At 49.7% G+C, this 115,343-nt stretch carries 94 protein-coding genes (2 of these 94 cut by a window edge); 84 read left to right on the top strand and 10 right to left on the bottom strand.

Going from position 1 to position 115,343, the window contains the following annotated elements; genetic code table 11:
* The 6 genes from HFE64_09995 to HFE64_09970 all read left to right on the top strand — a co-directional run.
* Positions 1-735: the 3' portion of a hypothetical protein gene (locus HFE64_09995; protein ID MCI8633794.1), read on the top strand. 378 nt of this gene lie to the left of the window's left edge; only the last 735 of its 1,113 coding nucleotides appear in the window; its start codon lies off the left edge, out of view; the stop codon is at positions 733-735.
* Positions 736-737: 2 nt separating this feature from the next.
* Complete coding sequence (locus HFE64_09990; GenBank protein ID MCI8633793.1) at positions 738-1,592, top strand: glycerophosphodiester phosphodiesterase family protein; 855 nt, start codon at positions 738-740, stop codon at positions 1,590-1,592.
* Positions 1,593-1,695: 103 nt separating this feature from the next.
* Entirely contained in the window at positions 1,696-3,036 is a 1,341-nt protein-coding gene (locus tag HFE64_09985) for an MFS transporter (GenBank protein ID MCI8633792.1), read from the top strand.
* Between the two features lie 109 nt (positions 3,037-3,145).
* Positions 3,146-4,150, top strand: a complete 1,005-nt coding sequence (gap, locus tag HFE64_09980; protein ID MCI8633791.1) for a type I glyceraldehyde-3-phosphate dehydrogenase — start codon at positions 3,146-3,148, stop codon at positions 4,148-4,150.
* 151 nt (positions 4,151-4,301) lie between these two features.
* On the top strand, positions 4,302-8,627 hold the full coding sequence (locus HFE64_09975) for an isopeptide-forming domain-containing fimbrial protein (protein ID MCI8633790.1): 4,326 nt from the start codon (positions 4,302-4,304) through the stop codon (positions 8,625-8,627).
* A gap of 124 nt (positions 8,628-8,751) precedes the next feature.
* On the top strand, positions 8,752-9,456 hold the full coding sequence (locus tag HFE64_09970; GenBank protein MCI8633789.1) for a 1-acyl-sn-glycerol-3-phosphate acyltransferase: 705 nt from the start codon (positions 8,752-8,754) through the stop codon (positions 9,454-9,456).
* Positions 9,457-9,578: 122 nt separating this feature from the next.
* Here HFE64_09970 and HFE64_09965 read toward each other — a convergent pair whose 3' ends face one another.
* Positions 9,579-10,934, bottom strand: coding sequence for an MATE family efflux transporter (locus HFE64_09965; protein MCI8633788.1), 1,356 nt, complete (start codon positions 10,932-10,934; stop codon positions 9,579-9,581).
* Positions 10,931-12,817, bottom strand: coding sequence for an excinuclease ABC subunit UvrC (gene uvrC, locus HFE64_09960; protein MCI8633787.1), 1,887 nt, complete (start codon positions 12,815-12,817; stop codon positions 10,931-10,933). Before uvrC ends, HFE64_09965 begins: the two co-directional genes overlap by 4 nt.
* A 409-nt stretch (positions 12,818-13,226) precedes the next feature.
* On the opposite strand from uvrC, the gene HFE64_09955 reads away from it, so the two are divergent.
* From HFE64_09955 to rpiB, 5 genes are all read left to right on the top strand, one after another.
* Positions 13,227-14,885, top strand: coding sequence for a hypothetical protein (locus HFE64_09955; protein ID MCI8633786.1), 1,659 nt, complete (start codon positions 13,227-13,229; stop codon positions 14,883-14,885).
* Positions 14,882-16,150 (top strand): GTPase HflX, encoded by a 1,269-nt coding sequence (hflX, locus tag HFE64_09950; GenBank protein MCI8633785.1) that lies wholly within the window; start codon positions 14,882-14,884, stop codon positions 16,148-16,150. Before HFE64_09955 ends, hflX begins: the two co-directional genes overlap by 4 nt.
* A 67-nt stretch (positions 16,151-16,217) precedes the next feature.
* A complete protein-coding gene (locus HFE64_09945; protein ID MCI8633784.1) occupies positions 16,218-16,910 on the top strand; it encodes an N-acetylmuramoyl-L-alanine amidase in 693 nt (230 codons plus the stop codon).
* A 51-nt stretch (positions 16,911-16,961) separates the two neighbouring features.
* Positions 16,962-18,023, top strand: a complete 1,062-nt coding sequence (locus tag HFE64_09940; protein MCI8633783.1) for a threonylcarbamoyl-AMP synthase — start codon at positions 16,962-16,964, stop codon at positions 18,021-18,023.
* Complete coding sequence (rpiB, locus tag HFE64_09935; protein ID MCI8633782.1) at positions 18,020-18,454, top strand: ribose 5-phosphate isomerase B; 435 nt, start codon at positions 18,020-18,022, stop codon at positions 18,452-18,454. The genes HFE64_09940 and rpiB overlap by 4 nt, the downstream gene beginning before the upstream one ends.
* 67 nt (positions 18,455-18,521) lie before the next feature.
* Here rpiB and HFE64_09930 read toward each other — a convergent pair whose 3' ends face one another.
* Positions 18,522-19,472 (bottom strand): sugar phosphate isomerase/epimerase, encoded by a 951-nt coding sequence (locus tag HFE64_09930; protein MCI8633781.1) that lies wholly within the window; start codon positions 19,470-19,472, stop codon positions 18,522-18,524.
* Positions 19,473-19,840: 368 nt separating this feature from the next.
* Here HFE64_09930 and HFE64_09925 point away from each other — a divergent pair, with 368 nt between their 5' ends.
* The 10 genes from HFE64_09925 to HFE64_09880 all read left to right on the top strand — a co-directional run bounded on the left by HFE64_09925 (position 19,841) and on the right by HFE64_09880 (position 36,151).
* Positions 19,841-21,667 (top strand): ABC transporter ATP-binding protein, encoded by a 1,827-nt coding sequence (locus HFE64_09925; GenBank protein ID MCI8633780.1) that lies wholly within the window; start codon positions 19,841-19,843, stop codon positions 21,665-21,667.
* Positions 21,660-23,528 carry an ABC transporter ATP-binding protein gene (locus HFE64_09920; protein ID MCI8633779.1) on the top strand — a complete coding sequence of 623 codons (1,869 nt, stop codon included), beginning with the start codon at positions 21,660-21,662 and terminating at the stop codon, positions 23,526-23,528. Before HFE64_09925 ends, HFE64_09920 begins: the two co-directional genes overlap by 8 nt.
* 135 nt (positions 23,529-23,663) lie before the next feature.
* The gene (locus HFE64_09915) at positions 23,664-24,770 is read left to right on the top strand and encodes a DUF362 domain-containing protein (protein MCI8633778.1); all 1,107 of its coding nucleotides are present in this window, start codon (positions 23,664-23,666) and stop codon (positions 24,768-24,770) included.
* A gap of 15 nt (positions 24,771-24,785) precedes the next feature.
* A complete protein-coding gene (locus HFE64_09910; GenBank protein MCI8633777.1) occupies positions 24,786-26,048 on the top strand; it encodes a M28 family peptidase in 1,263 nt (420 codons plus the stop codon).
* Positions 26,049-26,187: 139 nt separating this feature from the next.
* Positions 26,188-28,518, top strand: coding sequence for an HAD-IC family P-type ATPase (locus HFE64_09905; GenBank protein ID MCI8633776.1), 2,331 nt, complete (start codon positions 26,188-26,190; stop codon positions 28,516-28,518).
* Positions 28,515-30,617, top strand: a complete 2,103-nt coding sequence (locus HFE64_09900) for a glycoside hydrolase family 3 protein (GenBank protein MCI8633775.1) — start codon at positions 28,515-28,517, stop codon at positions 30,615-30,617. The genes HFE64_09905 and HFE64_09900 overlap by 4 nt, the downstream gene beginning before the upstream one ends.
* Before the next feature lie 112 nt (positions 30,618-30,729).
* The gene (locus tag HFE64_09895) at positions 30,730-32,166 is read left to right on the top strand and encodes a 2-isopropylmalate synthase (protein MCI8633774.1); all 1,437 of its coding nucleotides are present in this window, start codon (positions 30,730-30,732) and stop codon (positions 32,164-32,166) included.
* Positions 32,141-32,806 (top strand): GntR family transcriptional regulator, encoded by a 666-nt coding sequence (locus HFE64_09890; GenBank protein ID MCI8633773.1) that lies wholly within the window; start codon positions 32,141-32,143, stop codon positions 32,804-32,806. The genes HFE64_09895 and HFE64_09890 overlap by 26 nt, the downstream gene beginning before the upstream one ends.
* Positions 32,803-34,923, top strand: a complete 2,121-nt coding sequence (locus HFE64_09885; GenBank protein ID MCI8633772.1) for a hydratase — start codon at positions 32,803-32,805, stop codon at positions 34,921-34,923. Before HFE64_09890 ends, HFE64_09885 begins: the two co-directional genes overlap by 4 nt.
* 7 nt (positions 34,924-34,930) lie before the next feature.
* Positions 34,931-36,151: an NADP-dependent isocitrate dehydrogenase gene (locus tag HFE64_09880; GenBank protein ID MCI8633771.1), complete on the top strand. Its 1,221-nt coding sequence runs from the start codon at positions 34,931-34,933 to the stop codon at positions 36,149-36,151.
* 402 nt (positions 36,152-36,553) lie between these two features.
* Here the strand turns inward: HFE64_09880 and HFE64_09875 are convergent, their stop codons facing one another.
* The gene (locus HFE64_09875; GenBank protein ID MCI8633770.1) at positions 36,554-37,315 is read right to left on the bottom strand and encodes a hypothetical protein; all 762 of its coding nucleotides are present in this window, start codon (positions 37,313-37,315) and stop codon (positions 36,554-36,556) included.
* A gap of 193 nt (positions 37,316-37,508) precedes the next feature.
* Here HFE64_09875 and HFE64_09870 point away from each other — a divergent pair, with 193 nt between their 5' ends.
* The 6 genes from HFE64_09870 to HFE64_09845 all read left to right on the top strand — a co-directional run bounded on the left by HFE64_09870 (position 37,509) and on the right by HFE64_09845 (position 43,963).
* Positions 37,509-38,375: an aldose 1-epimerase family protein gene (locus HFE64_09870; protein MCI8633769.1), complete on the top strand. Its 867-nt coding sequence runs from the start codon at positions 37,509-37,511 to the stop codon at positions 38,373-38,375.
* Between the two features lie 138 nt (positions 38,376-38,513).
* Positions 38,514-39,605, top strand: coding sequence for a 4Fe-4S dicluster domain-containing protein (locus HFE64_09865; protein ID MCI8633768.1), 1,092 nt, complete (start codon positions 38,514-38,516; stop codon positions 39,603-39,605).
* Positions 39,605-41,827 (top strand): pyruvate synthase, encoded by a 2,223-nt coding sequence (locus HFE64_09860; GenBank protein MCI8633767.1) that lies wholly within the window; start codon positions 39,605-39,607, stop codon positions 41,825-41,827. Before HFE64_09865 ends, HFE64_09860 begins: the two co-directional genes overlap by 1 nt.
* A gap of 100 nt (positions 41,828-41,927) precedes the next feature.
* On the top strand, positions 41,928-42,464 hold the full coding sequence (locus HFE64_09855) for an AbrB/MazE/SpoVT family DNA-binding domain-containing protein (GenBank protein MCI8633766.1): 537 nt from the start codon (positions 41,928-41,930) through the stop codon (positions 42,462-42,464).
* A 117-nt stretch (positions 42,465-42,581) separates the two neighbouring features.
* A complete protein-coding gene (locus HFE64_09850) occupies positions 42,582-43,379 on the top strand; it encodes a LarC family nickel insertion protein (protein MCI8633765.1) in 798 nt (265 codons plus the stop codon).
* Positions 43,376-43,963, top strand: coding sequence for a non-canonical purine NTP pyrophosphatase (locus HFE64_09845; protein MCI8633764.1), 588 nt, complete (start codon positions 43,376-43,378; stop codon positions 43,961-43,963). The genes HFE64_09850 and HFE64_09845 overlap by 4 nt, the downstream gene beginning before the upstream one ends.
* A gap of 58 nt (positions 43,964-44,021) precedes the next feature.
* Here the strand turns inward: HFE64_09845 and HFE64_09840 are convergent, their stop codons facing one another.
* The 3 genes from HFE64_09840 to HFE64_09830 are packed head-to-tail and all read right to left on the bottom strand — an operon-like array spanning position 44,022 to position 47,411.
* On the bottom strand, positions 44,022-44,927 hold the full coding sequence (locus HFE64_09840) for an alpha/beta hydrolase (GenBank protein ID MCI8633763.1): 906 nt from the start codon (positions 44,925-44,927) through the stop codon (positions 44,022-44,024).
* Between the two features lie 22 nt (positions 44,928-44,949).
* The gene (gene htpG / locus HFE64_09835) at positions 44,950-46,848 is read right to left on the bottom strand and encodes a molecular chaperone HtpG (protein MCI8633762.1); all 1,899 of its coding nucleotides are present in this window, start codon (positions 46,846-46,848) and stop codon (positions 44,950-44,952) included.
* A gap of 50 nt (positions 46,849-46,898) precedes the next feature.
* A complete protein-coding gene (locus HFE64_09830; GenBank protein ID MCI8633761.1) occupies positions 46,899-47,411 on the bottom strand; it encodes a hypothetical protein in 513 nt (170 codons plus the stop codon).
* Between the two features lie 804 nt (positions 47,412-48,215).
* Here HFE64_09830 and HFE64_09825 point away from each other — a divergent pair.
* From HFE64_09825 to ppdK, 37 genes are all read left to right on the top strand, one after another.
* Positions 48,216-49,496, top strand: a complete 1,281-nt coding sequence (locus HFE64_09825) for a GNAT family N-acetyltransferase (GenBank protein MCI8633760.1) — start codon at positions 48,216-48,218, stop codon at positions 49,494-49,496.
* Positions 49,497-49,838: 342 nt separating this feature from the next.
* On the top strand, positions 49,839-54,095 hold the full coding sequence (locus tag HFE64_09820) for a 2-hydroxyacyl-CoA dehydratase (GenBank protein MCI8633759.1): 4,257 nt from the start codon (positions 49,839-49,841) through the stop codon (positions 54,093-54,095).
* An 80-nt stretch (positions 54,096-54,175) separates the two neighbouring features.
* Positions 54,176-54,376 (top strand): hypothetical protein, encoded by a 201-nt coding sequence (locus HFE64_09815; protein MCI8633758.1) that lies wholly within the window; start codon positions 54,176-54,178, stop codon positions 54,374-54,376.
* 101 nt (positions 54,377-54,477) lie between these two features.
* Positions 54,478-55,137, top strand: a complete 660-nt coding sequence (locus HFE64_09810; protein MCI8633757.1) for an HAD family phosphatase — start codon at positions 54,478-54,480, stop codon at positions 55,135-55,137.
* 137 nt (positions 55,138-55,274) lie between these two features.
* A complete protein-coding gene (gene spoIIIAA / locus HFE64_09805; protein ID MCI8633756.1) occupies positions 55,275-56,210 on the top strand; it encodes a stage III sporulation protein AA in 936 nt (311 codons plus the stop codon).
* Positions 56,197-56,712 (top strand): hypothetical protein, encoded by a 516-nt coding sequence (locus tag HFE64_09800; protein ID MCI8633755.1) that lies wholly within the window; start codon positions 56,197-56,199, stop codon positions 56,710-56,712. The genes spoIIIAA and HFE64_09800 overlap by 14 nt, the downstream gene beginning before the upstream one ends.
* Positions 56,712-56,906 carry a stage III sporulation protein AC gene (gene spoIIIAC / locus HFE64_09795; GenBank protein ID MCI8633754.1) on the top strand — a complete coding sequence of 65 codons (195 nt, stop codon included), beginning with the start codon at positions 56,712-56,714 and terminating at the stop codon, positions 56,904-56,906. Before HFE64_09800 ends, spoIIIAC begins: the two co-directional genes overlap by 1 nt.
* An 11-nt stretch (positions 56,907-56,917) precedes the next feature.
* Positions 56,918-57,304 (top strand): hypothetical protein, encoded by a 387-nt coding sequence (locus HFE64_09790; GenBank protein ID MCI8633753.1) that lies wholly within the window; start codon positions 56,918-56,920, stop codon positions 57,302-57,304.
* The gene (locus HFE64_09785) at positions 57,301-58,455 is read left to right on the top strand and encodes a hypothetical protein (protein ID MCI8633752.1); all 1,155 of its coding nucleotides are present in this window, start codon (positions 57,301-57,303) and stop codon (positions 58,453-58,455) included. Before HFE64_09790 ends, HFE64_09785 begins: the two co-directional genes overlap by 4 nt.
* A 12-nt stretch (positions 58,456-58,467) precedes the next feature.
* A complete protein-coding gene (locus HFE64_09780; GenBank protein ID MCI8633751.1) occupies positions 58,468-58,989 on the top strand; it encodes a stage III sporulation protein AF in 522 nt (173 codons plus the stop codon).
* Positions 58,986-59,546 (top strand): hypothetical protein, encoded by a 561-nt coding sequence (locus HFE64_09775; GenBank protein ID MCI8633750.1) that lies wholly within the window; start codon positions 58,986-58,988, stop codon positions 59,544-59,546. The genes HFE64_09780 and HFE64_09775 overlap by 4 nt, the downstream gene beginning before the upstream one ends.
* A gap of 21 nt (positions 59,547-59,567) precedes the next feature.
* Positions 59,568-60,263: a SpoIIIAH-like family protein gene (locus HFE64_09770; protein MCI8633749.1), complete on the top strand. Its 696-nt coding sequence runs from the start codon at positions 59,568-59,570 to the stop codon at positions 60,261-60,263.
* Positions 60,264-60,375: 112 nt separating this feature from the next.
* Entirely contained in the window at positions 60,376-60,726 is a 351-nt protein-coding gene (locus HFE64_09765; GenBank protein ID MCI8633748.1) for an Asp23/Gls24 family envelope stress response protein, read from the top strand.
* An 82-nt stretch (positions 60,727-60,808) separates the two neighbouring features.
* On the top strand, positions 60,809-61,228 hold the full coding sequence (gene nusB, locus HFE64_09760) for a transcription antitermination factor NusB (GenBank protein ID MCI8633747.1): 420 nt from the start codon (positions 60,809-60,811) through the stop codon (positions 61,226-61,228).
* A gap of 4 nt (positions 61,229-61,232) precedes the next feature.
* Positions 61,233-62,456 (top strand): exodeoxyribonuclease VII large subunit, encoded by a 1,224-nt coding sequence (gene xseA / locus HFE64_09755; protein MCI8633746.1) that lies wholly within the window; start codon positions 61,233-61,235, stop codon positions 62,454-62,456.
* Entirely contained in the window at positions 62,453-62,680 is a 228-nt protein-coding gene (gene xseB / locus HFE64_09750; protein MCI8633745.1) for an exodeoxyribonuclease VII small subunit, read from the top strand. The genes xseA and xseB overlap by 4 nt, the downstream gene beginning before the upstream one ends.
* Positions 62,673-63,572: a polyprenyl synthetase family protein gene (locus HFE64_09745; protein ID MCI8633744.1), complete on the top strand. Its 900-nt coding sequence runs from the start codon at positions 62,673-62,675 to the stop codon at positions 63,570-63,572. Before xseB ends, HFE64_09745 begins: the two co-directional genes overlap by 8 nt.
* An 18-nt stretch (positions 63,573-63,590) precedes the next feature.
* Complete coding sequence (locus HFE64_09740; GenBank protein ID MCI8633743.1) at positions 63,591-65,450, top strand: 1-deoxy-D-xylulose-5-phosphate synthase; 1,860 nt, start codon at positions 63,591-63,593, stop codon at positions 65,448-65,450.
* On the top strand, positions 65,429-66,247 hold the full coding sequence (locus HFE64_09735; GenBank protein ID MCI8633742.1) for a TlyA family RNA methyltransferase: 819 nt from the start codon (positions 65,429-65,431) through the stop codon (positions 66,245-66,247). Before HFE64_09740 ends, HFE64_09735 begins: the two co-directional genes overlap by 22 nt.
* Positions 66,244-66,705 (top strand): arginine repressor, encoded by a 462-nt coding sequence (gene argR / locus HFE64_09730; protein ID MCI8633741.1) that lies wholly within the window; start codon positions 66,244-66,246, stop codon positions 66,703-66,705. Before HFE64_09735 ends, argR begins: the two co-directional genes overlap by 4 nt.
* Before the next feature lie 24 nt (positions 66,706-66,729).
* Positions 66,730-68,427 (top strand): DNA repair protein RecN, encoded by a 1,698-nt coding sequence (gene recN, locus HFE64_09725; GenBank protein MCI8633740.1) that lies wholly within the window; start codon positions 66,730-66,732, stop codon positions 68,425-68,427.
* Between the two features lie 70 nt (positions 68,428-68,497).
* On the top strand, positions 68,498-69,724 hold the full coding sequence (gene spoIVB, locus HFE64_09720; GenBank protein MCI8633739.1) for a SpoIVB peptidase: 1,227 nt from the start codon (positions 68,498-68,500) through the stop codon (positions 69,722-69,724).
* A 76-nt stretch (positions 69,725-69,800) separates the two neighbouring features.
* Positions 69,801-70,628, top strand: a complete 828-nt coding sequence (gene spo0A / locus HFE64_09715) for a sporulation transcription factor Spo0A (GenBank protein MCI8633738.1) — start codon at positions 69,801-69,803, stop codon at positions 70,626-70,628.
* A gap of 108 nt (positions 70,629-70,736) precedes the next feature.
* Positions 70,737-72,032, top strand: a complete 1,296-nt coding sequence (locus HFE64_09710; protein MCI8633737.1) for an aminoacetone oxidase family FAD-binding enzyme — start codon at positions 70,737-70,739, stop codon at positions 72,030-72,032.
* Entirely contained in the window at positions 72,029-72,601 is a 573-nt protein-coding gene (locus tag HFE64_09705; GenBank protein MCI8633736.1) for a 5-formyltetrahydrofolate cyclo-ligase, read from the top strand. Before HFE64_09710 ends, HFE64_09705 begins: the two co-directional genes overlap by 4 nt.
* Entirely contained in the window at positions 72,598-73,194 is a 597-nt protein-coding gene (gene ruvA, locus HFE64_09700) for a Holliday junction branch migration protein RuvA (protein ID MCI8633735.1), read from the top strand. The genes HFE64_09705 and ruvA overlap by 4 nt, the downstream gene beginning before the upstream one ends.
* A 3-nt stretch (positions 73,195-73,197) precedes the next feature.
* Positions 73,198-74,283 (top strand): Holliday junction branch migration DNA helicase RuvB, encoded by a 1,086-nt coding sequence (gene ruvB / locus HFE64_09695; protein MCI8633734.1) that lies wholly within the window; start codon positions 73,198-73,200, stop codon positions 74,281-74,283.
* Positions 74,284-74,304: 21 nt separating this feature from the next.
* Positions 74,305-74,682, top strand: coding sequence for a cell division protein ZapA (locus tag HFE64_09690; protein MCI8633733.1), 378 nt, complete (start codon positions 74,305-74,307; stop codon positions 74,680-74,682).
* The gene (locus tag HFE64_09685; protein MCI8633732.1) at positions 74,679-76,961 is read left to right on the top strand and encodes a U32 family peptidase; all 2,283 of its coding nucleotides are present in this window, start codon (positions 74,679-74,681) and stop codon (positions 76,959-76,961) included. Before HFE64_09690 ends, HFE64_09685 begins: the two co-directional genes overlap by 4 nt.
* On the top strand, positions 76,961-78,475 hold the full coding sequence (locus HFE64_09680) for an FtsW/RodA/SpoVE family cell cycle protein (GenBank protein ID MCI8633731.1): 1,515 nt from the start codon (positions 76,961-76,963) through the stop codon (positions 78,473-78,475). The genes HFE64_09685 and HFE64_09680 overlap by 1 nt, the downstream gene beginning before the upstream one ends.
* Entirely contained in the window at positions 78,453-79,868 is a 1,416-nt protein-coding gene (locus HFE64_09675; protein ID MCI8633730.1) for a penicillin-binding protein 2, read from the top strand. Before HFE64_09680 ends, HFE64_09675 begins: the two co-directional genes overlap by 23 nt.
* Positions 79,849-82,800, top strand: coding sequence for a hypothetical protein (locus tag HFE64_09670; GenBank protein ID MCI8633729.1), 2,952 nt, complete (start codon positions 79,849-79,851; stop codon positions 82,798-82,800). The genes HFE64_09675 and HFE64_09670 overlap by 20 nt, the downstream gene beginning before the upstream one ends.
* Before the next feature lie 263 nt (positions 82,801-83,063).
* A complete protein-coding gene (locus tag HFE64_09665) occupies positions 83,064-85,961 on the top strand; it encodes an insulinase family protein (GenBank protein MCI8633728.1) in 2,898 nt (965 codons plus the stop codon).
* A 15-nt stretch (positions 85,962-85,976) separates the two neighbouring features.
* On the top strand, positions 85,977-86,870 hold the full coding sequence (locus tag HFE64_09660; protein ID MCI8633727.1) for a GTPase Era: 894 nt from the start codon (positions 85,977-85,979) through the stop codon (positions 86,868-86,870).
* Positions 86,871-87,056: 186 nt separating this feature from the next.
* Complete coding sequence (gene recO / locus HFE64_09655; protein MCI8633726.1) at positions 87,057-87,821, top strand: DNA repair protein RecO; 765 nt, start codon at positions 87,057-87,059, stop codon at positions 87,819-87,821.
* Positions 87,822-87,900: 79 nt separating this feature from the next.
* Positions 87,901-89,289 carry a glycine--tRNA ligase gene (locus HFE64_09650; GenBank protein ID MCI8633725.1) on the top strand — a complete coding sequence of 463 codons (1,389 nt, stop codon included), beginning with the start codon at positions 87,901-87,903 and terminating at the stop codon, positions 89,287-89,289.
* Positions 89,290-89,384: 95 nt separating this feature from the next.
* Positions 89,385-92,012, top strand: coding sequence for a pyruvate, phosphate dikinase (gene ppdK / locus HFE64_09645; protein MCI8633724.1), 2,628 nt, complete (start codon positions 89,385-89,387; stop codon positions 92,010-92,012).
* Positions 92,013-92,073: 61 nt separating this feature from the next.
* On the opposite strand, the gene HFE64_09640 is transcribed toward ppdK, so the two are convergent.
* Positions 92,074-93,321, bottom strand: a complete 1,248-nt coding sequence (locus HFE64_09640; protein ID MCI8633723.1) for a helix-turn-helix transcriptional regulator — start codon at positions 93,319-93,321, stop codon at positions 92,074-92,076.
* A 249-nt stretch (positions 93,322-93,570) separates the two neighbouring features.
* Between HFE64_09640 and HFE64_09635 the strand changes: the two genes are divergently transcribed.
* From HFE64_09635 to HFE64_09600, 8 genes are all read left to right on the top strand, one after another.
* A complete protein-coding gene (locus HFE64_09635) occupies positions 93,571-95,064 on the top strand; it encodes a tetratricopeptide repeat protein (protein ID MCI8633722.1) in 1,494 nt (497 codons plus the stop codon).
* Positions 95,061-95,918 carry a Gfo/Idh/MocA family oxidoreductase gene (locus HFE64_09630; protein MCI8633721.1) on the top strand — a complete coding sequence of 286 codons (858 nt, stop codon included), beginning with the start codon at positions 95,061-95,063 and terminating at the stop codon, positions 95,916-95,918. Before HFE64_09635 ends, HFE64_09630 begins: the two co-directional genes overlap by 4 nt.
* Complete coding sequence (locus HFE64_09625; protein MCI8633720.1) at positions 95,900-96,331, top strand: hypothetical protein; 432 nt, start codon at positions 95,900-95,902, stop codon at positions 96,329-96,331. The genes HFE64_09630 and HFE64_09625 overlap by 19 nt, the downstream gene beginning before the upstream one ends.
* Before the next feature lie 112 nt (positions 96,332-96,443).
* Positions 96,444-97,508 carry a D-alanine--D-serine ligase VanG gene (vanG, locus tag HFE64_09620; protein ID MCI8633719.1) on the top strand — a complete coding sequence of 355 codons (1,065 nt, stop codon included), beginning with the start codon at positions 96,444-96,446 and terminating at the stop codon, positions 97,506-97,508.
* A complete protein-coding gene (locus HFE64_09615; protein ID MCI8633718.1) occupies positions 97,505-98,266 on the top strand; it encodes a M15 family metallopeptidase in 762 nt (253 codons plus the stop codon). Before vanG ends, HFE64_09615 begins: the two co-directional genes overlap by 4 nt.
* Positions 98,217-99,275 (top strand): acyltransferase, encoded by a 1,059-nt coding sequence (locus tag HFE64_09610; GenBank protein MCI8633717.1) that lies wholly within the window; start codon positions 98,217-98,219, stop codon positions 99,273-99,275. Before HFE64_09615 ends, HFE64_09610 begins: the two co-directional genes overlap by 50 nt.
* Entirely contained in the window at positions 99,268-100,386 is a 1,119-nt protein-coding gene (vanT, locus tag HFE64_09605) for a serine racemase VanT catalytic subunit (protein ID MCI8633716.1), read from the top strand. The genes HFE64_09610 and vanT overlap by 8 nt, the downstream gene beginning before the upstream one ends.
* A gap of 67 nt (positions 100,387-100,453) precedes the next feature.
* The gene (locus tag HFE64_09600) at positions 100,454-101,329 is read left to right on the top strand and encodes a homoserine O-succinyltransferase (protein ID MCI8633715.1); all 876 of its coding nucleotides are present in this window, start codon (positions 100,454-100,456) and stop codon (positions 101,327-101,329) included.
* Here HFE64_09600 and HFE64_09595 read toward each other — a convergent pair.
* Positions 101,304-102,848, bottom strand: coding sequence for a polysaccharide biosynthesis protein (locus HFE64_09595; protein ID MCI8633714.1), 1,545 nt, complete (start codon positions 102,846-102,848; stop codon positions 101,304-101,306). The two genes, HFE64_09600 and HFE64_09595, sit on opposite strands and share 26 nt — an antisense overlap.
* 155 nt (positions 102,849-103,003) lie before the next feature.
* On the opposite strand from HFE64_09595, the gene HFE64_09590 reads away from it, so the two are divergent.
* From HFE64_09590 to nifU, 3 genes are read left to right on the top strand one after another with little or no spacing between them, the layout of a single operon-like run.
* The gene (locus HFE64_09590) at positions 103,004-103,471 is read left to right on the top strand and encodes an Rrf2 family transcriptional regulator (GenBank protein MCI8633713.1); all 468 of its coding nucleotides are present in this window, start codon (positions 103,004-103,006) and stop codon (positions 103,469-103,471) included.
* Positions 103,461-104,651, top strand: a complete 1,191-nt coding sequence (nifS, locus tag HFE64_09585; GenBank protein MCI8633712.1) for a cysteine desulfurase NifS — start codon at positions 103,461-103,463, stop codon at positions 104,649-104,651. The genes HFE64_09590 and nifS overlap by 11 nt, the downstream gene beginning before the upstream one ends.
* Before the next feature lie 12 nt (positions 104,652-104,663).
* On the top strand, positions 104,664-105,098 hold the full coding sequence (gene nifU / locus HFE64_09580) for a Fe-S cluster assembly scaffold protein NifU (GenBank protein ID MCI8633711.1): 435 nt from the start codon (positions 104,664-104,666) through the stop codon (positions 105,096-105,098).
* Between the two features lie 50 nt (positions 105,099-105,148).
* On the opposite strand, the gene HFE64_09575 is transcribed toward nifU, so the two are convergent.
* Positions 105,149-106,132: a LacI family transcriptional regulator gene (locus HFE64_09575; protein MCI8633710.1), complete on the bottom strand. Its 984-nt coding sequence runs from the start codon at positions 106,130-106,132 to the stop codon at positions 105,149-105,151.
* 392 nt (positions 106,133-106,524) lie between these two features.
* On the opposite strand from HFE64_09575, the gene HFE64_09570 reads away from it, so the two are divergent.
* The 9 genes from HFE64_09570 to alr all read left to right on the top strand — a co-directional run.
* A complete protein-coding gene (locus tag HFE64_09570; protein MCI8633709.1) occupies positions 106,525-106,707 on the top strand; it encodes a hypothetical protein in 183 nt (60 codons plus the stop codon).
* Between the two features lie 260 nt (positions 106,708-106,967).
* Entirely contained in the window at positions 106,968-107,726 is a 759-nt protein-coding gene (locus HFE64_09565) for a copper homeostasis protein CutC (protein ID MCI8633708.1), read from the top strand.
* 2 nt (positions 107,727-107,728) lie between these two features.
* On the top strand, positions 107,729-110,290 hold the full coding sequence (locus HFE64_09560) for a transglutaminase domain-containing protein (protein ID MCI8633707.1): 2,562 nt from the start codon (positions 107,729-107,731) through the stop codon (positions 110,288-110,290).
* A gap of 2 nt (positions 110,291-110,292) precedes the next feature.
* Complete coding sequence (locus tag HFE64_09555) at positions 110,293-111,837, top strand: NAD(P)H-hydrate dehydratase (GenBank protein MCI8633706.1); 1,545 nt, start codon at positions 110,293-110,295, stop codon at positions 111,835-111,837.
* A gap of 62 nt (positions 111,838-111,899) precedes the next feature.
* Positions 111,900-113,057 carry an amidohydrolase gene (locus HFE64_09550; protein ID MCI8633705.1) on the top strand — a complete coding sequence of 386 codons (1,158 nt, stop codon included), beginning with the start codon at positions 111,900-111,902 and terminating at the stop codon, positions 113,055-113,057.
* A gap of 9 nt (positions 113,058-113,066) precedes the next feature.
* Positions 113,067-113,738, top strand: a complete 672-nt coding sequence (locus tag HFE64_09545; GenBank protein MCI8633704.1) for a uracil-DNA glycosylase — start codon at positions 113,067-113,069, stop codon at positions 113,736-113,738.
* A gap of 76 nt (positions 113,739-113,814) precedes the next feature.
* A complete protein-coding gene (locus HFE64_09540) occupies positions 113,815-114,477 on the top strand; it encodes a phosphotransferase (protein ID MCI8633703.1) in 663 nt (220 codons plus the stop codon).
* Between the two features lie 89 nt (positions 114,478-114,566).
* On the top strand, positions 114,567-115,211 hold the full coding sequence (locus tag HFE64_09535) for a hypothetical protein (protein MCI8633702.1): 645 nt from the start codon (positions 114,567-114,569) through the stop codon (positions 115,209-115,211).
* A gap of 29 nt (positions 115,212-115,240) precedes the next feature.
* A protein-coding gene (alr, locus tag HFE64_09530) for an alanine racemase (protein ID MCI8633701.1) crosses the window boundary here: on the top strand, positions 115,241-115,343 show its 5' portion. It continues 1,064 nt past the right edge of the window; only the first 103 of its 1,167 coding nucleotides appear in the window; the start codon lies at positions 115,241-115,243; its stop codon lies off the right edge, out of view.

Genomic DNA, 115,343 nt, shown 5'->3' with positions numbered 1-115,343 from the left:
GCTTATATGGATAAGCATCAGATCGATGAAGCGCTGCTCAGGCAGATCCTAGAAGAGAATTATAAGGCGTACCGCTATGAAAAAGAAGCCAAATTTTTAGCTGGCAGCAACGAGGAACAAATCGCGCAAAGACAGCGTGAAGCATTTGCCGTGTATGAAGTGCTGGACCGGCAGCAGTATCTGCAGACAGCAGCAGTGCGCTTCCTTATGATGTACACGGGGCAGTGGGCAGATGGAGAATGGATTTCCTATTCGGATGCTCAGAAGGAGCTGATTTTGCAGGAGGCCGAGGAGCTGCATGCGCAGCTAACGCCAGAAACATTTGGGCAGATGGTGAAAGAAAGAGAAGAGGCAGAACAAGAAAATCCCGTATTTTCTCAAGGGGCCGTGCAGCATAAAAAGGGAGAGTACGGTTATCTCTATTATGGACAGATCGACCCGGAGGCAGCAGAAATCATCTTTCAGACATCGCTCGGAGAGATAACGCCGGTCATTGAAACAGAGTATGGGTACTTAATCGTGCAGGTGATTTCCTATTGCACGCCGACGCCGACAGATGAGATGGAATACGAGAAGCAGCTTGAATCCGCCAAGGAAGCGTACAGAATGCAGCTCATGGAGGAGCTTAAGCATGAGAGACTAGAGGAGGAGTGGCAGCGGCTAGAGGAAGAAACGCTGATTCGCCGCTGGGATGAGAAATGGACAGCCTATATAGTAAAAACAGAGAGGAATTAGAGATGAAATTCGATTTACAGAACATAGCAAAAGAGCATAGGATCATTGTCGCCCATCGCGGTGTCAGCGGGGGCAATATTCCCTGCAATACGGTGCCGGCCTATGAGACAGCGCTTCGGCAGGGCGCAGATATGATTGAAACCGATGTAGATATAACAGCAGACGGTGTGCTGGTCATTTTTCATCCGGGGATGGAAAAACGATATTTAGGGATAGATCAGCATATTGGAGAGCTGAGTCATGCAGAAGTAAAAAAGCTGCGCTATCTGAATCCGGACGGAACGCCGACACAGTTTGGACTGCCAAGCTTTGATGAGCTTCTGGAGCAATTTAAAGGGAAATGTTTAATCAATGTAGATAAATATTGGGGCTGTCCAAAAGAAATATATCACGCTATCAAACGGCATGATATGATCGATCAGATCTTAGTAAAAAGCAGCTTGTCAGAACAGGTGCTTCAGGTTTTAGAAGAGCTTTCGCCGGATCTTCCGTTCATGCCCATTGTAAAGGAAGAGCATCCGCTGCATGAGGCGCTCATGCGCAGAAAGATCCGATATGTGGGGGCCGAAGTACTCTTTACCCGTGAAGAAAGCGCGGTAGCAGCGCCAGCCTTTATTGACCGGATGCATCAGGATGGCAAGCTGGTATGGGCCAATGCCATTATCTATAATTATCGGGATCAGCTGGCTGCCGGTCATTCTGATGATACAGCGCTGACAGCCTCTTTGCAGGAGGGATGGGGCTGGCTGGCTGATCGCGGATTTGATCTGATCCAGACAGACTGGCCGCTCATGCTGATCGAATATCTTAAACAAACAGAGCGCTATCAGCGCAAAACGGACCTCCGCGTGAAATAATACTGGTTTTGTTGCCAATAGTCCATTCATTACCCCGTTGACAAATACAAAAAATCAGGTATCATACAACTACTATTCTTAATGGCAACGAGAGGGAATGCCAATGAAATATGTAGATGTAAAAAATCGAATACTGCATAAGCTAAGCCCGTGTGACGAAAAGGAAACCAACCGATACCGCATTTTAACCGAAAATTGTTTTTACAATGTAGCGGCTAATTTAGTTGGCGGAAATTTTCTCACCGGGCTTTTGATTTATCTGAAGGCCAGCACGGTGCAGATCGGCCTGGTCAATGTCATTGTATACCTGTGCAACACGTTCCAGCTGCTGAGTCCCTTGCTTCTGAACCGCTTTGAAAAGCGTAAAAAGCTGCTGATCATTTCCCGGATTATCGTTCTTTTCAGCAACATTGTCCTCATTGGGATTGTCTGCTTTCTGCCATTTCAAAATTCAGTACAGGTCGCGCTGGTGCTTATCTGCATCGCGCTTTTGAACATCGTATCTGCCTCCACAGCGCAGGGCGTTTCGCTATGGCATATGGGCAGCATCCCAGAAAGCAGAAGAGCCACGCATTTTTCACAGTCCACTGCCTTTAACAACCTGGCAATCTATATCTTTGTGCTACTGGGCAGCTCTGTGCTGGATCATTTTAAGGCGGAGGGAGAGGCACTGGCAGGATTTACCATCCTGCGTATCGCAGCGCTGTTTTTCGCCGCAGGCGATATTTTCTGGCTGACCAAGATCAAAGAATATCCCTATGAAGACACAAAAGGCCCCGTCAAGCTGAAAGCCATTTTTACAGAGCCCTTTAAGCATAAGCAGTACATTCCATCCATCCTGATTCTGTTTTTCTGGAACTTTGTAGCCACGACCTCCGGCTCCTATTACACCGTTTACATGCTGGATACGCTGAATATGAGCTATTCCTTTATCAATATCTGTGCCGCCCTGTATGTGCCGATGGTCTTTTTGGTGCGCCGGCGCTGGGCCAATTACATAGACCGCACCTCGTGGCTCTCCGCGCTGTATAAGGTTTTATTTGCATATGGCATTATATTTTTTACACATGCGCTCGTTATGGAGGGGACAGAATGGTTTTATCTGGTCGTAGCACTGCTTTGCTATATCTTTTCTCCGGCGCTCAATATCATCCTTCCCAACATGTCATTTTATCATCTGCCCAAAGAAAGCCAGACCATCTGCCTGTCAGTCAGCTCCACCTTTGCCAATCTGGGCGCTATGTGCGGCACCTATTACGCCATATTTTTCATGTCAGCCTTTCAGGACTGTTCGTTTGAGCTATTTGGCAAAACCTTCGTAACCGGGCAGATCATGCCCTGCTTCACCGGTGCCATGATTATCCTGTTTGGTCTTTTTGTGTACCGCCTGCATCAGAAGGAGCAGCGCGCAAAGCGCGAAAAAGAGGAAAGCCAGCAGATTTAAGAAGGCCGCCGCAGTTTTATGCAGAAACTATGTTAATCGCTTGACAATGTCAGAAAACTGGCGTAAAATAGAGGCTGTAAAATTTTAAACTTTATGGAGGATGATTCCAATGGTAAAAGTTGCTATTAACGGTTTTGGACGCATTGGTCGTCTGGCATTCAGACAGATGTTCGGTGCTGAAGGTTATGAAGTAGTAGCGATCAACGATTTAACAGATCCTAAAATGCTGGCTCATTTGCTGAAGTATGATTCTTCTCAGGGACGTTACGACGGCCATGAGGTGAAGGCAGGCGAGGGCTCTATCATCGTAGACGGAAAAGAGATCACCATCTACAGCATGAAAGATGCTGCTGATCTGCCGTGGGGCGAGCTGGGCGTTGACGTTGTTCTGGAGTGTACTGGTTTCTATACGTCCAAAGCAAAGAGCCAGGCTCATATTGATGCCGGCGCTAAGAAGGTCGTTATTTCCGCACCTGCTGGCAACGATCTGAAGACCGTTGTTTTCAGCGTTAATGAGAATACGCTGGACAAGGATGACCAGATTATTTCTGCTGCATCCTGTACCACCAACTGCTTAGCTCCTATGGCTAAGGCTCTGAATGATCTGGCTCCGATTAAGAGCGGTATCATGAGCACAATCCATGCCTACACCGGCGACCAGATGATTCTGGATGGTCCGCATAGAAAAGGCGATCTGCGCCGCGCTCGTGCCGGTGCGGTAAATATCGTTCCTAACTCTACCGGTGCTGCCAAAGCAATCGGTTTGGTTATTCCGGAGCTGAACGGCAAGCTGATCGGTTCCGCACAGCGTGTACCGGTTCCGACTGGTTCTACCACCATCCTGACCGCTATTGTAGAGGGTCATGTAACGGTAGATCAGATCAATGCTGCTATGAAGGCTGCTGCTTCTGATTCCTTTGGCTATAACGAGGATCCGATCGTATCTTCTGATATTATTGGTATCACCTATGGTTCTCTGTTTGATTCTACGCAGACCATGGTAATCAATCTGGACAACGGCACCAGCGAAGTACAGGTAGTTTCTTGGTATGATAACGAGAACTCCTATACCAGCCAGATGGTTAGAACGATCAAATATTTTGCAGAGCTGTAAGAGTATTTAGTCAAATCAAAACAGCCTTTCGTGAGAAAGGCTGTTTTTTTATGCGTTATCTCTGCTGAAAGCATTGCAATGAAAAAATTTTTGTGGTATATATAAATATATTATGCTTCAAGAATAAATGCATTTCAGCATGGAGGATACGATGAAAAAGAGAAAAGTAGTATCCATGATTCTGGCACTGGCAATGCTGTGTGCAGGCACAGGCCTGCCTGCTGTCAATGCGCAGGCAGATTCATCGGATACAAGAGAGGCTTCAGGGCAAAAACCGGCCGATTATGTGAAGCCTACATACGAGGAAGGCAAAATCAATCTAAACGGGTATTATACGGTTGCAAATGACGGAGGCATCACAGCAGAGCTGGAATGGAGCTTCCCGTATGAGAATCCGCAGCGGCCGGGCGAGGGAATGGCAGATCCAGCCAGGCCTTATACCTATCGGATGTGGCAGTCAAAGAAAAATGAAAACGGCACATGGAGCAACTGGGAAACGCGTTCACCGGTTGATGTGGATGCGCGGGACGGCAGCGTGAGAGTGCTCAATGTGGCGCCCAATGCGGCCAGCACGGCCTATCTGAAAAACTGGATGGGGATGGCGGCAACCGACTATGATGGCACCGCTACGACAGTAGGGCGCGGGATCATTCAGGTAGACGCGATTGAGATCAGTCAGTATAACAGCAATCCCAATGCCTATCTTAAAAATGCGGATGGGACATATAAATATAATGTACTTATGTTTGGCACCTATGATGCCAATGCCAATCAGGATCTGAATGCTGCTTCGCAGCAAGCGACGCTTGAGTTTGCTCAAGCCGGCGGCGGTATTATGTTCGGTCATGATACAGTTACTAATGGTGTAAGCGGACATCCTTATTTTAACCGCTTTGCACAGGATGACTTTTTAGGGATTACGCTTCCGGGAACGAGCGTGAGCTATCTTAATACCAATGTTAAGGTAGTCGATACTGGATTTTTGACCAGCCGCCCCTGGAATCTGGAGGGAGCGACCTTAACGATTCCGGCTGCGCATGTGCTGGGGCAGTATGTGCCCAATACTAGCACTACCCGTGTCTGGATGCAGTTTTCCGATGCGGCCGGCAATGTGGTCAATCGCGTAACGCCGGGCGTGACGGGTTCGACGGATAATTATTATCTGATTACGAAGGGCCCTTATGCGATGATTCAGACAGGGCATTCTAACGGACAGGCTACGCTGGACGAAGCGAAGGTGTTTGCCAATACGCTGATTTATATCGCGCAGACAACAACGACGACGACGGCCCGGGATTCTTCGTTCATCGATGAAGCAGCGCCGCAAAAGCCAAGTGGACAGCTGGCCGGTGTAACGCCGGCGGCAGATTTGAGTACTTATACAGCGACGATTGCCTTAAATGGATCAGAAGATTACGGCACAACATATGCATACAGGATTCAAGGGATTCGAGCGGCGAGCATCGATCAGTCTACTGGAGTGACATATCCGGATGAGGTGTGGTCAAGCACGGCGACCAATCCGGATGATGCATCGATTTATAAAGGAACGGCTAAATCAGGTCTTCGTGGATATTATGTGAGCGCTGTGAATACCAGCGAGACGCCGATCGTTTTATCCTCTGTACCAACGGCTCAGGTAATGCGTGCCTCCAGTGCAGAGGCAGTTGTTAATTATGAAACAGCTGCTCTGGAGCCGGGCAAGCAGTATTACGTGCATGCTTTTGCCGTGGATTATGCAGGGAATGTGAGCGAGGATCTGGTAATTCCCGTCAGTGTGAGCGCCTATCGCGCCAACTTTTATCACAATGACGGTACCGATCATTATACACAGACGCTTTTAAGCGATACAGGGAAATTGGCCTCGATCGCTAAGCCTCCGGTGCGGCCGGGATATGAATTTCTTGGCTGGTACGAGGATATTAATGGAGAGGGAGAGCCTGTTTCCAAAGATGATGTATTTGATATGAGTAGGCCTGAATATCTGGACGGAGTTAAATTCTATGCCAAATGGATCAAGCTTTGGAATGTAACGCTGGGCCAGAAAGGAGAAGGGCAGATTATACTTTCTTCTTCAGAAAATGGAAGCAACCCGTACAGACAGGGGACGGATGTAACGGTTTCTTATGAGCCGGCAGCAGGATATGCCGTCAAGGCTGTATGGCTGGACGGTGTTATGCAGCTTCCGCAAGAAAATAGAACCTTGGTGATCCCGGCGATTGAAGATCATCATTATGTGCTCGTAGAGTTTGTGGATGAGGGAGAGCTGGCGCCCGACTTTTACAGTGTGGAGACACAGCTGACAGGCGGAGGAGCCGGCAGCTCCATAACGCCGAGCATCCGCATGGCTCAGAATGATCCAAGGACCGAAAATTATACAGTGACCTGGAATGCCGGTGACGGATATGTAGTAACAGCGGTTAAAATAGATGGAATGAACCGCGCTGATCTGTTGCATGAAAATCAAATTCTTTTTTCTAAGGTAGAAGCAGATCATAAGGTAGAGATCATACTGGAAAAAGAAAATACACCGGCAGTAAGCGCTATGGTTACAACGCAGCTGACAGGAGGGCCGGGCAGCATCACGCCTTCAGCCGATGTCGCAATTGGAGACAGCTACACCGTGTATGCCAGCGTGGCTGATCCGATCAATTATGAGCTTGTTGGCGTAACCGTATATGATGCTGCAGGAAATCCAGTTCCGGGGATCACAGCAGATCTGACGACGGGAGAAATTACTGTACCCAATATTGTTTCTGATTATCGAGTTGTGGTAGAGGCAGCGCCCAAGCAGCAGGCGGGCACAGTGGTAGTGCCGGAAAGCGAGCAGCTGCGTGTTAACACGGGTAAAACTGGACAGGGCACGATCTCGGATTCGATGATTGTAAAACGCGGCGATGCCTACACAGTAGAGTGGGAGGCAGCTTCGGGATGGCATGTGCAGGATGTAACGATCGATGGCAATAAAATCTATTATAATACAGAAGTACCGCAGCCGATTATGCTGTTTCGTTCGGTGGCAGAAGGAACAAACGGAGATCAGCCTTTTGAAGATATTCAGGATGATCACAGTGTACAGGTAGTCTTTGCACAGGATCCGGTGGCAGAGCCGGAGGATCCGGATGCTCCTGTGCTGCCCAAGGACCATTATAAGGTCATGACGCAGATTCAGGGAGACGCGAATGTTTCCGTCACAGCCAGCAATACTTCGGTAAAAGCAGGCGATCCCTATGAGATCACATGGAATGTAGAAGAGGATAGCGTCATCACTCATATTTATGTAAATGGAGAGCTGAGGAGTGATCTGCTTACAGAAAACAAAGTAGTGCTGGATGCTGTAGAAAAAGATTATCAAATCGAAATTGTAGCTGAACGAATCGGCGATCCGCTGCCCAAGCTGGACAAAACCGTCGTCAATACAAATCGAACCGACCGCAATCTGGTAGGCGACAGGCTGGCCTATTCGATCAGTGCGCAGAATCAATATCCATATAGGACATGGGAGAATGTACAGATTATGGATCAGATTCCGGCGGGCATGGAGCTGGATACAAGTAGCCTTTCTCTGATGAAAAACGGAATAAAGCTCGAAACATTACCAGCCTCATGTTATAATGCTGAGACACGGATGTTAACGGTTCCTATCGGAGATATCGAGAGTCCAGATGTTTATACGGTGACTTTTGAAACAGTGATCCGGCAGGAAGCCATCCAATCAGAAAATCAGGCGGCACAGAGCTTAACCAATCTTGCATGGGCAGAAGGCGATAATGCCGTGACTAGCTCTCAGGAGGCCAAGCCCAACGAAGAGGAGACAGCAAGGCCCTTGCCAGGACCAGATCCGATGGTTTCAAAAACAGCTGTTAATGAAGCAGCAGATGCCACGGGCGTAAAAGTAGGCGATACAATTCGCTATGGCATCAAAGTGGAGAATCGCCGGTATGGATCCGTATGGACGGGAGTGCGTATCACCGATCAGATTCCGGAAGGACTGACGGTTGATCCAAATACAATTTATCTGATCGATCCAAGCGGTGTGCCGCAGAAGCTTGATTCGGCGGTATACCAAGCAGATAGTCGTATGCTGAGCGTTATGATTGGCGATATTTTTGGCGAAGAGCGTTATGAAGTGACGTTCACTGCCAGAGTGGAAGCTTCGGCAGTCGGCAAAGATATCGGCAATATAGCAGTTGCCTATGGAGCAGATGCAGTAGAAGAAGGAGCTCCGGGGCACTGGGGATCTAAAGAGGAATACGAGATATCTCAGGGCGGTGCAGGAGATGTGTCGGTAGTAGAAGAAGACATTCAGCTGCAAACAGAAAAAGCATACGCGGGTTCTACAGCGGTAGCACCGGGCAATCAGGGCGTTGCTACCGGAGATCAGGGCGTATATAGCAGCATGAGTATGCTAATTGCGGCAGCCATACTGCTGGCGGGACTCATCGCATATAAACGCAGAGCTAAGTACAATGAATAACATAGATAGGGGGATTCCAAACGGAGTCCCTCTGTTTATGTTGATCCTTAAATAATTCTTGCTTTTTAGTAGTTTTTTCGGTATGATAAAGACAAGAAAATGATCATGGAAATGGGGAATGGACATGTTTGAAACAATCCGCACAGCTGCATATATGGCAAAGGTGTTTTTAGAAGCCAGAAAATATATTCGCAAAAGCAAAAAGCTGCCTCAGGCAGAAGGATGGCAGATGGGGTATGATTTTGTACATGAAAGAGCCGCTAAGCTTCTGAAAATCGCAGGTTCGCGGGTAATCTATCATGGATTGGAGAATCTGCCAGAGCAAAAGGGCGTTTTGTTTGTCGGCAATCATCAGAGCTATTTGGATATTCCAGCTATTTTGAGCGTGATGGAGGCGCCGACAGCATTTGTCTCTAAAAAATCTGTGGGTAAAAAGCCTTTTTTAGGTCCTATTCTGGCCATGCTGGGCTGTGTCTCCATTGACCGGGAGAATTTGCGGCAGTCTCTCACCGCGATCAAAGAGGCCAGCCAGCGGCTGACAGAAGGACTCAATATGGTGATTTTCCCGGAAGGAACGCGCAGTCAGGGCCCTGATATTGCCGAGTTTAAGAAAGGCAGTATCAAAGCGGCTACGATGGTGGGAGCGCCGATTGTGCCTTTCCGCTTGGAAAATGTATATGCGATTCTGGAAGGAAATAAGGGGATTAAGGTAAAGCCCTCCGAGGTGCATGTCTATTTCGGAGAGCCGATTGACGTGGCCTCTATGAGCAAAGCAGAGCAGCGGGAACTAGGCGGAAAAATGAGAGAGATTGTGCTGGACTTAAAATAAGGGGAATTGAATTTCTGAAAATAGCAAAAGAATAAAAAATGGCGGAAAAAATTCCGCCATTTTTATTTTGAGATATTCGTCTATTTCCGCCCATGGCGGTAGAAATATAGTGAGCCTTGCAATCAAACCTTGAGCTGGACAACGAGCTTTTTCCATTTTCCTCTATAATAATGTATCATGCTAGGGATGGTGCCTAGCACCCAGCCGAGAGGCTCGGCAAACCAGATGCCGAAGTAGCCGAAGAAATAGGAGAAAAGAAGGGAGCCGCCGACCTTGACGATAAGCTCAATCATAGCAGAGAGCATGGGTGTACCGATATCTCCCATGCCGCGCAGGGTGGAGTTGTAAATCAGGATAAGGCCGAGCGGTAAGTAGAATGTGGCGTTGACAAAAAGGAAGCCTTTGGCGATGGAGAGGATTTGCGGCTGGTCAGAGGCGATGAATAATCTCAGCAGCGGTGTGCCTATCAGATAAACGAGAACAGTGGAGGATAAGCAGGAAATGAAAGCAATTTTGAGGCCAGCTTTTACGCCGAGCTGGATGCGCTTAAGATCCTTGGCACCGGCGTTTTGTCCGGTATAGCTGGAAAGCGCATGTCCCAGAGTGGTAAAGGTAAGCCAGGTCAGCTGTTCCACACGGACTCCGGCGCTGTAGCCGGCGACGACATCGGTGCCGTAGGAATTGATGACGCCTTGGATGACCATCATGCCGGCGGCAAAGAAAGCGCTCTGCAGGCCCATAGGAAGTCCTATGCGCAGCACACGGCCGATCAGGGACCAGTCAGGGCGCAGCTGGCGAGGGGAGAAGCGCAGCACGGGGTAGTGCTTAGCGAGATAAAGGACGGAAAGAAGAGCGGAGATGCCCTGCGACCCAACGGTGGCAATGGCAACACCGCGAATGCCCATATGAAAAAGGAGCACAAACACTAAATCTCCGATGATATTTAAGATGGAAGAGAAAATAAGAAAATAGAGGGGCGTACGGCTGTTTCCCAGCGCTCTGGAGATAGAAGCTGTTACGTTATAGCCAAGCAGACAGATCATACCGCTGAAATTGACTGTTACATATTGCTGCGCCATATCTAAGATATCGTCGGGGGTACGCAGAGCGATCAGCAGCGGGCGGGAAAAGAAAAGCCCGAGACCGCCCATGATCAGAGCGGCACACAGCGTGATCAGGAATGAGTTGGCGGCAGATTTTTGAATCATTTTTTCATTTTTAGCGCCGAAATATTGAGAAACAACGATGCCTAGACCGTTGCTGAGGCCAATGGCAATATTCAAAAAGAAGTATAACATGGAGGAGGTGGCGCCGATGGCAGCCATAGCCTGCACGTTGACGAAGCGGCCCAATACAATGGAGTCCACAGAAGAGTAGAGCTGCTGAAAAAGATTGCCGAGCAGCATGGGCAGGGTGAAAAGAAGCAGTAAGCGCATGGGGCTTCCTTGCGTCATATCATAGCTGTTTTTGGGGGTCATGTTCGGGGGGCCTCCTTCTGAGAATGAAAGAATTGATATACGGCTTCAGCCGCAGGCTGATTCATACCGTCAGCTTGTTTTAACTCATCAACGGACAGGGATTTGATGGCATCTACAGATCCAAAATGCCGTAGTAGAGATTTGCGGCGCGTGTTTCCAATGCCGGGGATTTGATCTAGCACAGAGCGGATCTGATCATCAGCCCGCAGCTTTCGGTGGTAATTGATCGCAAAGCGGTGCGCCTCATCCTGAATACGCGTGATCAAATGAAAGGCTTCTTTATTTTTTCCAAAATCAATTTCCCGGTTCTCATAATAGAGTCCGCGAGTGCGGTGGTGGTCGTCCTTGACCATACCGGCTACCGGAATGCCAAGCCCTACTTCCTGCAGAACTTTGAGGGCAATGTTGACCTGACCGCGGCCGCCATCCATCAATAGCAGATCCGGCAATTTAGTAAAGCTTCCTAAAGAGGGATCCTTGCCGTCTTTTGCCAGCTGATGGATTTCTTCTAATGCATGCGTAAAGCGTCTTCGCAGGACCTCCTCCATGGAAGCATAATCATCAGCGCCAATGACGGTTTGGATTTTAAATTTTCGGTAATCGCTGCTTTTAGGCTTTCCATTTTCAAAAACAACCATAGATCCGACGGACTGGGATCCAAAGGTATTGGAGATATCAAAAGCTTCGATGCGCTCAATTGGATATTCGGTAAAATCTAGCAGCAGCTCTAGCTGGTGGACCGCTCCGCGGGTCCGGTGCTCTTCAGCCTTGAGGCGCGCGCCAAATTGAGATAGAGTGAGCGCCGCATTTTTGTGGGCAAGGCTGACGAGGTGGTTCTTTTCGCCGCGCTGCGGCTGCAGGATCTGGACTTTTTGGCCGCGCCTGGAGGTGAGATATTCTTCTAAAAGGGCGTGATCTAAGGGGAGCTCTTCGACGAGCAGCTCTTTGGGAATGAAGGTGGCACCGCTGTAAAATTGCTGAATGAAGATGCCGATGATGGCGCCGGGCTTCATATAATTGGTGCCGTCCATCATGAAGTGCTCGCGGCCGATGAGCTTGCCGCCGCGGATGAAGAAGGCCTGTACGAGCGCGGTATCCTCTTCTTTGGCAATGGCGATGACGTCGCGGTCTTCGTCGGAACCGGCATGCTCGAGCTTTTGCTGCTGGGAGAGGAAGCGGACCCCGGCGATCTGGTCGCGGTAGAGGGCGGCCTGTTCAAAATCCATTTCTTCGGAGGCCTTGTACATTTTGCTTTCGAGATCTTTAATGATCAGATGATGCTTGCCGCATAGAAGATCGATGGCCTGGGATACCATTTTACCGTATTCTTCGGGAGAGATCTGGCCCGTGCAGGGGCCGCAGCAGCGACCGATATGATAGTTGAGGCAGGGCCGCTCTTTGCCGATGTCACGCGGCAGGACGCGGTGGCAGTCACGGAGCGTCCAGAGCTTTTTCATGAGCTCAAGCGTTTGATTGACGGCGAGCACATTGGTGTATGGACCAAAATAGCGGTTGCGGTCGCGAAGCAGATTGCGGGTCTTAAAAATGCGGGGATAGGCTTCCTGTGTGGTTACTTTGATATAAGGATATTGTTTGTCATCCTTAAGCATGGTGTTGTAGGGGGGACGGTGCTCTTTGATGAGATTGTTTTCTAAAATCAGCGCTTCCATCTCGGTGTCGGTTACGATGTATTCAAAATATTCAACGCGCTGTACCATGCGCAGAATTTTGGGGGATTTTCCTTTGGGACTTTGAAAGTATTGGCGTACCCGATTATGTAAATCGACGGCTTTTCCTACATAGAGAATCAAATCACCCTCATGCATAATGTAGACGCCGGGACGGTGGGGGAGCTTTCGCAGTTCTTCTTTTATATTAAACACAGTGTGATCCTTTCTGATGAGTGCGCCCTGTTCTGGCGGCGCTCGTTGCCCTTATTGTACCATAAGTTCGGCTGTGTGTAGTGGAAAATTTGAAATTAGCTGAAAAAATTCAGCCAGTCGTGGTGGAAAATCAGGGAAGTGGTGGAAAATTCCACGTCATGACCAGCTTTTGAAAAATAGTGTGGCTGAAAAAATTCCGCTAGGTACGGGAGAAAAAATCAGAATAGCGTAAAAGCCTCAGCTATATTTCCGATTTCAGCCATAGCCGGCGCAGGCAGGCCGTAATCCAGAAGGCGCAGGCAGGCCGTGTAAAACTCCGTATCATTTCGTTATAAAAGAAAGAGAAGTTGACGGCGGCGGGAAAGAATGTTACACTGAAAATGGATTTTGCTATTTAGGAGAAACAGGAATGAATAAAATAAAAAAGCAGGTGTTCTTTTTAGCCGCTGCTGCGGCTTTGATCGTTATTAGCCTATTGGCTTATTTGGGCGTGAAGGTTTATCATTATTATTATGGCATGCTGCGTATGAGTGCGGGGGAGTATGCGCCGGTGCTGGAGGCCGGCGAATATAATATTGTATATAAGGGAGAGTATAAAAACAAAGCAATCAAGGTAGACGGGCAGATTTATTTGGATCTGGACGTCATCAATGAAGACTGGGCGGAAGAGATGCTTTTTTATGCAGAGGACATCCAAAAGGTACTGTATACGACGCCCACAGAGATGACAGAAAATGAAATCGATCGGGATGATTTTAAAAAGTGGCAGGGCAGAATCTATATGAGAGCTGAACTAGCCAAAGAAATGTTTGGAACACAGTATAAGGTCAATGAAGAGGATCAGATGGTGGCGGTACAGGCGCCGGAGGATACGATTGCAGAGGTCATTAAGTCAGATACCTATTTGCTGGTGCAGCCGGATGAGGAAGAGCGTAATTATACGGCAAAGCTTAAAAAGGGAGAGATGATTTCTGTATATGAGACGGAGACAGAAGGCTTTTACCTGGCAATGAATGAGCTGGGCTATGTAGGCTATGTGACGGAGGATCAGATTCAGAAAACCGATACAAAATTAAGCCGGAAACAGCCGCCGGCGCTGGAAATGCCGGAGGACAAGCTTCCGGGACGGACAATATCGCTTGCATTCCAGCAGGTGTATTCTAATGAATTTACGGCAGAGGTATATAGTGAGATTGAAAGCGCCGGATATTATATCAATGTTGTGTCGCCTACGTGGTTTAAGCTTAATGAAGAGGGCGGGATCGACAGCCTTGCCAATGAAAATTATGTTGCCTGGGCGCGCAATCAGGGACTGCAGGTCTGGGCTTTGTTTGACAACTCCTTTGATGATGAGCTGACCTATCGTGTTCTGAGTGATTCTGCTAAGCGGCAGGCACTGGCCAAAGAGCTGCTGCAGTACTGTGAGAAGTATCAGCTGCATGGCATCAATGTAGATTTTGAGGAGATGAGTGAAAAAACAGATCATTATTTTATACAGTTTTTAAGAGAGCTCTCGATTGAGCTGCGCACTAATGGATATTTGCTGTCAGCGGATTGTCTGGTGCCCTCCGAATGGACATCCTATTATCGGCGGGATATTATGGGACAGCTCTGTGATTATGTGATTGTCATGGCATATGACGAGCATTACAGCGGCGATACAGTCGCCGGCAGTACATCCTCGCAGCAGTTTACGGTGTCAGCGATTTATAATATGCTGCATGAGGAAGGGGTGAGTAAAGAAAAGCTGATTTTGGGCGTTCCTTATTATACGAGAATTTGGATGGGACTGGAGAATCTGCGCAGCGAGGCCGTCGGGATGACCTCGGCCAAGAATTTTATTGAGCAAAATGACTTAACGGTTACATATGATAAGGAAACGGGGCAAAACTATGCAGAAGGCATGGTAGACGGCACGCTATACCGAATTTGGATTGAGGATGCAGCGTCTATGAAATGGCGTCTGAAGCTCATGAAGGATAATGCGCTTGCCGGCGTGGCTGCATGGAGCCTTGGTTTGGAAAGTGATGAGATTTGGACTGCTTATGAGGAGGTGTTATTTTCATGAGCTTATATGATACAGACGAAAAGATACAGCGATTTATTCTGGTGGGAGTCGAGGCAGAGCAAACGACTATTTCCGCAGAGGATTCGCTTAACGAACTGGCCGAGCTGCTGACCACCGCAGGGGGAGAAGAAGCAGGGCGCATCATCCAAAAGATGGAGATGCAAAATGCGCGTACCTATGTGGGAAGCGGTAAGGTGCAGGAGATTAAAACCTTGCTGGCTGCGACGGGAGCTGACGGCATCATTTGTGATGATGAGCTTTCGCCGGCACAGCTGAAAAATTTGTCTGATCTTTTGGAAACAAAGATCATTGATCGCACGCTTTTAATTTTAGATATTTTTTCACAGCGGGCGGTGACTAAAGAAGGAAAGATGCAAATTGAGCTAGCGCAGCTTGAATACCGTCTAACGAGGCTGATCGGTCTTGGAAAAGAGCTTTCGCGGCAGGGCGCTGCGGTTGGTACGCATACCAGAGGCGCCGGTGAAACGAAGCTAGAGATGGACCGCAGGCATATTCGGGCGCGTATGGATATGCTGCGCAGCCAGCTGAAGGATGTAGTTAAGCAGCGCGAACTAGTGCGGACACAGCGGCAGAAAAATCAGATTCCGATTGTGGCTTTGGTTGGCTATACCAATGCCGGGAAATCAACATTATTCAACCGTTTAACGGCCTCTGGCGTTTTAGAAGAGGATAAGCTTTTTGCCACACTGGATACGACCACCAGGCGCTGTGAACTGCCAGGCGGGCGCAGCGTTCTATTTGTCGATACGGTAGGATTCATCCATAAACTGCCGCATCATTTGGTCAAAGCCTTTCGGGCAACGCTCGAAGAAGCTGCCTATGCAGATATTTTGCTGCATGTGGTAGATGGCTCTCATGAAAATGCGGAGCTGCATATGCAGGTAACGTATGATGAGCTTTTGGAGCTTAAAGCGGCAGATAAACCCATCCTAACCGTTTTAAATAAACAGGATCTGGTAAAAGAGGAAAAGCCGCTGAGCATCCCTTATGGGGCGGAGGCTGTGCTGCATATCAGCGCGTTAGAAGAGACTGGCGTGCAAAAAGTGATGGAGGCTGTGGAAGAGCAGCTAAGCCATATGGAGCAGGAAATAGAAATACGGCTGCCGTATGCGCAGGGAAATCTGAATGATATCCTGCACCGAAATGCGCAGATCCTAGAAGAACAATATCAGGAAGAGGGAATTTATCTGAGGCTGCGCGTGACAGAGCGGTATCAGAAAATGGTACAGTCCTATCAAATCTGAAAGGACTGAATCTTCTATTTAAAAAGCTTCCGGCATATATTAAACCAAAATGCCGGGAGCTTTTATCATGTGGAAAAGGAAAAAGTGGATTTTATTGATGACAGTCGCGATATTGACGATAGCGGCGACAGAGGCCGTATGGGGTCTGACTGATTTTTGGAGAATGACAGCGCAGAAGGAAATTGTCATCATGCTGGACGCCGGGCATGGGGGCGGAGACCCAGGCGCTGTTTCAGAGATGGCCGTTGAAAAGGATCTGAATCTTGCGATTGTAAAAAAGCTGCAGGGATACTTAGAAGAAGCGGGGTATACGGTTTATGTAACGCGCATAGAGGATGAGGGGCTGTATCAGGAGGGCGATGATAACAAAAAAAGAGCGGACATGAAAGAGCGCAAGCGGCTGATTGAAGAAAGCAATGCTGATTTGATGATCAGCATCCATCAAAATTCATATCCAGACAGCCGGTATTGGGGGCCGCAGGTGTTTTTCCAAAAGCAAAGTCCGCAGGCAGCGTCTCTGGCGCTGCTGGTACAAGAGATGCTCAATAGCTTTACCGCTCCTGAAAATACAAGAGAGGCTAAAGCCAATGACAGCTATTTTATTCTTTTACAATCGCCGATGCCGGCGATATTAGTAGAATGCGGATTTATCACCAATTCACAGGATGCAGAAAACTTAAACAGTGAGGCGTATCAAAAAAAGGTAGCCTGGGGCATCTACTGCGGTATTGAAAAATATTTGCAATCCGATGTTTTTTAATATATAATAAGCTCGATATTGATCGAATCCAGCCGGAGGGGAGGGAGCGCTGTGCAGACAAAAATTTTGCCGATTAACGAAGAGAGTCTGACACTGGCAAAGCAGTATTTAAAGCAGGGAGAGCTAGTTGCTTTTCCTACAGAAACCGTGTACGGGCTAGGCGCATGGGCTCTCTCAGAAGAAGGAATTGCCCGTATCTATCAGGCAAAAGGGCGGCCCTCCGATAATCCGCTCATTGTGCACATTGCGCCGGAGTTTGCGCTGGATACGCTGGTTCGCAGGATCCCAGAGCCGCTGCCGCTGCTGGCAGCGCGTTTTTGGCCGGGGCCTCTTACGCTGATCATGCCCAAGCGGGCAGAGATTTCAAGCCGCATTACAGGAGGGCTTGATACGGTCGCCGTGCGGATGCCATCCCACCCGGCCGCGATGGCTCTTTTGCAGTATACGGGCATGCCGCTTGCGGCGCCCAGCGCCAATCGCTCAGGGCGGCCGAGTCCGACGACGGCTGTTCATGTGCAAGAGGACATGCAGGGAAGGATCCCGCTGATCTTAGATGGCGGAGACTGTCAGGTGGGGCTTGAATCTACAGTATTGGATTTAACAGGAGAGATCCCGATGATTTTGCGGCCGGGAGCCATCACGAAGGAGATGCTGGAGGAAGTCATTCCGGAGGTCGCCGTAGATCCGGCCGTTAAGCAGGCACGGGAAGTAGCCGCAGATATTGTGCCCAGAGCGCCGGGCATGAAATACCGGCACTATGCGCCGAAGGGGCGGCTGATCGTGACAGATGCGACGGCAGAGCAGATGGCGCGGCTGATTGCTATGCAACCTGCCGGAGAGAAAATTGGCTGTATTGTGACAGGGCAGCTTTTGCAGGAGCTTTCGCAGAGGCTTGCCGGGAGGTCGGTTCAGATGATCTGCCTGGGGGACCGGAAGCATCCGGAAGAGCTGGCAGCTAATTTATTTGGCGCTTTGCGCGAAGCAGATGAAAAAAATTTAACGCTGATATATGGAGAGGCCTTGCCAAGAGAGGGCATGGGAGAAGCGATTATGAACCGGTTTTTAAAGGCGGCGTCTCAGCAGCTTTGGATGAATCAGGAGGAAAAAGGATGATTGCAGTTGGATGTGACCATGCGGGGTATACGCTTAAACAGGAGATTCTGCAGTATTTGAGGGAGCGGGGATATGAATATCGGGATTATGGCTGCGACAGTACGGCGTCAGTGGATTATCCTGACTTTGCGCATGCGGTAGCGCATGCGGTGGCTGACGGAAAGGCGGAGCAGGGGATTCTGATCTGCGGTACGGGAATTGGGATTAGCATTGCGGCAAACAAGGTGCCGGGGATTCGCTGTGCGCATTGTCATGATTGTTTTTCGGCAGAGGCGACCAGACAGCATAATGACGCTAATATTTTGGCGCTGGGCGCGCGCGTGGTCGGCGGAGGCTTGGCGCTGAAAATTGTGGAGACATTTTTGACGACCCCGTTTTCTAATGATGAACGGCATATCCGGCGGATTCAAAAAATTGAAGAGACAAATTGATGGATATTTCCAGATAAAATATAAAAAACCACTACTCAGAAGAGTAGTGGTTTTTTTGTGGTATGCCTTAGGTCCATTCCATTTTGGGGACGGACTGCTTGCCGATTTCTCGGCCGAAGAAAGCGCGTGCCATATTCAGAGAGATTTCAGTGCCTCGCTCGCAGGGCTCCATGCCTTCAAATTCAATGGAAACATATCCGTCATAGCCGGATTCTTTAATGTTTTTGATGATCTCCGGAATCGGCAGATCCCCCTGCCCCACGATGGAGCCGCGGATCATCTGTCCGCCCAGCGTCTCAAACCAGCTGCCATTATTGCAGTTGAACATTTCGTTTTGAGAGGGAAGCTGCTCCTTGGTGCGGATATAGAAATCCTTTAGGTGAATGATCTGAGCCAAATGGAGGCATCTTTTGACAGCCGCCAGATTATATTCATCTACACAGAGAAAGTTGCCGACGTCCATGGTCATTTTCATGTTCGGGCGTTCCAGAGCTTCAAAGATTCTAAGAACACGTTCAGAACCGTTGCAGAAGAAGCCATGGTTTTCCAGCGTGGTGTTGATCCCCAGAGATGCGGCATAATCGCAAAGCTCGCGGGTACCTTCTACCATCAGCGGAAGCTCCTCATTAAAATGGGGCAGAGTATTAGTCGAGAACGGGCGGCGGAAATTAGCGATGTCATGGCGCATCCAGTGAATGCCCAGACGGGCAGCTACATCAATGTGCAGCTTGACACGTTCAATTTCGGCGCGGCGCTCAGCAGCGTCCGGGATCAAAAGATCAGCGTTTACAGAATAGGTAGAAATTTCGAGATCAACCTTTTGGCAATGCTCGCGTACCTGATCGATTAAATCTGTATTCAGGCATTTGTTTTTTTCATCGACAAAGGGAAGATAGAACGGGACAAATTCGATATGCTCACAGCCGTGGTCCTTTGCCCAGTCGATCACATCAAAAATAGTCATTTTGCCTTCTGCCATGTTGGGAGCAAGGCAATAACTGCTAATACCTAATTTCATGGGTATCGGTTTCCTTTCTTTTTTTGTGATTATTATAGCAATAACCAAAGAGGGTGACAAGCATTTTTAATATAATTTTTTTTGATAATTATATCGACAGATAAAAAGAAACTTGAAGGTGTGAGTCCTTTTATTGTAAAGAGAATACAACTGGCAGTAGAACAATTATAGCTATATAAGCTATTGTTTATTGGAAGAGAGTAGGATAAACTGGATATATCAACATGAAAATGCACAGGGAGGTGAATTGTATGAAATGACCAAGGATATAGAAAAATAACTTTATTTTTATATATGACTTGTAAAAATATGAGGTATGCTGTATATTAAATACCATAAGATTTGAAAACAGAAAGGAGCTTGTACAGATGGGTGAGAGTAAATCACGAAAAGAAAAACCCAAATACTCGATCTTTCAAAATTCAATGTATATCATTCAAGATAATTGGAAATGGAGACCGAGCTTATTGTGGGTGGGTGTACTGCATATTCCTTTAAAGATCATTGTACCGCTTTTGATCGCACTCATTCCGAAGATCATTATTGATGTGATCGAAAAAGGAGGAGGTGTCAACCAGCTGCTGCTTACCGTACCGCTGCTGGTTGCCGGGATGATTCTGTTATACATTGCTGAACGCGTGACACAGCTGTATATTGATGATTCCGGGATGAGATCTAAATTTCGCTATCAAGTGACCATGGATGTCAAAACCATGGAGCTTGATTACGAATTTATTTCTGAAAATAAAGGCAAGAATTTGCGGGAAAAAGCAGTTAAGATGCTGCAGGATACGGCTGCTCCTTTTTTTTACAGCGATCTGCTGATGCTGATTACAAGCGTTTTAGGTCTGGTTTCCTACGGCAGTATTTTAGCGATGCTACATCCGCTGATTTTGGTGATTTTAGCGCTGTCCTATGCGATTACCTGGTGGATTAACCGCTATGTTAACCGATATATTCAGAGCCGTCGGGATGAGGAGGCCAAAGTCTTTGGCGGCATGCGCTATATGATTAAAAAGGCACTGGATCTGGCGGGAGCCAAGGACATTCGGCTGTATGGGATGCAGGGCTGGTTTCAGGAGATCAGTGATCAGCTGCAGAAAAAACAAAGCGGCATTCAAGCGGATGTGGCCAAGAGGCATATCGCTTCCGCGGCCATCTCGGCACTGCTTATTTTTGTGAGAGACGGCGTTGCCTATGCGCTGCTCATTTATAAGGTGATTCAGGGCGATATATCGGTTAGTGATTTTTTGGTTTATTTTACGATGATTGCTACCTTTGCGGATTGGATCTCCGGTATTTTGACTTCTTATAATTACTTAGAGCTGGAGAGTCATGGCTTCTGCAGCTACCGGGAGTACATGGAGATCGAAGAGCAGCGCGAAGAGGCCAGTGCGGCAATACCCGGCAAGGAAGAGTGGCCCTGCGAGCTGGAGCTGCGCGGTGTGAGCTATACCTATCCCGAAAGCGAGAAACCTACCATCTCCAATGTGAATCTGAAGATTAAGGCGGGAGAGCGCATCGCCTTGGTAGGCCTGAACGGCGCGGGGAAAACAACGCTGGTAAAGCTTATGTGCGGCTTATTTAGACCTACAGAGGGGCAGGTGCTGATCAATGGGCGCAGCGCATCAGAGTTTAATAAAGACGAATATTTTAAGCTTTTTTCAATTATTTTTCAGGATGTGCATCTGCTGCCGGTGTCGATTGCGACCAATATCACGCTGCAGCGGGAGGAGGAGCAGGATCAGGCGCGTTTAGAGACCTGCCTGCAGCAGTCCGGCTTTGCAGACAAGGTCAGCCGGCTTCCTAATGGAAAAGAGACGCTGCTGGTCAAGAATGTCAATGAGGATGCCTATGAGCTGTCAGGAGGCGAGATGCAAAAGCTCCTTCTGGCCAGAGCTTTGTACAAGGAAGCGCCGATTTTGATTTTGGATGAGCCCACGGCTGCGCTGGATCCGATTGCAGAAAATGAGCTGTACCTTCAGTATAAGGATATGACGCAGGACAGAACTTCGGTGTTTATTTCCCATCGCTTTGCCAGCACGCGCTTTTGCGACAGGATTATTCTGTTAGAACAGGGACAGATTGTAGAAGAAGGCAGTCATGAAGAGCTGATGCAGAAAAACGGACGCTATGCCGAGCTGTTCCAGGTGCAGAGTCAATATTATCAGGAAGGAGATGAGAAGAATGAGTGAAGAAAAAGAAAAAAAACGCCCTATTAAAGAGCATCTGCGGATGATTTTCCGCACGATTCGGATTCTCTATCAGATCTCTCCCCGGATGATGATTATATCGGAACTGGGAGCTGTTTTCCGTTCTTTCACCCCCTTTGTCAATATTTATATGTCAGCCCTGATCATTGACGAACTGGCAGGCGCCTGTGAGGTCGCCGCATTGACACGCTATGTTCTCATTACCATTACGCTGAATCTGCTGATCGCAGTAGTCAACCGGGTCGTGGATCAAATCAGCAGGGCAGAGGAGGCACTGCTGGGGATGCGCGTGAATCTGCTGCTGGCCAACGAAGGGCTTAAGATGGACTACACTGATATCGAGGATGTGCATACGAGAGTGCTGCGCAACCGGATCAATGAGGCCATGGAGAGCGGCCGGGGCGGTATTACGCATTGCTATGATAAACAGGCCTATGTGCTGGAGATTTTTTGCCGGGTGATCATCGCCGCAGTAATGTCAGTGCAGGTATTTAGTATTCTGTCAGCGCAGACGCTGACTGGTTTTCTGGCATTTATGAATACGCCATGGGCATCCGTGCTGCTGGCCGTGCTGATCTTGGCTATGTCTGTATTTTCCGGATTCTCCTTTAAAAAGGCGGCTAAGGTTTTGTTTAATGTATGGCTGGACTGGCCCAAGCGCAGGACGCTCAGCGACTACTACAGCAAGGAGTACATTGGCGAAAATGGCGCCGGAAAGGATATCCGGCTGTTTCATCAAAAGGATCTGATCAAGGCAGAGATGGACAAATGGTATGCAAACCCGCCGTTTATCACAGCCAAATTTAAAATTAACTGTAAGTATGACGGAATCAATTTGGGGCTCACCAGCTTTTTGACAGGCGTTGTCTATTTCTTTGTCGCCATGAAGGTAGTGAGCGGCGCGTTTGGCATTGGTTCTTTAGTGCGCTATGCAGGACTGATCAATCAGTTTGTAGATGCTTTTGTACTGCTGATCTGTGAGGTGTCCAAGATGTTCCTCAACAATGACTATATGGACGATGTTTTTGAATATCTGGATAAACCAAGGCGGATGCAGTCCGGACATCAGACGTTGCAGACAGAGCAGGCGCGGCAGTGGCGCATTGAATTTGAGCATGTTACTTTCCGCTATCCCGGTACGGAGGTGGATGTATTAAACGATGTATCTCTGACGCTGCAGCCCGGAAAAAGCCTGGCGCTGGTAGGGATGAACGGCAGCGGCAAATCCACGCTGATCAAGCTGCTGTGCCGCCTGTATGATCCAACAGAGGGACGGATCCTGCTCAACGGTATAGATATCAAGGAGTATGAATACAGCGAATATCTAAAAGCCTTTTCTGTTGTCTTTCAGGACTTTCGTCTGTTTGCCTTTGAGCTGGGAGAGAACATCGCCGCCGGTACAGAGATCGACGAGGCAAAAGCAACCGCCTGCCTGGAAGAGGCCGGCTTTGCCGAGCGTCTGCAGAGCCTGGAGCAGGGGCTTCATACCTATCTTTATAAAGACTTTGATAAAAACGGCATTGAACCAAGCGGAGGCGAGGAGCAGAAGATCGCGCTCGCAAGAGCCCTATATAAGGATGCGCCCTTCATGATTCTCGATGAGCCCACGGCAGCGCTCGACCCCTTGGCCGAGGCCGAGATCTACCGGAAGTTCCATGAGATCACCGATCAGCGCACAGCGGTATATATTTCTCATCGACTTTCCTCCTGCCGCTTCTGCGACGAAATTGCCGTGCTGGATCAGGGCAGGCTCGTGCAGCATGGCACGCACCAATCCCTAGTTGAGGATAAGGCCGGCAAATACTATGAGCTTTGGAATGCGCAGGCTCAGTATTACGTGTAAATCAGTCTCAAGCAGCTTCCTGAAGGTCCCAACCAGGAAGCTGTTTTCTTTCACAAAAAACCTTTTCAAACGCATGCATATGTGGTACAATTTTACTATATTTCGGCGCGCGGCGCCAAAGAAAGGAACATACAAATGGAAAAATCGAAGGTATTCTGGACAGACTTCAGAGCGCTGCCCGGAGATAATTTGCTTCTTAAATTAGAACGGCTGATCCGCAGAGCCGGCATCGAAACCATAGACTTTGACCGCAAGTTTGCTGCGATTAAAATGCATTTTGGCGAGCCGGGGAATTTGTCTTATCTGCGGCCCAACTTTGCAAAGGTGGTTGCCGATGTGGTCAAGAGTCTGGGCGGCAAGCCCTATCTGGTAGACTGCAATACGCTGTATGTGGGGCGGCGCAAAAATGCGCTGGATCATTTGGAGGCAGCGTATGAAAATGGTTTCAATCCGTTTGCAACCGGATGCCAGGTGATCATCGGAGACGGAATCAAAGGGACGGATGAAACGCTGGTGCCGGTGGGCGGCGAGCTAGTGAAGGAAGCGAAAATCGGGACCGGCGTCATGGATGCGGATGTGTTTATCTCTTTATCTCATTTTAAAGGGCATGAGGCCACCGGATTTGGCGGCGCACTGAAAAATATTGGCATGGGCTGCGGTTCTAGGGCCGGCAAAATGGAGCAGCATGCCAATGGAAAGCCAACGGTGGATGCAGAGCTTTGCGTAGGCTGCCGCAAGTGCAGCAAAAACTGTGCGCATGAGGCCATTTCATTTGAAAGCGGAAAGGCGCAGATCGATCATGAAAAATGCGTAGGCTGCGGACGCTGCATAGGGGCATGTCCGATGGACGCCGTAGCGGCGCTGGGGGATTCTACCAGTGCGGAGCTGAATAAAAAGATTGCCGAATATTCACTGGCAGTGCTGCAGGATAGGCCTCATTTCCATATCAGTCTGGTGGTGGATGTGTCCCCGTATTGCGACTGTCACGGAGAAAATGATCTGCCGATCGTACCGGACGTCGGTATGTTTGCTTCCTTTGATCCGGTGGCGCTGGATCAGGCATGCGCTGATGCGGTTAATGCACAGCCGATTGTAGAAAATAGCCTGCTGGGCGAGCGTGAGCATATTCATCATGATCATTTTACGGATGTACATCCCAATACGGACTGGCATGTATGCCTCGAGCATGCAGAAAAGCTGGGGATTGGCAGCCGGGAATATGAGCTGATTCAAATTAAATAAAAGGAGGATACAAGAGTGAAAATTTGTGGAAACCGGGAGTTTGAGCTGCTGAAAAAGATCGGATTTGTCAGGGTCTCTGGTTCGGCAGAAGAAGAAAGAGCCGCAGGCATATTGCTCGAGGAGCTGAAGGACATCGGTGTGGAAGGAAAAATGGAGACCTTTGAGGTCACGGATGCTGTGCAGACGATGGCGACCTTTGAGGTGCTGGAGCCTTATCAGAAAAGCTATGAGGTGACCTGCTACCGCTGCGCAGGCGATACGCCTGCCGAGGGACTTACGGCTGAATTTGCCTATATTGAAGAGGCGATGGATGCCAATTTGACTGGTATTGAGGGCAAGTTTGTCCTGCTGCACGGCCGTCTGACGCCGGAAATCTATCAGAAGCTGCTGCAGGCTAACATTGCCGGATATATGACCTTTAGCGGTACAATTTTAGATAAAGAAGAGGAGACGGATCTGCCCACGCCGATCCTGAGAGAGCGTCTCAGCAAATTTGGTACGGTGCCGACGCTTAACATACGGGCTAAGGATGCTATGGAGCTGGTGCGGGATAAAGCAGCCAAGGTACGGATCACAGCTAAAAGCGCCTCACAGACGCTGACAAGCCGCAATGTGATCGCCACTCTGCCGGGAACGCAGTATCCGGAGGAGATCATTGCCTTTGGCGCGCATTTTGACAGCGTTCCCTTTAGTACGGGCGTGTATGATAACGGAGCAGGTTCTGTGATCATCATGGAGCTGCTGCGCTATTTTAAAGAAAATCCGCCGGCCAGAACGCTGCAGTTTATGTGGTACGGCTCGGAAGAGGTAGGTCTTTTGGGAAGCAAGGCCTATGTGGCCGCGCATCAGGAAGAGCTTAAGAAGTACCGGCTGATGATCAATGTTGATGTAGCCGGCGCGATTTTAGGTAAGGATACAGCCATGGTCACGGCAGAGCAGAGTCTGGCAGATTACACAGATTTTCTGTTTAAGCAGGCAGGGATGGCCGTCGGAGTGAAGCAGGATATCTATTCGAGTGATTCGATTCCGTTTGCGGACGCAGGCGTTCCGGGCATTAACTTCTGTCGCTTTGGCGCCCCTGGCGCAGCCTTTATTCATGACCGCCGCGATGTGATCGATTTTCTGTCGGCAGAAAGTCTGGAGCAGACAACAGAGAAGGTGCTTCTGTTTGCAGACAAAATGGTGAATGCGGGCGTAATGCCGGTACCGCGCACGATGCCGCAGAATATGGTGGAAAAGATCGATGAATATCTGTTTAAAGAGAAAAAGGAAAAATAAAAATGGAAGAAGCTGCCGCATGGCGGCTTCTTTTTTAATGCTTAAAATTTGTTTAATTTCCTAAAGAAGGCCTGTTTTTTTAGCATATATGTGATAGAATAGGAAAATGGAAATTTACGGAAGGGATCGGAGGATGAAAATGGAGCTACAAGGGCTTTCTGAAAGAGAGGTTGCGGCGAGGCGCAGTCAGGGCCTGCTGAATGTCGGCAGCGAGGTAAAAACAAAAACGGCAGGACAGATCGTGGCAGGGCATACACTGACGTTGTTTAATGCGCTCAATCTGGCCCTGGCCGCTGCGCTGCTCTTAGTGGGGTCCTACAAAAATATGCTGTTTATGGGCGTAGTGATCTGCAATACGGCAATCGGCGTGTTTCAGGAGCTGCGTTCAAAGCGGATGGTAGACAAGCTTTCGATTCTGGTCTCTCATAAGGCACAGGTGATTCGGAGCGGCAGGCAGCAGGAGATTCCGATTGAGGAAATTGTGCTGGATGATCTGCTGCATCTTCGCAGGGGAAATCAGATCCCAGCTGACTGTGAGGTTTTACAAGGCCGCTGCTATGTGAATGAAAGCCTGATCACAGGGGAGTCTGATCTGATTGCAAAAACGGAAGGCGATACGCTGCTGTCGGGCAGCTTTGTGGCCGGAGGAGAGTGCGCTGCACAGGTCATCCATGTGGGCAAGGATAACTATGCAGCGCAGATCAGCAATGAGGCAAAGGAACTAAAGCAGGTGCATTCGGAAATTATGATGACGCTGAAAAGGCTGATTCAGGTGATTTCCTGTGTGATTATCCCGATGGGGGCGTTTTTGTTCTACAATCAATTTACGATACCGGGCGCCAGCATGCAGGCAGCAGTTGTCAACACAGTGGCGGCGCTGATCGGCATGATTCCGGAGGGGCTGATGCTGCTGACCAGCACCGTGCTGGCCGTATCCGTGATCCGTCTTTCAAAGAGCAAGGTTCTGGTGCAGCAGCTATACTGCATCGAGACGCTGGCAAGAGTGGATGTGCTGTGCTTAGATAAAACGGGGACGATTACCTGTGATGATATGGAGGTGGAGGAGCTGCATGCGCTGCCGGAGGCATCGGAAACGGAGCTAAGGCAGGCTTTTGCCGCTTTTACGGCTTCATCGCGCGATCAGAGCTCGACAATAGCAGCACTGAAGGCCTATTTTACGGAAAAAGTGCCGCGGAAGGCACTGCAGGTGGTGGATTTTTCTTCGGAAAAGAAATGGTCGGGCGCCTCCTATGATACCGGCGTTACCTATGTCGTGGGCGCCGGGGAAATGATCCTGGGAGAGCGGTATCATAGACTCAAGGCGGCTATTGCACGGCAGGCAGGGACCAGGCGCGTTTTGCTGATGGCTAAAAGCCGGCAGGGGTTTGGCAGGGAGGAAGCGCTGCCGGAGGGGCTGGAGCCGATGGGCTTTGTACTGATTCAGGATAAGATACGGCCAGAGGCGCCGAGGACGATTCAGTATTTTCGTGAGCAGGGAGTCAGGCTCAAAGTGATATCCGGCGACAGCATGGAGACGGTGAGGCAGATCGCGCAGGAGGCCGGCATCCCTGAGGCAGAGCAGGCCGTGGATGCCCGGACGCTGGAGAGTGATGCGCTGTTAGAAGAAGCGGCAGAGCGGTATCAGGTTTTCGGGCGGGTGACACCTGCACAGAAGAAGAAGCTGATTCAGGCGCTGCAGAAGAAGGGGCATACGGTAGCTATGACGGGCGATGGCGTAAATGATGTGCTGGCGCTCAAGGAGGCCGATTGCTCAGTGGCGATGGCGGCCGGAAGCGATGCGGCCAGAAATGTAGCGCAGCTGGTACTGACGACCAATGATTTCAGCTCTATGCCCAAGGTGGTGGCAGAAGGCCGCCGCTCGATCAATAATATTCAGCGCAGCGCCTCGCTGTTTTTGGTGAAAACGCTGTTTTCGATCTGCATCGGTCTGCTGTTTGTTTTTCTGGATTTTCGCTATCCCTTTCAGCCGATTCAGATGTCTTTTATCGGAGTGTTTACCATCGGGCTTCCCTCGTTTATTTTGGCCTTGGAGCCAAATAAGGAGCGGATCAAGGGAAACTTTTTCTATAATATCATGACCAGAGCGCTGGCAGGCGCCGTGACGATGACGATCGGGATTATCGTCACCTATCTGGCAGGGATGATCTTTAAGCTGAGCTACGAGGAGACCTCTACGCTGGCGGTCATTTTAACGGCGACAAGCGGCGTATATCTCTTAGTTCGCATCTCCATTCCCTTCAATTTAATCAGGAAAATTCTGCTGGGCGTTGTTCTCTGCGGCCTGCTCTGCGGCATATTCTGTTTTCAGCCGCTTTTGGGGCTTGCGCCGCTGTCCGGGCAGCTGGCTCTATTCGTACTGGGAACCGGCATTTTGAACGCTGTAATTTTCACCGGTCTGTATCATATGACGGAGCGTATACGGATCAAAAAGGAGAGGAGCGGAAGATGAGATCAGAAGCAAAGAGAAGACGGGCACAACAAAGGGCCGGAGAGCTGGTCCGGCAAATGACCCTGGAGGAAAAAGCAGGACAGATGCTGTATCAGGCGCCGGCAATCCCTCGTCTGGGACTGCCGGCCTATAACTGGTGGAACGAAGCGCTGCACGGCGTGGCGAGAGCAGGCTTGGCCACGGTATTTCCGCAGTCAATCGGCCTGGCGGCCACCTTTGATCCGGCGCTCATAGAGAAAATCGGCCGCGTCATCGGTGAAGAGGGCCGCTTAAAAAATGCCATTTACCGGTCGGAAGGAGAGCGCGGCATCTATAAAGGGCTGACCTATTGGTCGCCCAATATCAATATCGTGCGCGATCCAAGATGGGGCAGAGCACATGAAACCTATGGAGAGGATCCATGCCTGACTGCTGCAATGGGAACGGCCTTTGTCAGAGGCATGCAGGAAGGAGAGGAAGGGGACGGCCTCACGGCGGCCGCCTGCGTAAAGCATTTTGCCGTTCACAGCGGACCAGAGGAAACACGGCACGGGTTTGACGCAGAGGTTACGCCGCAGGATCTGATGGATACCTATCTGCCTGCGTTTGAACGCGTAGTTAAGGATGCGCAGGTAGCCGGTGTAATGGGCGCCTATAATGCAGTCAACGGCGTGCCCTGCTGTGCCAATGCCTATCTGCAGCAGGAGCTTTTGCGCAGGGAGTGGGGCTTTGAAGGCTACACCGTCTCCGACTGCGGCGCCATCTCCGATATCAGCGAGCGCCATCATTATACGGCGACCAAGGTAGAGGCGGCGGCGCTGGCGGTGCAAAACGGCTGCGACCTGAACTGCGGGGCTATGTACGGCTATCTGCTGGAGGCAGTTCAGAAGGGCTATTTAAAAGAAGAAGCCATCGACCAAGCCGTTCAAAGGCTATTAACGGTGCGGCTGATGCTCGATATGGATGCGCCGGTTGCTGACGGCAAGGCAGCTGTTCAGACCTGGCTCACCAAGCAGCCGGAGTATGAAGCGCTCAATCTGCGGGCCGCCGAAAAATCAATGGTACTGCTTAAAAATAATGGGATTCTGCCACTCGCGCACCCGAAGACCGTGGCCGTCATTGGCCCCAATGCGCGTTCGCTTACTGCGCTGGAGGGGAATTATCACGGCACAGCCGAAAAAATGACGACGGTGCTGCAGGGACTGCGCGAGGCGCTGCCGGATAGTCAGTTCTTGGTCTCAGAAGGCTGTCATCTATATAAAAATAAACTGGAAGCCATGTCACAGACACCGGATGATCAGCTGGCAGAGGCCGTCGCACTTGCGCGCTATGCGCAGGTGAGCGTGCTGTGCCTGGGGCTGGATCCGTCGATAGAGGGTGAGCTTGGGGACGCTAGTAATGAATATGCAGCAGGCGATAAGCATAGCCTGTATTTGCCGGAGAGCCAGCAAAGGCTGTTAAAGGCGGTGTGCCGCGTATCGGAGCAGGTCGTGGTGGTGCTTTTGAGCGGAGGTGCGCTGGATCTGGGGGAAGAAGAGGCTCATGTAGGAGCGGTGCTGCAGGCGTGGTATCCGGGAGCCATGGGCGGAAAGGCAGCTGCCGAGGTGCTGACAGGCCAGGTGAATCCGACGGGGAGGCTGCCGGTGACGTTTTATCATAACGAGCAGGTCTGCTGGGATTTTGAAGACTATGCGATGACAGGAAAAACCTATCGCTATTTTAAAGAAAAGCCGTTGTATCCGTTTGGATATGGCCTGAGCTATCGGAGGCTCATGCTGTCGGAGCCTCAGGAGGAAGCGGAGGGCATTTCGTTTAGCGCTTATAATCCGTATGACAAGGAAACAGAAATGGCCGTGCAGGTGTATGCAAAGCTTACGGAGCAGGGACTTCGCACAGCCAATTGCCAGCTGGTTGCGCTGCAGATGCTTTGTCTGCGGCCGGGGGAGCGGAAGCGGGTGCATATGCCGCTGCCCGATTACTGGATGCAGGTGGTGGATGAGAAAGGCAAACGGCGGCCGTGCAAAGGGAGCGCTGTCATTTATATCGGAGATCACCAGCCGGATGCGCGAAGCGAGGAGCTCTGTGAGGAGCCGTGCCTGCAGCTCATTTTAAAGAAATAATAGAGAGACGTCCTTCATTTGAGGGACGTCTTTTTGTGTAGATTGCACACTTGACATGAAGTGTATAATTGTATACAATAATACAAATTGATAGAGGAGGTTGATGCACATCATGAATTACCATGAATATGATCATTTTAATACAGGCGACCAAGAGGGAGAGCTCAAGGTCAACCCGCAAACCAATCTATTGGAGCTGACTAATTTTGAGTATTCCCTGCAGGATGTAGAAAGTCCCAACCTCTATAGAATGCTGTTTAATTATCAGGAAGTTCCCAAGCTTATGTTTAACCGCAGGCTTGTACCCATGGATATGCCAAAGGAGATTTGGATCACCGATACTACGTTTCGCGATGGACAGCAGTCCAGAGAGCCGTATACAGCGCAGCAGATTGTAGCGCTGTTTGATATGCTGCACCGCTTGGGGGGGCCTAAAGGAATCATTCGCCAAAGTGAATTTTTCTTATATAGCAAAAAGGATCGGGATGCTGTGTATCAGTGTATGGAGCGCGGCTATGAATTTCCGGAGGTTACCAGCTGGATCCGGGCGAATAAAAAGGATTTTGAGCTGGTGAAAATGTTTGGCTTAAAAGAGACCGGTATTTTAGTCAGCTGCTCAGATTACCATATTTTTTATAAGCTTAAGATGACCAGAAGACAGGCGATTGATCACTATCTGGGCATCGTTAAGGAGTGCATTGAGGCAGGGATCCGCCCCCGCTGCCATTTTGAGGATATTACCCGCGCGGATTTTTATGGCTTTGTGGTTCCCTTTGTGATCGAGCTCCACAAGCTGATGGTGGAGACGGGGATGCCGATTAAAATCCGTGCCTGCGACACCATGGGCTACGGCGTTGGCATTCCGGGTGCCGCGCTGCCGCGCAGCGTGCCGGGCATCATTTATGGTCTGCATCATCATGCGCATATGCCGTCAGAATTGCTGGAATTCCATGGCCATAATGATTTTTATCGTGCTGTATCCAATTCTACTACTGCATGGCTGTACGGAGCCTCCGGCGTGAACTGCTCGCTGCTTGGCATTGGAGAGCGCACGGGCAACTGTCCGATTGAGGCAATGGTCATGGAGTATGCGCAGCTAAAAGGAACGCTTGACGGGATGGATCCCACTGTAATCACAGAAATTGCAGAATACTACGAGCGGGAGCTTGACTATCCGATCCCGCCCAGAACACCGTTTGTGGGCGCTGATTTCAATGTGACGCGGGCCGGCGTGCATGCCGATGGACTGCTGAAAAATGAAGAGGTCTATAATATCTTTGACACGGGAGCTTTACTGAACCGGCCGCCAAAGGTGATGATCAGCAATACCTCAGGCGTATCCGGAATTGCCGTCTGGGTGAATCAGTACCTGCGCTTATCGGGCGAAAATGCGCTGGATAAAAAGGATCCGCTGGTGACAGGGCTGAAAGCCTGGGTGGATCAGCAATATGAAGAGGGCCGGGTAACGGCCATCACAGACGGCGAGCTGGAGCAGCAGCTGGAAAGAATTACGGAGGAGCAGCATGGAAGAGAAAATGCAGGCCGCTAATTTGACGGCGCAGGTATACCAGCAGATCCGCAGAGGAATTTTGTGCGGCAGCTGGAAGCCGGGACAGGCGCTGACGGAGCTGGCGCTCAGCAAGCAGCTCAGTGTCAGCCGCACACCAGTGCGGGAAGCGCTGCGGCAGCTGGAGCTGGAAGGGCTGATCGAGCTAAGGCCCAACCGAGGAGCCGTCGTGGTCGGGATCTGCCCGAGCGATATTGAAGATATTTATGAAATCCGTTCGCTGCTCGAAGGCCGCGCTGCCAAGAAGGCAGCGACAAACGCCAGCCCTGAGATGCTCGACCGGCTGGTCGAGATTGTGGATTTGACGGAGTTTTATATCGAGCGTCAGGATTATGACAGAGTGACGGTCATGGATGACCGTTTTCATCAGCTCATCTATGAATTAACAGGCAGCCGGATGTTTCAGCGAATTTTGGCCGATCTGCATGCCTATGCAGAGGATGTGCGCGAAAGATCCATCAAGGAACCCGGCCGGGCCATGGTGATGCTGGCCGAGCATAGGGCTATTCTGGAGGCGATGGCGGAGCATGACAGCGAAAAGGCCAGCCGGCTGATGACGCAGCATGTCAATAACTCGGCAGAGAATATGGAGAAAAATCATTTACTGGAGGTTATGCCGTGAAATATCATGAAGAAGGAATTTATCTGTTAGAGGGAAAGCGCTTAGCGGCAGAGGGCGTGCTTTCGCCTAAAGAAGGCCGGGAGCGGACTCTGGCTTATCAGATCCTGCGCGCGCATGAGACGGCACTGGAAGAAGGACAGATGCATCTGCGGTTTGATGCGCTGATTTCGCATGATATCACCTATGTCGGAATCATTCAGACGGCCAGGGCCAGCGGACTGGAGAGCTTTCCGCTTCCGTATGCGCTGACCAACTGTCATAACAGTCTGTGCGCCGTGGGAGGAACGATCAATGAGGATGACCATGTATTCGGACTATCGGCGGCACAAAAATACGGCGGTATCTATGTGCCGGCCAATCAGGCCGTCATCCATCAATATGCAAGAGAGGAGATGGCTGCCTGCGGCCATATGATTTTAGGATCGGACAGCCATACCCGCTATGGGGCATTTGGCACGATGGGTATCGGAGAAGGCGGTCCGGAGCTGGTCAAGCAGCTGCTGCAAAATACGTATGACATCCCGGAGCCGCCGGTCGTGCTCGTTTATGTGACGGGCAGCCTGCGCAAGGGCGTAGGTCCTCATGATGTAGCGCTGGCGCTCTGTAAAGAGGTGTTCGGCACGGTTAAAAATATGATCCTGGAATTTGCAGGCCCCGGGATCGCTTCCTTGTCGGCTGATGAGAGGATCGGCATTGATGTGATGACGACGGAAACAGCCTGTTTATCGTCCATTTGGGAAACGGATGATACGATTCGGGCCTATTATGAAAACCATGGCCGTCCGGAGGCCTACCAAAGGCTGCAGCCCGGAGAAGGAGCCTATTATGATCACTATATTGAACTGAATTTGAGTGAAATTGAGCCGATGATTGCCCTGCCGTATCATCCGTCCAATGCGGTGCCCATTCGGGAGCTGAAGCAGCATCCGCAGCAGTATCTGGAACCGCTGGGGCTTTTGGATAAAATTACGGACGACGGGATCTGGGTGGATCAGGGCGTGATTGCCGGCTGTGCCGGCGGTCTGTATGAAAATATACAGGAGGCGGCAGCGATTTTAAAAGGCGGATCGATTGGCGATGGCGCGTTTTCGCTGAGTGTGTATCCGGCGTCGACGCCGATCAACCAGCAGGTAGCGGCTAACGGCATGCTGACGGAGCTCTTGGAGGCGGGGGCGGTGATCAAGCCGTGCTTTTGCGGACCATGCTTTGGCGCGGGGGATGTGCCAAGCCATGGCGGGCTTTCGATTCGTCATACGACGAGGAATTTTGCCAATCGAGAGGGCTCGAAGCCTGGCGAGGGTCAGCAGGCGATGGTGGCGCTGATGGACGCGCGCTCGATTGCGGCGACGGCAGCGAGGGGCGGCCTTTTAACGGGCGCTGATGAGCTGACTTATGAGATAGAAAAGAAGCCCTATCGGTTTAACGGCGAGATCTATCGCAAGCGGTGCTATGATGGCGTAGGGCGCCCGCAGCCGGAGACGGCGCTCAAGCTGGGGCCTAATATTACGGATTGGCCGCAGATAGAGCCGCTGAAGGAGAATTTGCTGGTGCAGCTGGCGGCGGTGATCCGGGATCCGGTGACGACAACGGATGAGCTGATTCCCTCCGGGGAGACTTCTTCATATCGTTCTAATCCGCTGCGCTTAGCTGAATTTGCGCTTTCAAGGCGGGAGCCGGCGTATGTGGCACGGGCAAAAGCGGTGCAGAGGATGACAGCGGCAGAGCTGGGATATGATGCGAAAAGCACGAGCATAGGCTCTGCGATTTTTGCAAATAAGCCGGGAGATGGCTCAGCCAGAGAGCAGGCGGCCTCCTGCCAGAGAGTGCTGGGAGGAGCAGCCAATTTCTGTCTTGAATATGCCACCAAGCGGTATCGTTCCAATTGCATCAATTGGGGCATGGTGCCCTTTACGGTGGAGGAGTTTCCCTATGAAACAGGGGAATGGCTGTATATACCGGGGCTGCGTACGGCACTTTTGGAAGGCAGGGAGGAGATCACCGGATATGTGAAGGATCAGCCGCTGACGCTCTATATGAAAGGGCTTACCGAGACGGAAATTCAGATCCTGTTAGATGGATGTCTGATGAACTATTATAAAAACAGAGGAAAGGGATGAGGCGAGGATGAAAAAGATTCAAATGCTAACGCCGCTGGTGGAGATGGACGGCGATGAGATGACGCGGGTGCTGTGGCAGATGATCAAGGAGGAGCTGCTGCTGCCATTTATTGATCTGAAAACAGAATACTATGACCTAGGACTGCCGCACCGCGATGAGACAGCGGATCAGGTCACGGTGGATGCCGCGCTGGCGACAAAGCAATATGGCGTGGCTGTTAAATGCGCGACCATTACGCCGAATAAGCAGCGCATGGAGGAATACCAGCTGCATGAGATGTGGAAAAGCCCGAATGCCACCATCCGGGCGATGCTGGACGGAACCGTGTTTCGTGCGCCCATTCTGCTGGAGCGGATTAAGCCGGCGGTTCGTTTTTGGAAAAAGCCGATTACCATTGCGCGTCATGCCTATGGGGATGTGTATAAGAGCGTTGAGCTAAGGACTGAGGAGGGCGGCACCTGTGAGCTGGTCTTTACTGGAGAGAGCGGACGGGTGCAGCGTGAGACAGTACAGACGCTGGAGGGGCCGGGAGTCTTTCAGGCAATGCATAATAAAGAGGCCTCTATCCGCGCGTTTGCCCATGCCTGCTTCCAATATGCGCTGGATGTAAAGCAGGATGTATGGTTTGCCTCTAAAGATACGATTTCTAAGACCTATGACGGCGCTTTCAAAGAAATTATGGCGGCTGTATTTGAAGAGTATAAAGAGCGGTTTGAGGCTGCCGGGATTGAATATTTTTATACGCTGATCGATGATGCAGTCGCGCGGGTCATTCGCTCGGAGGGCGGATTCATCTGGGCCTGCAAAAATTATGACGGCGATGTGATGAGCGATATGGTCTCTACGGCGTTTGGCTCGCTGGCGATGATGACCTCGGTGCTGGTAAGCCCGGACGGCGTATATGAATACGAAGCGGCGCACGGCACGGTGACGCGGCATTATTATCGGTATTTAAAAGGAGAAAAGACCTCAACCAATCCGATCGCGACGATCTATGCTTGGACAGGAGCTCTGAAAAAAAGAGGAGAGCTCGACAGTCTGCCGGAGCTGATGGGATTTGCAGACGCGCTGGAAAAGGCCTGCATGCAGGTACTAGGTCAAGGCATCATGACCAAGGATTTAATTGCTCTTGCCAGCCCTGAAGAAGGAGCCTCCCTGCGATCAGTCAGCTCTGAGGAATTTATTCAGGAAATTCGAAGAGAGCTGGAGAGTATGCTGACAGAGTGAGAGTCCTCTGTTTTTCTTTCTTGTTTTCTCGTCGTATTTTCAGCTGTGCGGTTTGCCATGTTGGTTTGCTGTGTTGTTTTGTTTTATCATGTTTTACCATGTTGGTTCCTCCGCCCATGGCGGAAATGGACGAAATAGCTGAACTTTTTCAGCTATGCATGGCGTAGCGCCTATCATATCGCTGAGATTTTCTGTCAGCAAGTATCTTGAAATAGTAAATGGCGGAAGGATTTCCGCCATTTTTTTGTCCAAACTCTGGACATGACTGGAATCCTTCCGCCATTTAGTTTAGTTCCGCCAACACTGGCGGAAAGCAAAGCAGCTTCGAAAGCAAAGCAGCTTCAAAGACAAAGCAGTTTCGAAAGCACAGCAGCTTCGTTTCAGCGCTGAAGCCTTGATCAATCAATCCGTTGTTAGATCGCGATAGACAATGCCGCAGAGCACATCGCCCCGATCTCCGTCGTTTGCATATACCATGATCAGCCGCATCCATTCCATAGCACTGGGAGAATACTCATAGCTGACAGTTTTAGGATTGCTGACAAAGCCAGCAGCCGTCTCTAAATCAGCCGCATCATTATAAGCCGTAGTCGCAGCTGAGAAGTTAAAATCAGAGGGGGCGAGATAACGGGTATAATATTCCTCCGGCGTGCAGCGGATGGTCTCTCCGCTGCCGGGGTATGTCCCATAGATTTTGCTGTCAAGCTGGAAAAACTCGGCGACCTCGTCGGCAGACAGGACTATATCTTGCTCTGTCATGCTGCCGGTGGGAGAGAGGCGCAGCCCCTGACTGCCTACGTAGGAGGCAAAGGAAGACATATCGCGTGACAGGAGGCAGGTGAGGACATTGATCATAATATCATCATAAGATACGCCGGAAGGTTTAAAATTGAGATCCGGCGAATCCGGCTGATCCTCAGGATTAAGTCCAGAGGCCAAAGAAGAATCGGAGTCAGCTGCAGAAGACTCCGGCAAAGCAGAGCTTTCCGAAGAGGAAAGACTTTCGGGAGCAGAGGATAAGGGAGCTGAATAGGAGGAAGAGACAAGCGAAGACTGAGAAGAAGCGCTTTGCTGCTTCTTCCAAGGACTCCACAGCACAACCACAGTGCAAGCAATGATTAAAATCAAAACGACGAGTAAACTCATCTTAATACTTTTTTTCATAAATACCTCTTTTCTGGAGCGCGAAAGCGCTTAAATCCAATAGTACTATAAGCAGATTTCATTGTAGCAGTAAATAGAGGCAGGGTCAAGCCCTATCCTAGATAAGCGCAGGAGAGAAAATTTGTCAATTAAGACTTGGCAGGAGCGCTCATCCAGAGTATACTGATAAAAAACGATAGAGGAGAGAGGTTGTATGGTTACATTAGAAAACGAAAGGTTTATTGTGACAGCCAAAGAAGAAGGAGCCGAGCTGACCAGAATCTATGATAAGGAGCACCGGCGCGAATGTCTTTGGAACGGCGACCCAGCGATCTGGAAGGGACAGGCACCCATCCTGTTTCCGGTGGTTGGCCGCTGCAAAAATTATCAATACCGCTATCAGGGAAAGACCTATGAGATAGGACAGCATGGTTTCTGCCGGCAGTCGGTCTTTGAGATAGCCGATCAGACTAAGACACAGGTTGTTTTTCGTCTGAAGGCCTCGGAGGAAACGAAAAAGGCCTATCCTTTTGATTTTGTGTTGTCAGTGATTTATACGCTGGAGGCAGAGCAAATCATCACAACCTTCCGGGTAGAAAATCCGGCAGAACATGCGCTGTATTTTTCAATCGGCGGACATCCGGGCTTCTTTTATGACGGCCCGATTGAAAAGCAGGTAGTCAGCTTTGATGTAAAGGAAAGCCTGGACCGGGTGCTGCTGAGTGAAAACGGGCAGTTCCGCCGTGAAGTAGAAAAGGAATACATTAAAAAAGGAGAGGATCTTCACCTATACGAGGGGATTTTCAAGGATGATGCGCTGGTATTTCATGATTTTGCCTTTCATAAGCTGAGGATTCAAAATCCGGAAACAGGGCGCGGCGTCGAGATGGATCTGAGCGGCTTTCCCTATGTGGGGATATGGTCAATGAATAAGCCGGGATCGCCCTATGCCTGTATCGAGCCATGGTATGGATTAGCCGATTATGAGGATTTTGCGGGAGAGCTGCCGGAAAAGGACGGGATCCAAAAGCTGGAAGGCGGCGCCGTATTTGAATGCTGCTATGCGGTAAAGATGTTATAATTTAGATTGATTTTAAGAATACAGACAGAGCGAGAGCCAAGACCTAAATCAGTGTCTTGGCTCTGTTTTTTGTATATTTTCCCAGATTTTGCGGCAGGCTAAGCATAGTTGACGATAGAGAGTAAAAGGGAGGAAACTATGAAAAATCAAGAGCTGCCAATCACAAACGAAGCAGGATATTACGAAATACGCTTAGAAAGCGTGGGCGGTATGGGCGCCAATCTGTGCGGAAAGCTGCTGGGAGAGCTGGGCGCGATGTATCTGGGCCTAAATGCCGCCAGCTTTGCCAGCTACGGATCAGAAAAGCGCGGTTCGCCGGTCAAGGCTTATATCCGCTGGTGCAAAGCAGATCAGGAGCTGCGGATTAACAGCCCGGTAGAGACGCCGCAGCTTTTGGGGCTCTTTCACGAAGCAATGCTTGAAAAAAGCTCGGCCCTGTCCGGCATAACCGAAGAAACTCATATTGTGCTCAATACACCCAAGAGCCCGCAGGAGGCGCAAGAAAAGCTGAGAATTTCGCAGGGGCTACTATACTGCATCGATGCGCAAAAGGCGGCGCTGGATCATAAAAGCAGGCTGAACATGGTCATGCTCGGCGCACTCGTGAAGGCCTCCGGCTTCATTCCGCTAGAACCAGTTTTGCAGCTAATTCAAGAGACAATGGGAAAGAAATATCCCCATTTATTAGAAAATAATCTGGCAGGCGTCAGGGCAGGTTACGAGCAGATGTCAGAGCCCATAAAGCTAAACGTCCCGCCGCAGGCGGAAAAAGAGGAGAAAAGGCTGTCTTGGGGCTATCGTACAGCACCGATTGGAGGAGTCAATCCCCGGATCGGCAGTACGGTCAGCAATGATGTCTCAGCCAGCCGTGAGGGCTATATTCCCCTGTTCCATCCAGAGCGATGCATCCACTGCGCCCTGTGCGACAGTACCTGCCCGGATATGGTATTTCAATTTCATGAGGGAGAATATAAGGGCAAGCAGCGAATGATCAACGGAGGTCTGGATTATCATCACTGCAAGGGATGTCTGCGCTGCGTTGCCGTATGCCCAACGGAAGCGCTAACGGCAGAGGAGGAGCGAAACTATCCGCAGCTTCCGCATTTTGTCCGCAATCAGGATTTGATTGCAGAGCATATCGATTTTAATTGTGTGGGAGCAAACTCATGGATTACCAGTGAGGCCTATCTAAAAGAAAAGCCGGTTGATGCAGAAGGAGGCATAGAGTGATGAAAATCAAACAAAGGGCTGTATTTGAGAGCGGAAACGAATTAGCTGCTTACGCGGCAAAACAGATCAATTACCATGTGATGGGATACTATCCCATTACGCCATCGACGCAAATCGCTGAGCAACTAGACGTTTTAAAGGCAGAAGGACTTCACGATATATCGCTGATGCCGGCTGAGGGAGAGCATAGTGCAGCCGGTATCTGCTACGGAGCATCAGCAGGGGGAGGACGCGTATTTAATGCAACCAGTGCCAATGGTCTTTTATATGCACTGGAGCAGCTGCCCGTCCAATCCGGCACGCGGTTTCCTATGGTGCTCAATGTAGCCTGCCGCACAGTATCCGGCCCTCTGGACATCAAGGGAGATCACAGCGATATTATGTATACGCTAAGCTGCGGCTGGATCATTTTATTTGCCGGCTCGCCGCAGGCGGTTTATGATTTTAATCTCTGCGGCCTAAAAATTGCGGAAGCGGTTAAGCTGCCGGTCATTGTAGCGTTCGATGGATTTTTTACTTCTCATCAAAAACGGCGCTGCGAAATATGGGAAAGCGATGAAGAGGTGCAGCATTTTCTGGGAAAGTACGAAGCAGCCTATACGGCGCTGGATCCCGAGCATCCCGTTTCGATTGGATCCTATATGAATGAGCCGGATCTGGGAAACAATAAATATCAGCTGCATTTAGCGATGGAAGAGGCCAAAACAGTGACGGAGAGGGTCTTTCAGGAGTATGAGGAGCTGACAGGCAGGGCATATCATGAGGTAGAGGCCTATCGGGCAGAGGAGGCAGACACGCTTCTCATCCTACTAGGCTCCAGCTATGAAACGGCAAAGGAAGCCGTTGACCGGCTGCGAAAACAGGGAAAAAAGGCAGGCGCTGTTACGCTGCGCCAGCTCAGGCCATTTCCTGCAGCGGGTTTAGCCGCGGTATGCAAAACAGCAAAGACAATCATCATAGGAGACAGGCAGGACAGCTATGGCGCGGGAGGAGGCAATCTCTCGCTGGAGGTGAAGGCAGCGCTGCAGAGCAGCGCCATCAATACAAGAATCCTCAGCCGCGTATATGGGCTGGGGGGACAGGATTTTTTTGTCCACGATGCAGAGGCGCTGTTTCAGCTGGCAGAGGAGCCGGGGGCTCCCGCATTTGACTATCTGCATGTGCAGCCCGGTCAGGAGGGAGAGAAGAAGCCTTATTTTAATCCAGTAACAGAGGAAAATGCCTCAATCAACGCAGTTCAGGTCATCCAGGATTCTGGGCATTTTCAGGTAAAGGGCGGGCAGCTAAACGAGACCACGCGCATGCCCAAACGCCTTGCACCCGGTCACGGTGCTTGCCCCGGCTGCGGCATTCCTGTGAATGTGAACCTTTTGCTGCGGGGCATAGAAGGTAATGTCGTACTGCTTTTTCAAACAGGCTGCGGCATGGTCGTCACAACACCCTATCCGCAAACGGCCTTTAAGGTGCCCTATGTGCACAATCTCTTTCAAAACGGAGCCGCTACCCTGTCCGGCCTAGTTGAGATGTATCACCAGCGCCAAAAGCGCGGCGAGCTGCCGGAAGGTAAGCTTACGTTTATTATGGTCAGCGGCGATGGCGGCATGGACATCGGCATGGGCTCCGCGCTCGGCACAGCGCTGCGGGGCAGTAACCTGATCCTGTTTGAATATGATAACGGAGGCTATATGAACACGGGCTACCAGCTCTCCTATTCGACGCCAAAGGGCGCCCGGAGCGCTACCTCCCATGTGGGAAAGATGCAGTACGGCAAACAATTCTTCCACAAGGATATGCCGCAGATTATGGCCGCCGCGAATATTCCCTATGTAGCCACCGTAGCAGAATCCAATCCTGTTGATTTTATCAGAAAAGCAGCGAAGGCGCAAAAATATGCGAATGAGCAGGGCGTAGTCTATATGAAAGCACTTTCGGCATGCCCTCTTAACTGGAATGATAAGCCTAACAAAGAACGAAGTGTGATTGAGGCCGCAGTGGATTGCTGCTATTTCCCCTTGTATGAAATCGAAAACGGATGTACGAAGCTCAGCTATGATCCTGAGGAAAAGGGAAAGAAGCGGCCCGTGCTTGATTTTCTGAGCATGATGGGGCGTACGCAGCATCTGAAAAAGGCTGAATATGAAGCGGTAGTTGGCAGCATTCAGCAGGAGGTAGATCGGCGCTGGGAGCGGCTGAAGGCAAGAGCTGAAAATCCCATTTTATAGAAGAAGGCGTTTTAATTGCATATTTTTAGCAATATCACAAATACTAGCCAGGTGAGATGCACAAATTTTTTATGAAATCTGTAAATGGAGGAAGTAGCGTATGAAAGCGACGGGAGTCGTGAGAAAAATTGATGATCTAGGCAGAATTGTCATCCCGAAGGAAATTCGTAAAACAATGAGAGTGCGGGAAGGCGAGCCTTTGGAAATTTTTACGGACCGAAATGGTCAGATTATTTTAAAAAAGTATTCGCCGATCGGCGATATGGGCGGCTTTGCTAAGCATTATGCGGAGTCGCTGGCACAGTCCAGCGGATATACCGTTTGCATTTCTGACAAGGATATGGTGGTGGCCGCATCCGGACAGGGAAAGAAAAAGCTGCAGGATAAGGATATCAGCAATGAGCTGGAAAAGGTTATGCAGCAGCGGGAGCTGCATTTGGCGCAGAGCGGTGAAAAAGGATATATTCCGATTACAGAGGAAGGGGATCAATACGCCAGTCAGGTGATTATGCCGATTATCAGCGAAGGAAATCCGATCGGAGCTGTAGCGATGCTGGGAGAGCATCCTATGGCAGAAAGTGATAAAAAGCTGGTCATGGTTGCTGCCGGATTTTTGGGCAGGCAGATGGAAGAATAATCAGATAAAAGGTCATGAGCAATCCAATAGATGCTTCATGGCCTTTTGTTTAGAATTTGACAGCAAGGCAGGGGATTGATATAATAAAAAAATGATGAAATACAGAAAGGAGTACAGATGAAGACCTTATATTTAGAATGCAATATGGGAGCCGCCGGCGATATGCTGGCAGCAGCGCTCTTAGAGCTGCTGCCGGATCCGGAGGCGTTTTTAACAAAGCTAAATGCGCTGGGGATTCCCGGAGTGAAAATCAGCAAGGAGCAGACAGCTAAATGCGGCATTATGGGCACACATATCAAGGTGATGGTGGGAGAAGCCGAGGAGAAGAGTGAGGATGTAGCGGAACATGAGCACCATCATGAACATCATCATGATCACGATCACCATCATGACCATGCGCATCATCATGCGGGTATGCATGAAATCGAACATATTATTTCTCATCTGGATCTGCCGGAAACGGTGCGGGAGGATGTGCTGGCAGTTTATGGACTGATTGCAGAGGCGGAGAGCCATGCGCATGGCCGGCCGGTGAGCGAGATTCATTTTCACGAGGTAGGGACGATGGATGCGATTGCTGATGTCACGGCGGTATGTCTTTTGATGCATGAGCTTTCGCCGCAGCGCATTGCCGCCTCTCCTGTGCATGTAGGAGCTGGACAGGTGCGCTGTGCACATGGCATCCTGCCGGTGCCGGCGCCGGCAACTGCTTATATTTTGAGAGATGTGCCGATCTATGGCGGAGCGGTGAGAGGCGAGCTTTGTACGCCGACAGGAGCCGCACTACTTAAGCATTTTGTTTCAGAATTTACCGGAATGCCGGTGATGAAGGTGCATAAAATCGGCTATGGCATGGGCACAAAGGATTTTGAAGCGGCCAATTGTGTGCGGGCGATGTGGGGTGAAACCGCATGAAGGTTTTGATGGGCAGTACCAATCCGTCAAAGATTGAGTACTATACGAAGCTGCTCGCTGCCTATCCGGTTACGGTTTTATCGCTGACGGATCTGAATATTACCTCAGAGCCGGAGGAAGGCGGCAAAACGCCGGAGGAAAATGCAGTCATTAAGGCAAAATATTACGGAAAGTTTTTTGAAACAGTAATCTGCAATGATTCTGGATTATATTTGGATGCATTTCCGATAGAGGATGCGAGGCAGCCAGGACTGCATGTACGCACGCCGATGGGACGGCCGCGGCTGGATGACGACAGTATGGTGGCTTATTATACTGAACTATCCAGAAGCTTGGGCGGGAAGATGCTTGCCTATTATTTGAACGGCTATGCCGTATATCATAAAGGAAAAATTGATTCTTATATGGAGTCAAGAGAGGAAAAACGAAAAACTACTTCGTTTTATCTGCTTGACCATGAAATTGCCCCGCGCCGCGCAGGGTGGCCGCTGGACTCCATTTCACTGCGTAATAAACAAGAATATGTGAAAAAGCGAGAAAAAGATCTGATTCCATTTCTCGTGCAGGCATTAGGACTTGCATAAAAAGAGGCTGTAAAAGCAGACAGATGATCTGCTTTTACAGCCTTTTGTTTCAGATGCGTCAAAGATATTTTTCAATAAACATATCAACGGTGTGCCAATAGAGGGCAGGGGCGACCTCGTTGGAATTTGCATGCACGGCGCCCTCGATGACCAGCAGCTCTTTTTCCGTGCTGCTGCAGGCATCATACAGCTGCTGCTGCATGGAGAAGGGAACGAAATCATCCTTGGCTCCATGGATAAACAGCATGGGGACGGTTGCTTTGGCAACAGCCTTGATGGGAGCGGCTTCTTTGAAAGAGTAGTGATGTTTGCATTTGACCATAAGATTGGTCAGAGTTAGTACCGGGAAGGCCGGCAGATGATAAAGGGTGCGCATGTTATGGCGGCACTGCTCCCAGGCGGAGGTATATCCGCAATCCTCGATGATGCATTTGACATTGTCCGGCAAAAATTCACCAGAGGCGAGCATGACGGTTGCAGCGCCCATAGAAATGCCCAGCAGTAAAATCTGTGCCTGCGGGTCATGTTCACGAATGAGATCAATATAGCCTAAAATATCATAATGATCATGATATCCAAAGCCGACATAGGAACCTTCGCTCAGGCCATGACCGCGCAGATCGGGCATGAGAACATGGTATCCTTTCTCAAGAAAATGAAGCGCATGAGCGGCCATACGGTAGGCCGTATCATGATAGCCGTGAACGAGCAAAGCGTACCGATGGCTTTCCGGCTGGCCGGAAAAGAAATGGGCCTTTAGCTGCAAGCCGTCAAAGGAGGTGAAGCCCCAACTCTCTTCGGTATATTGGGAGCAAAGCTGATCAGCCGCAGCCTGCAGCTCAGGGCGCAGAGCGGAGGGCTGAGCGCGCCGGATGAAATTGCGGTAGAAAAAGAGTCCGCCGATAAAGGTTGCCGCAGAGCCCAGCGCGAGGGGGGCCAGGGCGAGCTTGGATTTTTTCTTCATATTTTCACATTACCCTTCTGATTTAGATAAGATCCTGCAAAAGCTCCTGAGAGCGGGTTAAAAAGGCCGTGAGTGCTTCTGCCGATAGCGGCGCATGGCTGAGTCTGGCCAGATCATAGATCTGATGCGCCAGTGCAGCTGCCTTTTCTTCTTTAGGATGATCTAAGATATAGGCGACTAAAGCATTATGCATATTGAGCACAAGTGTTTCATCAGCCTGCGCCGGCATGGCGCCCAGGCCCATAGCGCCGTACATTTTCATCATTTCCTGCATGCGGCGTGCTTCCTCTGTCATTTCGATGATGGCGGATACCTTTTCATCGCGCAGGCTTTCGAGGCGGATCTTAAGCTGATCTGCCCCCAGTAGCTCGCGAAATAGTTTCTCAGCGGCTTCCTGATCTTTTTCGGCGACGGCAGTATCTTTATCCTTTAAAACCTCGTTTAGATCAGCATCTACGCGCAGGAAATGCAAATCCTGATTTTTAGATTCTAATAGAGAAATAAAGGGAGAATCGATGGCCGTGCCCAGTTCAACAGCGTCCATCTCCTGCGCCTTCAGAAGCTGCAGATACTGCGCCTGCTGGCGGGCATCCGTGGTGTAAAATACCTTGTTTTCATGCTTTTCCTTGGCCGCTTCCAGATATTCGCTCAGTGTGATATATTTATTTTCGTTGATCGAGCGGTAAATAATGCTGTCCTTTACGCGGTCATAAAACTTTTCATTGCGCAGGCATCCGTATTTGATAAAAGGATGGATATCTGACCAGTATTTTTCGTAATTTTCACGATCCTTTGTGTAAAGCTGGCACAGCTTGTCAGCAACCTTCTTGGTGATATACTCGGAGATCTTGCGCACATAACCGTCGTTTTGCAGGAAGCTTCGGGAGACATTCAGCGGAATATCGGGGCAGTCAATAGCGCCCTTTAATAAAAGCAAAAATTCAGGGATGATCTCCTTCACATTATCCGCCACGAATACCTGATTGCAGTATAGCTTCACCTGCCCCTCGGCCGATTCAAATTCATTGCCCAGCTTGGGAAAATATAAAATTCCTTTTAAATTGAAGGGATAATCCATGTTCAGATGGATCCAGAAGAGGGGCTCCTTAAAGTCCATGAATACCTTGCGGTAGAAGTCTTTATATTCGTCATCCGTACAGTCTTTGGGATTCTTGAGCCACAGCGGAGATGTCTCATTGATGGGCTTTGGCGCTTCCTGAGCCGCATCGTCAGAGGAGGAAGCCTCGCCTTGCTTTTCGGCTTTGCCGGTATCATCGGCTTTGCTGTTGTCTTCTGCAGAGGTCAAATATACAGGAACAGCCATGAAAGAGCAGTATTTGCCGGCAATGGTCTGCATCTCGTACTTTTGCAGATATTTTTCGCCGTCTTCGTTGACATGCAGGATGATATCGGTGCCGCGGGCCGTGCGGCTGCCGGCTGTCATTTCGAAGGTGGAGCCGCCGTCGCAGGTCCAGCATACGGCTTCGGCGCCTTCCTGATAGGAGAGCGTCTGGATTTCGACCAGCGAGGAGACCATGAAGGCGGAATAGAAGCCAAGGCCGAAGTGGCCGATGATGGGATCCTCGGAGCTGTCTTTGTATTTTTCCATAAACTCGGCTGCGCCGGAAAAAGCGATCTGGTTAATGTACTTTTTGACTTCGTCCGCAGTCATACCGATTCCGTTATCGGAGATCGTGATGGTTTTCTGCTCGGGGTCAAGGTGGATGTGAACCTCATAGGCAGCACCGTCAGTGACGGCTTCACCGAGGGAGGCAAGATGCTTAAACTTTTGAATGGCGTCGACAGCATTGGAGACGAGCTCGCGGATAAAAATATCCTGATCGGAATAGAGCCATTTTTTAATAATGGGGAATAGATTTTCACTGTTGATGGAAAGAGTTCCTTTTTCTTCTAAAGACATATGATCCTCCGTTCTGCGCATACTGCGCGGATGTGTAGTTGAATAAATATTTATAATAGCATAACGCCGTGCGCTTTGAAGTACGTAGGGATTTTTTCGTCCCACAGGCGCTCGGGCGTTTTGTCCATGGTGAAGGATTTGGCGGCCAGGCCGGTGACAAGCATGAGTGTACCGCTGGATTGGGCTTTATTAGGAGCGGCTGTCAGCTCTGGATGAGTGGCCGTGTCAAAGCGAATGTTGAGCAGAAAGGCTTCGATGAAGTCGCGGGCAATATCGGGTACGCGGGCGGGGGAGATGGCCAGCGTAATGTTCATATAGCTGGGGGTATGCCCGCCTTGGATGAGGGCCCGGATTTTGGGCTGAATTTCGTCCCAGAGCAAATAAGGAGAAGGATGCTTTTGTTTCTCTTCTTCCGTCCAGTAGTCTGCGTTGAGATTGCCATCGATTTGAATGCGGCTGATCAGGCCGAGTTCAGCGCTTCGCAGCTGCCAGCCATAAAAAAGCGGCCCCTGCAGCAGCCCGGCCATGAAGGGCTTGATTTCTGGTACAGAAAATGCTTTCATAGAAATCCTTTCTTACAGTTTTTTAGTCTGTCGTATATCAAAAGTTCAGCTCGTCCCTCGCTGAACTTGGAAAGACGAAACCGGAGTTTGCTGCAAAGCAGCAAACTCGCAAGGCGGCTCAGGGGCTTGAATAGCCTAAATTGCCTTGCCGCCTTTATTATACCATGACGAAACCGGAGTTTGGCGTTTTACGCCAAACTCATAGCGCAGCACAAATGCTTGAATAGCCAAAATATATCTAGCTGCGCTTATTATACAAAGACGATATCGGAGTTTGACGCTTTGCGTCAAACTCATAGCGCAGCACAAATGCTTGAATAGCCAAAATATATCTAGCTGCGCTTATTATACCATAGTGGGATTCTTTTTCAAGATTGTTCATAAAAAGTTAATCTGAAGTCATAGGAAGAAGTGGGCCAGGGCTTCAGCTGCAAATCGAAAAAAATCGAAAATAGCTGAAAAAATTCCACCGAGCTTGGCGGAAAAACAAAATATGGTGGAAAAAACTCAGCTATAAAAAAAGAACAATAATCTATGGCTGAAAATTGTCAGCCATGGCAGAGGACGAATAGGTTACTGGAGGAAAAAATTCAGTCAAATTCAAAAAAAGATAAAGTGAAGCGCAGCAAAGGAAGGATTTTACAGCATCCGCTAGCAGTTCGTCCCCTTCGTTCCACGGTGTCCATCTCCTTTGCAGCGCTCGACAGTCCCCCTCCCACCTCCTTTCTTGCTATTATACTTTAAAGGATTTGCTATACAGGGAAATCAGTGCTATACTATCTAAAATTTGTGGAGGAAAGCAGCATGTATACGATTAGAAAAGTGAATTCATATGAGGTCAAAGCAGCCCTGGCTTTAGTATTAGAGGTATTTATGCAGTTTGAAGCGCCAGAGTATAAGCCGGAGGGGGTCGCCGCCTTTAAGCGGGACATCATTGAAAATGAGAACCTCATTCAGAACTATCAAAAGGGCATATGCCCCTTGTATGGAGCATTTGATCAGGAACAGATCGTTGGCGTCATGGGCATGCGCGAAGGAAAAACGCATATCAACTTAGCCTTTGTGAAAAAGGAGTATCAAAGCCAAGGCATTGGAAAGGCTCTTTTTCAGTATGTACTGCAGGAGCTTGCCAAAGAGCAGACAGCACCGGAAGAAATTACGCTGAATGCCTCTCCTTATGGAAAGGGATTTTATCTGCATCTTGGCTTTCAGGCAGTATCGGAGGAGCAGGAGATAGATGGCATTCGGTTTACTCCGATGAAATATCAGATTCACTATGATAAAAACGATGATGAATCCAGTATTGTAAAGGCAAACTATGATGCAGCGCCGGAAAAAGAATGGGAGAGGCTGGAGGGCTTTCATTTTGAGTTTGAGATCACGAAGCATAAAATGCAGCCCTATCTTCAAAAAGGAAGCGTGCTGGATATCGGAGGCGGTCCGGGACGCTATAGCATCTATCTTGCGCAGCAGGGATATGATGTGACGCTAGTGGATCTAAGCAGCGGCAATGTAGCGCTGGCTAAGAAAAAAGCACAGGAGCATGGCGTGACAATTAAGGCCTATCAATGCGATGCAAGAGATTTAAGCAGCTTAAAGCTGGGAGAATTTGATAATGTACTGCTTATGGGCCCCTTATATCATCTTTTTGCCAGAGAAGACCGGGCCCGGTGCGTGCAAGAGGCGAAAAAGCATTTAAAAAAAGGCGGCTCTCTCTTTGCGTCGTTTATTTCAATTGCAGCCGGCCTCAATTATTATTTAGACGAATGCCCAGAGGAGCTGATCCATGAGCCGGCTATGGACCTGTTTGACCGCATGGAGGCAGATGAGACATGGTCAGGGACGGCCTTTACAGAGGCTACCTTTATCAATAATTGTGAGATTGAGCCCTTTTTTGAAGAGCTGGGATTTCAGAAACAGGCATTGTTTGGTCAGGAGGGGATCACCGGTACAAGACTTTCGATGCTTGAGCAGGAAAGCGAAGAGGTTAGAAATTTATATTTAAATCTATCGCTTCGCCTGTGTGAGAATCCGCAATATTTTTGCTACAGCTCCCATATGATGTATATTGGAAAGCAGCAATAAAAGATACTAGCGCGGCTTTATTCATACATTTTTTACATTTCAGCCAAATATTACCGATTGACAAAGCGTTTTATGAGACTTAAAATATATGAATATGTAATTAAATAGGAAAGCATTGCTATGATATAGATTGCAAAAGCAACATAGTAAAATGAAGATATAGGACGACCGCAAGAATCCCGTAGGGATTTCTTGCCAAGTTCAGCGAAGAATGAGCTGAACTTTTGGTTAAAGGCGGCAAGGCAGTTTTAGGCTACTCAAGTCCCTGAGCCGCCTTACGAGTTTGACGCAAAGCGCCAAACTCCAGTATCGTCATGGTATAAAGAGAAAGGAAGGTCTCAGATGGTCTATCGGGTTGGACTGGACATAGGGTCTACGACAGTTAAGATTGCTGTTTTGGATGAAAATGACTACTTGGTTTATCAAGAATATCAGCGTCATTTTGCCAACATTAAAGAAACGATTGCAGAAGTAATTGCCAGAGCGCATGAGCATGCGCTCAAAGGGCAACAGGTTAAAATACATGTGACCGGTTCCGGAGGGCTCTCCGTAGCCAAGTGGTTAAGCATTCCGTTTGTACAGGAGGTGATCGCCTCCACCAAAACCGTAGAAATGCTGATTCCACAGACGGATGTGGTCATTGAGCTAGGCGGAGAAGACGCTAAAATTACATATTTTGACGGATCCATCGAGCAAAGAATGAACGGCACCTGTGCTGGCGGAACAGGCGCTTTTATCGACCAGATGGCAGGTCTTCTGATGACGGATGCAGCCGGGCTCAATGCACTGGCTGAGCATTCTACAACGCTCTATCCCATTGCCGCGCGCTGCGGCGTATTTGCCAAAACAGACATCCAGCCGCTGATCAACGAAGGAGCGCCCAAAGAGGATATTGCCGCCTCCATTTTTCAGGCCGTCGTCAATCAGACCATCGCCGGCCTTGCCTGCGGCAAGCCGATTCGCGGAAACGTAGCCTTTTTAGGCGGACCGCTGTTTTTCCTGCCGCAGCTGCGCCGGCGGTTTGTAGAAACGCTGCATCTCACGCCGGAGCAGACGATTGTGCCCGAAAACTCCCAGCTTTTTGTGGCCATGGGGGCCGCCTATACGGCGGAAGATGGCGAAGTCCGGAGCTTTGATGACATCTATCAGGCTGCGCAAAAGCTGCAGGGGGTTATCACCAAGGAAATTCAGAGACTAGAGCCTCTGTTCAAAGATCAAGAGGAGTATCAGGCCTTTCAGGAGCGGCATGGCCGTGATCAAGTAAAAAGGGCAGAGCTGACCGGCTATGAGGGGCCGGTATATCTGGGAATTGATGCAGGCTCTACCACAACGAAAGCAGTATTGATGGATGATGAATGCCAGCTTCTATATACTTTTTATGGCAGCAATGAAGGCAGTCCTATAGAGAAAACGCGTGAGATTTTAGCGGATATTTATCAAAAGCTTCCGGAAAAGGCATACATTGCAGGCTCCGTATCAACTGGCTATGGAGAGAAGCTGCTCGAAACCGCGTATCATGTGGATATCGGAGAGATTGAAACCATGGCTCATTATAAGGCCGCCGAGTATTTTCTTCCGGGTGTGGAGTTTATTTTGGACATCGGCGGGCAGGATATGAAATGTATCCGCATTCAAGACGGAGTGATTCAGGATATTCTGCTTAACGAGGCCTGCTCCTCCGGATGTGGTTCCTTTTTAGAGAATTTCGCGCATTCTCTGAAAATGCCCATTGAAGAATTTGCGAAAGAAGCGATTGATGCCAAGGAGCCGGTGGATCTGGGCTCCCGCTGCACAGTATTTATGAATAGCCGCGTAAAACAGGCGCAGAAAGAGGGCGCCTCCGTGGGCGATATCTCGGCCGGACTTTCCTATTCGGTCATCAAAAATGCGCTGCAGAAGGTGATTAAAATTCGTGATTATAATACCATGGGAGAAAAGGTCATCGTGCAGGGCGGAACCTTTTACAATGATGCCGTGCTGATGGCCTTTGAAAAGATCACCGGTAAGCAGGTAGTGCGTCCTGATATTGCCGGCATTATGGGCGCATACGGCGCTGCGCTGATTGCAAAGGAAAGATTAGGGCGGGGGCACCGCAGTCAGGTGCTGGGACCTCAGGAGCTGGCCGCTTTTCAGTATGAGACCTCGCAGCAGCGCTGCGGACGCTGCGCCAATAACTGCCTGCTCACCATCAACGTATTTAACGGCGACCGGCTGGTGTCCGGAAACCGCTGCGAGCGAGGGGTAGGACTGCCGCAGAGTGATACAGAAAAAAATCTCAATATCTATAAATTCAAATATTCTCGTTTGTTTGCTCATTATAAACCACTGCCGGAGACAGAAGCGCCCATGGGCGTGGTCGGGATTCCGAGAGCCTTAAATCAATACGAAAACTATCCGTTTTGGTTTACATTTTTTACGCAGCTTGGCTTCTCAGTCCGCCTAACGCCGCGCACGACCAAGCAGACCTTTGAAGCCGGCATGGAAACCATTCCCTCAGAATCCGTATGCTATCCGGCCAAGCTGGTGCATGGCCATATCATGCAGCTCGTTAAGCAAAAAACGCCGTTCATCTTCTATCCCTGCATTCCCTATGAGAGAGTGCTGAAGGAGGGAACGGATAATCATTATAACTGTCCGATCGTGACTTCTTATCCCGAAACCATTAAAAATAATGTGGAGGCGTTGGAGGAGAGCGGCATCACATTTATGAATCCATTCCTGAATTTAAACGACAGCGTCAGCATGAAGCAGGAGCTTTATCAGGCGTTATCAGCAAAATTTCTGATCAGCAGGGACAAAGTGGATCAGGCGGTCGATGCGGCGTATGCCGAGCTGGAGGCCTACCGCAGAGAGGTACAGGCCAAGGGCGAGGAGATCCTGAAGGTGATGCGCGAAAAAGGAATGCACGGTATTGTGCTGGCAGGGCGTCCGTACCATGTGGACCCGGAGATCAATCACGGCCTAGAGAAGATCATTACAGAGCTTGGGATGGCCGTGCTCTCGGAGGACAGCGTAGCTCACCTTTCGCAGCTGAAACGGCCGCTCCGTGTGCTGGATCAGTGGAGCTATCATTCCCGGCTCTATGATGCGGCCGAGTTCGTGGGCAGTCAGCCGGATCTGGAGCTGGTGCAGCTGGTTTCCTTTGGCTGCGGCGTCGACGCCGTAACAGCCGATCAGGTTATGGAAATTTTACATAGTCATGATAAAAGCTATACGCTGATTAAGATTGACGAGGGCAGCAATCTGGGTGCGATCCGCATCCGCCTGCGGTCCCTGAAGGCCTCTGTGGAAGAGAAGGAGCGCAAAAACGGCGGTCAGCCGGTGTGCCCGGCCCCGCAGCCCTATGCATTTGACAAAGTGATGTTTACGGAAGAGATGAAGCGGGATTACACCATCTTGGTGCCGCAGATGGCACCCATTCACTTCCGGCTGTTAAAGCATGCCTTTGAAAAATCAGGTTACCGGGTAGAGATCCTGCCCACAGTCGATCATCAGGCTGTCGAGGAAGGCCTGAAGTATATCAATAATGACGCCTGCTACCCCACGATTTTGGTAGCCGGGCAGATGATGGCTGCTCTCAAAAGCGGCAAATATGATGTGAATAAGGTAGCGCTCGCCATTACGCAGACGGGCGGCGGCTGCCGCGCCTCTAACTATGTAGGCTTTATCCGAAAGGCGCTGCAGGATGCCGGCATGGGGCAGATCCCGGTGATTGCCCTCAGCGCAAGCGGCATTGAGAAGCATCCCGGGTTCAAGATCACGCCCATGCTGCTGCACCGCGTCATGGTAGCGATCGTATACGGCGACGTTCTCATGCGTCTGTTGTACCGCCAGCGTCCATACGAGGTTACACCCGGCAGCGCCGATGCGCTTTATGAGAAATGGCATGCGCGCGCAGCGCGAAATGTTCAAAATGGAAGCCTTCCCGAATTTCACCGCAATGTGAGGGGCATGGTAAAGGAATTTGCAGAGCTCCCCATCCGTGACGAAAAGAAGCCGCGTGTCGGCATCGTGGGAGAGATCCTGGTTAAGTATCATCCCACCGGCAATAATGAGCTGGTAAAGGTGCTGGAAAACGAGGGGGCGGAGGTCTTTGTGCCAGATCTGATGGACTTTCTTTTGTATTGCTCCTTTGACAGCTTTTTCAAGGTAGAGCATCTCGGATTTAAAAAATCCGAACGATGGATCAATAAAATCGTGATCGGCGTACTGGAGCGGTATCGTAATTATGCGGTTAAGGTGCTCAGTCAGTATAAACGATTTGGAGCGCCAGATCCAATTGAGCATAAAGCACAGTATGTAGACGGAATTATGTCAATCGGAAACCAGACAGGAGAGGGCTGGTTGCTGACAGCGGAAATGGTAGAGCTTATGGATCATGGGATCAATAATATCGTCTGCGTGCAGCCATTTGCCTGCCTGCCCAATCATATTGTGGCTAAATCCATGATCAAGCCTATTCGCAAGCGGTATCCGATGGCTAACATAGCAGCAGTGGATTATGATCCGGGTGCTTCTGAGGTCAATCAGCTCAACCGGATCAAGCTCATGCTGGCAGTGGCCTTTAAAAATATGGAAGAATCTTCCAGTATAGATTGAGATCAATTTCATTATACTAAGCTCTGTAACTACCATCTGCAAAAGCAGATCAGAGATTTCAACACAGGAGGCTTTCTATAATGGAAAAGAATCAGAACAAGAATCGTAATCAGAACAGAAATGAGAACGAGAATCAGAACCGTCAGAACAATCAGAATCAAAATCAGAACCGTCAGAACAACCAGAATCAGAACCAGAACCGCCAGAACAACCAGAACCGCAATGAAAATCGCAATGAGAACCGCAAGGAGAATGAAAACGAGAACCGTTTCCAGATCTAAAGCGAGATTTTTAAGCGAAGACCATTGCAAAATGGCAGAAAAGAAGGTATCCTCAGGATACCTTCTTTTTTATTTTCATGAAGACAGCAGAAAGGAAAAAAATGAATACAGGATTAATAGATGCCTCCTTTCAAGGTGCAATTTTTGATCAGGACGGCACTTTAGTAGATTCTATGGGCGTCTGGCGGCGTATCGATGAGATTTTTTTAAAACGCCGCGGCATTATCATGGATGAAATCTATCATCAAACGGTTAAAACTGCGCCCTATGCCGTAGCGGCTCAGTATACGCTAGAGCGCTATGGATTAACAGAAACAGCAGAAGAGATTATGCGCGAATGGGATGCCATGGCGCTGGAGGAGTATCAGAAGCGGGTACCGTGTAAAAAAGGAGCCGCCGCTTATCTGAAAAAATTAAAAGAGCAGGGCGTTAAGATTGCGCTGGCTACCCTATCGCCCTGGCTGCTTTCAGAAGCCGTACTAAGGGCCAATGGCATCTATGAATATTTTGATGTATTTACAGATGTTTCACAGGTCAGCCGCAGCAAGGAAGAGCCGGATCTCTATCTGCTGGCGGCAGAAAAGCTGAGGCTTGCACCGGGAGAGTGCGTTGTCTTTGAGGATGTGCTGCCCGGAATTTTATCAGCTAAGAGAGCCGGCTTTAGGGTGTGTGCCGTCAGGGATCATACCTCCCGTGAGGAAGAGGTCAGGATCCGACAGGCCGCTGACTGGTACATAGAGGATTTTCAAATTTATAAATAGAAGAAAGCCTTCAAAGTCATGAATGTCATGAATGACTTTGGGGGCTTCTTTCTTTTTATCATATTCTCCCGCCTGTCCACATAGTATGAACTAGTTAGCAAGCGCAGAGTAAACAGGATGCAAAAGGAGGAAGCTGTATGACAGATATTGTACGTTTATTTTGCCTGCCGGTTGCGGAAGCGGTGAGTCAGGTGCTAAGGCAGGAAGGCGAGAGGGTGCAGGAGATCAGGATCCGCGCAGGGAAGCCGCTGGCGGTGAGCATTTCAGGAAAAAACTGGTTTGTATCTCCCAAGGGAGAGAAGCTGCAGGCGCCGGAGCACGCATTATGTGTCGGCTGGGAAATGGTGCTGAAATGTCTGGAGCTGATCAGCGGCAGCTCATTATATGCCTTTGAAAATGAAATCAAAAACGGATATATCACCGTAGAAGGCGGTCACCGAATTGGAATGACGGGCAAGGCACAGGTGCGAAACGGTCAGATTCAGGGAATTCATCCAATTACGGGCTTCAATGTCCGCATTGCGCATGAGGTTAAGGGGTGCGCAGAAAAATTGCTTCCGTATGTGGCGCAAAACGGGAGGCTGCTGCATACGCTCCTTATTTCGCCGCCTGGCGGCGGAAAAACGACGATGCTGCGCGATCTGATCCGGCTTGCATCGGACGAGCTGGGACTTAGCGTGGCGGTGGCAGATGAGCGCTCGGAGATTGGAGGAAGCTTTCGTGGCGTGCCGCAGTGCGATATAGGAAACTGCACGGATGTCCTGGATGGAGCGCCTAAAAGTGAGGGAATGCTGATGCTGCTGCGCAGTATGAATCCGCAGGTGATTGCGGTGGATGAGCTGGGCGCACTGCAGGAGCTGGAGGCGGTGGAGACCATTATGAATGCCGGGGTGCGGCTGCTCTGTACGGCGCATAGCGCGAATTTGGAGGAGCTGAGAAGAAAGCCTGGGTTTGCGGAGCTGATCCGCAAAGGGAGCTTTGAGCGGGTGGTGGTCCTGAGCGGCAGGAGGGGACCGGGCACGGTTGAAGGGATCTATCAGGCAGCGGAGGGGGCAGGCTATGCAGTGGTTTAAATGGATTGGCATGATCCTGATGGGGCTATCTGTGGGGAGCGTTGGTTTTTGGCTGGCGTATCGAATGGAAAAGAGACTGCAGGAGTATCGGAGCCTGCAAAAGATTTTAATGCTGCTTTCTAGTCGGATGCGGATCGGAGAAAATTTTGGAGAGGCGGCCCAAAGCTGTATCGAGGCAGGCGCCGGAGAGTGGGAGCCTTGGCTGAGGAAAGTGCAGGAGGGGCTGCAGGCGCAAAAGCCGCTGTCGGAGATTTGGCCGCAGGCCTTGGAGAGGTCAAAGGCAGAGCTGCATCTGGACAAAGAGGATTATAAAATGCTGGAAGGGCTTGGGAAAAGCATGCAGGGAGCGGGGCTGGAAAGCTGTCTGGGACAGATCAGTCAGATTCAGGATTACTTTCATGCGCAGCAAACGATGCTGGAGCAGGCCATTCAGGAGCAGGGGCGGCTGTACCGTACCATTGGTGTTCTGGCCGGGATTTTGGTGATGGTGGTGCTAATGTAATGGATATTCAGATTGTATTTAAAATTGCAGCGGTAGGCATTTTGGTTGCCGTGGTGGGACAGGTTCTGCAAAGGGCCGGCAGAGATGATATGGCCATGCTGACAACACTTGCGGGGCTGATTGTGGTGCTTTTCTGGGTTATTGAATATATTAGCGAGCTTTTTAATACCATTCGATCTTTATTTGATTTATAAGGATTTACGCGATGGAAGTATTGAAGATAACGGTGCTGGGAGTGATCGGAGCCATTCTTGTGATTACGCTGCAGCAGCAAAAAAAGGAGATCGCGCTTCTTTTAGCCATTGCCGTAGGCATCTGCATGCTGATGGAAAGCAGCAGAGGGCTTTCTCAGCTGCTTTCCGGCCTGCAGGAGCTGGCAGGAAAAGCAGGACTTTCAGGAAGGCAGATGAAACTGCTGTTTAAACTGCTTCTCAGCAGCTACGTGATTGAATTTGGCAGTGAAATCTGCAAGGATGCCGGACAGCAGGCGCTGGCGGCTAAAATTCAGCTGGGAGGAAGACTGATCATGGCGACAATGGCGCTTCCGGTTTTTACTTCTCTCATAGAACTGATTGCGGAGCTACTAGGATGAAAAATACGAAAAAGAGATGGATATGGAGGGCTGTACTGATTGTGCTGCTGAGCTTATGGCAGCCCATAGAGGTAGGAGCTGAGACAGATGTGGATCCTTCTTATTTAGATTTTGGTGAGGTCGATGAGATTATACAGGAGGCAGAGGGACAGCAGACGCTGCAGGAGCAAACGGGCAGCCGCAGCATCGGAGAGCTTCTTTCTTCGCTGATCAAGGGTGAGACATCTGTTTCCTGGTCGGACTGGGTTAATGCCTTTGGCGTTTCTCTGTGGGGCAATGTGCAGGAATATATGGGCTTGATGCTGCAGGTGATTGCCTTAGCACTGTTAGGGCAGATCTTTAATACATTGGAGCTTCATTTTGGAGACGGCGCAGTAGGGGAAATTGGCTTTTTAGCTGTGTATGGCTGCCTGATTTGGCTGCTTGTACAAAGCTTTCAAATTGCATACCGAGAAGCAAGTGGGCTGATTGAGCATGTAAGGGATCTAAGCCTCTATATGCTGCCGGCTATGGCAGCGGTTGCCGTGGCAAGCGGATATGGGATCAGCAGCATTTTGCAGAGTGAAATGATGACAAGCGGGTTTAGCGTGATTCTGACGGTGATGAAAAACGGCTTTGCCGTATGCATTGTCTGGGTGACGATTTTGGAGCTTGTCAATTTTATGAGCAAAAGAGCCATTCTTTCACAGCTTACATCGCTGGTGAGGACGATATTAGAAAAAGGAATGAAAGCCATTACCGCTCTTTATTTATTTTTAATGGGGATCTTTGGCTTTGTGATGCCTTCGGTGGATAAAACGGTGTATAAGGCATCTTCAGCAGTGATGGCATCTGTGCCCGTGGTGGGCTCTGCCATGTCAGGCGCGATGGATTCGGTGCTGGCAGGAAGCATGCTGATTAAAAATGGCATCGGTGCAGCCGGCTGCATTGCTCTTTTATGTATATGTCTGATTCCGGTGGCAAAGCTAACGGCAATCTGGCTGATCTACCGTATTATGGCAGCCTTTTTATCGCCGGTTGCTGATCCGAGAATCATTCAGGTGCTTTCTGCTATGGGGCGCAGCACCGCTATGCTGCTGGGACTATTGGTCAGCAGCGTTGTCATTTTTACGGGCGCAGTGGGGATTTTCGTGATGACGACGGGACAATAGGGAGAAGAGAGTATGAATATATTATCCGAGTATGTGCTGCGTGTAGGAACGCTTTTAATTTTTTCTGTGCTGCTGGAAAGCATGATGCCATCAGGAGCCGTGAGAAAATATGTTAAGCTGGTGCTCAGTCTGCTATTTGTTTTTGTGCTGGTCCAGCCGGTTATCGAATGGACACAGGACGGGGTTGATTTGGAAACGCTGACACTAGGAGAGGTGCAGGGGGAGGCCGCGCCGCAAAGCCGCTATGAGGAGCAGGCAGAGGCTATGCTGCAGGGCGCCTATGAAGAGGCGCTTACGCGGCAGGGGCTGCCGGCAGAGCTTCAGGAGCAGTATACTTTGATGCAAATACAGGTGAAGGATGAGGGCAGCATCAAGATCACACTGAGCAGGGAAAAGGAGGTAGGAGGTCTTTTAGACCGCAGTCTTGATCTGGGTCAGATTGGAGCAGCTGATGAAGAGGAAGAGAAGATCCGGCAAAGTCTTTGTCAGTATTGGGGAATTGAGGAGGAAAGGCTGGAGATGAGGCTGAGATGAACTGGAAGGAATGGATCAGCAAAAAGGAAGGAAAGAAGGATTGGTTCTCGGTTGTCTTTCCGTTTCTGCTTGGATTAGGAGTCATATTTTTAGTTTTTTCGAATACCCATATATCAAAGCAAGAGGAGGCCGATCAAACGCAGGAAAGCGCAGAGGCAGCTGAAATAAAGGCTACATATGAAGAACAGCTGACCAGACGTTTGGAGGATGCCCTTTCTCATATCAAAGGCGCAGGCAGGGTACGGGTGATGCTGACTTTGGCAGACGGCGGAGAGGCGTATGTGCTGCAGGACAGCGAGTACACCCGTTCGGAAACGGAGGACATGAACGTTTCCGGCCAGGGCCGGCGTATGGTGGAGGAGCAGCATCAAACGGAAACAGTGCGGGATGCGGCGCAGCAGCCCTTTATTCTAAGGGAGGAAGCCCCTAAGGTCCGGGGGATTCTGATTATGGCGGAGGGGGCTGACAGCAGCGTTGTACAGCAGGAGCTTTTGCAGGCTACGCAGGCCCTTCTGGGAATATCGGCTCAAAGGGTGCATATTGCATCGTATCAATAAGGTAAGCAGGGAGGAAATGAAATGCATAGTGTAAGGAAAAATCAGATTGTGGTGGTGCTCTTGGTTGTGATGATTGTGGTAGCCGGTTATTTGAATTACCGTACGCAGGACGAAGCACAGCTGGCGCAGAATAATCAATCAGAGGCGGTTACCGGGGAGACGGAGACATCGGAACCGGCGGATTCGGATGTGACGGCTGAGGGGGTGATTGTGCCGCAGGAGAACCAGGAGGCACAGGCTGAGGAATCGCAGCCGGAGACAGCAGAAACAGCAGAAACAGCTGGGACAGCGGAAACAGCGGGAAATGAAGAGGCCAGAACGCCCGGAGAGGCGATCATGGTGGAGAGCGATGCCGTCGTGCCGGAATATTTTGCAGAAGCCAAGGTAGAGCGGGAAAATGCTCGGGCTAAAAGCCAGGATATGCTGTATCAGCTGATGGCGCAGGCAGATACGCCGGATGAAGAGAAATCGGAAGCGGCGCAGAAGATTCTGGAGCTGCAGAAGCGAATTGAAAATGAAGCGGCTGCCGAAGCGATGATCAAGGCGAAGGGCTTTGATGAGGTGTATGTGCGCATTTATGACGACTGTGTGGATGTGATTGTTGACCGTGAGGAAATTACGCAGCAGGAGGCAGCGCAGATTCAGGACATCTTAACAAGGATTACGGGGCTTGGCGCTGACAAAATCCGCATCAGTCTATTGAAGATCGGCGGCTAAGAGGCTGGGTAGTCCGCTCCTTAAAAAAGTGTTTGCATTTAATAGGAAAATTGTTTATAATAGAGAAAAACCATAGATTTCGGCCGCGTAACGAGGCGGCAAGGAGGGCCATATGGATCAGGAAAAAACGTTAAATGAAAAAGCGCCGCAGCAGGCAGGACAGCTTAAGATTGCGGATGATGTAGTCGCAATGATCGCAGGGCTCGCCATCAGCGATCAAGAGGGAATAGAAAAAACGACAAAGAAAAATAAAAGTAAGGGCGTCAGTATTCAGATGGAGAACGGGCTGGTGGTGTGTACGGTCGAGCTTTCAATGATGTATGGCGCTAAAATACCGGAGCTTGCCGCCGCGGTGCAGCAAAAGATCAAAACAGCAGTAGAGAACATGACGGGGCTCAGCGTCAAAGCGGTGAATGTGAACATTGTCAGCATGAATATGGAAAAAGCGGATAAAGAGGCTTAAAAGAAGGAAATACAATTTAAAAGGCGCAATCTATTGAGGTTGCGCCTTTTCTCAAGGTAGGAACCAAAGAGGGAGGTCATTTATGAAGCGCAGTGAAGCACGGGAGCATGTTTTTAAGCTTTTATATGAAATGCAGTTTCAGCAGGAGGAGCAGATCGAAGAGCTGGTGGATACATATCTGGAAAATTTTTCAGAGAAAGCCGTCACGGAAAATGACCGCAGCTTTATTCTGCGGGAGGTAAAAGGCGTAGCACAGACCAGAGAAAGTCTGGATGAAGAGATTGCCGGCGCTGTAAAGGGCTGGAGCTTAAGCCGGCTGTCAAAGGTGGATCTGGCAATCCTGCGGCTGGCTGTTTATGAGATTCACTGTGCGGAGGAGATCCCGGCGAGCGTGAGCATCAATGAAGCGGTAGAGCTGGCGAAAAAGTATTCGCAGAGCGCGGCAAGAGCTTTTATCAATGGGATTTTAGGCAGTATTGCGCCGCGGGAAGAAGAGGATTGACAGATTGCAGCAGAGAATCTATTCGGTATCCGTGGTGAACCGATATGTGAAGCAGCTCCTGCAGCAGGACATGCTGCTTTCCGCTTTGTGGGTCAGCGGTGAGATCTCCAACTTTAAAAGGCATTCCTCAGGGCATTTGTATTTTACGCTGAAGGATGCAGAGGGCAGCATGGCCGCTGTCATGTTTGTAGGAGAAGCGCGGCTGCTGGAGTTTTGGCCGCAGAACGGGCAGCAGGTGCAGGTGCAGGGCTATGTTTCCTTATATGAGAAGACAGGACAGTATCAGCTGTATGTTAAGAAAATGCAGCCGCAGGGAAACGGAGCTTTGTATGAGGCATTTGAAAGGCTGAAGGCAAAGCTGGAGGCGGAGGGTCTGTTTGACAGCGCGTATAAGAAACCGATTCCGGCATTTCCAAGAGGAATCGGAATTGTAACGTCGCCTACAGGGGCAGCGATCCGCGACATTGTACAGATCGCGCGGCGCCGGCATCCGGGGATTCGGCTGGTGCTGTATCCGGCCTTAGTGCAGGGAGAAGGGGCTGCCGCAACGATTGTAAAGGGGATTCAGACATTAGACCGCATGGCGGAGATCGATACACTGATTGTGGGGCGCGGCGGCGGTTCAATCGAGGATTTATGGCCGTTTAACGAAGAAATGGTAGCACGCGCCATAGCAGAAGCAAAAACGCCGGTGATTTCAGCAGTCGGGCATGAAACCGATTTTACGATTGCAGATTTTGCCGCAGATATGCGCGCGCCGACGCCTTCAGCCGCGGCAGAGCTGGCCGTACCGGAAATTGCTGGTATTATGCGAAGCATAGGGCTGGAGGAGCAAAAGCAGGGAGCTTTATTAAAAAAGAAGCTATGGATGCAGCGGCAGAGACTGGAGCTGTGGTGGCAGAGACTGCAGCTGCAGGATCCGGGCAGACAGCTTGACAGCTATCGTCAGAGGCTTGATATGGCTATGCAGTATCAGCAAAATAGAATAGAGCAGCAGTTAAAGGAGAAAAAACAGCAGCTGGAGGCGCTAGAAAATGCGCTGATGCTTTTATCGCCGCAGCATCAGCTGGAAAAGGGCTATGCGCTTCTGACGGATGAAGCCGGCAAGGCAATCCTCAGAGCAGAGCAGATCCAGATTGCCGACAGAGTGAATATACAGATGCAGGACGGAAGGTTGACAGTGAAGGTAGAGCAGAAGGAGCTTGCATCTAAAGGGAGGAAGGCATGAAGCAAAACGCAAAAGAAGCAATGCAGGAGCTTACATTAGAAGAAGCGATGCAAAAGCTGGAAGAGATCACAGAGAAAATGGAAGAGGAGACGCTGCCGCTTGCGGATATGATGGCGTTATATAAAGAAGGTAAGAAGTTGCAGGAGCATGCCAAGGCGCTGCTGGATACGGCAGAAAAGGAATTGCAGGTGCTAGAACAGGGAGAAGAGAGTCAGGATGAATGAGGCAGAGAGCTTAAAAGGCAGGATCGAAAAGGAATTGGCGGCGCAGCTAACCGGCGGGGATGCTTATAATCATTCGGTGTGGGAGGCCATGGAGTACAGCCTGATGGCAGGCGGAAAACGCGTGCGGCCGCTGCTGCTGATGTGGACAGGCCTGAGTCTGGGGGCAGATGAGGCGCAGCTACTGCCCTTTGCCCTTAGTTTGGAAATGATTCATACGTACTCGTTGATTCATGACGATCTTCCGGCCATGGATAATGATGATTACCGCCGCGGCCGCCTGACGAATCATAAGGTATACGGCGAGGCCAATGCTATTTTGGCCGGTGACGGTCTGCTCAATCTAGCCTTTGAGACGATGACAGAAGCGATGGAACAGGCGGCAGAGGGGCACGACAGCCAAAGGCTGCAAAATATGACGCAGGCTATGGCGTATATGGCCCGCTGCGCCGGGCCATCCGGCATGATTGCCGGTCAGGCAGCGGATCTGGCGAGTGAAGGACGCCAGATCGATCTGGAGGAGCTGACCTATATTGAATATAACAAGACGAGCCGGCTGCTGATGGCAGCACTGGTTTGCGGAGCGCTGCTGGCAGGGGCAGAGCCGGAAGTGATTGCTTGTTTAGAAACGGCCGGTGGAGCGCTGGGCAAGGCATTTCAGATTTGGGATGATGTGCTGGATGTAGAGGGAAGCCTGGAAGAGCTTGGAAAGGAGCCAAGCAGTGATGCAGCAAGCCAGAAAGCTACCTTTGTCTCCTGCTATGGCATCGAAAAAGCCAAGGAGGAGGCACTGGTGCTGACGCAAAAAGCGCTGGACGCTCTGAAGGTGCTTCCGGGCGCTTACGGAGAAGAGGTGCGCAGGCTCACGGCAGCGTTAATCAAAAGAAGAAATTAAAATAAGGGGTGAACCCGATTGAAGCGGTTATTGGATCAAGTTCAAAGCCCAAAGGATATTAAGGCGCTGAATCTGGAGCAGTCGCAGCAGCTGGCACAGGAAATTAGGGAGTTCTTATTGGAACAGGTGTCTAAAACAGGAGGACATTTGAGCTCCAATCTTGGCGTAGTAGAGCTGACGATTGCGCTGCATCAGGTGTTTGATGCGCCGCAGGATCAAATTGTCTGGGACGTAGGCCATCAGGCGTATGTACATAAGATTTTAACCGGCCGTAAGGACGGATTTGATACCTTGCGGCAAAAAGGGGGGCTAAGTGGATTTCCCAAAATGGAGGAAAGCCCTTATGACGCCTTTAATACCGGACATGCTACTACGTCTATCTCAGCCGCATACGGACTGGCAAAGGCCCGAGACGTATTAAAGCAGCAGCATGAAGTCATCGCGGTCATTGGCGATGGCTCCATGACAGGCGGTATGGCCTATGAAGCGATGAATAACGCCGGCAAAGACCGGACAAAGCTGATTGTAGTAGTCAACGATAATGAAATGTCAATCAGCCCTAATGTAGGCAGTATGTCCATGCACCTGAGCCGGCTGCGGACACGCAAGGGATATCTGCGCGGAAAAAGAAAAATCAAAAGAGCCGTCGAGAAATTTCCGGTGCTGCGCCCCTTGTATAAGGCGGCTGACTTTGTAAAAAATAAAGCTAAGTATCTGTTTGTAAAAGGCATTCTTTTTGAGGAGCTGGGGTTTACCTATCTGGGACCGGTCGACGGGCATGATCTGCACGATTTGAAAGAGGTGCTGCAGCAGGCAAAGGTACTTAATGAACCGGTGGTCATTCATGTAAAAACCGTTAAAGGAAAAGGATATGAGCCGGCTGAACGCAATGCAGCGCGGTATCATGGAATTGGAGCCTTCGATATCGTTACAGGAGAGGATCTGTGCCAGAAGCAGGAAACCTGGTCCGATGTATTTGGAGAGGCGCTTACGCAGATTGGCAGGAAGGATCCGTCTGCCGTTGTCGTAACAGCGGCTATGCCATCCGGTACAGGAGTTGACATATTCGGAAAGCATTTTCCGCAGCGTATTTATGATGTGGGCATTGCGGAGGAGCACGCGGTGACGTTTGCTGCCGGCATGGCGAAAGGCGGACTGAGGCCTTTTGTAGCGATCTATTCATCGTTTCTGCAAAGAGCGTATGATCAGATTTTGCATGATGTGTGCCTGCCGGGGCTCCCGGTTGTGTTTGCCATTGATCGCAGCGGCGTAGTAGGAGAAGATGGAGAAACACATCAGGGCGTTTTTGATATCGCCTATTTGAGTCATATTCCCAATATGACGATACTTGCGCCATCCAGCAGGGAAGAGATGACGGCGATGCTGCAGTTTGCGTATGAGCTTAAAGGACCAGTTGCGGTGCGCTATCCTAAAGGGAGCGTTATCACAGAGGCAGCAGAAGAGCATGAGCCGGTTCGATACGGAAAAGGCCGGGTTTTGCAGACTGGGAAGGGGACGGCCATTGTGTCGGTAGGCGCATGCTTGACAGAGGCAAGGCGAGCGGCACAGAAAATGGCGGAGCAGGGATGCAGTCCTACCGTCATTGATGCCAGATTTATTGCCCCGATGGATGAAAAGCTGCTGCATCAGGTTTTTCAAACACATGATCAGGTGATTATCATAGAGGATCATATCTATACAGGCGGGTTTGGCATGCAGGCGGCAGCACTTGCCAAGAGACAAGGGGCAGGCTGCCGGGTGGACTGTCTGAGCCTGCCGGATGCATTTTTACCGCAGGACAGCCGGCAGCATATTTTGGAAAAGCACGGCATTTCGGCGGAAGGAATATGGAAGGTATGGAAGAAAAACAACGCTTAGATGTGCGCCTTGTGCAGGAAGGGCTGGCACCTTCAAGGGAAAGGGCAAAGGAATGGATCCAGGCCGGGCAGGTTAAATGCCGGGGAACGGTCTGTAAAAAGGCGGGGACGATGGTAAGTGTACAGGAGCCTTTGGAAATACTGGCAGCCCCGCTGCCCTATGTAAGCCGCGGAGGTCTTAAGCTGGAGAAAGCGCTGACAGTTTTTGGAATTAAGCTGGAGCAGGCTGTGTGTCTGGATGCAGGTGCTTCGACCGGCGGGTTTACAGATTGTATGCTGCAGCATGGCGCAGCCAGCGTGTATGCCGTGGATGTAGGGCATGATCAGCTCGCTGAAAAACTGAGACAGGATCCAAGGGTAACCAACATAGAAAATACAAATGTGAAGCATTTGACAGAAGAGATGCTCGGAGAGCCTTGTGACTTTGCCTCGGTGGATGTCTCTTTTATTTCACTGAAAAAGGTGCTGCCAGCTATCGTAGGCTGCTTGAAAGAAGGAGGCCAGCTGGTATGCTTAGTCAAGCCTCAGTTTGAGGCGGGCAGGGATAAGATTGGCAAAAAGGGAGTTGTAAAAGAGGAAAAGGTGCATAAGCAGGTACTCAGAGAGATGATCGCTTTTTGCGAAGAAAAAAACTGGGCCGTTAAAAATGTAACAGCCTCTCCGATTCGTGGACAAGAAGGAAATCGGGAGTTTTTACTTTATTTAATAAAAGATACCAAAATGGAGAAAGGAGCAGGTGAGGATATACCGACACTGATTGAGCGTGCAGTACGGGAAGCTCACGAAAAAGAAGCATGAAGACGAAGCGGCAGAAATTGATCTGTGACTTAATTGATCAATTTGAGATTGAAACACAGGAAGAGCTGGTAGCCAAGTTGCAGGAAGCGGGCTGCTCTGTGACACAGGCCACGGTATCAAGGGACATCCGGCAGCTCCGATTGACAAAAATTGTAGGCGAAAGCGGTGTACAAAAATATGCCCTGCCTGTTCAGGAGACGGCAGAACAGCCGCCGATGGCGGCGCTGCGCTTTAGCCGCGTTCTGCAGCAGGGGTTTGTGAGTGCAGAGGTGGCAGGCAGCCTAGTGGTCGTGCGAACGATGACCGGCATGGCCATGGCAGTCGCAGCTGCGCTGGACAGCCTCAAGCTGGAAGAAATTGTGGGCACGATTGCAGGAGATGATACCATTTTTCTGGCGGTCCACTCTGAAGAAAGCGGTCGCATATTAAAAAATAAAATTTTGGCGCTGGTTGAATAAGAGAAGCAAAACGGAGGGATACCTATGCTGATACATCTGCGTGTGCAAAATATAGCACTCATTGATGAAGTGACGGTGGATCTGGAGGATGGACTGAATGTACTGACCGGTGAAACAGGCGCCGGAAAAAGCATTATTTTAGGCGCCATCAATCTGGCGCTTGGCGGCAGAGGGAGCAAAGAGCTGCTGCGAGACCCATCGCGCCCGGCTGTGATTGATCTGTTTTTTTCAGAGGAAAAGCCCGGTGTTTTGGATAAACTAAAAGAGATGGGGATTGCAGCAGAGGATGGAGAGATCCTCATTTCACGGCGCTTTGCGCCCAGCGGCCGCAGCACCTGTCAGATCAATCAGGTCATGGTGACGACACAGCAGGTCAAGCAGGTAGCAGCGCTTTTGATTGATATTCACGGGCAGCATGAGCATCAGTCACTTTTAGACGGCAGCCGGCATATCGACATATTGGACCGCTTTATTCCCGGCATTGAAACGCTAAAAAAGGAGATGCGTGAAAAATGGGATGCCGCCCGTCTTCTGCAAAAGGAATGGGAGGTCTATCAGGAAAAAGGAAAGGACAGAGAGCGCCTGCTTTCTTTGATGCAGTTTGAATTAGATGAAATCGAGGCCGCCGCGTGGAAGGAAAATGAAGAAGAGGAGCTAAAAGAAGAGCGCAGGAAGCTTTTGTATAGTGAGAAGCTGCAGGAAAGCTGTCTGGGAGCGTATATGCTGATCCGTCAGAGGGGGCGCGAGGGGCAGCCGGCGCTGGATGCGCTGGAAAGTGCGCTGATGAAGCTGAAAGAGGCAGAAGGGTATGACGCCTCGTTTTTTACGCCGTATGTAGCATCGCTGGAAGAACAGCTGGCAGTTCTGCAGGATATGGCGGGAGAGCTTCGTCAGTACGGAGAGGCGCTGGAGGCAGAGCCACAGCGGCTTTCTGAGCTGGAGCAGCGGCTCGATCAGATTCAGCACCTGCAGAATAAATATGGACAGAGCCGCGAGCTGGTCATGGCGTATTATCAGAAAACAAAGGCCGAGCAGCAAAAGCTGCAAAATTTGGCGCAGACCATTGAAGAGCTCCAAACACAGCTGCAGAAAAAGCAAAGTGAAATGCAAAGTCTTGCCGAGACGATGACAAAATGGCGACTGGAGGCAGCGCAGAAAATCGAGGAAGAGATCACACAGGTGCTGGCCACACTGCAATTTAATCAGCCAATCTTTAAAATCAGCCGGCAGCCTAAGGAGCTATCTCCCAAAGGGGCAGATCAGATTTTGTTTCAGATTCGTACCAATGTAGGAGAGACGCTGCGGCCTTTGCAGCAGATTGCTTCGGGCGGTGAAATGTCGCGTGTGATGTTGGCGATTAAAACGGTTCTGGCTAAGCAGGATGAGATCAGTACACTGATTTTTGATGAAATTGATACGGGAATCAGCGGGCGCACAGCGCAGAGTGTTGCTGAAAAAATGAGCAGAATTGCGCTTTATCATCAGGTGATTTGCGTGACGCATTTGCCGCAGATTGCCGCGCTGGCGGATTGCCATATGCGCATTGAAAAAACGGTTAGCGGCGAGCATACGGCCACGCAAATTCAGGTGCTCGGCGAGGAGCAGGTGGCAGAAGAGCTGGCCCGGATGCTGGGCGGAACGCAGATTACGGCAGCAGTGAAAGAGAATGCGGCGGAGATGAAGGCTCTGGCTGAAAATTGGAAGAAAAAGGAACGCGCATAAGGAAAGACAAAGCCGCTCACACTATCATAAGGTGTTGACCTGATTTTTTTAAAACATGAGGTGTGAGCAGATGAAAAAAGAGAATCGAAGGCTCTCTCCATGGATTGGAAAGGGCCTTTTATTATTGATGCTTTCAGTGCTTTTAATGCCCTATCTGATAGTGCAGCTGGCAGTGCCGGATACCGTGCGAGTCATAGAAGGGCAAAGCTGGGAATTTGGCGGAGAGATGCTGGAGCTGGAAGCGCAGGAAAGCGAATGGGTTACCGTAAATGAAAATAGCATCCGGCGCCGGGAGGATATTGAGGAAAGCGCATATGCAAGAAGCAGCGCACAGATTAAGCTTTTTGGGATCCTTCCTATAAAATCAGTTTCTATTGAGGTATGGCCTGAGAAAAGGCTTTTGGCCGGCGGACATACCGTGGGGATCGATCTGTATACAGATGGCATCCTGGTACTGGGTACCGGCAAAATAGAAACCGCATCAGGGACGGAAGGCAGTCCGGCAAGAGGAATTTTATATGCAGGAGACAAAATCCGCAGAGTCAACGGGCAAGAGGTTACAACGGTAGAACAGGTGGATGAGATCATTGCGCAAAACGGTGCAAGGCCCATTACGATTCAGCTGACGAGAGATGAGGAAAATCTGGAGGTATCAATAACGCCCAAAATAGGAAAGGACGGCAAGGCAAAGATTGGAATCTGGATCCGCGACCGCGCGCAGGGACTTGGCACGCTTACCTTTGTTGATCCGCAGAGCAGTCTGTTTGGAGCGGTTGGTCATGGAATCAATGATGTGGATACAGGCGAGGTGCTGCCCATTCATGATGGACTCATCACCAGAGCCAAGATCCGCCATGTTGTGAAAGGCGAAGAGGGTCTCCCGGGAGAGGTAGAAGGCAGCCTTACCGGTACAATTTTGGGTCAAGTGACCGAAAATACTGAAAGCGGCGTATATGGTCATTATAGCGGCGGGCAAGGTGACTATGCAGAATATAAGATTATCCTAAAGGATCAGGTAAAAAATGGAGAGGCTGTGATCTTGAGTGATATTGTGGATGGAGAAATCCATGAATATACAGTGCAAATAGAAAAGGCGTCCGGACTTCCTACTTTTAATCATGGCATGGTTGTCACCGTTACGGATGAGCGTTTGCTGCAGGAGACGGGCGGTATTATTCAGGGCATGAGCGGCTGCCCCATTCTGCAGGACGGCAAGCTAATCGGAGCGGTCACGCATGTATTTGTCAAGGATCCCACCAAAGGCTACGGGATCTATATTGAGAACATGCTGGAATAAAATTACCAAAATCTACCATAAAATAGTTGATTTTTGCCATAAATGGTATATAATGGTAAATACAAGTTGACTTTTGATGTCAGAGAGAAAGGAGAAAAAGGTGAGTCAATTAAAAGTTTTAGTGGTAGATGACAATCGAGCGTTTAGAGAAAGCGTAAAATGTGTGATTGAGCAGCAGAGCGATATGGTGGTAGCAGGAGAAGCAGGCGACGGAGCAGAGGCACTGGAAATGATCCAGTATCTTCAGCCGGATGTTGTGCTGCTCGACTTGGTAATGCCGCAGCTCGACGGCATTGGTGTATTAGAGCAAATGAAAAATCAAAGCAAACCGTGGCCGGTATTTATTATTTTATCCTCGGTAGTCTGTGACCAGATGCTCGAACAGCTGATGGCGCTCGGCGCCACCTATTACATGGCCAAAACCTGCGATGTGGAGCTTTTGACAACCCGCATTCGGCAGATGAAAGGGATGAGCCGGCAGGAGCTTCCGGCCATGCCGGAAAAAGGGAAGGGCTCTTTGCCGGCCGTATCGTCCGTGAGGGCGCGCAGCGTAGATGTGGAGACAGAGGTAACCAATCTGATCCACGAGGTGGGAGTTCCGGCGCATATTAAAGGCTATCAGTATCTGAGAGAGTCCATCCTGATGGCCATTGAGGATATGGATATTTTGAATGCGATTACTAAGCAGCTGTATCCAGCGATTGCGAAGAAGTTTGATACCACGCCGAGCAGAGTGGAGAGAGCGATTCGGCATGCGATTGAGGTGGCCTGGAGCAGGGGGAAAATGGATACGATTGAAAAGCTGTTTTCCTATAGCATCAGTATGGGCAAGGGAAAGCCGACGAACAGTGAATTTATTGCGCTGATTGCAGACCGGATGCGGCTGGAGCTCAAGGCGGGATGACAAAAGGAGACGGATTTTAAGAATGTTTTAAATGAGCGGCGTTCGGTTGACAAAGAGGGGCTCCCATTTTATAATGATAAGAACGATTGAAATGGGGGCAGAGACGGTATGGCAGAGATCGCAATTATTGGCGGCGGAGCCTCCGGAATGGTAGCAGCGATTGTGGCTGCACGTCTTGGAGCCTCCGTCTGTATTTTTGAAAAAAAGGATCGCATTGGGCGCAAGCTTTTGTCAACAGGAAATGGCCGGTGCAATTTGTCTAATCGGGATATGCATTTTTCCCATTATCACGGCAGTGTGGCGGCGCTTTTACCGCAGCTCTGGCCGCAGATGGGAGAGGAAAGGATCCGGCAGTTTTGGCAGGAGCTTGGGATTGACTATACGGAAGGTGATGCCGGCAAGCTGTTTCCAAGAAGCCTGCAAGCGGCCTCCGTTCTGAATGTGCTGCGCCGGGAGCTGGCGGCGCTTTCTGTGGAGATTGTTACGAAAACGCTGGTGACACAGATCCGGCATGGACGCAGTGAATATTTGCTGGAGGTTAAAAGCGAGGAGGCGCCGTTTAAACGGAAAAATGTTGCCGCCAAGGCTGTGCTTTTGTGTGCGGGCGGCAAGGCGTATCCTAAATTGGGGGCTGACGGAGAAGGGGCAGAGCTTGCGAGGCGGCTGCAGATGCAGGTGAGTCCGCTTCGGCCGGCGCTGTGCCGTCTTAAGCTGCAGGTTCCTTATCTGAAGCGCCTTGCAGGGCTTAAACTCAATGTACCAGCAGCGCTTTGGATAGAGGGAGAGTGCCGGCAGAGGGAGACAGGCGAAATTCTTTTTACCGATCAGGGGGTTTCGGGTCCGGCAGTTTTGAATCTGAGCCGCAGCGCTGGAGAGGCGCTGCAAAGCGGCAGGAGGCCGGTCTTGACATTGGATTTGGTCCCTGAAATGGAAAAAGGCGCTTTATTTGTATATTTGCTGGAAAGAAAGGAGCGCCTTGGCGGTTTTTCAGCCGAAGAAGCGCTGGAGGGCTGGCTTCCTAAAACGCTGATTCCGGTGGCGCTGGCAGAGAGTGGACTAAGCCCTAGAACAGGGTTTGGCTCTTTAGATAAAAAGGAAATCGGCGCGCTGGCACAGAGCCTTAAACAATGGGAGATGCCAGTGCTTGCTCTGGGAGGCTGGGAAGAAGCGCAGATTACGGTAGGCGGCGTTGAGGCCGGCGAGATAACGGCTCAGCTGGAAAGCCGGCGGCATAAGGGGCTTTTTATGGCGGGAGAAGTGCTGGATCTCGATGGTGACTGCGGTGGATATAATCTGCAGTGGGCAGCCGGATCAGCAATGATCGCCGCAGAGGCAGCGGCAGAATACGTGAAGAGGGCGGCAGAGAGAAAGCCTTACAAAGAGGAGCAGAGAAAAATACGATGACAAAACAGCAGCTGCGCAAGAAAATGAATGAAAAACGAGATCAGTATGCATATACGCACAGAGATAGCATCCGTATATGGGATCTTTTGGAAAAGAGTCCATTGTACCAGCAGGCGCATACTATTTTTGCCTATTTTTCATTTCGTTCAGAGGTAGAAACTTACATGGTGATGGAGCATGCCCTGCGGTATCAAAAGGCGCTTTGCTTACCTCGTATAGAAGAAGGTCATAGAATGGAATTTTATCTTCAGGAGGATAGAAGCAGCTTTCAGCGCAATCGGTTTGGCATTTATGAGCCGGCGCCATGGGCGAGAAGGCAGGAGCCGGATCAAAAGACGCTGATGCTGGTGCCCGGCCTTGCTTTTGACTATCAGGGAGGCCGGATTGGATATGGCAGCGGATTTTATGACCGCTATTTAGAGCGGTACCGCTTTGTAAAAACGGTAGGCCTATGCTTTGATTTTCAGCTGCAGGAGGAAGCGCTTGAGATGGATGAGAAGGACTTTCGGATGCAGTATATCGCAGCGCCCAAAGGGATTTATTGTGTAGAAAAAGGAGAATGGCTATGATTGCGTACATCAAAGGAAGATTGGCCGCCATTGAAGAGAGCAGTGTGGTAGTAGAGCAGCAGGGAATCGGGTTTCGTGTATATACGCCGATCCGGGAGGAGCTGCTGCGCATCGGCGTGGGAGAAGAGGTGCAGCTGCACACCTATATGAATGTGCGGGAGGACGCAATGATCCTATATGGATTTTTACATACAGAATCGCTGCAGGTTTTTAAACAGCTGATCAATGTGAACGGCGTCGGACCCAAATATGCACTGGCCATTTTGACGGCGATGTCAACAGATCAGGTGATCTTGGCTATTGCTTCTGAGGATAAAAAGGCGCTGACAAAGGTGCCGGGGATCGGAGCGAAAACAGCCGGGCGCATTATTTTAGACTTGAAGGATAAGCTCAGCTTTGCCGGAGGCGGGCAGACGCCAGCAGGAACTGAAGAAAACACGCCGGCAGCCGGAGGAGCGGCGCCGGAGGCAATTGCGGCTTTGATAGCGCTTGGATACAGCCAAGGAGAGGCCGCTGCTGCCGTAAGCAAGGTCTACCAGTCCGATATGGCAGTGGAAGAAATCATCAAACAGAGCTTAAAGCAGCTCATATAAACTATGGCGCAGGAGCGCCCTGAAATGGAGAGGCAGATGACAGAACTGGAAGAGCGGCTGGAAAGGTTTGGGCGTCTTGTCGACACTCAGGCACAGCAAGAAGAAAAGGAAGCAGAGCGGAGCTTAAGACCGCGTTCCTTCGAAGAATATATTGGGCAGACAGAGGTAAAGGAGAATTTAAAGGTCTTTATTTCCGCTGCCAAGCAGCGCAAAGAGGCGCTGGATCATGTACTGTTTTACGGCCCTCCGGGTCTTGGAAAGACCTCTTTGGCGGGCCTGATTGCACAGGAGATGGGCGTGCATATCAAAATTACGACAGGGCCGGCGATTGAGCGGCCCGGAGACATGGCAGCGATCCTGAATAATCTCTCAGAAGGCGATGTACTGTTTATTGATGAGATTCACCGGCTTAACCGTCAGGTTGAGGAGATTTTATATCCGGCCATGGAAGATTTTGCCGTTGACATCATGATCGGCAAAGGGCCGGCAGCCAAATCGATTCGTCTGGATATTCCTCACTTTACTCTGATTGGCGCCACAACGCGCGCAGGGCTTTTATCAGCGCCGCTGCGGGACCGCTTCGGTATGCTGAATCACATGGAGTTTTATAAGGTAGAGGAGCTAGCGCAGATCGTGCAAAATTCGGCACAGATCCTAGAAGTAGAGATCGATCAGGAGGGGGCAGGGGAGATTGCCCGAAGATCGAGAGGGACGCCCCGTTTGGCCAATCGCCTGCTGCGCCGCGTGCGGGATTTTGCACAGGTGAAATTTGAGGGAAAAATCGATCTGGCGATCGCGCAGCATGCGCTGAATGCGCTGAAAGTAGATCCTAATGGACTGGATGCAGTCGATCGCAAGGTGCTGCTGACAATGATGGAGCTTTATGGCGGCGGGCCGGTGGGCATCGATACGTTAGCGGCTTCCATTGGAGAGGACGCAGGTATGATTGAGGATGTGTGCGAGCCATATCTGATGCAGCAGGGATTTTTACAGAGAACGCCGCGCGGACGTATGGTCACTCCCTTTTGTTTAGACTATTTTCATCGGTCAGAAGTAGCGGACGGCGCTGCAGGACAGATGAGACTATAAAGCAGGAAAGGAGAGGAGAACATGACAGAAAAGAAACAGATCATCATGCATATTGCCGGAAAGGATTATAAGGTAAGCGGAGCGGATTCGGAGGAGCAGCTGCGCCGCATTGAAGCATGCGTGAATGAAAAGCTGAGCGCCTTACATAAGCTCTTTTCCGTACAGGGACTGGAGGAGGAGCATATCACCATGCTTGCCGCCATCAATTTGGCAGATGATTATATCAAGTTGCAGAAGCAGGTTCAGCTTTTAAAAGAAAAAATGGATAAGCTGGTAAAGAAGGAAAAGCAGCTGCAGGAGACGGCTGCCCAGTATGAAGAAGCACTGCTGAATCTGGAGACAGAAAATCAGGAGTACGCTGAGCAGCTAAAGCGTTTACAGGAAGAGAGGAAAAAGTGAAAGTATTTCAGCCGGAGATTTTAGCGCCGGCCGGGAATTTGTCGTGTTTGAAAGCGGCCATTGCTGCCGGCGCCGATGCGGTGTATTTTGGAGGGCAGGCCTTTAATGCACGCAGAGGGGCCGGCAATTTTAGTATAGAGGATATGAAAGAGGCGCTGCGGCTTTGCCGCATGCAGGGCGTGCAGACCAATCTGACGCTGAATACTCTGATTAAGCAGAAGGAATGGAAGGATTTTTTACGCTATATGGACGAGGTGCTGCCGCTTGGCATTGATGCCGTGATCGTACAGGATCTGGGAGTGGCAGAGGAGGTCCGCAGGCATTATCCGCAGGTTGCCCTGCATGCCAGCACGCAGATGGCGGTTCAGAGCCTGTATGGCGCGCAGTATTTGCAGGATTTGGGCTTTCAGCGGGTGGTGCTGGCAAGAGAGGTAACGCTGGAGGAAATTCGTGAAATTCGGCAGAAAACGAATATACAGCTAGAGGTTTTTGTGCACGGCGCTTTGTGCTACAGCTATTCAGGGCGGTGTCTGCTGAGTTCGTTTCACGGAGGCCGAAGCGGCAATCGGGGGGCCTGCGCACAGCCGTGCCGGCTGGCATACCGAGCGGAAGGAAGAGAAGGCTATTGGATGAATCTGAAGGATCTGTGCGCGGCCGATCAATTAGAGGCGCTGATGCAGGCAGGAGTGGATTCCTTTAAGATTGAAGGCCGTTTAAAGGGAGAGGCTTATGTGGCAGCGGTTACGCGCTATTATGCGGCGCTGCGGGATGAGTATCTCAGGACAGGAAGCGTGCACGCTGTTCAGGAGGAAGAACAGCGTGAGCTGAAGCAGCTCTTTAACCGGGGCGGCTTTACGCAGGGGTATTATCAGAATAAGGAGCATATGATCGAGCCGCATACGCCAAAGCATCAAGGCGTTCAGATCGGCAAAGTTTCAGCAGCGAGTAAGGGAAAGATTCAAATAGAAAGCAGGGAGACGCTGCATAGCGGGGATGAGCTGGAGATCCGTGCGGGCAGAGCACCCTATCCGTCTGTTCGGCTGGCAGCGTCTATGCTGCAGGGAGAGCATAAAGCCGTATTTTATTTGAAGGGACAGATTCAGAAGGGGCAGGAGGTATGGCGCATTGTAGATCCTGTCTTGCAAAAAAGGGTGCTGGAGGAAGTGCGGGAGCTGCCGAAGGTGCAGCTTGCGATGCGCTTCTGTGCACGAATCGGAGAGGCAGCAGTGCTTAGTGCGGCGGGCCATACGGTTTGGGGACAAACTGTAATGAAGGCGCAGACAAAGGAGCTGACAGAGGAAGCGGTGCGCCGGCAGCTGGAAAAGACAGGGGACAGCGGGTATCAGGCGGCAGAGATAGTCATTGAAATGGAAAAGGGAAGCTTTCTGCCGGTATCAGCCATCAATGAGCTCAGGCGCAGCCTTTTGCAGGAAATCAGCCAGGTGGAGCCATGGCAAAAAAAGGATGGAGAGCAGGAGAGGCTACAAATCAGGGATAAAGCGGCGCAGGGCTATTGGGTGGGCCTTGACCGGCCGCAGCAGTGGAGCGCGCTGTGCGAAATGGAGCATAGCTGTATTACGGCATTGATGCCGCGGATGGAGGGCTTTGAAAAAGCGGATAAACGGGCTTTTTTGCGGCTGGCCGCGGGGAAAAGAATTGTGCCGGCGCTGCCCCCGGTGGGAAGAAATGCGCATGCAGATTGGATGAAGAAGGAAATACAGGAGTGGCAGAGCCTGGGCGTGCAGGAGTTTGAGGTGAACCTGCTTGGTCAGGCGGAGCTGGTCCGGGTCCTGGGCGCAAAGGTGCAGGCGGGGCCGCATCTGGCTGTTATGAATAAGGAAGCGGCTGGTTTTTGGCAGCGGCATGCAGGCAGTATGATGATCAGTCAGGAGCTGACCGGCAGAGAGGCAGCCGAGCTGGCTCGTCTGCAGGGGACGTATTATATGGTTTACGGGCGTCCTGTATATATGATTTCGGAGCAATGTGTTTACCGTGAGGTAAAAGGCTGCGATAAGCATCCGCAGGGACATGAGATTGTTTTAGAGGACCGAAAAGGAGAGCGGATGTGCGTCCGCAGTCACTGCCGGCTTTGCTATAGTGAGGTGCTGGCGGAACGGCCGGTTTATATTTCTGATGAGAAGCGGATCGGCGCGCAGGCCAGGGTGGAGCTGACGCTGGAGACGGCGGCAGAGGTTAAAGAGCTTTGGCAGGCCATTTTGCAAAGGAGGCAGCCGGCGCTGGCGGTGCAGGCAGGTCATTGGGACAAGGGGGTGGAATGATGTTTCAGATGATGGTTCTGGTATCGAAATACCTGTATTTATTTTTACTATTTTTATTTGTCGCGATTGGATATTATCTGTATTGGCGAAAACCCTCGAGCAGTACCTGCAGGGAGATGTATTCCTATCAGGCAGCCATTATTGTACTGTTTAACCTTCTGTCGATGATCTTAATTTTGCTCAGGGAATGGCAGGACGGGATTCCCTGGGAGCAGCTGAAGACGCTGACGATTTATGGCGGCGTCATGCTTGGCATGTATATTCTTTTGTTAACGCTGCACCGGCATACAAACCGGCTTTTGTGGAACTGTGTATATATGCTGCTGAGTGTTGGATTTATTACGCTCTGGCGATTGGATCAGGAATCGGCGGTCATGCAGGTGTGGTGGATTGCTGCCTGCTTTGCGCTGGTCAATTTTGTACTGTTATTTTTTAGAGGAAGGTGGATATGGAGGATTCCGGCGCCGGTATATATGATCATCAGCGTAGGACTGATTGTGCTGCCTTTCATTTTCCCAAGTGAGGCAGGTGGATCACTGAACTGGGCGGATATAAAGGGATTCGTGTTTCAGCCCTCTGAGTTTGTCAAGCTGACCTTTGCCTTTTTCCTGGCAATTCTCTATACAAAGCAAAGGAAGCTTACTTCTTTGATTCAGGCAGGGGCAGTGACAGGGTTTATGGCGATTGTGCTTCTGCTGCAGAATGACCTGGGAGCGCTGCTGATTTTTGGAATTTTAGCCTGGATGATGACTTATGATTATCTGGGACGGGGCTTTGTTCTGTGGGGAGGCTGCCTGGCCATGGTGGCTGCGGCCTTTTTGGCGTATCGATTTGTGGGGCATGTGCAGCAAAGATTTGATATTTGGATAGATCCGTGGGCAGATATCAATGGCAGCGGATATCAAATTGCCCAAAGCCTGTTTGCGATTACAAGCGGCGGGTGGATGGGCGCCGGGTTGTATCAGGGGGCGCCGGGCTATATCCCTGCTAAAACAACGGACATGATTTTTTCGGCTATTGCCGAGGAGTTTGGCGTGGTTTTTGGAATCCTGCTGCTGCTGGTTTATCTTTTGATGTTTCTGTTTGTTATGGAAACTGGGCGGCGGGAGAAAAGTACCATTCGGCGTAATCTTTTGGTAGCGTTTGGCGTTTTGTTTATGTCGCAGACGTTTATTATTGTGGGCGGCGTCATTAAGCTGATTCCGCTTACGGGAGTTACGCTTCCTTTTATTAGCTATGGAGGAAGCTCTTTATTGTCAAATTTTATTACGATTGGAATTATTGAAGCGGTCATTCGATTGTACAGGATGGACCGGGAGGAGGCGAGACAACGTGAGCAGCAAAGAGAAGAAAAACGGCAGAGCTACGCCGCCGCTGTCGAAGAGGCGCAGTGGGAATACGAAGACGGAAGTCCCTATTACGGAGAAGTCTACGAGGAGCCGCAGCGCGGAAAAAGAGGGAGGAAAAAGAAAAAAGAAGCCCTCAGCCCCTTTGAATTCGACGACCCCTTCTAAGCCGGCAAATGATCATACCTTTCAGGTCATTAAAGGGATTTTTGTGGCGCTGGGGCTGTGTCTGATCCTCTGGATCGGAAAAATTATGATCATAGATCAAAAGGAAATTCAGACCAACGCGTATAATCCCAGATTGAATGAAGAAGAGGAAACAGTGATTCGCGGCTCTATTCTGGCTGCTTCAGGAGAGGTGCTGGCCTATACGGAAATGCAGGAGGATGGCAGCCAGGGCAGAGTATATCCATATGGAGAAGCCTTTGCGCATGTGACTGGCTATGTAGGCAGAGGAAAGGCGGGGCTTGAGCTGGCAGCGAATGATTTGCTGCTGCAGCCGCCGGACCTTTTGAGCACGCTTAAAAGCTGGGCTAAGGAGGAGGCACTGCCAGGATGCAATGTGATTACGACCATTGATTTTGCGCAGCAACAGAAAATCTACGAGCAGATGGCAGCGTATAAAGGGGCGGTTGTGATTACGGAGCCTTCAACAGGGAAATGCAAGGTTTTTGTGTCGACGCCGTCATATCACCCTGCTGATATTAAGGATCATTGGGAGACAATTGCAGACAGGGAGGATAGTCCCTTGTATACAAGAGCGACACAGGGGTTATATGCGCCGGGATCGACCTTTAAAATCATAACGGCTTTAACGATGTATCGGAATATGTCAGATTATCAGACCTATCGCTATGTATGCCCCGGGGCATATCAGATAGGCTCTGAAACGCTTGGATGTGCAGGCGGAACGGTTCATGGCGAAATGGATATTGAGAATGGATTTGCGGATTCCTGCAATGGATTTTTTGCCAGCGCGGGAGTGCTTATGGGAGGCGATGCAATTCGCAGCACAGCGGAATATCTTAAGCTTGGCAGCTCCTATGAGTTTATTTTACCGCAGTCGGAAACCAGCGTTGTGGTTAGTGATGACGATAGTGACGGAATGATTGCGCAGACAGCCATTGGGCAAGGGGAGACGCAGTTTACGCCCTTTGCGATGAATATGCTCACCTGCGCCATTGCTAATCAGGGGATTTTGTATACGCCATATATGATTGATCAGGTAGTTGATGCAGAAGGAAAGCAGGTGCAAAAAAATTTGCCTAAGCTATGGGGCACTGTGATGAAGGCAGAGGAGGCGGCATTTTTAGAGAGGCTGATGGCCGGCGTAATTGAGCACGGAACAGCAACCTCTCTGCAGATGGATGGCTGCACGGTATATGGCAAAACAGGAACGGCTCAGGTGGATCAGGGGGAGGATCATTCTTGGTTTACCGGATATACGAAGGTCAATGGCAAGGTAGATTTGGCCATTACCATCTTGATCGAAAATGGCGGAAGCGACAAAAGAGCCGTACCGCTTGCACAGCAAATTTTAAATGATTATTACGGATCATAAAGAAAACGGTCATAATTTGTTAAAACTTCGTGTCTCATTTATTGACGATCTGAAAAAAGGATGGTATACTGATGCCATCCTTTTTAAGCAGGGAGGTGAGATGTTGAAAAAAGGATGGAAAAGATCTGTTACACTTGTACTTGCGGTCACCTTCCTCATGACTTCTGTAGTGATGTCGCCGCTGGCGGCTCATGCAGCACAGGAGAGTGAAGCACAGGTACAAGAAGAAAATGCAGAAGTGGTACAGAGCAATCAAACGGGGAATGAAGCGAACAATCAAAGCAGTCTGAACGGCCAAAACGATCAGATTGATCAAGGTGAAGAAGCAAACAACGTAGATTCCAATGCAGCAAACAATCCGGATGCAGAAGCAAATACCTCGGAGGAAAGCTCTGAAGCAGAAACCACTGGGGATGAATCCTCCGAAAGTGATGTGGTCGACGATGTGGAGCTGGAAGAAAGCCAGATTGCGGCAGAAGGCAGCATGGAGCTGGAGAGCATTTCGCTGTACAGCAATGCAAATGCAAGACTGCTGAGCAGTGCGGCAATGTTTTCAGCTAGAGCGAATAATTCCAATATGGGGTTAGCGCCAGGTATTGCTTTTTATAAATATGAAATTAACTATAATAAGTATACCGATTATAACAACGTCGAATATATCGTGATTCACGATACCGGCAACCCGAAGCCCGGAGCCGATGCTATGGCGCATTATCAGTTTTTTGCGGGTGGAAATCGGGAGGCTAGTGCTCATTATTTTGTCGATGATAAGCAGGTTGTGCAGATCATTGATGATAGTGAAGGGTCCTGGCACTGCGGTATCAAATATAAGACGCCGGCTACGCCGATCAGCAATCACAATTCGCTTGGAATCGAAATGTGTATTAATCCGGATGGCAATTACAACAAAGCGATGACAAATACCATTGATCTGGCAGCGTACTTGCTTTGGAAGTATAATCTGGATATAGATCATTTGGTCAGGCACTATGATGCCGGTACAAAGGTGTGCCCGCTGACCATGGCCGATAATAACTGGGCTCGCTGGTGGGAGTTTAAGGCGGCGGTTAAGGCTAAGCTGGGAACATATAATGGGCAGTTTTCCGGAGAGGAATCCGGCAGCACGACTTGGTACAACAACCCGATCCAGGGTTCGTCTACCATGAGTGCAGACACCATGGTTGCTTTTCTGATGAAAAATAACACGGGTATTACAAAGGCGTATGCGCAGCAGGTAGCCAATGCCTATTTGACGATTGGCAGCTACTATGGCATCCGCGGAGATATTGCCTTTTTCCAGGCTATGCTGGAAACGGGATATTTAAAGTATGGCGGCGAGGCAAATGCCAGCTACTATAATTTCTGCGGATTAAAAAACGGAGACGGGACGGATTATGCTAAGTATAATTCACCTGAGGAAGGCATAGAGGCGCATATTCAGCATTTGTACAGCTATGCCAGCAAAAACGAAATTCCAAGCGGCCGCAAGCTGCTGGATCCGAGATTTAAATATCCGGTGAGAGGGTCCGTTACCAAATGGGAAGGCCTGGGAGGTAAATGGGCAGTTCCGGGATATGATCCGAAGCAGTATAGCAGCCTAGAGGATGCGAGAAATCATCATGATTCATATGGTGAAATTATCGTTCGTTTATATGTAACGGCTGGCGGAAGCGGTGTACAGGCAGACGGAAGCAGCGGTTACTGGGATGATCCGGTCTATACAGGACCGGCAGCCGGCCTGCGTAATGAGCTTCAGCTTGGCAGTACCGGTTCGGATGTAAAAGAAGTACAGGGCTATCTGAAAACCATTGGCTACAGTTATGTTGCTGTAACAGGAACTTTTGATGCGAATACGCAGCGTGCGGTCAAGGATATTCAAACCAAGAATAAGCTGACAAGCGACGGCGTAGTGGGCACAGATACTTGGACAGTGATTATTAACACGTATGTGGAGTGTGTGACTGGCGGTAGTGTGACGCCTTCAGAGCCTACTAATCCATCTAATCCATCGGACCCATCTACAACGCATGCGACAATTTCGTATGGATCAACAGGCAGCGATGTGCTGGAAATGCAGAAGCTGCTTAATAAGCTGGGATATGGTCTGGATGAGGATGGTATTTTTGGAAGAGATACAGAGACTGCAGTAAAGAAGTTCCAGAGCGCAAACGGCATTGGAGCGGATGGCGTGGTAGGGCCTAAAACCTGGGCAGCACTGATTAAGATGAGTGAAAGTGGTAGCACCAATCCAGGAACGAGTACCACCAGGCCGCAGATCCAGAAAGGAAGTACTGGAGAGGCAGTTAAAGAACTGCAGCAGATTCTATCCCGTCTTGGGTATTCGGTAGGGGCGGATGGTATATTTGGCAATACGACCGAAGCGATGGTGAAGCGTTTCCAGGCAGCCAATGGCATTGGAGCCGATGGAATCGTAGGACCTAAGACTTGGAATGTACTTACCAGTGGCAATGCTAATGGAAATACAACTACCAATCCGGGAACGAGTACCACTAGGCCGCAGATCCAGAAGGGAAGCTCGGGAGAGGCTGTTAAGGAATTGCAGCAAATTCTGTCGCGTCTTGGATATCCGGTAGGAGCAGACGGTATATTCGGCAATACGACCGAAACGATGGTAAAGCGTTTCCAGGCAGCCAATGGCATTGGAGCCGACGGGATCGTAGGACCTAAAACATGGAATGTGCTTACCAGCAGTAATGCCAATGGAAACACAACTACCAGAGCTACCTTAAGGAACGGAAGTACGGGAGCCGACGTAAAAGTTTTGCAGCAGCTTTTGGTGCAGCATGGCTATCAGATCGGAATAGACGGTATTTTCGGCAGTGGTACAGAGGCAGCAGTGAAGCGTTTTCAGGCTGCTAATGGGATCGGTGCCGATGGAATCGTAGGGCCCAAAACCTGGGCAGCATTATAATCAATAAAGCTCTTGATAAAACTAACAAAGAATCATTGAATCCAGCCAGCAACGCAGCGTATCAGCAGCTTATCAGTGAGTCGAGAGCACGGCTTAAAAGAGGACATCTTCCAAGCTTTAAAAGCTTGGAGCGTGTCCTCTTTTTTATAGGATTCAAGGATTGCTTGTTGTAAAAAAAGGAAAAAAGCGGTATACTTAAAAAGTAAATAGAAACGCAAAAGACAGATAACGCAAATGAGATTTTAGACTTGGGAGGATGTTTAATGGAAATTCAAAATTATACACTGATCGAAAAAAGAGAAATTGCAGAATATCAGGCGACCGGGTATTTATATCGGCATAATCAGACAGGAGCTCCGGTTTTTTATTTATATGCTCCGGAAGACGATAATAAGGTATTCAGCATCAGCTTTTGTACGCCTCCAGCGAACAACGAAGGAATTCCTCATATTTTAGAACACTGCGTATTAAATGGTTCCAGAAAATTTCCGGTCAAAGAACCATTTGTAGAGCTGCTAAAAGGCTCGCTCAATACTTTTTTGAATGCCATGACCTTTTCGGATAAGACAATGTTTCCGGTGGCCAGCCGCAATGAACAGGATTTTATCAATCTTATGGATGTGTATCTGGATGCAGTGCTGCATCCTAATCTGCGTCATGATCCGTTTATCTTAAAGCAAGAAGGCTGGCATTATGAGCTGGAGGAGCAGGAAGGAGACATTCAGTATAAGGGTGTAGTTTATAATGAAATGAAGGGTGCCTATTCATCTCCGGAAACGGTGTTAAATGATACAGTGGATAAAGCTCTATATCCGGATACAATATATGCTAACAGCTCTGGCGGAGATCCGGATTTTATTCCTGATCTGACATATGAAGAGTTCAGAGCCTTTCATGAGACCTATTATCATCCATCCAACAGTTATATTTTCTTTTACGGCAATGGAGATATGGAAAAGCATCTGACGTTTCTGCATGAAGCTTATTTGCAGGAGTTTGAAGCATCGATTGTAAAAGGAGAGATTCCGGAGCAGACAGCGTTTGAGAGCATTCACGAGGTGGAGCATGTGTATGCCTTAGCGGATGGTGAGGATACAAAGGGAAAGACATTTTTAAGCTACAATGTGGTTGCCGGTCATTCGACAGATCCGCTGAATTATTATGGGCTGGATATGCTGGCGCAGCTGCTGGGAGGCTGTGAGTCTGCTCCAATTAAAACAGCGCTGCTGAAGGCGGGAATTGGCAAAGAGGTATATGCAGCCGCCAATGCCAGTATGCAGCAGCCAAGCTTTAGCATTGTAGCGAAAAATGCAGATCCTGAGCAGAAGGATGAATTTGTGCGCATTATCCGCAAAACATTAGAAGAGATTGTTCAAAACGGCTTGGATCCTAAGCTAGTAGAGGCTACGCTCAATTCAACGGAGTTTTCTTTGCGGGAGAGCAATTTTGGATCGATGCCTAAAGGATTGATGCTGAATATATCCTGTATGGATAGCTGGCTTTATGGCGAGAGTCCATTCCAGCTTTTATCCTATGAGGAGCCGCTCAGTCGTATTCGCAATACGCCCCGGTTTTTTGAAATGATGATTCAAACGCATCTTTTGCAAAATACTCATGGAGCAATTGTGACGCTGCGGCCGCAGCCGGGACTCAATCAAAAGGTGCAGCAAGCGGTGCAGGCAAAGCTGGATGCCTATAAGGCGGGCCTTACGCCCGAAGAAGTGGCGGAGCTGGTTGCCGAGACTAAACGCATTCAGGAGCGGCAGCAAAGTCCGGATAAGCCGGAGGACCTGCAGAAGCTCCCTCTGCTGGAAAGAAAGGATATTGATCCGAAACAGACGCAGTTTATCGCGGCGCTGGAAGATGTGGGAGGAAAACCAGCTTATATCTATGAAGATTTTACCAATCATATTGCGTATGTAAGTCTGTATTTTAATATGGATTATCTGCCGGAGAAAGATTTGCCCTATGCAGGTCTTCTGGCCGGAGTGCTAGCAATGATGAATACAGAGCGCTACACCTATACGGAGCTGGATAATGAGATTGGCTGTCATCTGGGAAGCCTGAATACCAACATTACGCTGCTGGAAAAGATGGATGGCAGCTTTGTGCCTTATTTTTACCTGAGCACCAAATATCTGATCAAGGAAAATCAGACCGCCTTTGATCTGGCAAAAGAAATCCTGCTGCACACGGATTTTTCGGATAAAAGCCGGCTGAAAGAAATCGTAGCAGAAAATCGTTCGCGGATGGAGCAGTCTATGATGCAGGCCGGTCATATGGTTGCCGGGAGCCGCGCGACATCGTATTTTTCTCCTCTTATGGCGTATAGCGAGCAGGTGACCGGCGTTGATTTCTTCTTATTTATGAAGGAGCTGGAGCAGCATTTTGATGAACAGGCAGATGAGGCGATTCGGCGCATGCAGGAGGTGCTGGATATTTTGATCCGGCAGGAGCAGATCAGCTTTAGAATCACTTGTCAGAAGGAGGAAAAACAGGAAATTCTTTTGGCAGCAGAAAGGCTGGCAGCGGACCTGCCGGCAGGAAAGAGCGTGCATGCCAGCGAGCAAGTGGTCCGCGTTCAGCCCGAGGTGAAAAATGAGGGCTTAATCACATCCGGTAAGGTGCAGTATGTGGCGAAAGCAGGCCGCTTCACGCAGCCCTATCATGGCTCGATGGTAGTGCTGGGGCATATTTTGTATCTGGATTATCTCTGGTCACAGGTGCGTGCGCAGGGAGGTGCATACGGATGCTTCCAGAACATCGACCGACAGGGGAGGATCCGGCTGGTTTCCTTCCGGGATCCTAATCTTGCGAGGACCGTCGACGTATTTGAAAAGGCAGGCCCCTTTATGGAAACCTTCTCCTGCAGCGAGAGAGAACTGACCAAATATATTATCGGCACAATTGCAGGGCTGGATCCGGTAAGGACCGTATCGATGAAGGGAGCTGCCGCCTGTGTGCGTCTGGAATGCGGCATAACCCCGGAGTATCTGCAGCAGCTTCGCGACGAAGTACTGGGCACCACGCAGGAGCAGATCCATGAAAGCGCCAAGGCGCTAACACAGGCGATGCAGGAGCCTTATATCTGTGTGCAGGGTTCAGAAGAAAAAATTAAAGCGGATAAGGATCTGTTTAAGACGATCATTACGCTGTTCTAAGGAAAACTAGATATCATGACAAAATCAGGTTTTATTTCATTGATCGGGCGGCCCAATGTGGGAAAATCTACATTGATGAATCAGATGCTGGGGGAGAAGGTCGCCATCACCTCCAGCAAGCCGCAGACCACCAGAAATCGTATACAAGGCGTTCTCACCGAGCAGGAATGCCAGATGATTTTTATCGATACGCCGGGCATTCACAAACCAGAGCACAAGCTGGGAGAATATATGGTTGAGGCCGCCAGCAGGGCAATTGGAGACGTGGACCTGGTCCTGTTTCTCGTGGAGGCAGGCAGGCTTAAACAAGAGGATCTGGAGGTGCTTGCTAAGCTTAGAAAGCAGCAGGCAGAAGTGATCTTGGTGATCAATAAAGTGGATGCCGTTGCCAAAGACGTTGTCTTGCTGACGATTGCCAAGCTGAAGGACCTGTATGAATTTCAGGAGATTATTCCGGTCAGTGCGAAAACAGGTGAAAATAAAGAAATCCTGCTTGAGCAGATTATGAAGCGAATGCCGGAGGGACCCTTTTATTTCCCTCCGGATATGCTGACAGATCAGCCGGAGCGGCAGCTGGTAGCAGAGCTGATTCGTGAAAAAACACTCTATGCACTGCAAAAGGAAATTCCGCATGGGATTGCCGTAGTCATCGATACGTTTACTGAGCGGGAGGGACGCGGCTTAATTGATATCAATGCTACAATAATCTGCGAGAAAAATAGCCATAAACCGATTATTATCGGCAAAGGCGGACGAACGCTGAAGGAGATTGGTTCCAGAGCAAGACAGGACATAGAGCGCCTGCTGGGTGTTAAGGTGAATCTGCAGCTTTGGGTTAAGATTAAAGAACGGTGGAGGGACAGCGACTTTTTGATTAAGAACTTCGGGTTTGATAAAAAGGAGCTGTAAAGAGTCAGGCTCTCCCTAAACTTTTCCAGTATAAAAGATCCATCCGCAAGGGAAAAATAAAGCCATCACACCGGCTGCGGCCAGAGGGAGGCAAAAGGATGGACTATCTTTGGAGTCGTTTTGAGCAGACAGGTCGGATTGAGGATTATCTGGCATGGAGAAACAGCATAGCAGAAGAGGCAAGGTATGAAGGAGAGCAAAGTACGGGGACTGATCATCAAAGAGGCCCCTATGGGGGACAAGGACAAGCGGCTGATTATGCTGACCAGAGAAATGGGCAAAATTTCAGTCATCGCCAAGGGAGCCCTTTCTCCTAAAAGCAAATGGGGTGCGGCGTCACAGCTCTTTAGCTATGGCGATTATGTCATGAGTAAAGGGCAGAGCTTTTACTACATTAAAGAAGTGCAGCTGATCGAAAGCTTTTATGCGCTGCGCGTTAATCTGGAGCGTCTGGCTTACGCAACCTTTATGGCAGAGGTAGCAGAAACACTCATTTTAGACGGACAGGAAAACCAGACGCTTATGTATTTGCTGCTGCGAGGCTTGATGGTTCTGTGCAAGGCAGAGAGCGGGGCAGAGAGTTTGATAGCGGATGCCTTCGTCTGGCGGGCGCTTTCAGAAAGCGGATTCTATCCCGAACTGCATATCTGCCGGCAGTGCGGCAGGAGTCTGGATGTTCTTCCAGCACAGCTGGAAAAAGTGACGTTTGATTTTGCGCTGGGCGGAGCTGTCTGTGAGCGGTGCAAAGCAAGCGGAGCCGGCGTCCAGCTTACATCCGGCGGGCTGCGGGCTTTGCAGTACATAGCGGAGGTGCCGGTAGAAAAGATATATTCATTCCAAGCGGAAAAAGAGGTGCAAAAGCAGCTGGATGAAGCAGCAGTGGGATATCTGCTGCATCAGACCGAGCGGCATTATGGGAGTTTGGATTTTATTGGGAATTTGAGATGGTAAGCCTTGACACTTACCATTTCTTTTGCTATACTTGCGGTTGATACTTAGCATTACGCTAATATGGAAGGAATGTGTAAAATTGGAAAAAACGATGGAAAAGATCGTTGCTCTGGCAAAGGCGCGCGGGTTTGTGTATGCAGGCTCTGAGATTTATGGCGGATTAGCCAATACATGGGATTACGGCCCTTTGGGAGTGGAGCTTAAAAATAATGTCAAGAGGGCTTGGTGGGAGGCTTTCATTGCCAAGAACCCTTATAATGTTGGAATGGACAGTGCGATCCTGATGAATCCGGAGGTATGGGTTGCCACAGGACATGTGGGCAATTTTGATGATCCGCTGATGGACTGCAAGGCCTGTAAATCCCGGTTTAGAGCCGATAAGCTGATTGAGGATTATTTATTTGCCAACGGTCTCACAGCAGAAAGCCCGCTGGATGGCTGGAGCAATCAGGAGATGGAGCAGTATATTGCAGAAAAAGGGATTGCATGCCCTGTCTGCGGAAAAACCGATTTTACGAGCATTCGTCAGTTCAACCTGATGTTTAAAACCTTTCAGGGCGTGACGGAGGATGCCAAGGCAACGGTGTATCTGAGACCGGAGACGGCGCAGGGTATTTTCGTTAATTTTAAAAATGTGCAGCGGACAACCCGTAAGAAGGTTCCGTTTGGCATCGGTCAGATTGGCAAGAGCTTCCGAAATGAAATTACCCCTGGCAATTTTACGTTCCGCACGCGGGAATTTGAACAGATGGAGCTGGAGTTCTTCTGCGAGCCGGGTACAGATCTTGAATGGTATGAATATTGGAAGGATTTCTGTTTGAACTGGCTTTACCGGTTAGGGCTGGATAAGGAGCATCTGCGGCTGCGCGAGCACAGCAAAGAAGAGCTGGCCTTTTATTCAAGAGGTACCTCTGATATCGAGTATACCTATCCATTTGGATGGGGAGAGCTCTGGGGCATTGCTGACCGGACCGATTATGATTTGACGCGGCATCAGGAGCATTCCGGTGCTGATATGACATATTTTGATCAGGTACAGAACAAAAAGTATGTACCGTACTGCATTGAGCCTTCTCTGGGAGCTGACAGAGTGACGTTGGCCTTCCTTTGCGAGGCGTATGATGAAGAGCAGATCGGTGAAAATGATGTGCGTACCGTGCTGCGTTTTCATCCGGCTCTGGCACCTGTTAAAATGGCCGTGCTGCCGCTTTCCAAAAAGCTTGGAGAAAAGGCGGAGGAGCTTTACAAAATGCTGTCTGAACATTATAATGTAGAGTATGATGACGCAGGCAGTATTGGCAAGCGCTATCGCAGACAGGATGAGATTGGCACGCCGTTCTGTCTGACAGTGGATTTTGATACATTGGAGGATGGCTGCATTACCATTCGTCACAGAGACAGCATGGAGCAGGAAAGAGTGGCGATTGATCAGCTGCTGGAGTACTTTTCCGATCAATTTCGATTTTAATTGCTCGCCAAAGAAATCAATCGGCCATATGGTTGGCATTAGCACAGAGGCGGCAATTTAAATAAAAACAAAAAACTTTTAGGAGGTTGTTTTACATGGGCAACAAATGGGTATACCGTTTTACCGAAGGAAACGCATCCATGCGTAACCTGCTGGGTGGTAAAGGCGCAAACCTGGCCGAGATGACCGGACTGGGTCTGCCGATTCCCCAAGGTTTTACCGTAACCACTGAGGCTTGTACAGATTATTATACCAGTGGCAAGAAGATTACGGAAGAAATTCAGGGTCAGATTTTTGAGGCGATGACTTGGCTTGAGGAGCTGAATGGCAGAACATTCGGAGATACCGAGAATCCGCTTTTGGTATCCGTTCGTTCCGGCGCAAGAGCATCCATGCCTGGTATGATGGACACCATCCTGAATCTGGGACTCAATGATGTATCGGTAGAAGGATTTGCAAAAAAGACCGGAAACCCCAGATTTGCATACGATTCCTATAGAAGATTCATTCAGATGTTCTCTGATGTTGTTATGGAAGTGCCCAAGAGCTTCTTTGAGAAAATCATTGATGAGCTGAAAGAAGAGAAGGGTGTTCATTATGATACCGAGCTTACGGCAGAGGATCTGAAGGAGCTGATTATCCGCTTCAAGAAGGTATATAGTGAAAACATGAATGGGGAAGAATTCCCGCAGGATCCCAAAGTACAGCTGATGGAGGCTGTAAAGGCTGTATTCCGTTCTTGGGACAACCCCCGTGCAATCGTATACAGAAGAATGAATGATATCCCCGGTGATTGGGGTACCGCTGTAAACGTGCAGACGATGGTATTTGGTAATATGGGTGAGACCTCCGGTACAGGTGTTGCGTTTACTCGTAATCCTTCTACTGGTGAGAAGGGTATCTTTGGTGAGTACCTGATCAATGCACAGGGTGAAGACGTAGTGGCCGGCGTTCGTACGCCTCAGCCGATTACGCAGCTGGAAAAGGATCTGCCGGAATGCTATGCTCAGTTCATGGAGCTGGCTATGAAGCTGGAAAACCACTATGCAGATATGCAGGATATGGAGTTTACGATTCAGGAAGGCAAGCTGTATTTCCTGCAGACTCGTAATGGTAAGAGAACGGCTCCGGCTGCTATCCAGATTGCTTGTGACCTGGTTGACGAGGGCAAGATCACGCCTGAGGAAGCAGTTTGCCGTATCGAGGCTAAGTCTCTGGATCAGCTGCTGCATCCCACATTTGATACCGCTGCTTTGAAGGCTGGCGAAGTGATCGGTTCTGCACTGCCGGCATCTCCGGGTGCTGCGGCAGGTCGTGTATACTTCACGGCAGAAGAGGCAAAGGCTCATCATGAAGCTGGTGAAAGAGTTATCTTGGTTCGCTTGGAGACTTCTCCTGAGGATATCGAGGGTATGCATGCAGCCGAGGGTATCCTGACTGTTCGCGGTGGTATGACCTCTCATGCTGCTGTAGTCGCTCGTGGTATGGGCACTTGCTGTGTATCTGGATGCGGCGAAATCAAGATCAATGAAGAAGAGAAATTCTTTGAGCTTGGTGGCTACACCTTCCACGAAGGCGATTATATCTCCTTGGATGGTACTACCGGTAAGATTTATAAGGGTGACATTAAGACAGTAGAAGCTTCCGTAAGCGGAAACTTTGGCCGTATCATGGGCTGGGCTGATCAGTTCCGCAAGCTGCAGGTTCGTACCAATGCCGATACGCCTGCTGATACGATCAATGCAGTTAAGCTGGGAGCCGAGGGTATTGGCCTTTGCCGCACGGAGCATATGTTCTTTGAGGCAGATAGAATTCCTAAGATCCGTAAGATGATTCTGTCTGACACAGTAGAAGCCAGAGAAGAAGCTTTGAATGAGCTGATTCCATTCCAGAAAGGTGATTTCAAGGCTATGTATAAGGCTCTGGAAGGCCGTCCGATGACAGTTCGTTATCTGGATCCCCCGCTCCATGAGTTTGTTCCTACCGATCCTGAAGACATCAAGGCTTTGGCAGATGATATGGGTCTGACTCCGGAACAGGTAAAGGCAAAATGTGATGAGCTTCATGAGTTCAACCCGATGATGGGTCATCGTGGTTGCCGTCTGGCTGTTACCTATCCTGAAATTGCAAAGATGCAGACCCGTGCCGTTATGGAGGCTGCGATTGAGGTTAAGGAAGAGGAAGGGTATGATATCGTTCCTGAGATCATGATTCCTCTGGTAGGCGAGAAAAAAGAGCTGAAGTATGTTAAGGATGTTGTAATCGAGGTAGCAGAGCAGGTTAAGAAAGAAAAGAATTCTGATATCCAGTATCATATTGGTACTATGATCGAGATTCCGAGAGCTGCCCTGACTGCTGATCAGATTGCTGAGGAGGCTGAATTCTTCTCCTTTGGTACCAATGACTTAACACAGATGACCTTTGGCTTTAGCCGTGATGATGCTGGTAAATTCTTAGATTCTTATTACAAGGCTAAGATTTACGAGTCCGATCCGTTTGCTCGTTTGGATCAGACGGGTGTTGGCCAGCTGGTTCAGATGGCCGCTGAAAAGGGCCGCGCAACTCGTCCCAATATTAAATTGGGTATCTGCGGAGAGCATGGTGGAGATCCGTCTTCTGTTGAGTTTTGCCATAAGGTTGGTTTGACCTATGTGTCTTGCTCACCGTTCCGTGTACCGATTGCTCGGTTGGCTGCTGCACAGGCTGCACTGAACAATAAATAATTGTCAATTGTCATATTTTAAAATGGCCTTGAGGGAGTAATCCTTCAAGGCCGTTTTGATGTTATCTCTGAATGGAGCTCGATGCTTTTTGGAGATAAGAGAGGGCAAGTTCTTCTTGTTCGCTGCTTCTGCGTAGCATTTCCATGATATAGGTTCTTTTTTCATGCAGTGCGTCTACAGAAAATGAATCTCGCTGATGAGCAATGGTTGCGATCTTTGCCGCCGATGCTACAATCTCGTCATATTGATGGAGTGCTAAAGCCATCAATTCTTTATCAATTTGAGGAATGACCTGAGTACATAATTCAAAAAATTGTTTGGTTCTTAATTTATTTTCATAATGGATAAATGCATGTGGAAAAACACACTCCATTTGATCTGCGTTTCTTCTGTTTTCTTCTCTTAGCAAGTTGCGCCAGTTTTGGTAAATCACGCTGCCATAGCCTTGCATTTCGTTTTCCTTGCAATAGCCATTATTTGATAATAGCGTGATTCCTTTAAAAAACGCATTTGTACAAGCCTTTGCCAACGGCATTTTTTCTTTTGCAGGTTTGATGATCATCATATCACAAGCAGATTTGTACCAGCCGCCATATTGATGGAGCTGATCAAAGTTGATTAGATTTTTTTGATCATCTCCATCTAAAAATCCTAATCCTTTTAAGGTCTTTCCATGATCGGAAAAGCCGATAGCAAAAATGGTATCGGTATAATCTCTTGGGCGTACGATGACCGGATACCCCTGTTCAATTTGTCTGCATGCAAGATCAATAAATGCGTTCTCCGAATACTTTGTTTTTGAATGAAGCTCGTAATCTAAGCCATATATTAAAAAACTATCGTGCGGCCACTCATTCGGGGCATAAGAATATCCAAAGCATATATTTGTAAGCGCAGATTGTAAAATATATTCATCGTCATCATTGATCTGACGGTTTTTAGTGTCTATGCGCTGTTCTAATCCGAAAAATAATTTTAAGGCAGTTAATAGGGAGGCAGACGAGATGCTTCTAAAGCATTCGGGCCCAGAATAGCTAGCTACCGGAACTCGCGGTTTAATCAGAAATTCGTAATCAAAATTCATATTACGCAGAATACGCGATGAAGAATCAAGAAGTTTATCAATAGAACAGTTAAAAAGCTTAGATAACTCATAGAGCATCATAAATTCGGGGATAGCCTTTCCATTTTCCCATTTACTGACAGCCTGAGGCGATACTTTCAATATATCTGCCAGCCGTTCCTGAGTGTAATTGTTCCTTGTACGCAGATAGGCAATTTGCTGTCCCATTTCTTTGGCATTAAACATAAGATAGTTCTCCTTTTCATTTATAATTGTAATTCTATATTAAAACATGGCATCCTATACTGTCCAGATACGGCAGGTTGTTTTTGTTAAAGAGACTAAACCTGCAGTTGTGTTCTATGGGATTGCTGAATATACTTGAAAGCGCAGAGATATTAGGCTATAATACATACAAATATTCTTTACGAATAAAATCACAGTTTTATATGAATGTAACTCTGTGAGTGAAAAACAGAAAGGAACAAAATGATGATGGAGAATTTTAAACCTGAGATTCAGCAGCAGCTGGATGCAAACACCGAGGCACTTTTTTGGGAACCGGATCATGAGATGCACTGGCTTAAGCGGGCGCAGATTTTGGCGTCGGCGCAGAGAATTGATCTGGCAGTTAAAGCTTGCTCACAGGGATTGGCACGGCAGAATCATTGCGGACATCTTTTTTTGGCCCGCGGCCATTATTATATCAATTTAGGCAGACCGCAGGAGGCAGCTGCTGATCTGGCCAGAGCACGGGTGCTTTTGGGTGAAAACTGGCAGGTGATGTACCATCTGGCGCTGGCGCATTATCTTTCAGGAGAATACCAATATGCAGAAGGATTATACCGCCATATGATTACGCTGTTTCCGACAGAGACAGAGCATGTGTCTCTTTATAACTGGCTTTGGGCCTGCTTAGTTCATCAGGGGCGCCTTGAGGAAGCAGCCGTTGTATCTGCCAGTGTGGGCAGCAGCTGGGAGCCGGGCGATGATATTGCATATCACCGTGTACAGCTGTTTGTAAGCGGACGCATCTCTCTGGAAGAAGCGCTCGGCGGAAAAGAGGTTCAGAAGGAGATCAATTCGATTACAACAGCCTATGGTATCTATAATTACTATCAGTATGTCAAGCAGGATGCAGAAACCGCTGAGACACTATTAAAAGCTATTTTGCAGCACTGTGAAGGGGAGTATCAGTACTGCTTCGCCAATCAGGCAGCTAAATCGGAGCTGGCTGGCTGCGGCGTGCAAGCTGCTGAAGCAGAGACGCTGGTAAAGCAGCTAAAGGCTGATCAGGAGAATGAATTCTTATGGCATGCATTATCACAGTGCTATGCAAAGAAGTCTGATTTTGAGCAGGAGATCAAGGTGCTGTCACTGGGGATTGCGCATTCACCGAGACCCGGCCGTCTTTTGCAGGAGAGAGGCCATCGGTACATCAATTTAGGACAGCATGAAATGGCGGCAGCCGATCTGACATGGGCAGCAGAGGCTTATCCAGAGGATGCCAGCTTGCTGTATCATTATGCGTTAGCGCTGTATTTAATCAAGGAATATGGAAAAGCAGAGAAAATTTATCGGCGCTGCCGAAAGGCGGCAGACCGCTGGGGAGATTTTGTATGCAGCACGAACTGGCTCTGGGCCTGCCTGCAGCATCAAAATAAACCGGAGGAGGCTATGCAGGCTTTAGAGCCGATCCGCAAGGAACGCATGGCACTGGATCATGAGGGCAATCGCGGATATTTTAATTTGGTGCAGCTTTATAAAGGCCTGATGACGGTAGAGGAAGTGATGGCGCAGATGGATCTGGAGGCGCTTACGGCTGTTGATGCAACAACTGCGTATGGCATATCCAATTACTATCGCTATGTGGAAAAGGATGCAGAGAAGGCAGAAGCTATGCTGGATCAGATTTTGGCCAGCGGCAGTACGGAGTGGCATGCGGCGTTTGCCTATCAGGCTGCTGAGGCAGAGAAAAGCAGCAGATGACCAGCAACCAGCAGGGAATCAAAGCAATCGGATTGATCGATTATTATTTGGATGAATGGCATGCTAATCACTACCCACAGTGGATTCATCAGCTGTCAAACGGGTGCTGTGAGGCCGCATACGCCTATGCTCAAATGGATGCTCCAAGTGGCGGCAGATCTACGCAGCAGTGGTGTGCGGATATGCAGATACAGCGCTGCGAAACCATAGCGGAGCTGATTCAGAAAAGCGATTATATCATGGTGCTTTCACCAGATCATCCGCAGATGCATTGGAGCTTATGCCAAGAAGCACTGCGCAGCGGAAAAAGGGTATATGTTGATAAGACCTTTGCTCCTACAGCGCAAATCGCCCGGGATCTGTTTGCCTTAGCGCAGGAGCACCATACACCCATGTGGTCCAGCTCAGCGCTGCGTTTTTCAAAAGAATGCATGGCACTGCCGGAGAAGGAAGCAGAGATGATCGTGCTTAGCGGCCCGGGCAAGCCGGAGAATTATCTGATTCATCAGGCAGAGCCCATGGTCCGCGTGCTGAAAAGCAAAGCGCTGCGCATTCAGGGACAGCGGACAGAGTCGGCCTTTCATTTTACGGTGGAATTTGAAAACGGCAAACTGGGCCTGATGAGTCTTTTGGACGGCGGCGATTTTGTAACCAGCATCAAATACAGAGATGGAGAGGTGAAAACATTCCTTGGTGCCGAGGAGATGTTTGAACGGCTTCTCTTAGAAATTCTCCGGTTTTTTGAAACAGGAAAAGTCCCTGTTGATCAGGAAGAGACCCTTGAGATTGCAAAGATTTTGGAGGCCGCCCGGCAGGCGGAACAGGTTCCCGGCAAATGGGTGACGATCGCATGATGGATAGGGAGAAGCAAAGCGTCAGCCTGCCAGTGCATCATATCGGATATGTTACCCATAATCTGAAGCGCTCCAGCGAAATTTATCAGGCTTTAGGCTTTATTGAGCAGGGAGAGCTGCTGACAGATCCTGTGCAGCATAACCGGATTCAGTTTCTGGAAAAGAGAGGGCAAGGCCTTCGGATTGAGCTCATCGAGCCATTAACCGATTCCACGATGAAAAACTGGCCGGAGGGGCTTCAGCATATTTGCTTTGACGCCCGCGGCATTGCTGATTTTGCCGCATGGTTCCGAAAGCAGAAGCTGGGAAAGCTATATACCAAAGAGATCCCGGCTGTTGCCCTAGGCGGAAGTAAGGTCTGTTTTGCCTGTATGGCTGACAGGGCCTTTGCAGAATTCATCATAAATTCTTAGGATTTCCTGAAGGAAAACTAAACACATCAAACACCTTGTTTTGCTACAATTACTGTAGTAAGACAAGGTGTTTTTGTCATGGTAAAAAACTTTAGGAAAGGATCATCCCAATATGAAAAAATATACAATTTTAGTGTTCTTTGGCGGAGCTTCCTCTGAATACGGCGTTTCATTGCAGTCTGCTTATTCAGTGATACAGGCAGTAGACCGCAGTCAATATGAGCCCGTTTTGATTGGCATTACTGAAGAGGGGAGGTGGCTGCATTTTACTGGCAGCATAGAAAAAATCAAAGAGGATCGGTGGCAGAATGATGAGGACTGCACAGAAGTATTGTTGAGGCCTGGCGAGCGCAGCATTTGGCTTCAGCAGGGCGATAGGCTAAGAAGAATAGAAGCAGATGCCGCGTTTCCGGTGCTGCATGGAAAAAACGGCGAGGATGGCAGCATACAGGGGTTGCTGCAGATGATGGGAATTCCTGTAATTGGCTGCGGCGTTCTCGCATCCGCGCTGTGCATGGATAAATACAGAGCACACCAGCTGGTTTCGCTCGGCGGCATCTCTGTGCCGCGGGCACGGGTGTTTCAGAGAAAGGAAAGCGAGGCAGACGCAGCGCTGGCATGGGCTGATCAAATCGGGTATCCCATTTATGTAAAGCCGGTTAAGGCAGGTTCTTCCTATGGGATTACAAAGGCCCTAAATCAGGAGCAGCTCATTCGGGGAATGGAGAAGGCTTTTGTCTATGACGATGAGGTGATGATCGAGGAAAACATAGAGGGCTTTGAGGTAGGTTGCGCGGTTTTAGGCAGCGGCAATGCTCTGGTGATGGGAGAAATCGACGAAATCGAGCTTTCAAAAAAAGAGGGATCAGACGACTTTTTTGATTATGCAGAAAAATATACGCTGGAGACAGCGCGTATCCATGTCCCAGCCAGAATCGAGGCAGAGATGAAGGAACAAGTCAAAAAGACGGCAAAGGAAATATATGAAAGGCTGGGGTGCGCAGGGTTTGCAAGGGTGGATATGTTTATCACGCCCCAAAAGGAGATCGTATTTAATGAAGTGAACACGATTCCCGGATTTACGGAGCATAGCCGGTATCCCAATATGATGAGGGCGGCAGGAATGAGCTTTCAGAAAATGGTAGATAGAGTGCTGCAGCAGGAGGTAAACAGATGAAAATTATATTAAACAGAAAAGACGTATGCGAAGGAGATTTGATTCTGGTCAATGCGGCACATGCCTGCCGCGGGCGAGGGGCAGCGATGCTGGCGCCGCTGAAAGGAGAGGACGATATGCTGCTGCAGCGGCGCGCCGGCAATTTTCTATCCCAGCTTATGGAGGCCGTGGAGGGAGAGCAGGACATTACAGTGGTTAGCGCCTGGCGCTCTCAAAAGGAGCAGCAGCTGCTCTGGGAGGAGTCGCTGAAGGAACATGGGGCAGCGTTTACGGAGCAGTATGTAGCGCTGCCGGGCCACAGCGAGCACCAGACGGGGCTGGCGATTGACCTTGGCCGTAAAGAGGATCCGATCAATTTGATTCGGCCGGATTTTCCCTATGAAGGGCGCTGTCAGCAGCTTCGGGAGCATGCGCCGGAATATGGATTTATTGAGCGCTATCCGGCCGGCAAGGAGGCGGTGACGGGGATTGCGCATGAGCCATGGCACTTTCGCTATGTGGGGGTGCCGCATGCAGGTCTTATGCAGGAGAAGGGGCTGACGCTGGAGGAATATACTGACTGGATCAAGCAGTTTGCTCATGGAAAGAATCCATATGAGATTCATCAAAAGCATCAAAGCATACAGATCTCATATCTGCCGGCAGAGCAGGTAGATCAAAGGGAGATTACGGTGGATGCGCCGTATTCTGTCTCGGGAAATAATGTGGATGGATTTGTTATCACGCAGTGGAAAAGGACGGAAACAGATGCAGGCTAAAAAAACAGCGGTGCTGGACGGATTCAGGATCGTAGCCGCACTGCTGGTGGTCGCCATCCACACTTCGCCACTTGCAGGCTGGAGCAGCGAGGCAGATTTTTTTCTGACCAGAGTGCTGGCCCGCGTGGCCGTTCCTTTTTTCTTTATGATCACCGGGCAGTTCGTGGTCGCTGGCATGCTAGAACGCCGCGCAGGGGCAGAAGCGCATCTGGCAGCATATATGCGCAAGCTGCTGCTGATGTACGCTGCCGTCACGCTGCTGTATCTGCCGGTTTCACTGCACGCAGGCTATTGGCAGGGAGGCGGCATCGGGTCTTGGCTGCGCATGCTTTTCTTTGACGGTACCTTCTATCATCTGTGGTATTTCCCGGCCTGCCTTATAGGACTCTGCATACTCAGCATCCTTCGGCGGTTCCTAAGCATACAGGGTGTCGGCAGGGCCGTCCTAGTTCTATATCTCGTCGGGCTGCTGGGAGACAGCTACTATGGCCTGACGCAGAGCATTCCTTTTTTAGAGGCCGTTTACGAGCGGCTTTTTCAGATCTTCTCCTACACTCGAAATGGATTCTTTTACGCGCCTCTCTTTTTATTTATGGGAGCAGCCGCAGGTCATAGGGAGGGCGGCCAGCCGCCAAAACAGCTCAGTGCGCTGCTTTTTTTCTTTGTGCTGCTCACGGCAGAGGCCTTTGCGCTGCGGTATCTCAAATGGCAGAGGCATGACAGTATGTATGTGATGCTGGTTCCTGTGATGGCGCTTCTGTATCAGCTGCTTGTATCCAAAAATCAGGGGAGCGCTAAGCTGACAAGGACAGCGGCAACAGGCCTCTACCTGCTGCATCCGCTGGGCATTGTTTTGGTGCGGGCGCTGGCCAAGCTGCTGCATGCGCATGCGCTGTGGATTGACAATAGCCTGCTGCATTATGTGGCGGTAAGCTGTCTGTCATTGATTGCGGCATATGGAGGAGCTTTGATCAGCCAATATAGAAGGGCGGGGAAAAAACTTGAATAAAGAGAGAGCGTGGATTGAACTGAAAGAAAGCGCGCTGCAGCATAATGTAGAGACGCTGCGGCGCAGACTGCCGGCACGCTGCCAGCTGATGCCGGTATTGAAAGCCAATGCCTATGGGCATGGGGCGGTCTTGCTGGCAAAAAAGCTGAGCCGGATGGGGATAGAGGCGTATGCCGTTGCCTGTTTGGCGGAAGCAATCGAGCTGAGAAAGGCAGGCATCAAGGGGGAAATTCTGATCTTGGGCTATACGGAGCCGGAGCTGGCGGATAAGCTGAGAAAATACCACCTGACACAAATGGTAGTAGATGCTGCCTATGCAGAGCAATTGGAGCAATACAGAAAAAAACTGCATGTCCATATTGGGATTGATACGGGGATGCACCGTTTGGGTGAGCGCAGCGAAAACATCGAGCAGATCGTACGGATGTTTCAAAGTGAATCCCTAGTGATTGATGGCATGATGACGCATCTATGCACGGACGACTCGCTTCTTTGGCAGGATCAGCAGTATACCAGAGAACAGGCAGAGCGGTTTTATGAGGTGGTGAAGACACTGGAGCAAAGAGGATGCAGGCGGCCGAAGCTGCATATGCAGTCAAGCTATAGCGTGCTGCTCTATCCGGAGCTGGCAGAAGAGTATGCCCGGGTAGGCATTGCGCTTTATGGGGTGCTCAGTACGAAAAAGGATACAGAAAACTGGGGACGGCATCTGCAGCCGGTGCTGAGTCTTAAGGCTAAGGTGGCAAGCGTCCGCAGGATATATAAGGGAGAAGGAGCCGGGTACGGGCTAGATCTGTCAGCGGAGCGGGATATGAGGCTGGCTACACTGACGATTGGATATGCTGACGGATATCCGAGAGCGCTTTCCGGCGGCAAAGGAGCGGTGCTTTTGGGCGGAAAAAGGGCGCCCATTGCAGGGCGGATCTGTATGGATCAAATGATGGTGGATGTGACGGATATCCCGCAGGTGCAGGCAGGCGATACGGCTACGCTGATTGGCAGCATGGGCGAGGAGAGGATTTCAGTCTGCGATCTTGCGCAGCAGGCAGGGACGATCAGCAATGAGATACTGAGCCAGCTGGGCGCGCGCCTGACAAGAATCATAGTCTGACAGGCTTGACGAATGCGGCTGTTTCGTGTAAACTTTTACCAGATTATGAAGGAATCAGGTGAAGAGCATGGGATTGGTCAAACTTGCCGGCTTGCCGGCTATAGAGGAGCTGGAAAAGGAAGGCTGGCGGATGATAGAGCCGGAGGATGGCGGGAAGCGGCTGCGCGTTTTGATTTTAAATCTAATGCCGCTTAAGCAGCAAACGGAGCGGCAGCTTTTGAGGCGCCTCGCGGCGGCAAAACCTGTTGTAGAGGCGGTGCTTTTGACGACGGAGTCCTATGCCTCGACGCATGTGGATCCGGAGCATTTAAAAGTGCATTATAAGACATTTTCACAGGTCAGGCAGGAGGACTGGGACGGACTGATTATCACAGGGGCGCCGGTGGAGCATATGGACTTTGAAGAGGTGGCGTACTGGGAGGAGCTGACGCAGATGATGGCCTGGAGCGAGACGCATGTGCGTTCGGTGCTGCATATTTGCTGGGGGGCGCAGGCAGGGCTCTATTATCATTATGGGATTCCTAAACGATCCTTGCCGGAGAAGCAGTTTGGTATCTATCCGCACCGGGTTGTGACGGCAGGCCTGCTGACACAGGATATGGAAGATCCGTTTCCGGCGCCGCATTCCCGGCATACGTATACGGCAAAAGAGGATGTGGAAAGGGTGCAGGAGCTGCAGCTTGTGGCGGAATCTCCGCTGGCGGGCGTGTATTTGCTTTTGGATGAAAAACGGCGCTATGTGTTTGTGACAGGCCATTCAGAGTATGAGGCGGATACACTGGCACAGGAATACAGGCGGGATCTGGGCAAGGGGCTGCCGATTGCGCTTCCGTATCATTATTTTCCGGAGGATGATGCGCAGAGGGCACCCGTAAGCATATGGGACAGACATTCGGAAACATTGTTTAATAACTGGCTTATGTTTTATGCTTCACCAGTTTAAGGACCTCTTGAAGGTCCTTTTTTGTTAGGCTTCCAGAGAGGCAAAGCGCACTGAGATAAATCAGACAGCCGGTGAAACAGGCAAGCAGGAGGGCGGGCAGACTGCTTTGCAGGTGAAAAGCGGGGGAGTGGGCTGCCCAGCGCAGCAGGAGAAAGGTGGCGAGGCCTGAGAGCAGCGGAAGGCCCAGACCCTTGAGTAAAGAAAGCTTCATATGATAGGTGGAGAGGATTTTCCAAAGGCTTAGTATGCTGGAAAGAACCAAGCTGGTGAGCATGCCTAAGAGAAAAGCGGAGAAGCCATAGTGTGGACCGAAGGTGAGTAAGATAAAAATGCGCAGACCGCTTGCCAGCAGCTGATAGAGGAATACTTGGTTTTGAAGGCCGGAGCCGTTGAGCAGGCCGCCCAGCGTGCTCTGCAGATAGAAAAAGGGACAGAAAAAGGCTAGGAGCTGCAGCAGAGAGCCGGCCTGCGTCCCGGGATATAAAAGGTCGCCGATCATCAATCCTAATGAACCGAGGATGGCCGTAAAAAGAAAGGAGATTAAGAAGGTCAGACGAAGCGAGCGATGGATGGACAAGTGGATGAGCCGATAGTTTCCTCCGGCTTTAGCACCGGCTACCAGAGGCAGCAAATTGGAGGAAAGCGCACCGGTGATGATAGAAGGAAAGGCGATAAGCGGCATGACCATGCCGCTGAATTCGCCGTAAATACTCAGTGCAGCGCTGCTACTCATGCCAGAATGCTGCAGGACAGTGGGCAGCATGATATTTTCAAAGGTGGACAGAAGCTGCGTCAGCAGACGGCTGCCAGTTACGGGAATGACAACAAGGAGAATGGGCTTTAACAGATGAGGAAAGGGATCCCGGTACGAGGAGGCAGGGAGATGCCGGCGATGGGAGCTATAAACGATAACAGTGTACAGACAGCTGACCAGATCGCCGGCTACGGTGCCGTACACGACATAGGAACAGGTCTCCGCTACATTCGTATGGGATAGAAGCGGTGAGAGAAAATAGATGACGGCCATACGAAACAGCTGCTCGATGACCTGCTCTATGGCGGGGACATCCATGCGCTGAATTCCGTGGAAGTAGGCTTTGAAGCAGGTGCTGGTGATGCAAAAAGGAAGCCCCATACAGAGAATGCGGATGCCTTGGACGGCCCGTTCATCATGCAGCAGGGAAGAGGCGATCCAAGGCGCATACTGACGGGTAAAAAAGCAAAGAATAACGCCTAAAAAGGTAGAAGGCAGCAAGCAGCTCCAAAGAATCCGCTTCATATTGTGTGTATGGCCATGGGCATTTTCAGCGGCAACGAGCTGTGAGATGGCGGTTTGGCATCCGGCGCTGCAGATGGTAAACAGCAAAAAATAAACGGGGGAAATCAGCTGATAAAGTCCCATTCCTTCAGAGCCGATCAGGCCGGATAGATAAATGCGATAGACAAAGCCTAAAAGACGGGTGACAATGCCGGCAATCATGAGCCAAAGCGTGCCAACAAGGACGGAATTACGTTTCATATGTACCCCCTGTGAATCTGAGTATCAGAGTTTTTTCTACTATATGAAAAAATAGAGGAGGCTATGAAAAAAATCAAAAAAACGCGTTGACAGGATACTTGATTTATGCTATTATAATCACGACCAAAATGGTAGGAATTAGAGGTAACAAACGTATGAAAATGTCAACGAAGGGTCAATATAGTTTGAGAGCGATGGTAGCGCTTGCCAGACAGCAAAAATGTCAGGGTGAAGGCGTTTTGTCCATTGCGATGATCGCAGAACAGACCGGAGTGACAGAGCGTTATCTGGAAAAGCTGCTGCGGCAGCTTAAAGCAGCTAATCTGATCGAAGCCGAGCGCGGAGCCAGTGGCGGCTATAAGCTGGCGAGGGCGCCGGAGGCGATTAAGGTGGGCGAGGTTCTGCGAGTCGGCGAAGGAGATTTGATTCCGGTAGACTGTGTGCACGATGCAGGGACTCCTTGTGAACGGCAGGAGGGCTGTGTGGTGCAGTATGTCTGGAAACGAATTACAGAAAGCATCAATGAAGCGGTGGACAGCATCACGCTGGCCGAGCTGATCGATATGAAACCAGAGGCAAAACAAGCCAGTTCAAAAGGAAAGGGAGTTTGTAATGGAAAGTAGAGTTGTATATGCGGATCATTCCGCAACCACAGCAGTTAGGCCGGAGGTGCTGGAGGCAATGCTTCCTTATTTTAGTGAGCGATACGGTAATCCTTCGAGCATCTATCAAATTGCGCAGGAAAGCAAAAGTGCACTGGAAAAGGCCAGAGAACAGGTGGCACGCGGCATCGGCGCCAAGGCAAGAGAGATTTTCTTTACCGGATGCGGTACGGAAGCCGATAACTGGGCGATTAAGGGCGTTGCAGAGAAATATGCGCAAAAAGGCCGCCATATTATTACCTCTGCCGTGGAGCATCATGCAGTGCTGCATAGCTGTGAATTTTTGGAAAAGCATGGGTACCGCATCACCTATTTGCCGGTAGATGCAGAGGGTACGGTTTCGGTAGAGGCATTAAAAGAGGCGCTGGATGATGAGACGATCCTTGTCAGCATCATGATGGCCAATAATGAGATTGGTACGATCAACCCCATTGCAGAAATCGGTGCGATATGCCATGAAAAGGGTGTATTATTTCATGTAGATGCCGTACAGGCCTTAGGAACGCTGCCAATCGATGTAGAAAGCATGCAGATTGATATGCTCTCGATGAGTGCACACAAGCTGTATGGTCCTAAAGGGGTAGGAGCGCTCTATATCCGCAAGGGAATTCAGCTCCCCTCATTTATTCATGGCGGCGCACAGGAGAGCAGGCGCCGCGCCGGTACGGAGAACGTGGCAGGCATCGTGGGCTTTGGCAAGGCTGTTGAGCTGGCAACGGCAGAGATGAAGGAACGTAATCAGAGGCTGCAGCAGATGAGAGATCATCTGATTGAAGGTGTTTTGGAGCGCATTCCTCATGCACGCCTGAATGGAGCGAGATATAACCGGCTGCCGGGGCATGTGAATTTTAGCTTTGAGTTTGTAGAAGGAGAGTCTCTTTTGATGCTGCTGGATATGAATGGAATTTATGCCTCCAGTGGTTCGGCCTGCACGAGTGGATCTTTGGATCCGTCCCATGTACTTTTGGCGATTGGACTTCCGCATGAGATTGCCCATGGATCTCTGCGCATGACCTTTGGCAGAGAAAATACGATGGAGGATATCGATTATATTTTAGAAAAGCTGCCGCCGATTGTACAGCGCCTGCGTGATATGTCCCCGCTGTATGAAGATTATATGAAAAAGAACCAGAAAAGATAAAGGAGAAAAACAATGTATTCTGAAAAGGTAATGGATCATTTTATGCATCCCCGTAATGTGGGAGAGATCGAAAATGCTGATGGCGTAGGGACTGTCGGCAATGCAAAATGCGGAGACATCATGCGGATTTTCTTGAAAGTAGAAAACGGCGTGATTGAAGATGTAAAATTTAAAACCTTTGGCTGCGGCGCTGCTGTCGCTACCTCCAGTATGGCCACTGAGCTGGTCATTGGAAAGACGGTTGAGGAAGCACTGAAGGTAACCAATAAAGCCGTGATGGAAGCTTTAGATGGTTTGCCACCGGTTAAGGTACATTGTTCCCTATTAGCTGAGCAAGCAATTCATGCAGCGCTTTGGGATTATGCGCAGAAAAATCATATTGAAATCGAGGGCCTTGAGCCGCCGGTGGATGATATTGAAGAACTGGAAGAAGAAGAGGAAGAATAAAATAAAAATCCACCTTTTTGAACGAAGTGAAATCAAAAAGGTGGATTTTTTTATTTGAGGGAGTCACGATAGATGATTTCGTGCTTTACAATATAGCGTTTTGTGCAAGGCTGTCCTTTAATCTGATGGATCAGCATGTCCATGGCCTGATAGCCAAGCGTATGCTGCGGCTGTGAAACGGTGGTCAGGGTGGGAATAAACATTTCTGAGATGGCTGTGTTATCAAAGCCCATGACAGAAATGTCATTGGGAACATGGATGCCGCGTTTGTTTAGCTCATTGATCGTGCCGATGGCCGCGCTGTCTGAAAAGGCAAAAATAGCATCCGGCAGCCCGGAGGTATCCTCCAGCATGCTGCTGGTAGAGCGCACTCCGGCGCGGTAGGAGTAGCCTTCCGAAGCGATGTAAAAGGGGGAGAGCCCAGCCTCCTGCAGTGCTCTTTTCACACCTCGTTCGCGCAGGATAGAACTGTAGAAGTTTTTGCCGGCGCCAAAAAGAGCAATTCGCTTTTTATTTTGTTTCAGCAAAAAACAAGCAGCATCATACCCCGCCTGCTCATCATCAATGGCGATAAGGGGGATTTTTTTGTTATGCACCGGTTCGCAGGCGCACACAATGGGTGCCTCCTTGCTCATCGCGTAGATGGAGGCCTCAGAAATTTCCCGGGTAGTTAAAATCATACCGTCAATTTCACGTGTCTGCAGCATCTTGATGTATTCCATCAGATTTTCCTGATTGCCTCTGGTGACGCAGAGAAGAACCGAGTAGCCATCTTCACGGGCCCGTTCTTCTATGCCGCGTACAACACGAGAAAAAAACTGGTTGGAGAGTGTATTTAATACAACTAAAATACGTTTGGTCTCCATGAGGCGCAGGGTACGCCCTAAATAATTAGGACGATAATGGAGTGCTTCAATAGCCTTCATGACTTGCTGACGGGTTGTCTGCCGAACACTGTCCGGTGTATTGAGCACACGCGATACGGTGGCCACAGAGACGCCGGCCAAATCAGCGACTTCTTTAATTGTTGCCATACAGGCCTCCTAAAAGAATTAAACTTTCTTACCATATACTACAAGTTCGGCTCGTTCCTCACCGAACTTTGCAAGAAATCTCTACGAGATTCTTGCTCAGGGATTTGAATATTCAAAACTGTCTTGCCGTTTTTGCGCAGCACAATTGCTTGAATAGCCGAAATATAACGGGCTGCATTTAATAGAATGGCGATATCGCAAGTTTGCCAATGGCAAACTTAAAAGGCGGCTCAGGGATTTGAATATCCAAAACTGTCTTGCCGCCTTTATTATATCAATAAAAGCAGGAAAAGGCAAGCAGGGCGAGCGGCGTTGAGGGGGGCGTGTTCGCAGTTTAATGTATCATTACCGGACCGGTGATTCATAAAGGCCAAACAAAAAAGCGCCTCATTTTGAGGCGCTTTTTTGTTTCCGTCTACGGTTTCTTAACGGCAGCCGCAGAACAGGATGAGCAGCAGGATCAAGCAGCTGCAGTCTCCACCGAAGAAGCCGCTGCCTCCACAGCCACAGCCAGTGCCACAGCCGCCAGTCAGGTTAGCGGTGCTGCCGCCGCAGCCACAATCTCCATTAAATAAGAACAACAGGATGATCAGAAAAAGAATATTGTTGTTACCAGTGTTGCAGCATTCCATAATTGCCGCCTCCTTATTTGAAATTTTCAAGCGCTTGATGTGCTTGATACTATACTGTATTCAAGGACAAGGAGAGGGGTGAAATGATTTTTGAAAAATTTTTAAAAGAGCTCATTTACGTAGAGAAAGCACGCACTGCCAGCTTGACAATAGAGGAGCAAAAAGCTACAATAAATGATCATAACATAGGAACGGAGGACATTATGAAATACGTTTTAGAATGCTGTGTAGACAGCGTAGAATCAGCTATTGCAGCTGAAAAGGGGGGAGCCAACCGTCTGGAGCTCTGTGCCAATCTGATCATCGGGGGCACGACTCCCAGCTTAGCCTTATATGAGGAAGTGAGAAAGCATACCTCTATTCGTATTCATGCGCTGCTCAGGCCGCGGTTCGGAGACTTTTTGTATACGGAGCATGAATTTGCAATTATTGAGCGAGAGGTTGCTATGTTTCGTGAAGCAGGGGCAGACGGCGTTGTCATTGGCTGTTTAACCAAAGAGGGCGATCTGGATCTGGCGCAGATGAGCCGGCTTAAAGAGGCGGCAGGCGATATGAGCATTACGCTGCACCGAGCCTTTGACGTATGTAAAGATCCCTTTAAGACACTGGAGGAGTGCAAGGAGCTGGGTATCCATACCATCTTAACCTCCGGGCAGAAAAATCATTGTCTGGACGGACAGGAGCTCATTGAGCAGCTTGCGCAAAAAGCAGCAGGCAAGGTAGATATCCTAGTGGGCGCAGGAGTCAATGCAGACGTCATTACGCAGATGACGCGCTCGGCTAATCTGACAAGCTTTCATCTGTCGGGCAAGGTTACGCTTGACAGCGGCATGATATACCGCAAAGAGGGCGTAAGCATGGGCCTTCCCAGCCTGAGTGAGTTTGAGGTCTGGCGGACGCAGGAGGAAAATATTCGCGCAGCTCATGACGCATTATTAGCCGGGCTGCAGGAAAGGGCATAATTATGGAACAGAAGCGTTTAGCATATGCACAGAAAAAATGGCAGCAGCGCCTAATCGTTTTAGGAGAAAAGCAGCAGGAATGGCAGCAGGGCTTAGAGAAGCTAAAGGAGCAGCAGGAGCTGCAGGCATGGATGACATATTTAGGAGCAACCCTGCCGCTTACCGATCTTGTCAGCTATTCTTTTCGGACATGGATTCCCTATGTAGAGCATGCGCTCAGCCTAAAGCAAAAGATGAGCTGGTGTCAGGACCTTTCTGAAGATATCTTCGCCGATTATGTTCTCTATCCTCGTATCAATACGGAGGATATTGAAGAATGCAGGCAGCTCTTTTATCAGGAGCTGCTGCCCAGAATAAAGGATCTGTCGCCTCAGCAGGCAGCTCTGGAGGTCAATTACTGGTGTCAGGAAAACGCAACCTATCAGAGCGCCGACGATAGAACAGCCTCTGCCATGACCGTATACCGCTCTGGCAGCGGTCGATGCGGCGAGGAATCCACCTTTACCGTTACGGCACTGCGCAGCGTCGGTATTCCTGCCCGGCAGGTCTATGCGCCGTGGTGGTCTCATTGTGATGACAACCATGCGTGGGTTGAGGTGTATCTGAACGGCAAATGGCACTTTTTGGGAGCCTGCGAGCCAGAGCCCATCCTGGACAAAGGATGGTTTACCAATGCATCCTCACGCGCCATGCTGATCCATACGCGCACCTTTACCGGAGCCCAAAGCCAGCAGGAGATAGAAGAGCTGTACGGCAAAGAGAGGGCGGCGCGCTGTCATGTAGAAGACGGCGTGACCTATGAGCATATCACGGACAATTATGCGCTTACGAAAACCCTGCAGGTCAGAGTGATGGATCCGGCCGGCCAGCCGGCAAAAGGAGCGATGGTTCGTTTTGAAATTTTAAATATGGCAGAATTTTCTTCCGTTGCCAATATGACCACAGACGAGCAAGGGGGAGTGAAGATCCAGTTAGGATTAGGCCATATTCATGTGCATGCCATCCAAGAGGGACAGATGGCACAAGCGCTGGTGTGCATTGAGGAGGACTGTGAGGTCGTGCTCACGCTCGGAGCAGAAAGGCAAGAGAAAGAGATCTGGCATAGCTTTGACTTTATCTCGCCGCATGACTATCCTATGCACCCTGCACTGCTGACAGAAGAGCAAAGGGTAGAGCGTGACGCGCGCATGGAAAAAGGAACACAGCTGCGCAGCACGAGGATTGACGGATTTTACCGCCCGGATGAGGCGTGTAAATACGATGAGGATCTTCAGGAAATCTTGCAGCTTGCAAAAGGTAACTTTGAAAGTATTGCCGCCTTTTTGGCGCAGGGCGCCCTGGGCGATCAAAAGTACAGAAAGGCGCTGCTGCAGTCGCTGACGAAAAAGGATTACCGGGATGTAAAAAAAGAGGTGCTGGATGAGCACTTGATTTGTGCGGCTGAATTTGCACAGGAGTATCCGGAGGAGATTTTTGCTGCCTATGTGCTTTGCCCAAGAGTATGGAACGAGACGCTTACGCAGTACCGTGAGAAGATTCAGCAGTATTTTGACGATAAGACGAAAAAGGAGTTTCAGCAAAAGCCGGAGCGGATCATGACATGGCTCGAGGAGCATCTGACGAGTGAGTCGCAGATGGACTATCAGGATCTGTTTTATACGCCTGCTGAGTCCTTGCAAAGCGGAAAAACGGATCCAATTAGCCGGAAAATTCTTTTTGTTGCTATTTGCCGCAGTTTAGGGATGGCGGCACGGCTTAGCCCAGTGGATGGAAACGCGGAGTACTGGAAAAAGGATCATTTTGTGAAAGCAAAGCAGACAGAGTCTAAGGAGAAAAAGGCAGAGCTGACATTTGTCTGTGAAAAGCCGGAGGAGTGGATCTATCGTCAGAGCTTTACGGTAGGGCGGCTGCAGGACGGAATCTATCGCCGGATCGATCTGCCGGCAGTGAATGAAAAGGGGGAATTCTGCTGCCAGACAGAGCCGGGAGAGTACCGGCTGCTGACGGTAAATCGTCTGCCGAACGGGCATATGTATGCCTATGCGTATATCTTTACGCTTAAGGCAGGGGAAGAGCGCCGGATCGAGCTTAAAAAACGCGAGGTGGATCTGGCAGAGACTCTTTCTAATAATGAGATTGTAGATTTTGATCTGCAGGCAGTTAAAGGACAGAAGGTCAAGGCCAGCACATTGCTGAAAAAGCCTAAGAATATTTTGGTATGGATTGAAGAGGGGAAAGAACCCACCGAGCATATTTTAAATGAAATGATGCAGCAGGCAGAGGAGTTTAGGACGCTAGATGCAGATATTCTGTTTATGCTGAGGGATGAGGATGCGGTGCAGCAGGCTACGCTGGCAAAGGCGCTGAAGGAGATCCCGGGGATTCGTCTGGTCTATGATGATTTTCATGAGAATGTGAATACGCTGGGCCGGAGAATGTATGTGGATCCGGATAAGCTGCCGCTTGTTTTGGTGCTCAATGATGGATTATGTGGTGTATACGCCAGCAGCGGCTATAATGTAGGGCTGGCCGATATATTGATTCGGATTATAAAGGCATTATAAGGATGAAGTGGATAAGCAGAGCAGAACAGATGCGCGAGGCCGATCGGTATGCGGCTGAGGAGCTTCATATTCCGGGGCTCCTTCTGATGGAGGCGGCGGCGCGCAGCGTAGCGGACTGGCTTTTGCAGTGCTGCGATCGCGGGCAAAGAGTGCTGATCTTGTGCGGTGCGGGCAATAATGGCGGAGACGGATTTGCCATTGCACGGATGCTGAAGATTCAGGGGCTTTCGGTGCAGGTGCTTTTGGGCGGAAGGCCGGAATCCTTAAAAGGCGATGCCAGAATCAATTATGCATTGCTGGAGGCGTATCAGGTCCCGGTAGTACAGCAAGAGCAGGTCGGGCAGGCGGCGGAGCTGGTGCGGCGGAGCGACTGGATTGTGGATGCGATTTTCGGTACAGGTCTGGACCGAGAGGTGCAGGGCTTTTGGGCGCAGATGATCGCAGCAGTGAACCGGGCGCATCAGGAGGAAGCGGTCAAGGTCCTAGCCGTTGATATACCCTCCGGCGTACAGAGCGATACCGGCGCCGTGCTGGGATGCGCGGTAGAGGCTGATGAAACAATTACGTTTTGCCGCCTGAAACCAGGACTTCTCCTGTTTCCTGGAAAGGAGCATGCGGGCAGGGTGCAGGTAGCTGAAATCGGCATGCCGGAGACGGTTCCGGCGCTGGGAGAGGCTTCTGCCTTTGTGCTGGAGGCTTCGGATGTGAAGGGGCTGCTGCCTAAGCGGGTCAGCCGCAGTCATAAAGGAACGTATGGAAGACTGTTTATGATAGCCGGCAGCAGATCCATGACAGGCGCCGCCATTTTGAGCGGCCGCGCCGCGTATAAAATGGGCGTGGGGCTTGTGGATGCGGCGATTCCGAAGGAGGCTGCTTCTGTGCTGCAGGTGAGCCTTCCGGAAGCGATTACAACGCCGTATGATAAAGAAGAGCTGCCGTTTGCGGGGCTGGATCAGGCATCTGCCGTACTGGCCGGGCCAGGGCTGGGTCAGCAAGAGTACGTAGGGCGCTTTTTGAAGGGAATGTTGGAGCGGCTTTCGCAGCAGGTACCGCTGGTTTTGGATGCAGATGCACTGAACTGGCTGGCAAGGGAAGAGGAGCTAAAGGCGCTCCTGCTGCGCCGCAGTGTGCGGGAAAATACGATTTTAACGCCGCATATGGGAGAAGCAGCTAGACTGCTGCAGTGTTCGGTGCAGGAGGTGATGCGGTGTCCGCAGGAGGCCATATGCCGGCTGCAGGAGCAGTACCGGAGCGTGATTGTGCTGAAGGATGCGGTCACGCTGGTGCAGGGCGCTGAAGGCAAGGTGTTTTATAATACAACCGGCAATCCGGGGATGTCAACAGCAGGCTCGGGGGATGTGCTGGCGGGTATGATCGCCGGACTCTGCGCACAGGGAGTCTCTACTTTTAAGGCTGCCTATACGGGGGTGTATCTGCATGGGCTCGCAGGAGATTTGGCGCGGGAGGCGCATGGTGTTTATGGCATGACGGCTTCGGACATTGCGGCACAGATTGACTTAGAAAAAATGATTGCAAACAGGCTGTGAAGCTGGTATAATTAAAACAATTTTAAAAAGCTCTTTGTAAAATAAGGGCGAGGAGGTAAAAGATGATTTTAATTAAAAATGGTACTCTCTATACCATGGAAAATGATCAGGTTATCCAAGGCGATATTCTGGTTGATAATGGTAAGATTGTAGAGGTAGGCGCTTCTGTGCAGGCTCCGGCAGATTGCCAGGTGATCGATGCCAGCGGCAAATTGGTATTTCCTGGTTTTATTGATGCGCATGACCATCTGGGTATGGATGAAGAGGCGATTGGCTTTGAAGGCAACGATACAAATGAGATGACCGATCCGGTAACGCCTCAGGTGCGTGCTATTGACGGTTTTAATCCTAACGATATTTCTTTGCAGGAAGCGCGCGAGCATGGCGTGACGATGGTAGCCTCCGGCCCTGGGAGTGCAAACGTAGTCGGTGGTCAGTTTGCTGCCTTTAAGACGGTAGGACATCGTGTTGATGATATGATCGTTAAGGCTCCTTTGGCTATGAAGATTGCCTTTGGTGAGAATCCTAAGCGTGTATACAATGGCAAGGGAAAAATGCCAATGACACGTATGGGCACGGCAGCTGTCCTGAGAGAAACTTTATTTAAAGCCTGTGAGTATAAAAAGGCTAAGGAAGAAGCAGAGAAGAAGGGCGAGACTCCTAAGCTGGACTTTAAAATGGAGCCTCTGATGCCTGTACTTAATAGAGAAATTCCGTTAAAGGCACATGCGCATCGTGCGGATGATATCTTTACCGCACTGCGGATTGCAAAGGAATTTAATGTGCGGATTACGCTGGATCACTGCACAGAGGGACATCTGATTGCCGAGGATCTGGTAAAGGAAAAGGCAGTGGCGATCGTAGGCCCCTCTTTTGGAAGCCGCAGCAAATTTGAGCTGAAAAACAAGAGCTTTGAGACGCCTAATGTACTGTATCAGGCTGGTATCAAGGTTGCGATTATGACGGACCATCCGGTTATTCCCTGCTACTATCTGCCGCTGATGGCAGGCTTGGCAGCACAGGCTGGACTGCCGGTTATGGAAGCCTTAAAGGCAATTACGATCAATGCCGCTGAGATTCTGGAGCTGCAGGATCGTGTAGGCAGCCTGAAGGCCGGCAAGGATGCCGATATCGTAATTTATGATAAGAACCCGATTTTGGATGTGGATGCTAAAGCGGTAGCAACCCTGATCAACGGCGAAGTCGTATATCAGGCATAAGCAGCGATCATGGCTCCTAAATTTACGAATGATTGGATGCCGCTGCTGGCGCCGGAATTTGAAAAGGAATATTATCAAAAGCTGCATCGCTTTCTAGCGCAGGAATATCGGACCCGTACGATCTATCCGGATATGTATGAGATTTTTTCTACACTGCAGGCGACGGCGTATGAGGCAGTGAAGGTAGTTATTTTGGGCCAGGATCCTTATCATGGCCCTGGACAGGCACATGGCTTTAGTTTTTCTGTTAAGCCTGGAATTGAAATTCCTCCGTCTCTGCATAATATTTATCAGGAGCTTTGTCAGGATGTGGGATGCACGATGCCGCAGAGCGGATATCTGAAAAAGTGGGCAGATCAAGGAGTTTTAATGCTGAATGCAGTGCTGACGGTGAGAGCAGGACAGGCCAACAGCCATAAAGGAATGGGATGGGAGTTTTTTACCGATCGGATCATTTCACTTTTAAATGAGAGGGAAAAGCCAGTTGTCTTTTTGCTTTGGGGGCGCAATGCCAGAAACAAGAAGATGCTCATTACCAATCGACAGCATTTGGTTCTGGAAGCAGCTCACCCGAGTCCGCTTTCAGCCTATAATGGCTTTTTTGGCTGCCGGCATTTTTCAAAAGCCAATCAGTTCTTAAGTCAGCATGGCATGGAGCCGATTGATTGGCAGATTGAATAGAAGTATTATAATAAAGACAGCGGTATATCTGAAATTTGAAGGATATACCGCTGTTTGATTTAAAAAGGAGAGGACGATGAAGAAAATCGCGGAAGGCAATACCGCTGAGATTTTTATGATGGAAAATGGATGCATATTGAAATTGTTTAAGGAGGGCTATTCTCAAAATGCAGTAGAATGTGAATATAATCATCATTGCTTGGTTAACAGTTTGATGGTGGAGGTCCCTCAAATATATGAGATGGTAGAAAAAGGAGGGCGTTACGGGCTAGTGATGGAGTATGTACGAGGTGAGAGCCTGGCGTCTCGGATGATGCAGCCAAAGACTTTTGAGCAGGCGATGGACAGCTTTGTCCGGATACACACATCCTGGCTTAGCAAGTGCTCAAAAGAAGCAATTTCCTATAAACAGTGGATAAAGGAGGTGTGCGGTAAAAAAGAAGTTCAATCAGACCTATCAGAACTGCTGCATAATCTGCCGGAGGGAAATGTACTGTGCCATGGCGATTTTCATCCTTATAATATTATCCTGACGGAGCAGGGGAGGCAGGTAGTCAGTGATTTTGCCAATGTTTGCCGAGGACCTAAAGAATATGATATTGCCAGAACCTATTTTCTACTTAATGAAGTGCAGGCAGGTAAACCTATTGCAGATATTTATTTACAAAAAATGGGAATAAAGTATCAGAAAATTGAAAGATATGTGGAAATTTTAAAAGTATTGCGAGCGTATGAATAAACGTAAACATCTGTATAAGGCTGGCAAGGAATATTCCATTTTTTAACTCCATATGCTAGAGCATATCATGTCATATAGGAGAATGGAAAATGAATGGAAAAAAATGGAAAAACCACTTGCAAATTTGCCTCATCGGGTGTATGATAGGGATACTTCTGATGTTGACAGGCTGTAAAACGGGTACGACAGCAAAGGTAGTTGACGAGGAGAGCGCATTAGCCATGCTGGAGGCACTGCAAAGCTACGAAGCGCAGGTAGATATTGTTTTTCATTCCAACAAAGGAGAAAATACATATCGCGTCAATCAAAGAGCCAAAATCAGCGGACAGTACCGGATGGAGATTTTAGAACCGGAAAGCTTTGCAGGCGTACTGACAATCAGCGACGGCGAGAGAGTCGTACAGACGGACCCGACCATCGGGGGCGAGATAGAGGCCAAGCAAACGCCGGTAAGGGATGCTCTTTTATTATATACATTTGTAGAAGCGTATCAGTCAAATGAAGGAAGTTTTAGTGAAGGCGAAGGAGATACATTGGTGTTGCAGGCAAGCTACTCAGGTGAGCATAAAAAAATTGCATCTGCTCAGCTTACGCTGGCAAAAGGAACGGGAACGCCGCTTTCTTTAGAGATTCTGGATACGGAGGGAAAGCCTTCGATACATATGAGTTATCAAACCTTCCAGATGAATCCCACGCTTGCCGATGAAGATTTTGCAATAACAAGTCAGCCATAAGGCGCATAGGATAAAGGGAGTCAGAAAATATGCAATCAACAAACGAAAAAGCATCTGAATATTTCCGGGTGCGGGCGTACATAGATGAAAAAGCCCTAAGGCATAATATACGCATAGTAAGAGAAAAAATCG

It is taken from the genome of Lachnospiraceae bacterium (assembly GCA_022794035.1).
Taxonomy (GTDB): Bacteria; Bacillota; Clostridia; order Lachnospirales; family Bianqueaceae; genus CALWPV01.
Note: the sequence above shows the minus strand (reverse complement) of the source record. Positions and strands in the feature narration are given on the sequence as shown.

What these genes read in the sequence shown, in the direction of transcription:
- HFE64_09560 (MCI8633707.1), top strand. Translation starts at nt 107,729, where the DNA reads ATGGAACAGAAGCGTTTAGCATATGCACAGAAAAAATGGCAGCAGCGC.
- HFE64_09810 (MCI8633757.1), top strand. Translation starts at nt 54,478, where the DNA reads ATGAATACAGGATTAATAGATGCCTCCTTTCAAGGTGCAATTTTTGAT.
- recN (MCI8633740.1), top strand. Translation starts at nt 66,730, where the DNA reads ATGCTGATACATCTGCGTGTGCAAAATATAGCACTCATTGATGAAGTG.
- hflX (MCI8633785.1), top strand. Translation starts at nt 14,882, where the DNA reads ATGAGCTTATATGATACAGACGAAAAGATACAGCGATTTATTCTGGTG.
- HFE64_09785 (MCI8633752.1), top strand. Translation starts at nt 57,301, where the DNA reads ATGAAAAATACGAAAAAGAGATGGATATGGAGGGCTGTACTGATTGTG.
- nusB (MCI8633747.1), top strand. Translation starts at nt 60,809, where the DNA reads ATGAAGCGCAGTGAAGCACGGGAGCATGTTTTTAAGCTTTTATATGAA.
- ruvA (MCI8633735.1), top strand. Translation starts at nt 72,598, where the DNA reads ATGATTGCGTACATCAAAGGAAGATTGGCCGCCATTGAAGAGAGCAGT.
- HFE64_09615 (MCI8633718.1), top strand. Translation starts at nt 97,505, where the DNA reads ATGAAAATTATATTAAACAGAAAAGACGTATGCGAAGGAGATTTGATT.
- HFE64_09860 (MCI8633767.1), top strand. Translation starts at nt 39,605, where the DNA reads ATGAAAATCAAACAAAGGGCTGTATTTGAGAGCGGAAACGAATTAGCT.
- HFE64_09550 (MCI8633705.1), top strand. Translation starts at nt 111,900, where the DNA reads ATGATTTTAATTAAAAATGGTACTCTCTATACCATGGAAAATGATCAG.
- spoIIIAC (MCI8633754.1), top strand. Translation starts at nt 56,712, where the DNA reads ATGGATATTCAGATTGTATTTAAAATTGCAGCGGTAGGCATTTTGGTT.
- HFE64_09920 (MCI8633779.1), top strand. Translation starts at nt 21,660, where the DNA reads ATGAGTGAAGAAAAAGAAAAAAAACGCCCTATTAAAGAGCATCTGCGG.
- HFE64_09900 (MCI8633775.1), top strand. Translation starts at nt 28,515, where the DNA reads ATGAGATCAGAAGCAAAGAGAAGACGGGCACAACAAAGGGCCGGAGAG.
- HFE64_09970 (MCI8633789.1), top strand. Translation starts at nt 8,752, where the DNA reads ATGTTTGAAACAATCCGCACAGCTGCATATATGGCAAAGGTGTTTTTA.
- htpG (MCI8633762.1), bottom strand. Translation starts at nt 46,848, where the DNA reads ATGTCTTTAGAAGAAAAAGGAACTCTTTCCATCAACAGTGAAAATCTA.
- HFE64_09845 (MCI8633764.1), top strand. Translation starts at nt 43,376, where the DNA reads ATGAAGGTTTTGATGGGCAGTACCAATCCGTCAAAGATTGAGTACTAT.
- HFE64_09610 (MCI8633717.1), top strand. Translation starts at nt 98,217, where the DNA reads ATGGATTTGTTATCACGCAGTGGAAAAGGACGGAAACAGATGCAGGCT.
- rpiB (MCI8633782.1), top strand. Translation starts at nt 18,020, where the DNA reads ATGATTGCAGTTGGATGTGACCATGCGGGGTATACGCTTAAACAGGAG.
- HFE64_09780 (MCI8633751.1), top strand. Translation starts at nt 58,468, where the DNA reads ATGAATATATTATCCGAGTATGTGCTGCGTGTAGGAACGCTTTTAATT.
- recO (MCI8633726.1), top strand. Translation starts at nt 87,057, where the DNA reads ATGAAGGAGAGCAAAGTACGGGGACTGATCATCAAAGAGGCCCCTATG.
- HFE64_09975 (MCI8633790.1), top strand. Translation starts at nt 4,302, where the DNA reads ATGAAAAAGAGAAAAGTAGTATCCATGATTCTGGCACTGGCAATGCTG.
- HFE64_09915 (MCI8633778.1), top strand. Translation starts at nt 23,664, where the DNA reads ATGGAAAAATCGAAGGTATTCTGGACAGACTTCAGAGCGCTGCCCGGA.
- HFE64_09635 (MCI8633722.1), top strand. Translation starts at nt 93,571, where the DNA reads ATGGAGAATTTTAAACCTGAGATTCAGCAGCAGCTGGATGCAAACACC.
- HFE64_09575 (MCI8633710.1), bottom strand. Translation starts at nt 106,132, where the DNA reads ATGGCAACAATTAAAGAAGTCGCTGATTTGGCCGGCGTCTCTGTGGCC.
- HFE64_09895 (MCI8633774.1), top strand. Translation starts at nt 30,730, where the DNA reads ATGAATTACCATGAATATGATCATTTTAATACAGGCGACCAAGAGGGA.
- HFE64_09590 (MCI8633713.1), top strand. Translation starts at nt 103,004, where the DNA reads ATGAAAATGTCAACGAAGGGTCAATATAGTTTGAGAGCGATGGTAGCG.
- HFE64_09830 (MCI8633761.1), bottom strand. Translation starts at nt 47,411, where the DNA reads ATGAAAGCATTTTCTGTACCAGAAATCAAGCCCTTCATGGCCGGGCTG.
- HFE64_09565 (MCI8633708.1), top strand. Translation starts at nt 106,968, where the DNA reads ATGAAATACGTTTTAGAATGCTGTGTAGACAGCGTAGAATCAGCTATT.
- HFE64_09865 (MCI8633768.1), top strand. Translation starts at nt 38,514, where the DNA reads ATGAAAAATCAAGAGCTGCCAATCACAAACGAAGCAGGATATTACGAA.
- HFE64_09670 (MCI8633729.1), top strand. Translation starts at nt 79,849, where the DNA reads ATGATTATTACGGATCATAAAGAAAACGGTCATAATTTGTTAAAACTT.
- HFE64_09905 (MCI8633776.1), top strand. Translation starts at nt 26,188, where the DNA reads ATGGAGCTACAAGGGCTTTCTGAAAGAGAGGTTGCGGCGAGGCGCAGT.
- HFE64_09985 (MCI8633792.1), top strand. Translation starts at nt 1,696, where the DNA reads ATGAAATATGTAGATGTAAAAAATCGAATACTGCATAAGCTAAGCCCG.
- HFE64_09850 (MCI8633765.1), top strand. Translation starts at nt 42,582, where the DNA reads ATGAAGACCTTATATTTAGAATGCAATATGGGAGCCGCCGGCGATATG.
- gap (MCI8633791.1), top strand. Translation starts at nt 3,146, where the DNA reads ATGGTAAAAGTTGCTATTAACGGTTTTGGACGCATTGGTCGTCTGGCA.
- spo0A (MCI8633738.1), top strand. Translation starts at nt 69,801, where the DNA reads ATGTCAGAGAGAAAGGAGAAAAAGGTGAGTCAATTAAAAGTTTTAGTG.
- HFE64_09890 (MCI8633773.1), top strand. Translation starts at nt 32,141, where the DNA reads ATGGAAGAGAAAATGCAGGCCGCTAATTTGACGGCGCAGGTATACCAG.
- HFE64_09555 (MCI8633706.1), top strand. Translation starts at nt 110,293, where the DNA reads ATGAAGTGGATAAGCAGAGCAGAACAGATGCGCGAGGCCGATCGGTAT.
- HFE64_09965 (MCI8633788.1), bottom strand. Translation starts at nt 10,934, where the DNA reads ATGACCCCCAAAAACAGCTATGATATGACGCAAGGAAGCCCCATGCGC.
- xseB (MCI8633745.1), top strand. Translation starts at nt 62,453, where the DNA reads ATGAAGCAAAACGCAAAAGAAGCAATGCAGGAGCTTACATTAGAAGAA.
- HFE64_09990 (MCI8633793.1), top strand. Translation starts at nt 738, where the DNA reads ATGAAATTCGATTTACAGAACATAGCAAAAGAGCATAGGATCATTGTC.
- HFE64_09665 (MCI8633728.1), top strand. Translation starts at nt 83,064, where the DNA reads ATGGAAATTCAAAATTATACACTGATCGAAAAAAGAGAAATTGCAGAA.
- HFE64_09595 (MCI8633714.1), bottom strand. Translation starts at nt 102,848, where the DNA reads ATGAAACGTAATTCCGTCCTTGTTGGCACGCTTTGGCTCATGATTGCC.
- HFE64_09855 (MCI8633766.1), top strand. Translation starts at nt 41,928, where the DNA reads ATGAAAGCGACGGGAGTCGTGAGAAAAATTGATGATCTAGGCAGAATT.
- HFE64_09630 (MCI8633721.1), top strand. Translation starts at nt 95,061, where the DNA reads ATGACCAGCAACCAGCAGGGAATCAAAGCAATCGGATTGATCGATTAT.
- HFE64_09880 (MCI8633771.1), top strand. Translation starts at nt 34,931, where the DNA reads ATGAAAAAGATTCAAATGCTAACGCCGCTGGTGGAGATGGACGGCGAT.
- HFE64_09930 (MCI8633781.1), bottom strand. Translation starts at nt 19,472, where the DNA reads ATGAAATTAGGTATTAGCAGTTATTGCCTTGCTCCCAACATGGCAGAA.
- HFE64_09955 (MCI8633786.1), top strand. Translation starts at nt 13,227, where the DNA reads ATGAATAAAATAAAAAAGCAGGTGTTCTTTTTAGCCGCTGCTGCGGCT.
- HFE64_09625 (MCI8633720.1), top strand. Translation starts at nt 95,900, where the DNA reads ATGGGTGACGATCGCATGATGGATAGGGAGAAGCAAAGCGTCAGCCTG.
- HFE64_09745 (MCI8633744.1), top strand. Translation starts at nt 62,673, where the DNA reads ATGAATGAGGCAGAGAGCTTAAAAGGCAGGATCGAAAAGGAATTGGCG.
- HFE64_09815 (MCI8633758.1), top strand. Translation starts at nt 54,176, where the DNA reads ATGGAAAAGAATCAGAACAAGAATCGTAATCAGAACAGAAATGAGAAC.
- HFE64_09540 (MCI8633703.1), top strand. Translation starts at nt 113,815, where the DNA reads ATGAAGAAAATCGCGGAAGGCAATACCGCTGAGATTTTTATGATGGAA.
- HFE64_09820 (MCI8633759.1), top strand. Translation starts at nt 49,839, where the DNA reads ATGGTCTATCGGGTTGGACTGGACATAGGGTCTACGACAGTTAAGATT.
- HFE64_09545 (MCI8633704.1), top strand. Translation starts at nt 113,067, where the DNA reads ATGGCTCCTAAATTTACGAATGATTGGATGCCGCTGCTGGCGCCGGAA.
- HFE64_09680 (MCI8633731.1), top strand. Translation starts at nt 76,961, where the DNA reads ATGTTTCAGATGATGGTTCTGGTATCGAAATACCTGTATTTATTTTTA.
- HFE64_09705 (MCI8633736.1), top strand. Translation starts at nt 72,029, where the DNA reads ATGACAAAACAGCAGCTGCGCAAGAAAATGAATGAAAAACGAGATCAG.
- ppdK (MCI8633724.1), top strand. Translation starts at nt 89,385, where the DNA reads ATGGGCAACAAATGGGTATACCGTTTTACCGAAGGAAACGCATCCATG.
- HFE64_09790 (MCI8633753.1), top strand. Translation starts at nt 56,918, where the DNA reads ATGGAAGTATTGAAGATAACGGTGCTGGGAGTGATCGGAGCCATTCTT.
- spoIVB (MCI8633739.1), top strand. Translation starts at nt 68,498, where the DNA reads ATGAAAAAAGAGAATCGAAGGCTCTCTCCATGGATTGGAAAGGGCCTT.
- nifU (MCI8633711.1), top strand. Translation starts at nt 104,664, where the DNA reads ATGTATTCTGAAAAGGTAATGGATCATTTTATGCATCCCCGTAATGTG.
- HFE64_09640 (MCI8633723.1), bottom strand. Translation starts at nt 93,321, where the DNA reads ATGTTTAATGCCAAAGAAATGGGACAGCAAATTGCCTATCTGCGTACA.
- HFE64_09875 (MCI8633770.1), bottom strand. Translation starts at nt 37,315, where the DNA reads ATGAAAAAAAGTATTAAGATGAGTTTACTCGTCGTTTTGATTTTAATC.
- vanG (MCI8633719.1), top strand. Translation starts at nt 96,444, where the DNA reads ATGAAAAAATATACAATTTTAGTGTTCTTTGGCGGAGCTTCCTCTGAA.
- HFE64_09925 (MCI8633780.1), top strand. Translation starts at nt 19,841, where the DNA reads ATGGGTGAGAGTAAATCACGAAAAGAAAAACCCAAATACTCGATCTTT.
- HFE64_09840 (MCI8633763.1), bottom strand. Translation starts at nt 44,927, where the DNA reads ATGAAGAAAAAATCCAAGCTCGCCCTGGCCCCCCTCGCGCTGGGCTCT.
- HFE64_09660 (MCI8633727.1), top strand. Translation starts at nt 85,977, where the DNA reads ATGACAAAATCAGGTTTTATTTCATTGATCGGGCGGCCCAATGTGGGA.
- HFE64_09690 (MCI8633733.1), top strand. Translation starts at nt 74,305, where the DNA reads ATGACAGAAAAGAAACAGATCATCATGCATATTGCCGGAAAGGATTAT.
- HFE64_09825 (MCI8633760.1), top strand. Translation starts at nt 48,216, where the DNA reads ATGTATACGATTAGAAAAGTGAATTCATATGAGGTCAAAGCAGCCCTG.
- ruvB (MCI8633734.1), top strand. Translation starts at nt 73,198, where the DNA reads ATGGCGCAGGAGCGCCCTGAAATGGAGAGGCAGATGACAGAACTGGAA.
- HFE64_09735 (MCI8633742.1), top strand. Translation starts at nt 65,429, where the DNA reads ATGGAAGAAAAACAACGCTTAGATGTGCGCCTTGTGCAGGAAGGGCTG.
- HFE64_09710 (MCI8633737.1), top strand. Translation starts at nt 70,737, where the DNA reads ATGGCAGAGATCGCAATTATTGGCGGCGGAGCCTCCGGAATGGTAGCA.
- HFE64_09775 (MCI8633750.1), top strand. Translation starts at nt 58,986, where the DNA reads ATGAACTGGAAGGAATGGATCAGCAAAAAGGAAGGAAAGAAGGATTGG.
- HFE64_09870 (MCI8633769.1), top strand. Translation starts at nt 37,509, where the DNA reads ATGGTTACATTAGAAAACGAAAGGTTTATTGTGACAGCCAAAGAAGAA.
- argR (MCI8633741.1), top strand. Translation starts at nt 66,244, where the DNA reads ATGAAGACGAAGCGGCAGAAATTGATCTGTGACTTAATTGATCAATTT.
- HFE64_09765 (MCI8633748.1), top strand. Translation starts at nt 60,376, where the DNA reads ATGGATCAGGAAAAAACGTTAAATGAAAAAGCGCCGCAGCAGGCAGGA.
- HFE64_09800 (MCI8633755.1), top strand. Translation starts at nt 56,197, where the DNA reads ATGCAGTGGTTTAAATGGATTGGCATGATCCTGATGGGGCTATCTGTG.
- spoIIIAA (MCI8633756.1), top strand. Translation starts at nt 55,275, where the DNA reads ATGACAGATATTGTACGTTTATTTTGCCTGCCGGTTGCGGAAGCGGTG.
- HFE64_09535 (MCI8633702.1), top strand. Translation starts at nt 114,567, where the DNA reads ATGAATGGAAAAAAATGGAAAAACCACTTGCAAATTTGCCTCATCGGG.
- HFE64_09770 (MCI8633749.1), top strand. Translation starts at nt 59,568, where the DNA reads ATGCATAGTGTAAGGAAAAATCAGATTGTGGTGGTGCTCTTGGTTGTG.
- HFE64_09600 (MCI8633715.1), top strand. Translation starts at nt 100,454, where the DNA reads ATGGGATTGGTCAAACTTGCCGGCTTGCCGGCTATAGAGGAGCTGGAA.
- nifS (MCI8633712.1), top strand. Translation starts at nt 103,461, where the DNA reads ATGGAAAGTAGAGTTGTATATGCGGATCATTCCGCAACCACAGCAGTT.
- HFE64_09945 (MCI8633784.1), top strand. Translation starts at nt 16,218, where the DNA reads ATGTGGAAAAGGAAAAAGTGGATTTTATTGATGACAGTCGCGATATTG.